Genomic DNA, 112966 nt, shown 5'->3' on the forward strand with positions numbered 1-112966 from the left:
TCTCGGCGCCCTCCATGGCGGCTGCGATGTCCGTACCGGAGTACGCAACCGGGGCGAAGCCCTCCAGCCGTCCCTGGCTGTTGATGCCGCCCTTGACCCGAACTGCCTCAATGTTTTCGTGAGCGTGTGAGGCTCGGGAGTACAGCGAGACCCGGTGGCCATGCTGAGCCCAGTCGAAGGCGACAGCCATGCCTCCGTTGCCAGAACCAACAACGGTGACGTTCATGGTCGCTCCCCAATCCGTCCGGCGTCATGGCAGACGCCGCCTCCACCACCGGCCCCGTCGTACGAGGTTGAACACAAATGGCGGGGCCGCCGAGCCATCGTTGAGATCCTCGCACAGCGAATGGTGCTGAACCTCGACGTCGACGCGGCGGAGTGGCTTGGCCTCGATCCACCGACGCGGTTGGCGTCGGCACGGTGACGCCACGTCCGAACATGGGTCCACTCGGTGCTCGCGGCCGCTGCCAGCATCCTCAAGCTGCCGGCCGTCGTTTCCAGCACTGAATCCTGGTTGTCAGCAGTAGTTACATGTAGCGCCCCCAATAGGCGCACTGTTCTGCCGCGATGAAGGATGACTTCCGAGCCCGGGTCTGGGTTTTGGCCGGTGTTTCGGTCGCGATTTCGGGTCCCACCGCGGGCGGGGGCCAGTATCGGCGGCTCTGAACGGGAGAAGGCGGGCGGCGAAAGGTGGCAAGCGGCGAAAGGTAGCAAGCGGCCGCGAGGCGAGGGGCAGGTTCCGCCATGGGCTGATCCGCGGGACCCGGTGGCGGAGGGGCGTGGCATGGTGTTCGGGTGTCGGATGCCGGGGATGTGCGGCGGGTGGCTCTCGGGCTGCCGGATGTGGTGGAGATCGACAGCGACGGGTTCGACTTCCGGGTGCACAACCGGGGGTTCGTGTGGTCCTACCCGGAGCGGCTGCCCGGGAAGCCCCGGGTCATCCGCACCGATGTCGCGGTTCTCTTCGTGGGGGACGAGGCCGAGAAGCAGGCTCTGGTGCTCGGCGAGCCCGACCTCTTCTTCACGACGCCGGGGTATGACGGGCTGCCGCTGGTCATGGTGCGGCTGGACCGGCTGGACGCGGAGCGGCTGACCGAACTGGTCACCGACGCGTGGCGGATGCGGACGGAGTGACCCGGCGGGAACAACCCGGCGGCCGCGCGCGGAGGTCTCGCCGCGCGCGGCCCGGGCCGGGTCACAGGGCTCTGCTGTGGCCGTACCCGATCAAACGCAGTTGAGGTTGGGCCACGACCAGTTCCCGTTGTGCTGGACGGTGAACCCGAAGACGTTGCCGCTGCCGTTGGGGCGGGCGGTCATGATCAGACCGGTGCTGTCGTAGGTGACGGCCGCGTTCCAGGTGGCGAGGACGCGTTGCGGTGAGTGCAGGGTGACCGTGACGGTCCAGTTGGTGGCGCCGCTGACCGTCACCTGGCCGTTGAAGCGGTCCGACCACTTGGTGCCCTCGGCGTAGGTGGCCGAGCAGGATCCACCGCCGGGCGGCGGCGTCGTCGAGTCGGGGGCCACGGCACGGCCGGTCGACGGGGAGATCATGCCGGCGCAGAGGCCGCGGCTGTTCAGGCCGGAGACGATCTGCGGTATCGCGGCGATCGTGGTGGCGTACTGGTCGTGCATCAGGATGAGCTGGCCGTTGGTGAGCCGGCTCGCGGCCTGGACGATCTGCGCGGTGCTGGCGCCGTTCCAGTCCTGCGAGTCGACGTCCCAGGTGACGGTGCGCAGACCCAGCGCCGAAGCGGCGGACTGCAGCGTCGCGTTCGTCTCGCCGTACGGCGGCCGGAACAGGCGCGGGGTGCCGCCGCCGGCGTTCTGGATGGCCGACTGGGTGCGGGACAGCTCCGACGACATCTGCGCCTGGGACAGCGTCAGCATGTGCGGGTGGGTGTAGCTGTGGTTGGCGATCCACATGCCGGCGCCGGCCTCGGCCGCGACCAGCCCCGGGTTGGCGGCGGCGTTCTGGCCGGTGTTGAACAACGTCGCCCGCACGTTGTTGTTGCGCAGCGTCGTCAGCAGCGTGCTGGTGTTACCGGGGTTGGGGCCGTCGTCGAAGGTCAGGCCGACGTAGCCGTTCTGGCAGGCGGCGAGGGTGGTGGTCGCCTGCGCGGCCGGCGGCGCCACGGCGAGGAGGGAGGCGGCGACGCTGAGGACGAGCGCGCCGGCGCGGACCGGGTGGGGCATGGAGGTGCTCCTTGTCGTCGAAGTGTGGCCGTGGGCCGACCGGTGGAAGCCGCCACGGAACCTGACTTCATCGTGATGCGCACTTCGATCGCCGTCAATGCCTGTTTTCTCGGCAGCCGCCGGAAGTTTCGGAACGGCCCCACGCTGCACTTCGTGCTGTGGGAGAGCCGCGCGGCGGGAAGGCAGGTCAGGTCGATGTTCCGGAAGTATCGGAACGACAACCAAACCCTTTGATGGGGTACGCGCGCTTCATCGCCCCGTGGCCCGGCGTGGCCTGGGTGGGGCGAGACCTCCGCGTGCGGCCGCCGGGTTGTTCCCGGTGGGCTTGCTCTAAACCTTGGGGACGCGGGCGCCGTGGGCGTGGATGTGGCCTTCCGGCTCGGCGAGGTGGGAGCGTTCGCCGGCGTGGTCGAGGATGCAGAGGATCTCGGCCGGGGCGTCGGGGGTGGCGCCGAAGGCGTGCGGGACCATGGTGCTGAACTCGGCCGCCTCGCCGGTGCGGACGTGGATTGTGCGCTCGCCCAGGCGGAGCACGACCGTGCCGGCGAGGACCGTGAGCCAGTCGCGGCCGGGGTGCACCCGCAGCTCTGACGGCGCGGGCCGGGTGATGCGCAGCTTGGCCACGGTCATGGCGGCGCCCTCGCGCGACAGCAGCCAGGTGGTCATGCCCCGGGCGTCGTCCTTGTAGGGGCGGATCACCACGTCGTCGTCGGAGCCGGACTCGACCAGGGCGTCGAGCGTGGTGTCGAGCGACCGGGCGATCGCGGTCAGCTGGTCGAGGGCGATGCGGCGGTGGCCGGTCTCGATGCGGCTGAGGGTGGAGGGGCTGAGGTGGCAGCGGGCGGCCATCTCGTCGAGGGACCAGCCCCGGGCCAGGCGCAGGCCCCGGATGCGCTGGCGGACCAGGTCTTCCAGCTCGGCGTCTTGCTTCATACGCAAGATGGTACGCGTCAGACGCAAAGCATGGGTACGGTCGACGGCATGGCTCACTCCCACTTCGCCGAACTGCTCGACCTCGACGCCGAGGTTCTGTCCGACTACCACCGCACGGTCTTCGACTGGGTCGGCGGTGTGGCGGCCGACCGGCCGCACGTCGTCGATCTGGGCGCCGGCACCGGGGTCGGCTCGCTGGCCCTGGCCCGTGCGCTGCCGGGGGCCACGATCACCGCGGTCGACGTCGACGACGAGATGCTCGATCACCTGCGGCGCAAGGCTTCGGCCGCGGGGCTGGCCGATCGGATCCGCACGGTCCGGGCCGACCTCGACCAGCCCTGGCCCGATCTCGGGCCGGCCGACCTGGTCTGGGCCTCGGCCTCGATGCACCACATGGCCGACCCGGCGGCCGCGCTGACCGGGGCGTTCGGCCTGCTGCGGCCGGGCGGGTTGTTCGCGGTCAGCGAGCTGACCGCGTTCCCGCTGTTCCTGCCGGACGGGCCGGAGGCCGATGTGGAGCGACGCGCCCACCAGGTGATGGCGGCCATGCGCGACGAGGCCGGCCTGCACATGCACGAGGACTGGGCGGCCCGCCTGAAGGCGGCCGGCTTCGACCCGGTCGAGGAACGCCGCTTCGACATCGCGCTGGAGCCGCCGCTGCCGCCGGCCGGGGGCCGCTACGCCCAGGTCTCCCTGGAGCGCATGCGTCAGGGGCTGGCCGAACGGCTCTCCCCCGCCGACCTGACGACGCTGGAGCAGGTGGCCGCGTCCCTCCCGGACCGCGACGACCTGGTCGTGCGTACCCACCGCATGGTCTTCCTGGCCCATCGGCCCTGACGAGCGCCTTGCCCCGAAAGCCCGCCGACCGAGGAGCCGCCACCCCGCTAGCATGGGCCACCGTGACGACCGCGCTGATCGTGGTGGATCTGATGCCACGCCTCGTGGAGCAGGACATGGGGCCGCATCGGGGCGCTGACGTAGTCGCGCGGTCGGCCGCGATCGCCGCCGCGGTGCGACGTGCCGGCGGGACGGTGGTTCTGGTTCGCGTCGAGCGCCCCAACGTCGCCACCCAGCCGCCGGGCAGCGGTTTCGTGCCCGAGATGCGGCCGCGGGACGGTGACGTGGTCGTGGTGAAGCGGACCATCGGCGCCTTCTACGGCACCGGACTGGCCGAGCGTCTGACCGAGCGCGGCGTCACCACGGTCATCATGGCGGGCCTGGCCACCACGATGGGCGTCGAGTCGACCGCGCGGGCGGCCGCCGATCACGGGTTCGGCGTGGTGTTCGCCTCGGACGCGATGAGCGGCGTCACGGCCGCCGAGCACGAGCACGCGCTGACCACGACGCTGCCGCGGTTCGGTGACGTGCTCACGACCGATGAAGTGCTGCGTTCAGTACGCGGCTGATCTCCGGCGGGGGGATCGGCGCGTCGGCCAGCGCGGCCGTGATGGCGACGAGTGACGGGTCCCGCTCCAGCGCCCACCGCCCGGCCTCCGCCTTGGGGGAGTGCGCCCCCTCCACCGCGAAGCGCCACATCCGGCAGGCCGTCAGCACCATGAACCGGGCGTGCTCGACGTCGTCGGTGAGCTCCCGCCACCGGGTCAGCCAGTAGCGCCCGCGGTCGACGACCCATGACGCCGGGACCGGGCCGATCACCGCGTCGGGCGGATCGGACCCGACCAGCGTGACACCATGCGCCCTGGCCACCGACAGTTCCACGACAAAATCAGGATCCGACGGTACGTCCACCGCCACGTCACCGTGCCCGGCGTACAGCAGAACCCCCGGCGCCGATGTCGGACGAGCGACCACCGCGGCCGAAACCACATGCAGGTCGAGCGGGGCGCCCGACGCGATCGAGAGGAGCCGCGGCACCGCGTCGGACGGCAGCGGGGACGACGTGATCAGCAGCAGGTCGATGTCGCTGCGGCCGGGCCGGTACCCGCCGAGGGCCAGCGACCCGTGCAGGATCACGGTCCCGCCGGTGACGGCGGCGCACGACCGGGCCAGCGACGTGGCGCGTGAGATGGACATGGCCAGCCGAAGCTCCCGCCGGGTTGGTCCGCGTGATAATACGTATGAGTCCCTGGTATTACCAACTTATTAACACCTACCGTCCCTGGTCATGAGACGACGCTCCCTGCTGGTGGCCGGCCTCGCCTCGGCCGGCGCCACCGCGATCGGAACACCGGCGACGGCCGCGCTTCCCGGCGGCATGCCCACCTACCGCTACCTGCGTGACGCGCTGCGCATGCCGTTGCGCTACAACCCGACCGGCGAGTTCATCTTTCCGTGCATCCGCGGCGTGTACGACAAACTCGCCAACCCGCGCGCCCGCTACCACCTCTACTACGCGCCGCACGAGAAGCCCGGCGGCATCTGCGTGGCCTTCGCCGACTCGCTCGACGGACCGTTCACCGAGCACACCGCCAACCCGCTGATCGACAACGTGCTGCCCGGCGGGGCCACGGTGAGCCACGTGTCCTCGCCGCACGTCATCTGGGACGCCCCCACCCGGCAGTTCTACTGCTATTTCCACGGCGAGAACTTCACCACCCGGGTCGCCCGGTCCACCGGCGGCGTGACCTTCACCGACGAGACGCCGATCCTCAGCACCCGCCTGGTGCCGAACACCACCGAGACCTCGTACGCGCGGGTCTTCGAGCATGTCCTGCCCGGCCGCGGCAACCGCTACGTGATGATCTTCATGGGCGTGGTGTCGGGGCGGCGGCGGCTGTTCTACGGCTGGTCGCCCAACGGCTGGGACCAGTGGCAGTTCCATCCCACGGCGCTGATCGACCCGGAGCCGGACGGCCTGACCGACATCTCCGGCCCGCATCTGGTGAAGCGCGGCGGTCTGACCTATGTGGCCTATCACGGCAACGACGGGAAGATGCGTGTCACCGAGGTCGGCGCGGCCTTCGACCGGCAGAACCACCTCGGCGTCTTCTATTCGCCGGTCGCCGGTGACAACGGCCGCGCGGCCGCCCCGTCCTTCGGCACCGACGGCGGCACGCAGTACATGTTCTATGAGGCCGGCGCTCGCCTGAGCGCCCGGATCTGCATAGCCAAAGCGGTCTAGTGCTGCATAGATAGAAAAACTTCACTGTGTCTATTTACTGTTAACACTCTTTAACTTATGTTGGGCGGACAAGGCGAGTGAAGGCCCCCGTCCCGGCGGGCCGGGCGGCCCCCTGAACGACACCCCCGGCCCGCCGTCCCCCAGCAGAGGAGCACTCCATGACCCGACGAGTGAGGCGCCGCATAGCCCTACCGATCCTCACCCTGACCGCCGTCGTCACGTCGATGTTCGTCGCGGTGCCGGCCGCGCTGGCCCACGGCTACATCTCCACCCCGCCCAGCCGCCAGGCCAACTGCGTCCGCGGCAATCCGGGCAACTGCGGCGACATCATCTACGAGCCGCAGAGCGTCGAGGCGCCCAAGGGCTCGATGCAGTGCAACGGCGGCGGCGCCCGGTTCGCGGTGCTGAACGACGAGAGCAAGGGCTGGCCGGCGACCTCGGTCGGCAGCTCGGTCACGTTCACCTGGACGCTGACCGCCCGGCACTCCACCAGCACGTGGGAGTACTTCATCGGCAACACGCTGCTGGCGTCCTTCAACGACGGTGGCGCGCAGCCCGGCGCGACCAAGACCCACACGGTCAGCCTGGGCAACTTCAGCGGCCGCCAGCGGCTGCTGGCCCGGTGGAACATCGCCGACACGGTGAACGCGTTCTACTCCTGTGTGGACCTGCAGATCGGTGGCGGCAGCACCCCGCCGCCGAGCAACCCGCCCCCGTCGAACCCGCCGCCGTCCAACCCGCCCCCGTCCAACCCGCCGCCGGCCGGTGGCACCTGGGCCGCGGGCACGGCGTACTCGACGGGCAGCACGGTCACCTACGGCGGTCTGAGCTACCGCTGCCGGCAGGCGCACACCGCGCTCGCCGGCTGGGAACCGCCGAACGTCCCGGCGCTGTGGGAACGGATCTGACGAAGTGTGGGCTCCGCCGCGGCGGGGCCCACGCCCTTCTCGTCCTCCTGCTGACGCTCGTCGTGGCCGGCTGCGGCGGCGACTCGGACACCGGCGGCCCGCAAGAGGCGAACGCCACCGACGTGATGTACGCCCAGATGACCGTCGAGCACATCCGGCAGGGCCTGCCGGTGCTCGACCTGGCCGTCGAGCGGGGGAGGTCGCCCGAGCTCAAGGCCGTCGCCACCGAGCTGCGCGGGCAGTGGACGGCCGAGAACACCACGCTGGCCGGCTGGCTCGCCGAGTGGGACCGGCCCGCCGAGGCCGACCCGAACGAGTCGATCCACGCCGGGCACGGCGCCCTGCACGCCTTGCGGCCGCAGGACGTCGACGACCTCCGGGCGGCCACCGGCGCCTTCGACCAGACGGCCACCGCGCTGCTGCTCGGCCACCTGCACAACGGCATGGAGACGGCCCGGATGGAGGCCAAGGGCGGCGCCTACCGCCCCGCGGTCGACCTGGCCACCCGGACCACCACCACCCGCCAGGCGCAAATCCAGCGACTTCTGACCTTGGCGGCCGGACAATAGCCGGATGCCCGAGTTGACATCCCCCACCACCGACTTGCACAAGTCCTGGCTGGACGCCCGTGACGACTGGGGCCGCGGCGTGCACCAGGACGGCGCCGGCCTCCGCGACTTCGACGACGTCGACTCGCCCGAGGGCTTCGCGCGCTTCGTCCAGCGCCTGCACGACGAGGACAACCCCGACATCGAGCCCGAGCCCGGCCGGGTGAACACCACCTACTGGTGGATCACCGATGGCGACACCGTGCTGGGCGGCATCTCGCTGCGCCGCGAGCTCAACGACTTCCTGCTCGAGCAGGGCGGAAACATCGGTTATGGGGTACGCCCGTCAGCCCGCGGCCGCGGCCTGGCCGGCTGGGCCCTGCGCGAGGTCCTCGGCAAGGCCCGTGACCTCGGCCTGACCCGCGCGCTGGTGACCTGCCACGTCACCAACGACGCCTCCCGCCGGGTCATCGAACGCGCCGGCGGCGTCTTCGAGGACATCCGCGACGGCCGCCTGGGTCCCACCCGCCGCTACTGGTTCACCCTGTAGGCCGGGTTTCACAACCCGGCCAGTGCGGCGTAGCCGGGTTGTGAAACTCGGCCTAAGATGCGCGTCGATGATCGAGACGATCGAGCTCACGAAGACGTACGGCAAGGTCCGGGCAGTTGACGGCCTCTCGTTCAGCGCGCGACCGGGGCGGGTGACCGGCTTCCTCGGCCTCAACGGCTCGGGCAAGAGCACCACGCTGCGCATGCTGCTCGGGCTGACCCGGCCGACCGCCGGCGAGGCGCTGATCGACGGCAAGCCGTTCACCGAGCTGCCTCAGCCGCTGCGGCGGGTCGGCGCCGTGCTCGAACAGGGCCTCAGCCATCCCGGGCAGAGCGGGCGGGCCCACCTGGTGTCGCAGGCGATCCTGGCCGGCGCCGGGAAGGACCGGGTCGACCGGCTGCTCGAGCTGGTGGGCCTGGCCGACGACGCCCACCGCCGCACCGGCGACTACTCGCTGGGCATGCGGCAGCGGCTGGCCGTCGCGACCGCGTTGCTGGGCGAGCCCGACGTACTCGTCTTCGACGAACCGGCCAACGGCCTCGACCCGTCCGGGATGGCCTGGCTGCGCGACCTGTTGCGCGACCACGCCGACGCCGGCGGCACCGTGCTCATCTCCAGCCACCTGCTGGCCGAGCTGGCCCAGCTGATCGACGACGTGGTGATCATCGCGGACGGGCGACTGCGGGAGGCGATGCCGCTCACCGAGCTGTACGGCCTGGCCACCCAGCGGCTGCGCGTGCAGGGCGCCGACCCGTCCCGGCTGGGGCAGGTGTTCGAAGGCGCCGGCGCGTCGGTCACCGCGGTCGAGGAGACCCTGGAGGTGGTCGGCCTGGAAGCCAGGGAGGCCGGGGAGATCGCCTTCGCCGAGGGCATTCCGCTGTACGAGCTGACGGTCGAGACGCCGCACCTGGAACAGATCTTCCTCGACCTGGCCGGCGCCCGATGACCGCCCTGGTCCGCAGCCAGCTCTACCGGATGGTGACGATCCGGTCGAGCTGGCTGTCCATCGTGCTGTTCGCCGTGCTGGCCGCCTCGTTCGGCATCCTCGAGCCGTACTGGTGGGCGCTGTTCGTGGGCATCGGCACGTTCGGCATCTCGGTCCTCACGGTGGCCCAGCACTACCAGCACCGGACGGCCGCCCTGCTCTACCTGGCCCAGCCCAAGCGCCTCCCGGTGCTGCTCGCCCTGGTCCTCACCACGGTCGGCGTCACCCTGATCTTCGCGGCGGTCACCGGGATCCCGGTCTATTTCGAGGACGACCTGTCCCAGAAGATGTACGAGCGCACCCTGCTGGTCGTACCCATCATGGCGGTCTTCGGCGCCGCCACCGCGGCCATCGTCCGCCGCTCCTCCTGGATCTTCTACGGCTTCGGCGTCTGGTTCGTGCTGATCGAGGGCCTGGCCGGCCAGATGCGCTGGCCGCTCCCGATCTCCTCCTACCTGGACGCGGCCCGGGGCGTCGGCTTCGGCCGCCTGTTCTTCCTCGGCTGGGCCGTGGTGGCCCTGGCCGGCGCGGCCCTGGCCCTCTTCCGCGACCTCACCAGCGACTGACCCGCCCGACAGTGGTAGGCCCGGACGGCTTCCCGGGCCGCAACACCGTGTTCCCCTACCGCCGTTCGTGGGGGGTGGTAGGTCCGGACGGTGTTCGGGGCCGCGATGCCGTGCTGATCTACCACTGCCCGGTACGGTGGTCGGGCGGGACGGGATGGCTAGGTGATGGACTCCAGGGCGGGCAGGGCGGCGAGGGGGACCACGCGGGCGTTCTGGAGGGTGGCGACCTCCCAGCGGGAGTTCTGCCACACCACGGCGAGGAGTTGCATCAGGCGGGCCGGAGCGGGGGCGCCCGGCATCAGGACGCCGAAGCGGTGGTGCACGACGCCGGCGCCGGGCGCCACGATGCGGGCGAAGGGCACGTCGCTGTCGACCAGGCTCGAGCCCTTCAGCATGGTGTCGAAGGCGGGCTGCTGGAAGGCGACCAGCGTGTCGCGTCCCTTCTGGATGGTTCCCTCGAACTCCACCAGCTCGGCGTCCGCCGCGAAGTCGGCGTAGAAGCCGGCGGCGTCACCGCGGTTCCACGCCTCGCACATCCGGGCCGGGATGGCGCTCATCGTCTCGATCGACTGATCCATGGCCGCCATCGTGGCCGGGATCAGCGGGCGGCGCCTTGACCATGCGTGCACGGCTGCTGGACATCAGCGCCGCCGCCGTGTAGCCGAAGGTGGCCTTGAACAGCCGGCTGAAGTGGGCCGCGTCGGCGAAGCCCCAGCGTGCCGCCACCGAGGCGACCGTGCGCCCGCCGCCGGCCAGGTCGGCGTGGCACCGGTCGAGGCGGCGCCGGCGGATCAGGGCGGCCACCGTGAGCGGCTCGTCCTCGAAGAGCTTGTGCAGGCGGCGTACGGAGAGGTGATGCGCCGCGGCCACCTTGGCCGGGGTGAGGTCGCGGTCGGCCAGCCGCGCCTCGACGTAGCCGCGGATCCGGTCGCGCAGGACCGGGTCGGACGAGGGGGCGGCCTGGGAGGAGCCGAGGGCCACCGAGATCAGCTCGATCACCGCGGCGGCCGACCGTTCCTCCTCGTCGGCGCGGAACCCGCTGAAGCCGCGTGTCATGTCGCGGGCGAGCGACGCCACCAGCGCGGCGGGGCCACGGTCGCCGGGGATTCGTACCCCGGCGAAGCGGTCGGCGCCGCGCAGCGCGTGCCGCGGCACCAGCATGGTCACGTGGGTGCTGGCGGTGCTGGCGTACCGGACCGGGCGCGCCGGGTCGATCAGCACCAGGTCGGCCGGGCCGAGCACGACGTCGTCCCGGCCGTGCTCGACGCGGACCCGCCCGCGCATCATCAGGTCGATCTGCCACCGCGCCTCGTCGGACGCGCGGACCGCGCGGGCCGGCCGGAAGCACTCCCCGGCCGGCGTGACCAGCTCGACCATGCGCAGCGGCCCGAGGTCGCGGGTCACGACGCCGGCCCGGAAGGGGCCCTCGTGCCGCCCGCCGAGCAGCGGCGGCATACCGCTGACGGCCAGCTTCTCCAGGTAGGCGTCGGCGCTCATGCGACCAGGCGGCGTTCCCAGGCCCAGGCGGCGATCTCGACCCGGTTGCGGGCGCCCAGCTTGGTCTGGACGCTGCCCAGGTGGGTCTTGACCGTGCCGATCGAGATGAACAGCTCGGTGGCGATCTCGGCGTTGGTCAGGCCCTTGGCGGCCAGCCGGACCACGTCCAGCTCGCGCGGGGACAGGCCGCCGTCGTCGCCGGCCGGCGCGGGCGGGCTCAGGTGTTCGAGCAGGCGGACCGTGATGGACGGGCTGATCAGCGCGTCGCCGGAGACGGCGGCCCGGACCGCCTCGATGAGCAGGGCCGGGCCGGAGTCCTTGAGCAGGAAGCCGGCGGCGCCGTTGCGGAGGGCGGTGTGCACGTACTCGTCGAGGTCGAAGGTGGTCACCACGACCACCTTGACCGGTTCGGCGACGCCCGGACCGGCCAGCAGCCGCAGCGCCTCGAGGCCGTCCATCTTGGGCATCCGGATGTCGAGCAGGGCGACATCCGGCCTGATCCGGCGGGCCAGGGCCACCGCCTCGACGCCGTCGGCGGCCTCGCCGGCCACCTCCATGTCGGGTTGCGCCCCGATGATCATGCCGAATCCGGTTCGGACCATGGCCTGGTCATCAGCGATGATCACGCGGATCACCGGCCCACCTCCAGAGTCAGCGGCAGGGCCGCGTCGACCACCCAGCCGCCGTCGATGCCGGGGCCGGCGGTGATCCGGCCGCCGACCGCCCGGACCCGTTCGGTCAGCCCCACGAGACCGTACCCCGGCCGTTCGCGGGGGAGGGCGGCGCGGGGCGGCGCGCCGTCGTTCGCCACCCGGACGAGCAGCCAGTCGGGCGTACGCCGGATCCAGACGTCGACCACCCGGGCGCCGTCGGCGTGCTGCCGGATGTTGGTCAGGGCCTCCATCACCACCCGGTACGCCGAGGTGGACACCTCGACCGGCAGCCCGTGCGGGTCGCCGTCGGTGTGCAGCCGGGCCAGCGGGCCACCGGCCGCCGTGAACTGCTGCACCAACTGGGCCAGCTCGGGCACCCCGGCGATCGGGGCCAGCGGCGCGTCCGGCTGGGCCTGCGGGTCGCGCAGCACGCCGACCATCCGCCGCATCGAGGCCATCGTCTCGGCCCCGGCCTGCTCGATCTGTTCCAGCGCCAGGAGGACCCGTTTCGGGTCCTGTTCGGCGATGAACCGCGCCCCCTGGGCCTGCACCACGATGCCCGTGACGTGGTGGGCAATGAAGTCGTGCAGGTCACGTGCGAACTCGGTGCGCTGTTCGGCGCGGACCGCGTCCATCGCGCGGCGCCGGCTGGCGTCGATCGTCCGCAGATAGACCCCGGCGCCGATCGCCACCGTGGCGGCCAGGGCGAGGATCAGGCCGGCGATGACGAACTGGTACTCGAAGCCGCCCCGGATCGGCATCAGCCCGAGCGCGATGACGGTGGCGATGACCGCCATCACCGACCAGGCCGGGTCGCCGCGGCGGCTGACGACGAACAGCACCCCGAGCAGGGCCAGCGACTCGGCCGTGCCGAAGCTGGCCTGGGTCGGCCCGGCCGCGCCGATCACGATGGTGATCAGCAGCGAGAAGGCGGCCAGCGCCAGGGCGGTCTTGGGCAGCCGGGTCGACCCCTGCTGGTGCCGAGGCAGCCAGACCGCGGCGGCGAGGACCGCGGCCGGCACCTCCAGGAGCACCGCCGGACCGGCCCCGGACGATCCGGTCAGCAGGTCGATGGCGCCCAGCCCGGCCATCACCACGAGCACGGCGGCCTGACCCGCGTGGAAGAGCAGGTTGCGGTTGGGCTGGTTCGTCATCGTCACCCAGCGTATGTCCTGGCCGGGCGGGTCCCATCGGCCGAAAGACAGATCCGCGCCCGGACGGGATCCCGCCCGTGAGCCGATGTGACCGCCCGGCCTTCGCCGACAGCATGTGTCCCGACAACAATCCTCACCATAAGGACAGATGATGACGACCCTCGCGAGCGAGCCCGGCACCCTGGCCGCGGTGTCCGCGGTCGATCTGGTCAAGGTGTACGGCGCCGGCGACACCGCGGTACGCGCCCTGGACGGTGTGACCGTGGGCTTCGAGCGCGCCCAGTTCACCGCGATCATGGGACCGTCCGGATCCGGCAAGTCGACCCTGATGCACTGCCTGGCCGGCCTGGACAAGGCCACCTCGGGCCGGGCCCTGCTCGGCGGCACCGACCTGACCACCCAGCCCGACCGGGTGCTGACCAGGGTGCGACGCGAGCGGATCGGGTTCGTCTTCCAGTCGTTCAACCTGCTGCCCCAGCTGACCGCCGAGCAGAACATCATGCTGCCGCTGGACCTGGCCGGGCGGCGGGCCGAGCGCGGCCTGTTCAGCCACCTCACCACCACCCTGGGACTCACCGACCGGCTGAACCACCGGCCGGCCGAGCTGTCCGGCGGCCAGCAGCAGCGGGTCGCGGTGGCCCGGGCGCTGGTCACCCGGCCGGAGGTCGTGTTCGCCGACGAGCCGACCGGCAACCTGGACTCCCGCTCCGGCGCCGAGGTGCTGCTCTTCCTGCGGAACTCGGTGCGTGAGCTGGGTCAGACGATCGTCATGGTCACCCACGACCCGGGCGCCGCCGCGTACGCCGACCGGGTCGTCCTGCTGGCCGACGGCCGGGTGGCCGGCGACCTGGACCGCCCGGGTCCCGACACCATCGCCACCGCCCTGCGTGACCTGGCGGCGGCCCGATGAGCGGCGTCCTGCGCACCCAGCTCGGCGAGTCGGCCCGCCGCCCGTCCCGGCTGCTGCTGACCGGCATGGCCGTGCTGGTCGCGTCGTTCGTGGTCTACGCGACCGTGCTGGCCCAGCAGATCACCCGGGCCAGCATCCTGGACGGCCTGAGCCAGACCCCGGAGGCCGCGGCGCTCGTGGTCACCGGCAAGGACAACGGGGTGCCCACCGAGCAGCTCGCCCGGCTGGCGCGGGTGCCGGGCGTGACCGCGGCGGTCGGCCGGGTCGACGCCGGCGGCGAGGTGAACGGCCGCGGCCTCAGCCTGAGCTCCGACCCCGGGTCCGGGCCGCTCAGCACGGTCAAGGTGACCGAGGGCCACTATCCCGCCAGGACCGGTGAGCTGGCCGTGACGCCGAGGACCGCCGACCGGATGGGTCTGCGGGTCGGCACCACGTTCCAGATGGCCACCACCTACGACGAGGACGGCAGGCCGGGCAAGCCCCGGTCGCTGACGGTGGTCGGCGTGGTGTCGGTGCCGGACGACTACGGGCAGCAGGCGTACGCGCCACAGCCCCAGATCAGCGCGCTCACCGGGGCCGACCGGGTCTCCGTGGTCGAGCTGGCCGTCGCGCCGGGGCAGGAGGCGCCGGTCCGGAGCGCGGCCGAGGCCATCGCCGGCGCGGGCGCGGGCGTTCGTTCGGGCGCCGACGTCCGCCTCGACGAGGCCCGGGCGGTGGCCGACGACGTGGACGACGTGTTCTCGGTGGTGGCCATGTTCGTGGCGATCACGCTGGTCGCGGCCGGGCTGGTCGCCGCGTCCACGTTCCGGATCATCTTCGCCCAGCGCACCAAGCAGCTCGCCCTGCTGCGCGCGGTCGGCGCCGGCCGCGGCGCGCTGGTCCGCGCGCTGATCGCCGAGGGGGCGATGACCGGCCTGGCCACCGGCGTGGTGGGCGTGCTGGCCGCGCTCGGCCTCGGTCACCTGGTGCCGGTCATCGCCGGCGCCTTCGGGACGGACCTGGCCTCGCCGGGTGTCCCGGTGCTGCCCGCGCTGGGCGTGATCGCGCTGGCCGTGGTGGGCACCGTGCTCGCCGTGCTGACCCCGGCGGTCTCGGCCTCCAAGGTGTCGCCGCTGGAGGCGCTGCGTACGGCGAGCACGTCGCCGGCCCGGAAGGGCATCGGCTGGCCGCGTGCGGTGATCGGGGTGCTGCTGGCCGGTGGCGCCGGGCTGGTGGCCGCGTACGTGATCATGAATCTCCCCACGCCCGACCAGAAGAACTACGACCCGCAGAGCATGCTCATGCTGGTGGTCGCCTCGGGCGGGCTGGCCTTCCTGGCGCTGATCGCGCTCGGCCCGGTGCTGGTCCGGCCGCTGCTCGCCGCGGCGGGCTGGCCGCTGCGCCGGCTGGGTCCGCTGGGCCGCCTCGCGGTCGGTGGGGTCGGGGGAGCGCCTCGCCGGGCGGCGGCGGTGTCCGTGGTGGTCGCGCTGGGCGTCACCCTGATCGCCGGGTCGCTGGTCGGCGCCTCCTCGGTGCAGGCCCTGCTCGAGCGGGAGACCGCGTCCAGCGCCCCGGCCGACTTCGAGGTCACCGCGGCCGACACCCCGCTCGACCCGAAGCTGGCCGACCAGGTGCGGGCCCGCAGGGAACTGACCCACGTGGTGCCCTACCGCAAGATCGCCGCGGTCACCGTGACCGGGAGCGAGACCAAGCTGGAGGCCAACGACCTGGCCATGGACGCGGTGCCCGGCATCGCCAAGCTGGACGTCAAGAAGGGCACCTGGCACGGTCTCCGGCCCGGCCAGGTGATCATCTCCGGTTTCGCCGGCGACGTCAGCGACCTGAAGGTCGGCGACCGCACCACGATCACCGCCGGCCGGCGGTCGGTCCCGGTGACCGTCGCGGCCACCCTGCCCGACTCGGCGCCGCTCGGTTCAGGCCTGGTGCTCACGCCGCAGGACCTGACCACGCTGGGCGCTCCGGCGGGCTACTCCGGCCTGCTGGCCGACGCCGTGCGGTCCGGTGACGTGGCCCGCAACGCCGCGGACGCCGCGCTGCGACAGACGGTGACCGGGCCGGGCGTCGGTGTCACGGTGCTGGCCGACCAGCGCGACGAGATCGAGAGCGCGCTGAGCACGCTGCTGCTGATCGCGATCGGCCTGATCGGGCTGACCGTGCTCATCGCGGTGGTCGGGGTCGGCACCACGACGGCCTTGTCGGTGGTCGAGCGGGTCCGCGAGTCGGGCCTGCTGCGTGCCCTGGGGCTCTCCCGGGGCGGGCTGCGGGCGATGCTGACCGCCGAGTCGGGCCTCTACGGCGTGCTCGGCGCCCTGCTCGGCCTGCTGCTGGGCGTGCCCTACGCCTGGCTGGCCGTCTCGGCCCTGGGCCAGAACGCTCCGCTGACCCTGCCCGGCTTCCGCCTGGTCGCCGTCTTCGTGGTCCTGGTCATCCTCACCGCCCTGGCCGGCGTCCTCCCGGCCCGCCGAGCCGCCCGCGTGAGCCCGGTCGTGGCCCTGGCCACGGAGTAGAAACGACGACGGTCCGCTCCGGCCGTTCCGCGAAGCGGATCCGGCCGGAGCGCAACCAATCACGCACGTGGAGCGCAGCGACCCTCGGCGGGAGCGACGGTCTGCACCACCCACCCGGCTACGACATCAATCTCTTGATCTTGAAGTGGGTGCAGACCGCGGGGAAGAAATGCGTGGCGACTTTCCGCTAGTCTTCGCGGCGGTCCGGCGCAGGTGGCGCGGGGCCGGGGGGAGCACAGGTGAAGCAGGGGCGGACCATCGCTCTGGTCGCCGCGTCGGCATTGGTGGTCGCCGGCGCGACCACCGTGGCGCTCGCGTGGCCGAAGGACGAGACCACGGCGAGCGCGAAGTTCTACGACCCGCCGGTCGCGGCCGAGCCGCCCGGCGACGCCGAACCGGTCGCCGAGGTCGACGCGGCCGGCGCGGGCACGACGCCGGTCACCAGCAAGGCCTTGAAGCCCGCCCGCGCCACCACCCGCCCGGTCAGCCTGGCGCCCCGGGACACCAAGGCCGCGAGCACCGAGCTGCCCGAGAAGGCCACCGACCCGTTCAGCATGGTCAGCATCACCTGGACCGACCCGAAGGACCGCCCGACCGGCGACGTCGAGGTGCGGACCCGGTCGGCGAAGTCCGGTCAGTGGTCGGGCTGGCAGACGCTGGAGACCGAGGAGGCCCAGGCGCCGCAGGGCGCGGAGGCCAAGGGTGTCCGCGGCGGCACCGGCGGCATCTGGGTCGGCGAGTCGAACGCGGTCGCGGCCCGGGTGGCCAACACCGCCGGGCCGCTGCCCAAGGGCCTCCAGCTCAACCTGATCGACCCGGGCACGGCCGCGCCGGCCGCCCCGAAGAGCAAGAGCGGCGGCCAGGGCGGCGCGGCGGTGCCGCTGCCGGCCTACAAGACGCGGGCCCAGTGGGGCGCCGACGAGACGCTGGTCAAGGACCCGCCGGAGTACGGCAGCGCGGTCAAGGTCTTCTGGGTGCACCACACCGCGGGCAGCAACACCTACGCCTGCGCCGACGCGCCGAAGATCATCCGGAGCATCCTCACCGACCAGGTGAAGAACCGGGGCTGGAACGACCTCGGCTACAACTTCATGGTCGACAAGTGCGGCGTGCTCTACGAGGGCCGCAAGGGTGGCCTGGACCGGCCGGTGATCGGGGCGCACACCTACGGCTTCAACACCGACACGTCCGCGGTCGCGGTGCTGGGCGACTACCGGACGATCGGCGTCCCGGAGGTCGTGAAGACGGTCATCGCCCGGGTCGCCGCGGCCAAGCTCGCCCAGTACAACCTGGGCACGCTCGGCAGCTCGCAGGTGAGGCTGGGCGTCAACGACAACAACAAGTTCCCCCGCCGGGAAGGTGACCTGATCACGTTCCCGCGGATCTCCGGCCACATGGACGCGGTGATCACCGAGTGCCCGGGCACCCAGCTCTACGGCCAGCTGCCGTCGATCCGGACCCTGGCCGGCGGCGCCGACGGCACGCTGGTGCTGCGCGCGCCGACCGGCGGCGTGGCCAACAGCGGCTACTACTACGTCAAGAACAGCGTGACGATGAACTGGGCCACCACCACGCCGGCCGGCGAGCTGAGCGGCTTCGACGTGCTGGTCGACGGCCGGGTGGCGTCGAGTGTCGGCCCCGAGGCGCGGTCGGCGCCGGTCACCGGGCTGGCCCCGGGCGTCCGCAAGGTGCAGATCCGGTCGCAGCGCACGGACGGCAGCTCGGGGCTCACCCCGGCCGCGAACATCACCGCCGACGTGGCGCCGCCGGTCTTCAACCCGAAGCTGAACGTGGTGCTGCGCAACAGCACGGTCTCGACCACTGCGGTGCCGATGTCCGCGACCTGGAAGGTCACCGACAACGTCAAGCTCGGCTCGATCCGGATGACCCAGCCGTCGGTGGTGGCGTTCGGCGGGGCGACCACCTCGTACGCGCTCACCGGCAAGCCGGGAACCGCGCGCACGTACCAGATGCGGGCGGTGGACATGCCGGGCAACGCGGCGATCACCACGGTCGCCCGCACGCCGATGCTGCTGGCCGACTCCACGTCCACCCGCTCCGGCACCTGGACGAGCAAGGCGAACAGCAACTACCTCAACGGCAGGTCGATGTACGCCGGGGCCAAGGGCGCCAAGCTCACCTGGTCGTTCACCGGCACGGCGGCCGGGGTCGTGGTGAACAAGACCACGGCCACCGGCACCTTCGACGTCTACGTCGACGGCAAGAAGAAGGCCAGCGTCAACACCAAGGGCAAGAGCACGCTCTACCGGCAGATGGTGTGGAGCTCGACGCTGTCCAACGGCAAGCACACCGTCCAGCTGGTGAAGACCAACACGGCCGGGGTGTTCATTGATGATCTGGTTTATCTGAAGTAGGGCGAACTCGGCCCTCGGGCGGGAGGGTGAACCAGAAGGTCGCCCCCCGCCCGTCCTCGCCGTCGGCCCAGATCTCGCCGCCGTGCCGTTCGACCGCGCGGTGCACGGTGGTCAGGCCGATGCCCGTGCCCGGGAAGTCCGCGGCCGAGTGCAGCCGGGCGAACGGCCGGAACAGGTCGCCGGCCTGGCCCGCCGGGAAGCCGGCGCCGTTGTCCCGCACGAAGTAGCGGGCGCCGGTCAGGCCGACCTCGACCAGCGGGCGCTCGACCCGGCGGGTGAACTTCACCGCGTTGTTGACCAGGTTCTCCAGGATCACCCGGACCAGGCCCTCGTCGGCGTTCGCGGACATCCCCTCGGCCACCCGGAACTCCACCTTGCGGTCCGGGTCACGGGCCTGCACCTCGGTGGTCACCTCCCACGCCGTGGCGGTCAGGTCGATCTGCTGCCGGCGCAGATCGCCGCGGCTGGCCCGGGCCAGGATCAGCAGCGACTCGACCAGGTCGGCCATCCGCCCGGCGGCGGCGTGGATCCGCTGCACCCGGTGCCGGGTCTGGTCGCCCAGCGGCTCGTCGTCCTCGTCCAGCATGGTCTCGGCGAAACTGGAGATGACCTGCAGCGGGCCGCGCAGGTCGTGCGACACCGAGCCGCTGAACGCCTCCAGCTCCCGGTTGCGCCACTCCAGCTCCTCGACCAGCGCGGCGCGGGTCTCGGCGAGCTGCCGCGCGGCGCGTTCCTCGGCCGCCGCCAGTTCCCGGCGGCTCAGCTCCTCGCGGATGCGCCGGCTCTCGTCGTGGCTCTGCTTGCGTCTGAGCTGGGTACGCACGTGCGCCCGCAACGCCTCCGGGCCGTCGGCCGAGCGCACGTAGTCGTCGGCGCCGGCGGCCAGGCAGTCCAGGATGGAGTCGTCCCGCGTTCCGGTCATCACCAGCGGGATGTCGCCGATCCGCGGCACCTCCTTGATCCGCCGGCAGACCGCGCGCCCGTCCTCGCCGTCGTAGCCGACCACGATGCAGTCGGCCGGCTGGGCGGCGAGCAGGGCCAGCCCCTCGTCCGCGGTGGCCGCCCCGGCGATCTCGTAGCCGTCGGCGCGCAACGCGTCGGCCAGCGCGCCCAGCTCGTCCCGGTCCGGGTGCAGGGCCAGCAGCTTGCTCGGCCCGTGCAGGCTGCCGGCCGGGTCGATGGGCAGCTGCTCGGTGCTCTGCCGCAGCACGGCGGCCAGCTTGGCCAGCACCACGGCCAGGTCCTGCTGCTTGCGGACGAAACCGTCGGCGCCGGCATCGAGCATCTGCACCTCGGTGGCGTAGTCGTCGGCCGCGGTCATCAGCAGGCACGGCGTGTCCCGCAGGGCCGGGTCGAGCCGGACCCGGCGGATGACCGTGGCGCCGTCGATGCCCGGCATCACGCCGTCCACGATCATGGCCTGGGGCCGGCGGTCGGCGGCGACCCGCAGGCCTTCCTCGCCCGAGGAGGCGGTCAGCACCACGTAGTCCTCGGACTCCAGCAGCCCGCGCAGCTGCTCGCGGAAGGTGAGGCTGTCGTCGATGACCAGCACGGTGACCTTCCGCACCTCGGGCTCGGGCACCTGCTCGTGCAGCAGCTGCCGGGCCCGGGCCACCACGTAACCGGCGTCGTACGGCTTGCCCACGTATTCGTCGGCGCCGGTGCGCAGGCCCTGGATCCGGTCCGCCACCTCGGCCTCGGTGGACAGCAGCACGGTCACCACCTGCTCGCGGCCGGACATGGCGCGCAGCTCGCGCAGCAGCTCCAAGCCGTCCGCGTCGGGCAGCAGCACGTCCAGCACCGCCACCTGGAAGTGGGCGTCGGCGAACGCGGCCCGGGCCTCCTCGCCGGTGGCGGCCAGGATCGTGACGAAGCCGTCCGACTCGAACGACTCGTGCAGGTCCATCCGCACGGTCAGGCTGTCGTCGACGATCAGGACGGTCGGCACCCGTGGCTCGGTCATCGCCGGACACCCCCGGCCGTCACCAGCTCGGCCAGCCGGGCCGCCATCTTCGCCGGGGACAGCTGGGCCGACGCCGCGCCGATCAGCGCCGCCTCCCGGGGCATGCCGTAGACCACCGAGCTCGCCTCGTCCTGCGCGTAGGTCACCGCGCCCCGGCCACGCATCCGCAGCAGGCCCTCGGCGCCGTCCCGGCCCATGCCGGTGAGCAGACAGCCGGCCGCGGTCGGGCCAAACTCGGCCGCCACCGAGTCGAACAGCACGTCGACGCTGGGCCGGCAGGAGTGCCGGGGCGGGCCGTCGCCGACCCGGACCGCGCCGTCCAGGACGAACAGGTGCCGGTCGGGCGGGGCGAGGATCACGCGGCCGGCCAGCGCGCCCAGCGGCGTCCGGTCCCGGGCGTAGCTGACCGCGCGGCCGGTCTGGTCGGCCAGCCAGTCGGAGAAGGCCACCGCGAAGGGCTCGCTGGCCGCGATGTGCTGGACGCAGAGGATCGGCGTACCGAATCCGGCCGGCAGCGCCCGCAGCAGCTCGGTGAGCGCGCCCGGCCCGCCGGTGGAGGCGCCCAGCGCGACCACCTGGAGCTCGCCCGCGGCGACCGGTTCCGGCCGGGCCGGGGCGACCGGCGCCAGCCGGGACAGCCGGGCCCGCGGGTGGGTGATCACCCGGATCCGGGACACCAGCCGGACGGCCTGGCACAGCCGCCGCTCCCAGCCCACGTCCGAGGCGTCGCCGCGCGGCTTCTCCAGCACGTCCACCGCCCCCGCGGCCAGCGCGTTGTAGGTGCTGAAGAGCTCGCGCCGGTCGGCCGAGGACACCACCAGGATCGGCGTCGGGAAGTCGGCCATGATGTGCTCGGTGGCGGCCAGGCCGCTCATCGTCGGCAGCATCATGTCCATCGTCACCACGTCCGGGCGCAGCCGGCCGCACATCTCCACCGCGGCGCCGCCGTCCACCGCCTCGCCGACCACGACCAGCTCCGGGTCGGCGGCCAGCGCCGACTTCAGGTGGTGGCGCATCGTCGCGGAGTCCTCGACCACCAGCACCCGGATCATGCGGTGACCATCCTGCGGATGTGGGCCAGCAGTTCCTCCTGGTTGAACTCACCCTTGACCACGTAGGCGCCCGCGCCCGCGTCGGCGCCGCGCTGCCGGTCCTCGGCGCCGGCCCGCGAGCTGACCAGGATGGCCGGCACGTGCTGCAGCTCCGGGTCGGCGCGGGTCCGCTCGACGAAGGTGAAGCCGTCGATCCCCGGCATGTCGATGTCGGTCAGGTAGAGCGCGTACTCCCGGCGACGGGCCTTCTCCAGGCCCTCCTCGCCGGAGGCGGCCAGGTCCACCTCGAACCCGGCCGACTCCAGGATGCTGCGTTCGAGCATCCGGGTGGTCAGCGAGTCGTCGATGACCAGGATCGGCAGGCGGCGCGCGGCCACCGCGGGCGCGCCGTCGGCCGAACCGCCGGCCCGGGTGACCTCGTCGACCATGCCGTGCGCGTCGAGCACCAGGCGCGGGTTGCCGTCCAGATCCATCGCCACGCCGCCGATCACCGCGGCCGCCGGGGCCAGGTCGGGCAGCGGGCGGACGACCAGGGTCGACGTCCCGGCCAGCCGGTCCACGCCCACGGCCACGGCGTCCTGGTCGGCCATCACGATCACCGCCACGCCGGGCGAGCCGGAGTCCGGCACGGCGTTGCCGGCGTAGAGCGCCCGGGCCAGCGGAAGGAAGGGCAGGGCGCGGCCGTCGTGGGCGATCCGGCCCGCGGTGGCGGCCGCGGCGACCTGGTCCCGGTCCAGGCGGAGGCAGGTGCGTACGGCGTCCAGCGGAACGGTCGCCACGGTTCCGGCCGCCTCCACGACCAGCCCGTTCAACGACAGCAGGGCCAGGGGTACGACCAGCTCCACGGTGGCGCCACGGCCCGCTTCGGTGCGGACCGTGACGTCGCCGCCGAGCTGGTCGGCCACGTCCCGGGCGACGTCCAGGCCGATGCCCCGGCCGGCCACGTCGGTGACCGTGGCCGAGGTGCTGATCCCGCCGCGCAGCAACAGTTCCAGCAGCGCCTGCTGGTCCGGCTCGGTGCTGCCGGGCATGAGCAGGCCCCGCGCCTCGGCGGTCCGGCGCACGGCGGCCAGGTCGAAACCGCGGCCGTCGTCCGTACACCGGAAGGCCGCGAAGCGCCCCCGGCGCTCGACCTCGACGACCACCGTGCCCTCGGCGGGTTTGCCGGCCGCCTCGCGCGCGTCCGCGGCCTCGATCCCGTGGGCCACCGCGTTGCGGGCCACGTGCAGGAAGGCGCCGCTGACCAGGGTCAGCACATGCGGGTCCATCCGCAGATCACCGCCGCGGGCCTCGAAGCGCACCCGTTTGCCCTGCGAGTCGGCGGCGTCCCGGACGGCCCGGTGCAGCACGGTGAAGACGCTCGCCGCGGCGACCAGGCGCAGCCGTTCGGCCCGGCCCCGCACCTCGTCCAGCTCACGCTCGACCTGTTCCACCACATCGGACAGCCGCCGGGAGAGCCGGGTGAACTCGGCGGCCAGCCGCATCGCCGCGGTCCGGGCCGCCTGCACCGCGCCCGGCTGGCCCATCCGCAGCCGGTCGGCCAGCGCGTCGGCCTCGCGGTGCAGCCGGTCGAGGCTCTGGCTGCCCCGGCGCAGCGGCGCGAACCGGGTGTGCGCCTCGCCGATCGCGTCCAGCAACTCGTCCACGTCGCTGGTGTCCCGCCGTTCCGCCGTCGTGACGGGAGCGGGGGCCGCGACCTCGGCCCGGGTCTCGGTCTCGGTCGCCGGGGCCGCCGCCCGGGGCTCCAGCTCGGCCACCCGCCGCTCGATCTCGTCGTTGAGCCTGAGCAGCTCGCGCATCTCGTCGGCGGCCAGCGGGTGGTCGCCCTCGCGGTGCCCGATCAGCACCTCCTCGAAGGCGTGCGTCCGTTCGGCGATCTCCGGCTGCTTGACCACGCGGGCCGCGCCCTTGAGCGTGTGCGCGTACCGCAGCAGCCGGGCGACCACCTCGGGATCGTGGTCCTGGTCGAGGTCGAGCACCGCCGCGCTGATCTGGTCGACCAGCTCGCGGGCCTCGATCCGGAAGTACCGCAGCGGGTCGGCCATCAGCCGCGTCCCGTGCCGACGAGCTGCAGCAGCTCACCGGAGAGGTTGGACAGGTGCGACGCGGTCTGCTTGGTCTGCACCGCGCTGGCCTCGGTCTCCCGGGTGACCCGGGCGGTGTCCGAGGCGGCGACGTTCACCTGCTCGACCGCCGTGGTCTGCTGCTTGGTGGACAGCTCGATCTCCCGGGTGGCGTCGTTCGTGGTGGCCACGAGCTGGGCGATCCGGCGGAACGAGCTGGTGGCGTCGTCGAACTGGCGGCTGCCCGCGTCCACGCTCTTGGCGCCGATCTCGGTGGCCATCACGGTGGTGTTGACCGCGCCTCGGACATCGTCGATGAGCGTCCGGATCTCCTTGGCCGACCCGGCCGTCCGGTCGGCCAGCTTGCGGATCTCCTCGGCCACCACGGCGAACCGGCGGCCCCACTCGCCGGCGCCGCTGGCCTCGATGGTGGCGTTGATGGCCAGGATGTTGGTCTGCTCGGCCAGCTCCGCCACCAGGTCGACGACGCCGCCGATCTGCTGGGACTTCTCGCCCAGGGCCAGCATGTGCTGCACGATCAGGTCGACCTGGGTCCGGATGGCCTGGATCGACCGGCGGGTCTGATCGATCGTCGAGTCGCCCGCCTCGGCCGCGCCCGCGGTGTCCTCGGCGATCTGCGACACCCGCTTGGCGTTGTCGGCGATCTGCCGGGAGGTGATCAGCAGCTCGCTGATCGTCGTGGTGATCTCGTTCATGGCGCTGGCCTGGTCGCGGCTGCCCGTCGCCTGTTGCGCGGCGGCCGCCTCGAGCTGGGCCGACGAGCTCTGGATGTGCCCGACCGCGCTGCCCACCTCGCGGCGCAGGCCCCGGTTCAACCGGACCGCGACGATGATGGCCGCGGCTATCGCCACCAGGCCGAGCACGCAGATCACGGCGATCGCCTGGATGGCCTGGGTCGACGACTCGCGCCGGGTGATCTCGAGGTCGGCGCGGACCCGCTCGGTGAGCGCGGCGATCGACCGCTCCAGCTTCAACCGGGCCGGCTTGACCGCGGACGCGTTCAGCTCGGCGATGGTGGTCAGCGACGTCATCGTCCGGCGCCGCTCGATGACCGGGAGCAGGGCGGCGGCGTGCGCGGCCTCGGCCTCGGAGACCGCCTGGAGCATGTTCAGCTCGGTCGGCGAGGTCAGCCGGTTGCGGAGGGCGGCCACCTGGGCCAGGAACTTGGTGCGACCGTCGTTGGTCAGCGTGAGGTTTTCCGTGGTCCCGGAGAGCAGGAAGGCCCGGTAGTCGCTGATCCGGTTCTCGATCGTGCTGTTCAGCCGTTCCGCGTCCATCAGGGACTCGGTGGCCGAGACGATCACCTGGTCCTTGGCGTTGACCACGACGAGCAGCGCGGCCACCGAGGCCGAGCCCATCAACAGGGTCAGCGCCACCACCACGGCGAAGCTGCCGCCGAGCTGGCGGCCGAAGGTGCGTCGGGCTGTCATCCTTGTTTCCTTTCCGGCTGCTGCGCCGGGTTCGCGGCCGGTTCCGGGTGGCCGGTCAGCTGGTGGACGGCCGCGCGGGCGGCCGGCAGGTCGACGATCGGGCGGGTGCCGCCGGCCAGCGGGACCATGCCGCGCAGGCAGCCGGGCGGGTGCTCGGCGGCCTCGGTGACGATGGTGTCGGCCGGCACCCGGATGTGGCCGTCCAGCTCGTGGAAGGCCAGCGCCAGCGCGGGGGAGCCGGCCGTGAGCACCAGCCAGCGCGGTCGCTCCGGCACCGGGTGGCCGAGCAGCGCGGCCAGGTCGTAGACCGGCACGATGGCGCCGCGGAAGCCGGCCACGCCGAGCAGCGCCGGGATCGGGCCGGGGAGCGGCGTCACCGGGCGGTCCGGCCAGAGGCCGGAGGTCTGCGCGAGACGCAGCGCGTACGCCCGCCCGCCGGCCCGCACGGCCAGCAGCTCGTCGTGCTCCACGTCGTGCTGACGCGCCGGCGTGGTGAACGAGTCGTCGAACTCAGCCCGCAGCCCGCCGAGCTGTTCCAGCACGTTTCTCGGGCTCATCGTCCCGCCCCCTTCGCCCTCGGTGCCGTGGCGGCGTCCAGCTCGGTGCGGCACAGGGTGGTCAGCGCCATCCGGCCGAAGCCGCCGCCGAACAGCACGATCCGGTCGTCGCGCTCCTCGCGCAGCAGGCGCAGGGCCCGCTCCAGCTGGTCGGCCGCGCCCCGGTGGTCGCCCCGGCGGCGGGCCAGCAGCCCCAGCCGCAGTCGGGGCATCGCGAACGCCGGATCCAGGTAGGCGGCCAGCCGGTAGTGCCCGATGGCCACGTCCACCATGGCGCCGCCCTCCAGGCAGACGCCGAGCAGGTGGTGCGCGTCGGCGTCCAGGCCGTTGGCGTCGAGCAGCGCGCGCACCTCCATCTCGGCGTCCGGCAGCCGCCCGGCCTGCGCCAGCAGGACGCCGTGGACGAGCAGGTCGCGAGGGTCGGTGCGGGCCGACCGCTCGCTCTCGGCCAGCGCCTCGGCGAAGCGTTCCTGGTGGATCAGCGTGAGGATCCGGTCCGGCGCGTGGGCCGGTGCCGGGGGAGGGCCCGCGATCCGCGCGACCTTCGGCACCTCGACCCGGAGCGCCGGCGGCGGGGGGATCAGGGCGCCGCGCCGGTAGAAGAACGACGAGTGGCTGTGCACCGGCTCCAGCCCGTCCGGACGGCTGCCCAGCGAGTCGGTGTGGCCGAGGAAGAGGAAGCCGCCCGGGGCGAGCGACCGGGTCATCCGGGCGATCAGCGTGCCGGCCGTGTCCGGGGTGAGGTACATCAGCAGGTTGCGGCAGAAGATCACGTCGTACTGCTCCGGGCGCCACAGGTCGAGGTCGTCCTCGGCGACGTTGTGCCGCCGGAAGCGCACGGTCGTCCGGACGCCCGGGTCCACCTCGTAGGTGCCGTCGTGCGGCCGGAACCAGCGTTCCCGTACCGCGTCCGGGGTCTCCCGCAGCGACCAGGCCGAGTAGCGCGCCTCAGCGGCCTTGCGCACCATGGCCGGGTTGGCGTCCAGGCCGAGCACCGAGACGATCCAGCCCGGGTCCGGCTGCACCTGCCGGGCCACGATCCCCAGCGTGTACGCCTCCTCGCCGGACGAGCACCCCACCGACAGCAGCCGCAGCACCCGCTGGGTCGCCCGTGCCGCCATCCGTTCCGGCAGCGCCACGTCCCGCAGGGCGCGGAACTGCTCGCCGTGCCGGAAGAAGTAGGTCTCGGTGATGGTCAGGTCCTCGGCCAGCGCGGCCAGCTCGTCCGGGTCGTCCTGGGCCAGCAGCCGGAGGTAGCCCTCCTGGCCGAGGTTGTGCGCGGCGGCCCGCCGGGCCAGCTCCTGGGCGAGATGGGGCTCGTCGTTGTCGACGAAGGTCCAGCCCAGCTTGGCCGCCAGCAGGGTGCGGAACCGGGTCACGTCGCTGGTCCCGATCATGTCGCCACCGCCTCGCCGGCGGCGGCCGCCCACACGTGGTCCGGGACCACCCGCATGCTCTGGAGCAGCAGCAGGGGCTGGTTGTCGAGGATGCCGACGCCGGCCACGAGCCGGCTGGACGCGCCGTTCAGCAGCCCCGAGTACGCGCCACCGGCCGGCGTGGGCCGCACGCCGAGCACCTCACCGGTGGCGAAGGCGACCGGCCCCCGCTCGGTGCGCACCGCGACGAACCGCACCGCCTCGGCGTCCTCACCACCGAGCAGCTTGGCGACGTCGACGATCGGGGTGGGCACGCCGCGCATGATGCTGATGCCCCGGACGAAGGCGGGCGCGCCGGCGAGCGCCCGCACGGACAGGGGCCGCATGGTCTCGATGACCTCGTCGAGGCGGAGGGCGCACAGCATGGACCCGGCCCGGAAGACGAGCGAGGCTCCACCTTCCGCGCCGGCCCCTTCGGTCTGCGCCATTGGCCCAGATTAACGACATTTAACCTGTTATTTCCGAGAATCATTCGGCCCGGAGCCCGCGGAAAACAACGGCCAGGGTGCGGTCCCGCAGGTCGTCGGTCCAGTTGCCGCTCAGGGCGCCCTGGCAGGTGCTCTCCAGCAGGGCCATGACCTCGTCGCGGCGGACCTCGGGACGGACCGCGCCGGCCTCCTGCGCGCGGGTCAGCAGCCGGCCCACGACCTCGGCCAGCGAGGTGATCGGCCCGCTCAGCGGCACGGCGAGCAGGCCCACGACCGTGCGGTTGGCCGCCGTCCGCCGCACCAGCCGGTCGACGAACTCGAACAGGCCGGTGGCCGGGTCGCCGGTCGTGGCCAGTTCGGCGGCGTCGGCCGTGACCTGCTCGAGCAGGTCCTTCATCAGCGCCTGGAGCAGGTCGGCCTTGGTCGGGAAGTGGCGGAAGACGGTGCCGGCGGCCACCCCGGCCCGACGGGCCACCTCGCCGGTCGAGGCGTCCGGGCCGCCCTCGGCGAACACCCGCTCGGCCGCGGCGAGGATCTTCGCCCGGTTGCGCTGGGCATCGGCACGCAGGGGTCTGGCCTGCGAGGGTCTCGACAAGATGAGTCACCACTCATTATCGTGCTTACCTGAGTCGCCACTCATCTTATCCTTGGGGGATCCATGACACCGCACGAGGCCTTCGACTCCATGCGCGACCAGTGGCTGACCGGCCCCGGCGCCCTGTCCGGCGCCGGCCTGGCCGACGACGTGGTGGTCGAGTGGCCGTTCGCCGCCCCCGGCCGCCCGCGCCGCATCGAGGGCCGCGAGGCGTTCCTGGCCTTCGCCGGCCCGGAGCGCGCCGCCCTGCCGTTGCGCATCGACGCCTGCGACGTCCGGACCGTCCACGACACCACCGACCCGGCCACGATCGTCGTCGAGTACTCGCTGACCGCCACCGCCCTGGCCACCGGCCGACGGGCCACGGCCGACTTCATCACCGTCCTGACCGTCCACGACGGCAAGGTGACCCACCTGCGCGAATACCAGGACACGATGAAAATGACGGCCGCGCTACCCTCGAACGGATGAAACGTCCGAATTGTCCAGCCGAATGGCGGAACCCGCAAGTGACCAGGTGGGGTGTCGGGCGTTGGTCCGGCCAGGGCGACGTGGATCGGCCACGACGCGTGGACTTGGGAGTGCTCGGGGATGCGGAAACCGCTGGTGGTGGTGTGTGTGACGGCGTCGGTGGTGTTGCTGGCTGGTGCCGTCGCCGCGACAACGGCGGGGGCGGACACCACGCCTGACGGGCCGGCCGTGGACTTCGGCGGGCTGCCGGGCGTACCGGATCTGCCGTCGGGGATGAACGGCTCGGCCCCGGATGTCCCGGGGGTGCCCCGCCCCGACCTGCCCGGCGCGGCCGACGCGCGGCCGCCGGCCGTGGTGGCGCCGCAGGGCGATCAGGGCAAGCCGGCGGCGGGTACGGCGGCGGCCGCCGCGGCGGCGGCCGCGAACCCGCAGCGGCCGGGCGGCCAGGCCCCCGCCGCGGCCGGCGCCGCGCAGCCGGTCGCTCCGCAGCAGCAGGACGACACCCCCCGGGCCGGTGCCGCCGCGGCGGCCGCACCGGCGGCAGCGGCGAAGCCGGCGGCGAAACCGGCCGCTCAGCCGGCCGACACCGTCGACGCGGCGCGGCGGGACGTCACGCCCGGCTCGGTGTCCGGGAGCCCGGCCGCGCCCGTACAGCAGCAGGTCTTGAACCTGGTCAACGAGAATCGGCGGCGTGGTGGGTGCGAGTCGCTGACGCTCGACCGCCGGCTCATCACGGCCGCGAACCGGCACGCGTCGGACATGGCGCGGCGCGGGTACTTCGCGCACGAGTCGCCGAGCGGTGACGGCGCGGGGGAGCGGGTCGAGGACGCCGGGTACGACTGGAAGCGGTACGGCGAGAACATCGCGCGCGGGGCGGACAGCGCCTACGAGGTGGTCGACGGCTGGATGAACAGCCCGTCCCACCGGGAGAACATCATGGACTGCAAGCTGCACCAGATGGGCATCGGGCTGGCGTTCGACTCGGACCGGACGCCGTACTGGGTCCAGGATTTCGCCACGCCGCAGTGAGGTGGCTTGCCGGGCGCGTCCGAGGGCGCGCCCGGCAAACGTCACCCCTTGACGCTGCCCGCGAGCAGGCCGCGCACGAAATAGCGCTGGGAGAACACGAACACCAGCACCGGCACGATGATCGACACGAACGCGCCGGCCGACAGCAGGTGCCACGCGTTGCCGCGGGTGCCGGCCAGGTTGGCCAGCGCCACCGTGATCGGCGCGACCGCGTTGCCGCCGCCCGCGAAGGTCAGGGCGACCAGCAGGTCGTTCCAGACCCAGAGGAACTGGAAGATGCCGAACGCCGCCAGGGCCGGGCGCAGCAGCGGCAGCAGCACCCGGAAGAAGATGGCGACGTGGCCGGCGCCGTCGATCCGGGCCGCCTCGAGCAGCGTGGCCGGCACTTCCTTCATGAAGTTGTGCAGGATGAATACGGCCAGCGGCAGCGCGAAGATCGAGTGCGACAGCCAGATCGGCCAGAAGGTGCCCGCGACGCCGCCGTCGACATAGAGCGTCAGCAGCGGGATCAGGGTCACCTGGATCGGCACGATCTGCAGGGCGAAGACCGCGACGAACAGGACATTCTTGCCGGGGAACCTGATCCAGGCGAACGCGTACGCGGCCAGGGCCGCCAGCGTCACCGGGATGATCACCGACGGGATGGTGATGATGAACGAGTTGAAGAAGTAGTCGGCCAGCCCGCCGGACTGGTCCGTGCCCAGCACGGCCTTGTAGTTGTCCAGGGTGAGCGTCGGGTCGCTGAAGAACGTCCACCAGCCGCTGCTGCGGATGTCTCGCTGAGGACGGAACGACGACACCAGGAGGCCGAACGTCGGCAGCGTCCACAGCACGGCCAGGACGACCGCGAACAGCGACGCCCACGGCGAGGTGAGCCGCTGCCTGGCCTTGCCGGCCGTGGATTCCTTCGGTGCCTTCAACGGTGCCTCGGCCACCGTGACCGGAGCGATCGGTGCGCTGCTCATCATCCCTCCGATGCCCTGAGCTGGCGGATGTTGTACACGACGATCGGGATCACCAGTACGAACAGCAGCACCGCGAGGGCCGCGCCGAGTCCCTGGTTGTCGCTGCGGAAACTCTGGCTGTAGAACTCGTTGGCCACCACGCTGGTGTTGAACTGGCCGCCGGTCATCGTGCGGACGATGTCGAAGACCTTCAGCGTGGCGATGCCGATCGTGGTCAGCACGACGACCACGGCCGGCCGGATGCTCGGCAGCGTGATGAACCGGAACATGCCGAACGCGGTGACCCCGTCCAGCCGGGCCGCCTCGATCACATCGTCCGGAATCGCCTTGATGGCCGCCGAGAGCAGGGTCATCGCAAAGCCCGCCTGGATCCAGATCATCACGACGATGAGCAGGAACGTGTTCAGCGGCGAGTTGATCAGCCACTGCTGGGGTTCCAGGCCCAGCCAGACCATGATCTGGTTGAGCAGGCCGATCTGCTTCACGTTGCCCTGGTTGGGGCGGTACTCGTAGACGAACCGCCAGATGATCGACGCGCCGACGAACGAGATCGCCATCGGCAGGAAGATCAGGGCCTTGGCGGCCGCCTCGATCCGGGCCTTGTCGACCAGGATCGCGTAGATCAGGCCGACCGCGGTGGCCACGAACGGCGTCACCACGACCCAGAAGACGGTATTGCGCAGCACCGTGAGCTGTTCGGTGTCGCTGAAGATCGTGCCGTAGTTGCCCAGGCCGATGAACGTGTCACCGGCGGCGTCGAAGAACGATTGCCAGATCGTGCGCAGGCCCGGATAGACCAGCCCCACGAGCAGCATCAGCAGCGTCGGCAGCAGGTACAGATAACCGACGGTCCGGTCGCCGTTGCGCCCCCGGGCCAGGCTGGCCAGGAACAGGATGATCCCCATGACCGCCACGAAGATGACGATCGCGGCGACCATCTGGACGACCTTGCCAGAGTTGGTCTCCACCGGAGCGAACGGCCAGGGAAGCGCCAAAATGTCATTCATTGGGCCTCCTCCACCTACCTTCTAGATGAGACCGGCCGGGGCGGAGTGCCGCCCCGGCCGGTCCGAAGTTACTTGATCTCTGTGTGACCTAGATCATCCGATCAGATCACTTGGGCCAGGCCTTTTCGATGTTGCCCAAGGTCGTCTGGGTGTCCTGGCCGGTGATCCAGTTGGTCGACTGCTTCCAGAAGGCGTTCGAGCCCACCGCGGCCGGCATCTGGTCGGAACCGTCGAAGCGGAAGACCGCCTTCGGATCCTGCAGGATTCCGGCCGACAGCTTGTCGATCGGGCTGCTCAGGTTGTTCACATCCAGACCCTTGTTGGCGCTGACCCAGCCCTGGGAGAGCTTGGCCTTGGCGTTCGCCCACGTGTCGGTGGACAGGTAGGTCTGGAACGCCTGGACCTCGGGCCGGTTGGCGAACGACAGCACGAACTCGCCACCGCCGAGGACCGGCTTGCTGCTGGCGTCCTTGCCGGGCAGGTAGAACGCGAAGACGTCGCCGTCCTGCGCCACCTTGGTGTCCTTGTCCCAGTTGGCCGCGTAGAAGTTCGCCTGGCGGTGCAGCGAACAGGTGCCGTCCGGAATGGTCAGGCCACCGTCCTGGAACGTGGTGGTGGCGATGCTCTTGACGTCGCCGTAGCCGCCGTTCACGTAGGCCGGGTTCTTCAGGTACGCCCCGACGCCGTCCAGCGCCGCGGTCGCGTCCGGGCCGTTGAACGGGATCTCGTGCTTGACCCACTGGTCGTACTTCTCCGGCCCGCTGAGCCGGAGCATGAAGTCTTCCATCCAGTCGGTGACCGGCCACCCGGTCGCCTCACCGCTGGCGATGCCCGCGCACCACGGCTTCTTCTTGGTCGCGGCGATCTTGTCGCTCAGTGCCTTGAGCTCGTCCAGCGTGGTCGGAACCGTGTAGCCGTTCTCCTGGAACTCCGACGGGGAGTACCAGACCAGCGACTTCACGTTGGCGCCGAGCGGCGCGGCGTAGAGCTTGCCGTCGACCGTGCCGTACGCCCGCCAGTCCTTGCCGAACCACTTGTCCACGTTCTCGGACACCTGCTTGGGCGCCTCGACCGCCTTGCCCGTCGCCACCAGCTGCTGCAGCAGGCCGGGCTGCGGCACGTAGGCGAGGTCCGGCGGGTTGCCGGCCTTGGCCCGCACCAGGACCTGGGTCTCGAAGGCCTTGTCGCCCTCGTACTTCACGGTCACACCGGTGCACTGCTCGAACGGCTTGTACGAGTCGATCTGCGGCTTGTCCTCCGGCGTGATGATGCCGGTGTAGATGGAGACCGTCTTGCCCTTGAGGTCGCCGAAGCTGCTGAACTGCGCGCAGTCGATCGCCGCTGCCGAGGGAGTGTCCTCCCCGCTGTCGTCACCGCCACCGTCACCACAGGCGGCCAGGCCGAGAACCAGCCCGACACCGACCGTTCCGGCGAGCGCGGCTCGCCACCGCGGTCCCACGGAGTTTATTGACATGGCTCTCCTCATTCCCTTGTTCGCATCGGTCTATTGACGCTACGTGACCGAGCGAAGCCTCACCGCGCACAGTCAAATTGGATCGCGAAGGTTACGCAACGGTTTCCAGGGATCTTCCGCGTAACGATTCTTCGCCCGTCGGCCGGTTGCGACTCCGTCGTCCGGATGAGTTACCCGACTGCTTCGGTGTGCTTCGATGTCCGCACGCATTCCTGGGGAGGACGAATTGGGAGTCCAACGGACAATCGTGCGTATCGGTGCGATCGCCACGGCGATCGTCATCGGGGCGGGCCTGCTGGTGGCCGGGTCGCCGGCCGCGAGCGCCGCCGCGCGTACGCCGTCGGCCGCCGTCGTCGTGGCACGGGCCGCCGCGGCCTCGTGCTCGACCGGCAAGTACCAGAAACAGGTCGAGGGATACCTCAGGCAATTGGGGTACGGAAAGCTCAGCGTCGACGGCCGCCAGTCGTCGTCCGACTGCGCCGCGATCAAGAAGTTCCAGAGCCGGTACGGGATCAAGCCGGTGTCCGGGCTGGCCGGGCCCACCACCCACGGCGTGGCCAAGCGGCTCGCGGGCACCAAGGTGTCCAGCTGCAAGGCGAGCAGGTCGAAGGTCACGGTGTGCGTTGACCTCACGCACCAGACGGTCTTCGTGCTCAAGAAGGGCGGGGGCTACCTGCTCAAGCCGACCGTGACGCGGACCGGCATGAAGCGGTACGCCACGCCGAAGGGCACGTACAGGATCGGGCAGCGCGCCAACCCGGAGTACTCCGAGAAGTACAAGGTCAACATGTACAACTGGCAGCGCTTCAACGGCGGGATCGGCCTGCACCGGACCACGACCTACCTGCATGACAGCTGGCGTGGCTCGCACGGCTGCGTCAACCTGCTCAAGTCCGACGCCGTGTTCCTCTACGGCAAGCTGAAGAAGGGCACGACCGTCAAGGTGTACGGGCGCCGGCCGGGCACCTGAGCCTGGTCCACATTCGCTTCCGGGGCGCGTCCACCGGCGGCGAATGGGGAACTGGGCTCAAGCCGCCTTGGCGTAGTCGAGTCTGTTGTGGATGATGGCGGCCGAAAGAGCATGCGTGGTCAACACGTCGTGCTGCGGGAAGACGATCTCCTCGCCGGTCGCCATCACCACGTGCAGCCCCCGTCGGCCCAGCGAGTAGCGCACGTCGGTGAACCGGGTGACCGTGTCGTCGTGGTGCACGACGGTCAGCTCATCGGCGCGGAGCATGTCTCCCCCTTATCCGCGGGCGGTCCCGCGGTTCAGACTTCTCACGGTGACAGGCCGGCGCACGCCGCGTAGTCGGCGAAAGGTCCAGCCTTGGGGCAGAAAGCCGACAGTGCCGACGTATCACGCCGGCGATCTTGTCGTAGGAGCGGATCAAGGCCTGTTCCAGATTCGCCTCCGGGGCGTCTGGACTGGGGCGAATCCGGAACAGGTCCTACAGTTGCCGACGTGAATGGCCACCCCCGGCGCACGTTGGCGCTGCTCATCGCGGCCCTGCTGCTGCCCGTGCTGACCGCCGCCTCGTGCGGCGACGAGCCGTCCGGCGTCGGCCTCGGCGCGGCCTCCCGCGGCGAGGTCGCCGAGATCGTCGAGGCCCCCGGCTCGGTCACCGCCCGGGCCGCCGCCACGGTCACCTCACCGGCCGAGGGCACCCTCGCCGACCTGCGCGTCACGCCCGGCCAGCGGGTCGGCAAGGGCACCGTGCTCGCGGTCATCGACTCGCCCGCGGTGGCCGACCGGCTGGCCGACGCCGAACGGGCGCTCGACGCGGCGCCGGCCGTCTCCACCGGCAACTACGTGACCGTCGGCACCACCACCGACAAGCGCGCGGGCAAGGCCTTCGACGCCGCCCGGGCGGCCGCCGGCAAGGTCACCGACCTCGAGGTCCGGGCCGCGCTGCTGGCCCAGATCGACGCGGCCGAGCAGCAGTACGAGGCCGCCTCCCGGGCCGCGGCCGAGGCGGTCCGATCCGTACAGGAGGGTCTGGCCGGTCTGTCCCGTGCCCTCGGCGCCCTCTCGGCCGCCCAGCAACTGCAGGCCAAGCAGGCGTACGACCTGGCCGTCGCGGCCGACGACGCGCTGACCCTCCGCGCGCCGGTGGCGGGCGTGGTCCAGCTCGGCGGAACGCCCGCGGCCTCCGGCGCCTCGCTCACCGACCTGCTGTCCGGGGGCGGCGCGACCACCGGCGGCGCGTCCGGCGGCCTGCCCGCCGCCCCGGCCGCCGCGCCCGCCGGCGCCGACCCGGCCGTCCCCGAGGGCGGCCCGGTCAGCGCCGGCACCGCGATCGTCACGGTCGTCGACATCGGCCGGCTCGGCCTCACCACCGAGGTCGATGAGACCGACATCCTGCTGGTCAAGGCCGGTGGCGAGGCGACCGTCGAGCTTGACGCGGCGACCGGCGCGAGCTACCGGGCCACGGTCCGCTCGATCGACCAGCTGCCCACCACCTCGGCCCGCGGGGGAGTGTCCTACCGGGTACGGCTCGACCTGGGCAAAGGCACGCTCGACGACGGCAGCGCGGCGCCGACGCCCCGGCCCGGGATGAGCGCGGTGGTCCGGCTGCGGGTGCGCGAGGCCGACGACGCGGTCACCGTGCCGGCCTCGGCCGTGGTCGACGCCGACGGGCGGTCCACGGTGTGGGCGGTGCGCGACGGCAAGGCCGAGCGGGTGCCGGTGACGCTGGGTGTGCAGGGTGAGGACACCGTGCAGGTGACGACCGGCCTGAGCGACGGGCAGCCGATCGTGGTCTCCGGCGCCGACCAGGTGCGTGCGGGCCAGGAACTGCCGTGACCTGCTTTTTCTCGGCCGGGATGCGACCGTGACCGCCGCGGGGCCGGCGATCGTCGCCACCGGGGTCGCCCGCACGTACGACCTGGACGGGGTCTCGGTGACCGCGCTCAAGGGCGTCTCGCTGACCGTCGAGGCCGACGACTACCTGGCCATCGTGGGCACCTCCGGCTCCGGCAAGTCCACCCTGATGCACCTGCTCGGCGCGCTCGACCGGCCCACCTCCGGCACCCTGCTGATCGGCGGCCGCGACGTCGCCACGCTCGGGCCGGGCGAGATGGCCAAGCTGCGCAACGAGACCATCGGCTTCGTCTTCCAGTCGTTCCACCTGCTCGCCCGCACCACCGCCCAGGACAACGTGGCGCTGCCGCTGGTCTATCGCGGGGTGGCCCGGCGTGAGCGCCGCGAACGGGCGGCGGCCATGCTCGACCGGGTCGGGCTCGCGCACCGCGCCGGGCACCGGCCCAACCAGATGTCCGGCGGCGAACAGCAGCGGGTGGCGATCGCCCGGGCCCTGGTCACCGGGCCGTCGGTGCTCCTGGCCGACGAGCCGACCGGCAACCTCGACACGGCGACCGGAGAATCCGTACTCGCGCTGCTCGAGTCCCTGAACGCCGAAGGCGTCGCCATCGTCCTGGTCACCCACGACCGCGGGGTGGCCGCGCGGGCCCGGCGGCAGATCCGGATGCGCGACGGCGAGATCGTGGCCTCGTGAGAGTCGGCGAAGCCTGGCGCGTCGCCATCGACGCCCTGCGGGCCAACCGGCTGCGCAGCATCCTCACCATGCTCGGCGTGGTCATCGGGGTCGCGGCCGTGGTCGCGCTGGTGGCCATCGGCACCGGCACCAAACAGCAGATCGAGTCGCAGGTCGAGGGCCTCGGCTCCAACCTGCTCCTGGTCGTGCCCGGCCGGCTCGAGGCGGGCGCGGCGGCCACCGCCTCGACGATGACCCTGGACGACGTCGACGCGGTCACCCGGGTGGTCGGCGACCGGTCGCGCGTCGCGGTCACCGTCGCCTCCGGCGAGACGGTACGCGCGGGCAGCCGCAGCGCCTTCGCCAGCATGCAGGGCGTCCTGGAGACCACGCCGACCGTGTTCGTCCGCAAGCTCGACCGCGGCAGCTACTTCACCCGCTCCGACGTCAGCACGGGCCGGCGGGTCGCGGTGCTCGGCTCGGCCGTGGCCCGGTCGCTGTTCGGCGACCGCGACCCGATCGGGCGGCAGATCACCATCGGCGGCGTCCGGTTCCGGGTCACCGGCACCTTCGAGCCCCTGGGCCAGAGCCTCGGCGTCGACCGGGACAGCGAGGTGCACGTGCCCGTCACCGCCGCGCAACGGCTCCTCGGCACCGACCGGATCGACGGCCTGGCCATCCGGGCGCCCGACCGGGAACGCATCGGCGCGCTCGGCGACTCGGTGGTCGCCGCCCTGGTCAAACGCCACCCCGACACCGACTTCAGCGCGGTCACCCAGGAACAGATCCTGGGCGTGCTGGGCGACATCCTGGGCGTGCTGACCGGTGTGCTCGCCGCCATCGCCGGCATCAGCCTGCTCGTCGGCGGGGTCGGCGTCTCCAACATCATGCTGGTGTCGGTGCGCGAGCGGACCAGAGAGATCGGGCTGCGGAAGGCGGTCGGGGCCCGCCCCCGCGACATCAGTGTCCAGTTCCTCCTGGAAGCGGTGCTTCTGACGACCATCGGCGGTGTGCTCGGTATGGCCCTCGGCATCACCGCCGCCCTGCTCGTCGACCGGTTGTCCCCGGTGCCCGCGGCGATCACCTGGTGGGCGCTGGCGCTCGCGTTCGGCGTCTCGGCGGCGGTCGGCATCATCTTCGGCGTCGTACCGGCCCAGCGCGCCGGCCGCCTCGACCCGGTAGTGGCCCTGCGCACGGAATAGCGCCCAACACTCAACCGGTCGCTCCTTCCGCCGATCTGTGCCAGGAGAGAACCCGGAGGAGGAACCATGGCGTACGAGATCCGCGACCGCCACGGCGCGTCGCGATCCGTCGCGTACCTCCTGTTCGCGGCCGCTCCCTTCGTACTCCTCACGGGTTTCGTCCTGCAGCCGGGCCAAGCGCTGCCGATCCTGATCGCCATCGGGACCACCGCGCTGGCCCTCGCCCTGGGCGCGTGGGTCTGCTGGTCGCGCCCGCACCGGCTGCCCGACCTGTTCTACTGGTCGGCGCCGCTGAGCGCCACCCTGGTCATCTCCGGGCTCAACCTGATGACCAAGGACGCCAGCACCGGCTCCCAGCTCTTCTACCTGTGGCCGGTGCTGTACGCGGCGAACTTCCTCAGCCGCCGCGTCATCTACCTCAACCTGGTCGCGGTGAGCACCGGCCAGGCCGGCGTCGTGATCGTGGCCCTGCGGGCGGAGAACGCGTTCGCCGACTGGATCGCCATGACCATCGCGCTGATCATGACCGCGGTCGTCGTCTACAGCCTCCGCGACCGCGCCGACCAGCTGCGCCGCAAGCTCGAGGACCAGGCCTTCGCCGACCCGCTCACCGGCCTGGCCAACCGCCGCGCCTTCGACGACGCGCTCGCCGCGGCCGGCCGGTCGGCGCCCCTCGCGGTCATCACGATCGACCTCGACCACTTCAAAGGCATCAACGACACGTACGGCCACGCCGCCGGCGACGCCGCCCTGCAGCTCGTGGCCGGCGCGATGCGGGAGGTCGCGTCGCCCGACGACGTGGTGGCCCGGTTCGGCGGCGACGAGTTCGTCATGCTGCTGCGCGGCGACCAGCCCGCGGCGCTGCGCGCGGTCACCCGCCTCCAGGAGATCGTCGCCCAGGACACCACGCTGCGCTCCGGCCCGCCCGGCCTGAGCATCGGCGTGGCCGCCCTGCCCGAGCACGCCCTGGACGTCGAAGACCTGGTCCGGGCCTCCGACACGGCCCTCTACAGCGCCAAGAGCGGCGGCCGGGGCCGGGTGGCCGTGGCGACGATGCCCGGTTTCACGCCTCCGGCGCCGGCTCCTGATCCGGCCCCAGCAGCGCCGGGTCGATGATCTCCCGCCGCATGCGCGGATAGGGGCCCCAACCGTCCCGGAGCACGTGGATGTAGACCGCCTCCAGGCTCACACCGACCCGCTCGGCCAGATCCATGTCGTCCTCGTCGCCCAGCCGCACGGCCCGCGCGAAATGATCCAGGGCCTCCATGTGCCGCCCCTGATCGAAGGCGCTCCGCCCCGCGTTCTCATGCACCACGGCGCGCAGCGGCTCCGGCGTCTCGGAACTGGCGGCCTGCTCGAACAGCCGGTCCGCCTCGACGAAGTCCCCCCGCAACCGCAACGTGTGCGCCAGCTCGGCCTGGGCGATCACCAGGGCCCGGGCATCACCGGCGCGCTCGGCGTGGGCCAGAGCCAGCCGGCTGGCCGCGGCGGCCATCCCTAACTCGCCGAGCAACCGATAAACCTCGGCCCGGACACTGAGCAGCCCCGCCTTGGTGGCATCGTCCTGCTCGGCGGCGAGCGGGCCGTCGAGCTGCTCACCCAGCCGCTGCAGCCCTTCCCGGTTGTCGACCACCTCGCGAAGCGTCCCGCCGTCCAGCCGCCACCGGATCGAGTCCAGATCCGCGGCCGTGGGGACGCCGTTCGTCTTCACCTCGGGGGCTGCCTCGGCTTTCACCTCGGCTCGTGTCTCGGCTTCTGCCTCGGCCTTTTCCTCGGCCAGCTTCTGGCCTGCGGCGGCTTCCTGGCTTGCGGCCGGCTTCTGGCCCGCGGCCTGGTCCTCGGCCTTCTCCTCCGCCCGGTCCTCTGCTTCCGCAGGGTTCTCGGGCTCGTCCCGGGCGGCCTTCTCGTTCTGCTCCCGTAACTCGCGGGCAACGATCATGGCCTGCCCGGCGGTCACGCCCCGCCCGTCGAAGAGGCCGCTGATGTCCAGGTCGATGACCACACCGTCAGCCCCGGCGACCGGCGCGGGCTTCTCCGGGGCCTTGGCTTCTTCGACCTTGCCCTCTTGAACCTGGGCCTCTTGAACCTGGGCCTCTTCGGCCTTGTTGCCGTTGCCGTCGGCCTCGGCCGGGCCACCCTTGCCGAACCAGTCGACCTTCAGGTCGGCGTCGACATACTTCCGCTCCGCGTCGGGGCCCGCGATCACCAGCCGGCCGATGGGCGCGGTGACCGGCGTCGGCGGCGCCGGCCGTTCCCCGGCCGGCACCACGTTGCGGCTGTCCGGCCCAGCAGGAACCTTCCGGCTCGACGGCGGCGATGCGCCGTCGACTTCTTGCGCCGACCCGCGGACGTCGGTCTCCCGCTCCGGAGCCGCCGGAGGCGCGCCGTGCGGGGGCGTTGTCTCGTTCCAGCCCGGAGCCTCTTCCGCGGCGGTGTCACGCCAGACCTCAGGCTGAGCTTGCGGCGCACCATGCCGCGGCACAGGCCCGGCAGGCGTTCCACCATGCCGGGGCGCCGGCCCTTGCGGTGCGCCACCGTGCCGCGGTGCCGGCCCCTGGGGCACAACACCGCCGTGCCGTGGCGCAGGTGTTTGAGGCGCGTCGACGTGCCGCGGTCCTTGCAGGCCGTCCACCTGCTGCGGCGCGATGCCTTCCGCGCCCACTGGTGTGGCTGTGCCCTGTGTGACGGCGCCGTGTCGCGGTCCTTGCAGGCTATCCGCTTGCTGGGCAGGCGCTTGAGCCTGACCGCTCTGCCGTGCCAGCGGCTGTGTCCGATCGGCCGGCCGGCCTTGCTGCTGAGCGGGGTCGTGAGTTTCCGCCTCGGCTACGCCGCCTTCCTGCCCGCCGAAACCGTTCCAGCTCTGCGGACCATCCAGCGACTGCCCCGGCCCCCGCGTAGGCAACGGCCCACCCGGCCGCATCTGCGGCGGAACCAGCGACTCGGTCTCCTGACCCGGCCCGACCCCCGCGCCAGGCACCGACTGCTGTCCCGCCCCCGCCTGCGCGTCCCACGGCGGCTGGCTCGGCTGAACGCCCCGCGACTCCCGGCGATCCAGCCCGGCCTGGGCTTTACTCGATTGCTGCTGGTCGCGCTGACCGTCCCATTGCTGAGTGTCGGTCTGGCCGGCTTGGGTGTCCCAAGGCTGCCGGACAGCCTGGCCGGACTCGGCATCCCAAGCCTGCGGTGCCCCGTGGCCCGGCTGCGGCTGCCGAGGCGCCTGGGCGGGTTGGTCACGCCACGCTTGCGCTGCTGCCTGGCCGGATTCGGCTTCCGGTGCTGGTTGTTGCGCGTCCGGCTGCCGGTTCCACGCCTGTTCTGCGTTCGGCTGCGGATCCCATGCCTGGTGTTGTGCGTCCGGCTGGGTGTCCCAGGGTTGTTGCGCGGCGGGCTGGGCGTCCCAGGAATGCTGGGTGTCCGGGAGAGTGTTTGGCGCCGGACTTGGCTGGGCGTCCCAAGGCTCCTGGTGTGCGCCCGGCTGGGCGTCGGCGGGCCACGCCTGGTCGTCGCGCTGATCGGCTTGCGGATCGGACGACCAATCGTCGCCGCCGCGCAATTGGGACAGCCAAGCGTCATCGTCGTGGATCGCAGCCGGGTCGGGCTGCTGAGAGTCGTTCCACGGCTGGGCCGGAGCAGCCCACGGGTCCTGCGCCGCACCCGGCGCGATCTGGTCCGAGCCGGGCCATGCCTGCCGCCCAGCAGCCTGCTGCGGCGACGCACCCCAAGGCTGCTCCGGATCGGACTGCCACTGCTGGTCGGCGCCAACTCCCGGCGGAGGGGTGACGTTCTGCGGCTGCTGCTTGGACTGGTTCTTCTGCTTGCCGCCGTTCTTGTTGCGGCTCCAGGGGAAGCGGCGCTTTCCCTCCGCCGGCGGCTGGTCCTGCGCCGGCGCGGCTGGGGGCCGGCCCTGGGGCGCTACGGCCTGGGGCCCGCCCTGAGGCGCTGCAGCCTGGGGCCGGCCGTGGGGCGGCGCGGCGTGGGGTCCTCCGTGGGGCGGTGCGGCGTGGGGTCCGCCCTGAGGCGGTGCGGCGTGGGGTCCGCCCTGAGGCGGTGCGGCGTGGGGTCCGCCGTGAAAAGCGGCCGGAGGCTGACCGGCGGGCGCGGGACGGCGTGCCGGAGGAGCCTGCGGAGGCAAGGAAGACTGCGCGCCCGGTGCCTGCTCCGGCCACTGCGTCATGGGTGACGGCGGCGTTGGCACGGGCCGGTAGCTCGCCGAGGCCTGGCCGTCAGGGCTTGGGCGCATCGGCTCGGGCCGGTGGCTCGCCACGGCCTGGCCGTCCGCTGCCGGCCGCATCTGTTCAGGTTTGCGGCTCGGCGCGGCTTGAGCGCCCCGCGCCTGCGAAGTCGGCTGGGGACGCTGCCCGGGAGTTGCCGGCGTGGCGAGGGTGTCGGCGGGTGACGTTTCGTCGGGGCCCCAGTTCGCGGGCGGGGTCTGCTCCGGGCGGTGGTGTGCCGGTGCTTGCGCGGCGGGCTCGAAGCCCTGCGGCGTCGGCGCCGGAGTGCCGGGGCGCCCGGAGGCAGGTCTCCGCTGGCCGTAGGGCTCGGAGGCGGGCGAGGGGTACGTCTGCGGATCAGGCCGACGGGTCGTCTGCGGGGCCGTGTCCTGGGGTTCGGAGGTGTGGGCCGGCGGTTCGGTGGGCGGCGCCGGCGGGACCGCGCGTGCGGGAGCGCTCGGCGGGGCGCTGTTCACCACCCGCGGCTGGGCCGGTGGCTCGGCCTTCTTGAGTACGCGGGGCGGCGCGGGCGGCGTCGCCTTGTGGAGGACCCGGGGCTTGGTCGGGGGCGGTGTCTTGTGGAGTACGCGTGGGCCCTCGCCGTCGACCTCGGAAGGGTCGGGCTCCTGGTACTGGTCGGCGTCGGGGTAGCGCCAAGCATCGGCCGCCGCGCGGGCGTCGTCGGAGACGCCCTGGCCGAGGTGCTCTGCCGGCTCATCCGGCGCGGCCGGGCGAGCGCGGCCGGTCCGGCCTGCGTCATCCGGCGCGGCCGGGCGAGCGCGGCCTGAGGCGCCGCTCCCGGGTTCGGGGCGGGCGTCGTCGGGGGCGATCGGGCGGGCCCGGCCGACCGCGCCGCTGCCGGAGGTGGGGCGGGTGTCTTCGGAGTACGGACTGGCCGACACCGGGCGGTCCTGCGGGTCCAGGCCGGCGGGTGGGACCGGGACCTGGGCGCGGCCGGCGACCGGCGGCGCGGGGCGGGGCGGCGCGGGACGGGGCGGGGCAGGGCGGCGGGGGGCGTGGCGGCGCTGGTCGGGGTGGTCCTCGGGGTGGTACTGGCCCTCGAAGACGGATTCGTCCATGCCGTCGACGGTGATGCGGCTGCGCTGGGCGCGGATCGGCATGATCTCGCCCTCGAGGACCTCGCGGCCGTCGGGGGCTGGAGGGGCTGAAGGGGCGGGAGGGGCGGGAGGGGCGGGAGGGGCGTCGCTGCGGTCGACGACGGTGCCGTCGATGACCGCCCGGCCACGGACCGGCTCCGCGGGCATCTCGTAGTCGTTGACGTACTCGGCGGGGGCGGGACGTCCGAAGCGGTCGCGGGCGGTGCTGCGGCCGTCGATGGGAGCGGCGATGTCGACGTCGTCGGGGCCGTCGATGGCCACCCGCCGGCGGCGTGGGTCCTGGTCGGGGCGGGGGCGGATCTGCTGGTCGGGGCCACCGGCGCGCGGGTCGACGCGGGCCGCGCCGGCGACTCGGGGGTCGGGGCGGTCGTCGCGCGGCATGCGACGGTCTGTGCCGGCGACACGGGGATCGCGATCGGCGTCGGTGAGACGCGGGTCGCGGTCGGGGCGCGGGTCGCGGTTCGGGCCGGCGATGCGCGGGTCGAGGCCGGCGGCGACGCGTGGGTCGCGTTCGGAACCGGGGAGGCGCGAGTCGCGGTCCGGGCGTGGGGCGCGGCCTGGGATGCGCGGGTCGCGTTCCGGGCCTGGGGTGCGCTGGTCGCGGCGGGCCACCTCGCGGTCGTCGCGGTACGGCCCGCGGCGGGCGTCGTCGCGGTCGGGCCGGGGCCCGCGCGGGTCGAGGCGGGGGTCGGTACGGGCCACGCGGGAGTCGCGGCGCGGGTCGTTGTCACGGGCCGGGGAGGTGGGCCGAGGGTCGTTGCCACGGACCGGGGACGTGGGCCGAGGGTCGTCACCACGGGCCGGGGAGGTGGGGCGGGAGTCGCGGCGGGGGTCGTACGAGCGGTCGGGGCGGCCGCCGCGGTCGTAGTCGTCGCGGGGGAGGGCATCGCGGCGGCGGTCGGGGGCTCGGTCGCCGGGGCGGTAGCGGTCGTCGCGGGAGTAACGGTCGTCGGCGGGGCGGCGGGGGCCGGCCTCGCGGTAGCGGTCGTCGGGGCGGTAGCGGTCGTCGTACCCGTACCCGTCATCGAGGTCTTGAGCGCGCGTGGGGTGGTCGCCCTTGTAGGTGCTGCGGCCGTCGGAGAAATCGGTGTCGCGGCCGGCGCCCTGGTCCGTGCGGGCGCGGGCGAGGTCGGCCAGGTAGGCGTCGTCGTCGTAGTCGTCGTCGACATAGTCGATGATCTCGGGATCGCGCCGGGGGCGGACGGCGCGGGTGCCGACGTCGGGGCCGTGGTATTCGGGGTTGTCGAAGTCGGCGCCGAACTCGGGGCGGTTGAAGTCGACGATGTCGCCGAGTGACGGGTCGGGCACCGAGGTGTCGGTGGGTACGAAGTCGGGGTCGTTCAGCCAGTCCGGCCGGGTGCTGTCGAAGTCGCCGCCCTTGGTGCCGGGCTTCGACAGGCCCTGCTGCGGCGGGGGCTCGGCGGGACGTTGCGGCGCCTTGGTCCGCTTGTTGCGGCGGCGGGCGGCGAGCTCGTCGGGTGGGCGTACATCAAGATCAATGGGGGTTGGCTCGGGATCGCCGTTCCGGCTGGACGTCTTGACCTGGGCGGGGCGGCGGGGGCGACGGCCGGGGGAATTCGCCGGCGGGTAACGGTCGGGCGCGGTCGCGGAGTTCTCCACATAGGCGACCGGGGAATTGTCCGTGTACTCGCCGTCCCAGTATTCGTCGTCCTCGTAACTCATGCCGACCCCGAATGGGCGACGATGGTGAAACACCGGTGGCGCATCGTCGTCCCCCGTCCTGACCGAGCCGTGTCCGTCGGTCGCGACGCCCCCGCGCGCGGCCGATGTGGAACGTTAACCGCACTTGCGCAGTGTGCGCCACCTGGCAGGAAGCGCTTCACCGGGCCGTGGGGTCCGCTACGTGGGCGCCCGGGAGGGCACCCCTCGACGGACAGTACGTGTCACCCGGCCGTCCGGTTCAACCCTACCTGCAAAAAGTACGCTCCGATCTTGTGAATGCGCAGACGGTGACCATTTCCGGCGTGTTGAACGGACGGCAGAAAAACTGATCGGCTTAAGCAATTCTTAAAGCCCAGCTCAGGCAACCGGAAACCTTCCGTGACAGCGATGGGCCACCTGTGGCACGGCGGTGGTGAAGGACACGTCGCCGCCGCGCGGATCTTGGGCTTTGGCCTGGCACCGTGGATGACGGAACTCGCCCGGTCGGCACGACGCGGTGCCGGCCCGGGTGTCCGGCCCGGCGGCGGTGCAGTGTCACCGCCCCTGCGTGTGGCGCCTCGCGAGCGCCCGGTCCTGGACGAGGCGCAGGGTGCGTTGCGACGAGCTGGGCCGTTGGCCGGATGGCCGCGAGCCGAGGCCGGTCGCCGCATAGGGCCCACCTTCGGGCAACCGCGCCTGGTCGGCGTCCTGCCGATCGGGTCGATCACTGGTGAGAGGAACACGATATGCCGCGTCTCGACATCGGCGCAGTTCGCGCGGGCTTCCGCAAGGCACTGCGCGGCATCGATGCCTGGACCCTGCAGACCATGAACTACCCGGCCGGCGGCCGCCGCCCCCGCACGTAAGTCCGCCGACCGGGTCCCGAACGGTGGCGAGGTGCACCTCGCCACCGTTCACTCTCTTCCGAGGTCACGTCCGTCGAGGCCGCGACCCGACCGAGGTAGTTCCGGCGGGCGCCGCGGGCGAGGTTGATCGCTCAGGGCCGGATGGTTCGCGGCCGAGCTGACTGAGCCCGACGAGCCGCGGGCCAAGCGGGTCGGATCGACGCTAATAACGCCCGTCGCCGATGAAGGGGCCGACCTTTGCCGGTAGCACCAGGCCCGCGTCGGCCAGGTCGTGCAGGATCGTGCCCAGTTCGGTCCGGTTCAGGGTGGCGGGTGGCTCGGGTTCGGGATGGGGTAGGCCCAGAGCCCGCGCCGCCTCCACCGCGCGCACCGAGATCGCCGCCTCGACCGCCCACAAGCGGTGTGCCCTCATGGCCAGGTGGGCCGACGCGGTCAGCTCTCCATGCAGGCGGAGCAGTCGGCGCAGGTCACAGGCCAGTTGCTCGATCGGCGGGCCGATCGGCTGGGGGTCCGCGGGACGCCGGGCCCGCCACCGGTCGGCCACGGAGGCGCACCAGCGCGGCGCGAAGAGCACCGTGGCCCCGATGAGGGTCGGTGCGGCGATGATGAGGGCTAGTCGGCCGATGTCGACGATGGTCACGATCTGCTCCAGGCAGAAGTGCGGGATACCTCGACGATCCGCCCCTCTTCCAGGCCCGTCAAGCGGACTTTGTGCGATGTGGGACGTGGGTCAGCGGATCCGGCCGCGGGGAACCAGCCGGGTGATCGGCATCGGTGGCGCGGGCAGGGGCGGTCCCTCGTACCCGTGAACCTCGCCGAAGAGTGACCCCGACTCCCACGCCGCGCGGGCCTCGAGCACCTCGTCGTGGGTGCGGGCGACGAAGTTCCACCACATGACCAGCGATTCCGTGAACGGTTCGCCGCCGAGCAGCAGCACCCGGGTGGCCGGACCGGCCGCGATGCGCAGGGACGTGCGGCCCTCGCCCACGTACAGCAGCGGCCCAGGTTTCAGCTCCTGCCCGTCGATCATGGCGGCGCCGTCGAGGGTGAGCACCGCGTACTCGAAATCGGCACGCAGCGGGACCACCCCCTCAGCGCCGGCCGCCGCGGTGATCTCCGCGCTGGTCAGCGGGCTGAACGTCGTGGCCGGCGAGACCGCGTCGCCGAGCTCGCCCATGATCACGGTCGCGCGCAGGCCGCCGGCGGTGAAGACCGGGAGATCCGCGTGGTGGGCGAAGGCGGGCGGCCGGGCGCGGGCCGCGTCGGGCAGGGCAACCCATAGCTGTACGCCCTGGAGCACGCCGGAGTTGACCGTCGGCGTCTCCTCGGAATGCGAGATGCCGCGGCCGGCCGTCATCAGGTTGAGCCGGCCCGGCCGGATCCGCCTGCAGGTTGCTCACCCCTGCACGCTATCCCGCGAATCCCGCCGTCTCGAGAAGCGCGGCCTAATCGGTCTTCAGCAGCGAATTGGCGCCGAGCACCCGAGTCACCTCGACGACGATGGCGACGCGCGAGGGGTTGGGTCGCGGCACCCGATAGCGCGCCGCGTAAAGATTCTCGGCCAGCGTGACCGCATCGACGGAGGACAGGATCGACGCCTTGCCCTCGACGGTGCTCCACCGCGCCCCGTCCACCTGGCAGATCGCCACCCGATTGGCCCCGGCCAGGATGTGCCTGACGTGCGCGGAGGACGACGAGCTGATCACCCGGGCCAGGCCGTCCTCGAAGGAGAGCGTCGCCCCGACCGCCACCACGTGAGGGGAACCGTCGGCACGCAGCGTGGTGAACGTGCAGAGGTGACGCTCGGTCCAGAAGGTCTGCAGTGCCGGTGAGGAGAGGGGTACGACGCCGCTCACGCCGCCCCCGATGTGGGCAGGAGGCCGCGGCGGACCGCGGACACCAGGGTCTCGTGGTCGCTCTCGACCTGGTCGGCGTAGGTTCGCGCGAACCGGGAGAGCGCCTCGTCGAGCTTGTCGCTGCTGCCCACGTACCCGGCGATCATCGACGCGCCGCTGGTCCGGGCGTGGCTCTTGGCCAGCAGGTAGCCGCAGATGCCGGCGTAGTCGGACAGCGCGCCCGCGCTGAGGTCGTCCACCACGATCGCGCCCTTCATGTCGCGGAACTGCCGTACGTAGTACTGGCGCTCGCCGACCGTCGTCCAGCCGAGCAGGGGGTCGCTGACCGTCTGCAACGCCTGCTGATATTCGACCACACGCTGTCCCTGGTGCCGGTGCCACGCCGAGTCACCGTGCACGTGGCGAGCCACCACCGAGCGTCGCGCCTGCTTGAGCTGCAGGAACACCACGTCGTCGGGGCTGCTGCCCTCGCACAGCGCGACGTAGGCGCGCAGGCCGACCGAGCCGACCCCGACGACCTTGTGCGCGATGTCGACGATCCGGTAGCCGGCCAGGATGCGTGCCCAGTGCGGCGGCAGCGTGTTCAGGTATCCGTCGAGGGCCTCGCCGACCAGGTCGCGGTCCGCCGGCGACAATCGGGTGATCAGCGGCGGCTCCTCGATGAGCCGGGCCGTCCCGTGGAAGGGCTCGGTGAAGCGGGGCAGAGCCCGGTCCGAGGTACGCCGCCGGGCCCGCCGGGCGGCGCGGGAGACCGAGTCCTTGAAGTTCGAGCCGGTCGCCGCCTGCCGCAGCCGATCCACGTCGAGCTGTTCGAACGACCGGGCCAGCAGCGGCTGTTCGGCGAGGTGGCCGATCTGCTCGCGGTACTCGGCCACGCAATGTCGCACGGCCTCGGCGCAGGCGCTTTCCCGGAATCCGTTCTGCCGCCCGGCCACGTGCACGCTGACCACCAGCCGGCGCAGGTCCCACTCCCACGCGCCGGGGTGCGCCTCGTCGAAGTCGTTCAGGTCGAAGACCAGCTCGCGCTCGGGTGAGGCGTAGAACCCGAAGTTCCCGAGGTGGGCGTCACCGCAGATCACGGGATTGATGCCGGTACGCGGCAGCGCCGCGAAGTCGTCGGCCATGACGTTGGCCGAGCCCCGCAGGAACGCGTAGGGCGACGCCACCATCCGGCCGATCCGCACCGGGATCAGCCAGGACACCCGGCCGGTGTGTGCCTCGGCGAGGTGGACGAGCACGCCGGCGCGGTCGGCCGGCGGGGTCCAGAAGGCCATCTCCGAGCGATGCGCGCGTTCGCGGAGGGACCGGCCGAGTTCGTACCGCTCCTTGCGGGGCCGGCCGGGCCGGCGCAGCGAGGCGAATCCTTCGTCGGGGCCCGAGTCGAGCACGGTGTTCATCGTGCCGTAACTCTACGGATCGCGCATGAACCGGAGGCGACGCCGCGCATGAACGGGAAGCGCGCCACGCGTGAACCAGAGGCGGCGGCAAAGCGTGGACCGGAGGCGGTGGCAAAGTGACGACCGGAAACAATAGAGTCTTGACCCCGGCCGTGTTATCGCTAACATGAGGCAACGGGTCACGGGACCGGCCCGGCGTTAGTCTCTTCTCCAGGCCTTTCTTGAGGGGTTGAGGGTGCGTTGGTGGACATCAGGGGGTCCCGTGGCCCGGCTATGACCGACGTCGCGCGGCTGGCGGGGGTTTCGCACCAGACCGTGTCGCGGGTGCTGAACGATCACCCGAACGTGAAGGAGCAGACCCGGCTGCGCGTGCGCGCGGCCATCGCCGAGCTGGGCTACCGGCCCAACCGGGCGGCCCGCACGCTGGTCACCGGCCGTTCCCAGCTGCTCGGCGTGGTCACGCTGAACAGCACGCTGTTCGGCCCGGCGTCGCTGCTGGCGGCCTTCGAGCAGGCCGCGGCCGAGGCCGGCTTCGCGGTGAGCGTGGCCAGCGTGGTCAGGCTCGACCGGGAATCGGTGGCGGCGGCGGTCGACCGTCACCTCGATCAGCGCGTGGCGGGGCTGGTGGTGATCGCGCCGACCGCCTCGGCCGGCGAGGGGCTGGCCGCGCTGCCCGCGGGCGTGCCGGTGGTGACCATCGACGGCGACCCGAACCGGGCCCATGGGCTGGTCACGGTCGATCAGGTGGCCGGGGCCCGGGCCGCCACCCAACACCTGCTGGACGCCGGTCACCGCACGGTCTGGCACGTCTCCGGCCCGCCCGACTGGTACGACGCGGCCGGCCGGATCGAGGGCTGGCGGCGCACCCTCCAGGCGGCGGGGGCCGAGGTGCCGCCGCCGGTGCAGGCCGACTGGTCGGCCGCCGCGGGCTATGCGGCGGGGCAGATGCTGGCCCGGATGCCCGAGGTCACGGCGGTTTTCACGGCCAACGACCACCTGGCCCTGGGCCTGCTGCGGGCGCTCTACGAGCGGGGCCGGCGGGTGCCCGAGGACGTCAGCGTGGTCGGTTTCGACGACGTGCCCGAGGCGGCGTTCCTGATCCCGCCGCTGACCACGGTCCGCCCGGATTTCGCGGCCGTGGCGCTGGCCGGCCTCGATCTGCTGCTCGCTCAGATGGCCGATGCCGACGCCGCGCCCGGACAGATCGTGGTGGAGCCGGAACTGGTGGTGCGCAACAGCGTCCGCAGATAAAGCAAAGTAAAACCGTCGTGTCCTGAATGTTGCCGACAGCCGTTGACACGATGGATTGTTAGCGTTCACACTTTCGCTTCATGACCCAGCACACACCGCCGGCGTACGTCGTGGGAATCGACTTCGGAACGCTCTCCGGTCGTGCCGTCGTCGTCCGGGTCTCCGACGGCGCCGAGCTCGGCTCGGCCGTGCACGACTACCCACACGCGGTGCTCACCGAGACGCTGCCCGACGGCACGCCGCTCGGCCACGACTGGGCGCTGCAGGTGCCGGCCGACTACATCGAGGTGCTGCGCAACGCCGTCCCCGCGGCCCTGCGCGCGGCCCAGGTCGACCCGGCCCAGGTGATCGGGGTGGGCACCGACTTCACCGCCTGCACCATGGTGCCGACCACGGCCGACGGCACCCCGCTCAACGAGCTCGACCGCTTCGCCAGCTCGCCGCACGCGTACATCAAGCTCTGGAAGCACCACGCCGCCCAGCCACAGGCCGACCGGATCAACGCCCTCGCCGCGAAGCGTGGCGAGTCCTGGCTGCCGCGCTACGGCGGGCTGATCTCCTCGGAGTGGGAGTTCGCCAAGGCGCTGCAGGTCCTCGAGGAGGACCCGGAGGTGTACGCGGCCACCGAGCGCTGGGTCGAGGCGGCCGACTGGATCATCTGGCAGCTCACCGGCGACTACGTCCGCAACGCCTGCACGGCCGGCTACAAGGGCATCCGGCAGGACGGCGCGTACCCGTCGCGGGAGTTCCTGACCGAGCTCAACCCCGACTTCGCCGACTTCGTCGACACGAAGCTGGACCAACCGATCGGGCAGCTCGGCGAGGCGGCCGGCCGGCTCGGCGCCCGCGCGGCCGAGTGGACCGGCCTGCCCGAGGGCATCGCGGTCGCCGTCGGCAACGTGGACGCGCACGTCACCTCGGCCGCCGCCCAGGCGCTCGACCCGGGCCAGATGGTCGCCGTGATGGGCACCTCGACCTGTCACATGGTCAACCACGACGAGGTCAAGGTCGTGCCGGGCATGTGCGGGGTGGTGGACGGCGGGATCGTGGCCGGCCTGTTCGGCTACGAGGCCGGCCAGAGCGGGGTGGGCGACATCTTCGCCCACGTGGTGCCGCCCGGCTACACCCACGAGCAGCTCACCGACCTGGCCCGGGGCCAGAAGCCGGGCGAGCACGGCCTGCTGGTGCTGGACTGGCACGGCGGCAACCGCTCGGTGCTGGTCAACGCCGAGCTGTCCGGCCTGGTGGTCGGCGAGACGCTCGCGACGAAGCCGGAGGACGTCTACCGCGCGGTGATCGAGGCGACCGCCTTCGGCACCCGGGTCATCGTGGAGACCTTCCAGCAGGCCGGCGTCGAGGTGCGCGAGTTCGTGGCGGCCGGTGGGCTGATCAAGAACCCGCTGGTCATGCAGATCTACGCGGACGTGCTGAAGATGCCGCTGTCGGTGATCGGGTCGGACCAGGGCCCGGCGCTGGGCTCGGCGATCCATGCCGCCGCGGCCGCCGGCGCGTACCCCGACGTGCGGGCCGCGGCCGCGGCCATGGGCCGCAAGCAGGACGCGGTCTGGTCGCCCGATCCGGCGGCGGGTGCGGTCTACGACGAGCTGTACGCCGAGTACGTGCGCCTGCACGACTACTTCGGCCGTGGCGAGAACAGCGTGATGCGCAAGCTTCGCGCCATCCAGCGCAAGGTCGTGACCTCATGACGGTTGCCGAGAGCATCCTCGAGCTCCGGCGGCAGGTGGCCGCCCTGCACGCCGAGCTGGTGCGCAATCAACTCGTGGCGTGGACCGCGGGCAACGTGTCGGCCCGGGTGCCCGGGGCCGACCTGCTGGTGATCAAGCCGTCCGGTGTCTCCTACGACGACATCACGCCGGCGAACATGGTCGTCACCGACCTCGACGGCAAGCTGGTCGAGGGCGATCTGGCGCCGTCCTCGGACACCGCCGCCCACGCGTACGTCTACCAGCACATGCCCGAGGTCGGGGGAGTGGTGCACACCCACTCCACCTACGCGACCGCCTGGGCCGCCCGCGGCGAGCCCATCCCGTGCGTGCTCACGATGATCGCCGACGAGTTCGGCGGCGAGATCCCGGTCGGGCCGTTCGCGCTGATCGGTGACGACTCGATCGGCCGCGGCATCGTCGACACGCTCCGCGCCTACCGGTCCCGGGCGGTGCTGATGCGGAACCACGGCCCGTTCACCGTGGGCAAGGACGCGAAGTCGGCGGTGAAGTCGGCGGTGCTCTGCGAGGACGTCGCCCGGACCGTGCACATCGCCCGCCAGCTCGGCGAGCCGGCGCCGATCGCGCGGCAGCACATCGACTCGCTCTACGACCGCTACCAGAACGTCTACGGACAGGAGCCGCGAGCGTGACACCCCAGATCTGGTTCCTCACCGGCAGCCAGGGCCTCTACGGTCCGGAGACCCTCGACCAGGTGGCCGACCAGTCGCAGCAGATCCAGCGGATGCTCACCGGCAACGGGCTGATCGCCGAGCTGGTCGGCCGGCCGGTGCTCACCGGCAGCGCGGCCATCCGGGACGTCATGCTGGCCGCCAACGCCGACCCGAACTGCGTCGGCGTGATCGCCTGGATGCACACGTTCTCGCCGGCCAAGATGTGGATCACCGGGCTGGACGCGCTCCGCAAGCCCCTGCTCCACCTGCACACCCAGCTCAACGAGTCGTTGCCCTGGGAGTCCATCGACATGGACTTCATGAACCTCAACCAGGCCGCGCACGGCGACCGGGAGTTCGGGTTCATCCAGGCCCGGCTGGGCGTGCCGCGCAAGACGGTGGCCGGGCACGCCAGCGACCCGGGCGTGGTCGAACGGATCAACCGGTGGGCGCGGGCGGCGACCGGCGTGCAACATCTGCGGACCCTGCGGCTGGCGCGCTTCGGCGACAACATGCGCGACGTGGCCGTCACCGAGGGCGACAAGGTCGAGGCCGAGCTGAAGTTCGGCGTCTCGGTCAACACGTACGGCGTGAACGATCTGGTCGAGCGGGTGGATTCGGCCGGCGACGACGAAGTGGACAAGCTGGTCACCGAGTACGCCGACGCGTACGAGCTGGCGCCCGAACTGGCCCGCGGCGGCGAGCGGCACGATTCGCTGCGGTACGCCGCGCGCATCGAGGCCGGCCTTCGCCGCTTCCTCACCGAGGGCGGCTTCGGCGCCTTCACCACCAACTTCGAGGACCTGGGCGGGCTGCGTCAGCTGCCGGGCCTGGCGGTGCAGCGGTTGATGGCCGACGGGTACGGCTTCGGCGGCGAGGGCGACTGGAAGACCTCGGTGCTGCTGGCCACGATCAAGGCGATGGCCCCGGGCGGCCGGACCTCGTTCATGGAGGACTACACGTACCACTTCGGGCCGGGTGAGCCGAAGATCCTCGGCGCCCACATGCTCGAGGTGTGCCCGACGATCGCGGCCGGCACCCCGCGGGTCGAGATCCACCCGCTGGGCATCGGCGGCCGCGAGGACCCGGTCCGCCTGGTCTTCGACGCCGCGCCCGGCCCGGCCGTGGTGATCGGCATGTCCGACATGGGCGAGCGGTTCCGCCTGGTGGCCAACGAGGTGGACGTGGTGCCGCCGGACGAGCCGCTGCCCCGGCTGCCGGTCGCCCGGGCGGTGTGGAAGCCGCGCCCGTCGCTGTCGACCTCGGCCGAGAGCTGGCTGACGGCCGGCGGCCCGCACCACACGGTGATGACCGCGGCCGTCGGGGCCGAGACCCTTCGCGACTTCGCCACCATGCTCAATACTGAGCTCCTGATCATCGACTCATCGACAAATGTTGATGACTTTGCGGACCGGATCCGCTGGAATCAGGCGTACTACCGCCTGGCCCGGCCCCTGTGAAAAATAGAGGAGAATTCATGCGTTTCACCCGTCTGGCGGCGGTGGCCTCGGCCACCGTCCTCACCGCGGCGCTGGCCGCCTGCGGTTCCAGCGAGAAGACCGTCGACCAGCAGGCGTCCGGCGGCGCGAACAACGCCGGCGCGCTGATCGGCGTGACCATGCCGACGCGGTCCTCGGAGCGCTGGATCGGCGACGGCGACAACCTGAAGAAGCAGCTCGAGGCGCTGGGTTACAAGGTCGACCTGCAGTACGCCGAGGACGACATCCCGACCCAGGTGAACCAGCTCGACAACCAGATCACCAAGGGCGCCAAGCTGCTGATCATCGCGTCGATCGACGGCACCGCGATCACCACCCAGCTGCAGAGCGCCAAGGACAACAAGATCCCGGTCATCGCCTACGACCGGCTGATCCGCAACTCGCCGAACGTCGACTACTACGCGACCTTCGACAACTTCAAGGTCGGCGTGCAGCAGGCGACCTCGCTGCTGACCGGTCTCAAGCTGGTCAACGCCGACGGTTCGCCGGGCACCGCCAAGGGCCCGTTCAACGTCGAGCTGTTCGCCGGCTCGCCGGACGACAACAACGCCACGTTCTTCTTCAACGGCGCGATGTCGGTGCTGAAGCCGTACCTCGACAAGGGCACGCTGAAGGTGCCGAGCACGCAGACCGAGTTCAAGAAGGTCGCGATCCTGCGGTGGCAGCCCAAGACCGCTCAGGACCGGATGGAGAACCTGCTGACCTCGACGTACCGCTCGGGTCTGAAGGTGGACGGCGTGCTGTCGCCGTACGACGGCCTCTCGATCGGTATTCTCTCGGCCCTGAAGAGCAACGGATACGGCACCACGGGCCAGCCCTACCCGGTTGTCACCGGACAGGACGCCGAGCTCGCCTCGGTGAAGTCGATCATCAAGGGTGAGCAGTACTCCACCATCTACAAGGACACCCGCGAGCTGGCCAAGACCACCGTGGGCATGGCCGACGCCGTGCTCAAGGGCCAGAAGCCGACCACGAACAACGACAAGGACTACGACAACGGCGTCAAGGTCGTGCCGTCGATGCTGCTCGAGTCGGTCATCGTGGACAAGACCAACTACACGAAGGCCCTGGTCGACACCGGCTACTACAAGGACTCGGATCTGAAGTGACCATCCTGTCGATGCGGGGCATCACCAAGACCTTCCCGGGTGTGAAGGCCTTGCAGGACGTCACGCTGGACGTGGAACGCGGCGAGATCCACGCGATCTGTGGTGAGAACGGCGCGGGCAAGTCCACGCTGATGAAGGTGCTGTCCGGCGTCTACCCGCACGGCTCGTACGACGGAGAGATCCTCTTCGACGGCGAGCCGTGCCGGTTCGCCGGCATCCGGGACAGTGAGCACCGGGGCATCGTCATCATCCACCAGGAGCTGGCGCTGGCCCCGAACCTGTCGATCGCCGAGAACATCTTCCTCGGCAACGAGCAGGCGACTCGCGGCATGATCGACTGGAACCGCACCAACCAGGCGGCGCAGCAGTTGCTGCGCCGCGTGGGCCTGGCCGAGAGCGCCGTCATCCCGGTGGTCGATCTGGGCGTCGGCAAGCAGCAGCTCGTGGAGATCGCCAAGGCGCTCTCCAAGGAGGTCAAGCTGCTGATCCTCGACGAACCCACCGCGGCGCTCAACGACGAGGACTCCGAGCACCTGCTCGACCTGATCCGCGGCCTGCGTGACGAGGGGATCACCTGCGTGATCATCTCGCACAAGCTGAACGAGGTGATGGCCATCGCCGACCGGGTCACCATCCTGCGCGACGGCAAGACGATCACCACGATGAGCATGGCCGCCGACGAGGTGACCGAGGAGAAGATCATCGCCGGGATGGTGGGCCGCGACCTCGACCACCGGTTCCCGCCGCGGGAGCCGCACGTCGGCGACGAGATCCTGCGGATCGAGGACTGGACCGTGCACAGCCCGACGCAGCACGGCCGGGTCCTGGTCGACAACGCCAACCTGACGCTGCGCCGGGGCGAGATCGTCGGCCTGGCCGGGCTGATGGGCGCCGGCCGCACCGAGCTCGCGATGAGCGTGTTCGGGCGGGCGTACGGCATCGGGATCTCGGGGCGGGTCTTCAAGGACGGGCGGGAGATCCACCTGCGGTCGGTGCGGGACGCGATCAGGAACGGCATCGCGTACGCGACGGAGGACCGCAAGCGCTACGGCCTGAACCTGATCGAGGACATCAAGCGCAACGTCTCCGCCGCCGGTCTGCGGAAGCTCGCGCGCCGGGGCTGGGTGGACGACAACGAGGAGTTCAAGGTCGCCGAGGAGTACCGCCGGTCGATGAACATCAAGGCGCCCAGCGTCTCGAGCATCACCGGCAAGCTCTCCGGCGGCAACCAGCAGAAGGTCGTCCTGTCCAAGTGGATCTTCACGAACCCGGACGTCCTGATCCTGGACGAGCCCACCCGAGGCATCGACGTCGGCGCCAAGTACGAGATCTACACGATCATCAATCGGCTCGCCGAGGAGGGCAAGGCGGTGCTGCTCATCTCCAGTGAGCTGCCCGAGCTGCTCGGCCTCTGCGACCGCATCTACACATTGTCGGCCGGCCGGATCACCGGTGAGGTGCCCCGGTCGGACGCCACCCAGGAGGGCCTGATGACGCTCATGACCGCAGGGCAGGCGCAATGACCAGCGTCGCGCCCAGCAATGCCGACCTTGCGGTCGATCCGGTACCGGCCGGCGCCGGGCCGGAGGGACCCCGGCGCTTCCAGTTGAACCTGCGCCAGAGCGGCATCTACTTCGCCTTCGCGGCGATCGTGGTGCTGTTCACCATCCTCACCGGTGGCGACCTGCTGGCGCCGCAGAACATCAGCAACATCGTGGTGCAGAACTCGTACATCCTGATCCTGGCGATCGGGATGATCCTGGTCATCATCGCCGGGCACATCGACCTGTCGGTGGGCTCGATCGTGGCCGCCAGCGGCGCGTTCGCCGCGGTGATGATGGTCAACCAGGGCTGGCCGTGGCCGCTGGCCGTGCTGGTCACCCTGCTGATCGGCGGTCTGATCGGCGCCTGGCAGGGTTACTGGGTCGCCTACTTCGGCATCCCGGCGTTCATCGTGACGCTGGCCGGCATGCTGCTGTTCCGGGCGGTCACGCTGACCGTGCTCGGCAACCGCGGCATCGGCCCGTTCCCGGACGAGGTGCGCACCCTGGCCAACGGCTTCACCGAGGGCTATCTGGGCAACATCGGCCTGGGCGCGCTCGGCGGGGCCGACCTGTTCAGCCTGCTGGTCGGGGTGGCCGCGGTGGCGGTGTTCGCGTTCAGCCAGTGGCGGACCCGGATCGCCCGCCTGCGCTACGAGCAGGCGGTCGACCCGATCCCGCTGTTCGTCCTGAAGATCGCGCTGGCCGCGCTGGTGGTCATGTACGTGGTCCTCCAGCTCGCCCGGTTCAAGAACCTGCCCTGGGTGCTGGTGCTGCTCGCCGCGCTGGTGATCGGCTACTCGGTGCTCACCAACCGGGCGGTGTTCGGCCGGCAGATCTACGCCGTGGGCGGCAACCTGCAGGCCGCCACGCTGTCCGGCGTGAAGGTCAAGTCGGTGATCTTCTGGATCTTCGTGAACATGGGCGTGCTGTCGGCCCTGGCCGGCATCATCTTCGCCGGGCGGCTCAACCAGGCCAACCCGACCGCGGGTGACCAGTTCGAGCTGGACGCCATCGCGGCCGCGTTCATCGGCGGCGCCGCGGTGCAGGGCGGGGTCGGCAAGGTGGTCGGCGCGATCACCGGTGGCCTGATCATGGGCGTGATCAACAACGGCATGGGCCTGATCGGCGCGCAGACCGAGTCGGTCATGCTGGTCAAGGGCGCGGTCCTGCTGGCCGCGGTCGCCTTCGACGTGTGGGCCAAGCGGCGGGCCGGCGCGTCGCGCTGACCCGCGGTACGGGAGGAGGGCACTGCGGTCCCTCCTCCCGTCGTAGTGACCTGAATCCGACTCTTCACCGTCCCGTTCGGTACCTTCCTCCACCATGGACCCGCGGCGGGTCTCGGGGAGGGCGGTATGAGGGATTGGCGGCGGCCGACCGCGATCATCGCCGGCGTGGTGCTCGCCGGCGTCCTGGCCGGTGTGGCCGTGGTGGCGGTGACCGGGCCGGACGAGGCGGCCACCCCCGCGGTCGCGCCCGCCCGTAGCCCTGAGGTGGCGCCGGCCGACCCCTCCGCGCAACCGATCCCCGACCGGCCCGCCGCCGAGCGGCCGGCCGTGCCCTCGCCCCGCCGCTCCCGGTCGCCCGAGCGGCTGCGCGACCACAACAAGCCCCCGGCCCTCCCGGATGGGCCAGGGCCGCCCGCGGACCGTCCGGTGGTGGTCGAGAGGCCCGAGGACATGGCGCCGGAGCCGCGGCCGGACGGCGTACCCGAGCAGGTGAACTTCTTCTTCGGGGGCGGGCCGGAGTGCTTCGACCGGATCCCGCCGCCGCCCCCGGCCATCACGCTGTCGGACGACGCCGTGATCCCCAGCCGCTTCCAGCTGTGCTTCATGGGGTTCGACAAGGAACGGCCGGTGCGGATCACCCTGACGCCACCCGGCGGCCGGACGATCACCCGCACCCTGCCCGCCACCAGGAGCGAGGAGCAGGGGCACAGGTACGAGTGGCCGCGGCTGCCCTCGCACCGGGCCGGCGCCCACCGGATCACCGCCCGCCAGGGGAACACCGTGGTCACCAAGACGGTCAACGTGCTCCGGCCGGCCCGGCCCCGGCTCTGGATCGACCGCCCGCCCGCCTTCCGGGCCAGCACCGACGTGCACATGTACTACGCCGGCTTCCCGCCGGACAGCATGGTCGCCTTCAACCTCTACGCCGGCGAGGGCTACCGGGCGACCTTCCGGGTCCCGGCCGACGCGTCCGGCGGCGGTCACGCCATCCTGCGTACCGGTGACGACCCGCCGGACGGGTGCTTCGGCGTGAGCCACCCCGCCCTGGGCGACTCGACCGGTGACGAGCCGCCGAACACCGAGAACGGATTCTGCACATCAGGGGCCGAGTGATCGCCGCCGCCACCCTGGCCGCCGCCGTGGCGACCGGGCTGGTGCTGGCCGCCCTCGACCGGCCGGCGCCGCCCACCGCGCGCCCGCCCGGCATCATCCACACCCCCGGGCCGTCGCCCGAGCCGCGGTCGCCCGGCCCGGCCTCGTCCGGCCCGATCTCGTCCGGCCCGATCTCGCCCGGCCCGATCTCGTCTGGCCCGGCCTCGCCGGGGTCCGTGGCGCCGGGAGCGGATCCGGCGACCGGGCCGGGACCGGCGCCGCGGCGCGCCCGGCCGCACGCCCAGGTGATCGCGCCGCCGCCGGCACGGACGCCGGGGAACCCGCCGGCCGACGACCCGGTGCTGATCGAGGGGGCCCTGAGGCATCCGGACGACCGCCCCGACGGTGTGCCGGAGCAGGTCGAGTTCTTCTTCGGCGGCGGCCCCGAGTGCTACGACCCCGAGGCCACGCGGCCGCGCATCGAGATGGCGAGCAAGCCGCTGATCCCGACCGAGTTCCTGCTCTGCTTCCTCGGCTTCCGGAGCGACCGGCCGCTCCAGGTCACCGTCACGCCGCCCGGCGGCCGGCCGGTGGCGGTCCCGCCGCAACCCGACCCGGCCAACTTCTTCGGGTGGCCGATCCTGCCGTCGTACCGGGCCGGTGGTTATCGCGTGACCGCCCGGCAGGGGGAGCGGCACGCCGAGGCCGTCTTCACCGTGACCCGGCCGACGACACCACGCCTCTGGCTCGATCGGGGGAGCGCGTTCCTCGACCACAGCGTCGATCTGCATCTGTATTTCGCCGGCTATCCGCCGAATGGCACAGTGGACTTCCATGTCTACCGCGAGGACCACTACTTCTCGACCTTCCGGGTCCGCGCCGACGCGCTCGGCGGTGGGCATGCCGTGTTCCGCACCGGCGGCGACCTGCCGAACGCCTGCTGGGGCATCACCAGCGCGGCCCTGCGCGACGGGCCCCATCTGAATGTCTTCTGCACGTCGGAGGCCGGACGTGACTGACACCGCGGCAGCGAGGCGGGGCCGGCGCCAGGCCGAGCTGGACGGGAGCATCCCGGCCAACCTGCGGGACTTCGCGCAGCGCCTGCGCGACCTGCGGGCCGAGTGCGGCAACCCGCCCTACCGGGTGCTCAGCGGCCTGGCGCACTGTGCCACCAGCACGCTCTCCGAGGCGGCCAGCGGACGCAAGGTGCCGTCGTGGGAGACGACCCGGGCGTACGTGATCGGGTGTCTGCGCTATGCCGGCCGGACCGACGAGCTCGACCGGGAGCTGCCGCGCTGGGAGGCCCGCTGGAACCGGGCCGGCCTCGTGGTCGAAGCACCGGCCCCGCCGCGCGTGGCGCCCGAGGCGCCCACGCCACCGAGCCGGCGACGGGTGTTACCCGGCGTTCTGGCCGCCATCGTGCTGGTGGCGGCCGGCTTCCTGGTCGCGGCCGATCAGCGGTTGACGTCGGCGCCGATGAGCGGCGCGTTCAACGTCCTGGTGCTGACCGCGGCCGGTCCCGCGCCCGCCCTCGCGCTCGACCGCGACCTGCGGGCGTGGGCCGGCGACTCGGCCGCGATCCAGGTCCGGGCGCTGGCCGGCCCGCCCGGCGCCGACCTCGCGAGCGCCGCCGCCGAGCAGCACGCCGACGTGGTGCTGCGACCGGCCGTGCATCCCGCCGGCCGCCGGACGGTCACCACGGTCGAGATCTTCCTCGGCGACCGGGCGCTGGCCGAGACCCCCGAGTTCGGCGGGCGGCAGGACCTCACCCTGACCGAGCCCGCCGGGGCGACCGGCGAGCTGTCCGCCGCGACCCGGCACTACCTGGGCGGGGTGGTCACCTTCGTCCGCGGGCTGGGCGCCTACGCCGACGACGACTACCAGATGGCCGAGGACCACTTCGTGCGGGCCGGCCAGGAACTGGAGCTCATCGGCGGCCAGGCCCAGGGGCCGGTGGTGCACCGGGCGGTGGTCGACCTGATGGCCGGCAACGCGGCCGGGCGCCGCAACCCGCAACGGGCGATCGCCTACTTCGAGCGTGCGCTGGCCGCGCAGCCGGGTTACGGCCGGGCGCTGATCGGGCTGGCCGAGGCCCACCGGGCCGGGGTGTCCTGCAAGCCCGGCGCCGATCTGTCCGCCCTGGACCCGGCCGAGCAGAGCTACCGGGCCTACCTGAACGGGTCGCCGGAGAGCGTGCTGCTGAGCATGCGGGCCCGCCTCGGGCTCGGCCTGAGCGCCATCTGCCGCGGGCAGAGCGGCGCCGGCGGGCGTGCCTACGCGGCCGCCGACCGGGAGTTCCGCGAGGTCCTCCTGCTGTACGGGATCAGCGGCAGCTCCGGGCACGCCCGCTGGCTGGCCGCCGAGGCCACCGCCGGGCTGGGCCTGGACGCGATCCTGGCCCGCGGCGACGACGAGGCGGCGGCCGTGCACTACGAGGAGGCGACCGCCCGGATGGACTCGATCGGCGCGCCGCTGCCCGTCTACCTGGCCCGCGAGCTGGTCTTCCTGCGGGTGCTGCGCGGCTGTTACGACCGGCTGGACCGGCCCGGCCAGGTTCTCGAGACCAGCGACCGGATGCTGCGGATCGACCGGCGGCTCACCGAGATGACCGCCGGTCGATGACGCGGCCGGACGAGGCCGAGCGGGAGCGGCCCGCGGCTCAGGAACGGGCGGCGGCCAGCCCGAACGACGACGGCGTGATGGTCGGGAAAACGTCGTCGAGCGCGCCGAAGCCACATCGCTTCTGCAGGATCTCGCCGATCACCGAGCGGTAGTCGGTGGTGGCCGCGAGGTCGCCGTCGGCCAGGGCGCCGGGCGCCAGCGTCGGCCACCTGGTGTAGACCTTCCCGCCCCGGATCCCGCCGCCGAGCAGCATCATCGCGTTGCCGTGGCCGTGGTCGACGCCCTTCGAGCCGTTCTCGCCGACCCGGCGGCCGAACTCGCTGATCGTCACCACGGTCACCTTGGCCATGCCGTCGGGACCGAGATCGGCGGCGAAGGCGGCCAGGGCCAGCGACGTGTCGTACAGGTTGTCGTACATCCGCTGGCCCTTGACCGCGGCGCCGAGCGCCTCGTGCATGTCCCAGTCGCCGGAGTCGACCGCGGCGGCGGCCAGCCCGACGTTGGACCTGATCAGCCGGGCCAGGTCGCGCAGGGCCTCGCCGAGCGGGGTGGCCGGGTAGATCGCGTTGTTGGCCGGCGCGTACTTCTCGGCCCGCAGCGGCACACTCGCGGTCAGCGCCCGGTCGGCGGCCAGGGCCGGGGCGGCCAGCGCGGCCGGCGCGTCGGCGTACATCCGGCGCAGCGCGGCCGCCATCGGGCGCTTGCTGCTCTCACCGGCCAGCTTGAAGTCGTCGATCGAGGCCATCGACACGTCGCCGGTCGGCCCGCCGAAGATCCGCGACGGCATCGCGTTGCCCATCGCCACCCCGGCCAGCGGCGCGGTGCTCCCGGTCAGCCCGAGCATCCGGTCCAGCCAGCCGGTCCGCAGCGACGTGCCGGCCGCGGCCCGTTCCATCTCCTCCATCGCGGCGAAGTGTGACCGGGTCGGGCTGGGCTGGCCGACCGCCTGCACCGCGGCGAACCGGCCGTCGTTCCACAGCGGCAGCAGCGGGGCCAGCGCCGGGTGCAGCCCGAACGTGCCGTCGCCGGCGATCACCGCGCTCTTCGGCAGGGCGATGCTGGGCCGGGCCTTGTAGTAGTCGGTGTCGCCGATCGGGGCGATGGCCGACAGCCCGTCGAAGCCGCCGCGCAGCGACAGCACCACCAGCGTGTCGCCGGTGTAGCCCTCGCCGGCGTAGGCCAGCCGGGTGGAGAGGCCCTCACCGGCCAGGCCGGCCAGCACGGCGCCGCCGCCCACGGCCAGGGTGCGGCCGAGAACGCCTCGGCGCGATATACCGGACATCTCGTCACAAGAAGCAGCGTTCACAGAGATCACCTCAGCGAGAAGGTCGGCGCGTCGAGGACCAGCGCGATCAGGTACGGCAGGCTGCCCGCGAGCGACTTGTCGGAACTGCTCAAGGGACTGGTCGGCAGCTTGCCCGCGACACTGAGCACGGCGGCGGTGTGCGTGGCCGGGAGCGTCGTCCCGGCGAGCCGGCGGGCCAGCGCGTCGACCAGGGCGCCGTACGTGCCGGGCAGGACGGGCACCAGGGACTTGAGCAGATCCGCGGGGCGGACGAGCTGGCTGGGGTACCAGCCGGTGGCGAGGTTCAGGTGGCTGTTGCAGCGCATCAGGAAGGCGGACGGCGAGGCCCAGGCGGCGGCCACGTCCGGGAAGCCGTTCGGCGGGGCCCAGCGCAGCGGCGCGTTGCCGGCGTCCACCAGCATGTTGTAGAGGGCGTCCAGGGCCTTGGTGCCGTCCTTCTCCGGGGCCAGGCCGAGCGTGCGGACGGTCGCGGTCAGGTCCTCGAACGGCGTGCGCACCTTCTGGCCGACCGACGCGGCGAACTCCGGCGAGGTGAACAGCGCGCGCAGCATCGGGGCGATCGCGGTCCCGTTGTCCAGGTAGACCTGGGCCAGCTTGGCCACCAGCGTCGCGGGCGGCTCGTCGGCCACGAACCGGACGACCATCCGGGTGGCCAGCCGGGTGGCGGTCGCCGGGTGCTTGGCCAGGTGGTCGAGGAAGGCCAGCGCGGCGGCCTCGCCGCCCTCGGCGGTGGCGTTGGCGTGCTGGAAGCCGAGCACGCTGACCGCGCCGGTGGCGTGCTTCGCCGCGGTGTAGGTGTAGGCGCCGGCGCTGCTGACGGTCAGGCCGGTGAGCAGCCGGGCCGCCGCCTTGACCTCGTCCTCGGTGTAGACCAGGCCGACGGTGTGCAGCTCCATCAGCTCGCGGGCGTAGTTCTCGTTCGGGTGCGCCTTGGTCGACGACCGGTTGTCCAGGTAGGTCAGCATCGCCGGGTGCCGGGCGGAGGCCTTCAGCATGTCCGCGAAGGTGCCGAGGGCGTGCTTGCGGATGACCTGCTGGTCGTAGTCGCTCCGGCTGTCCCAGACGCCCGCTGAGGGCGCCGCCACGTGCAGCACGTTGTTGAAGAAGTTGACCGTGGTCTCCAGCAGCTGCCGGTTGCTCCAGACGGCGCGGGCCACGGTGGCCCGGCCGAGCTCCTTGAACGCGTCGTACGAGTGCACCTTGAGCTTCGACCGGACCGTCGCGATGTCGGCGCCGGCCAGCGGGAGCCGGGTCAGCAGGCTGTCGCAGGCCGCGTCGCTGATCTTGGCCGGGCTCAGCTGCTGGTCGAGCCAGCCGTTCACGCCGAGCTTGGTCGCCTCGGCCAGGGTGGCCGGCGTCGCGCCGAAGGTCGCCCGGCGCAGCAGGTGCGCGATCTGGTCGGCCGGGAGCAGGTCGGCGGGACCGGCGGCGACCGCGGGCGCGGCCAGCAGCAGGTCGGCGGCGGCGACGGTCGAGACGGCAACGGCAGAGGCGGCGAGGACGGTGCGGCGCGTTGTCATGCCGGGCTCATCGGCCCGTACGGGCAGTGCCCTTCGGTGATTCGGACCGAGGCAACCGAGGCGCAATCCGTGGGCACCCGTTCCCGCCCGGGCCTGCTCGGACGTAGTCTCGTGGTGTGGATCACATCGAAGCGGTGCGCACTCCGGCGTCCTGGGTCGTCGTGGGGCTGGACAACGGTGGTACCTGCAACAACGCGACCGTGCTGGACGCGACGGGACGGTTCCTGGTGGACCGTCTGGTCGAGAACCCGAGCCTGGTCACCGACGGCCCGGAGCCGGCCGTGGAGCAGCTGGCCGAGGCGCTCACCAACATCCTGACGCTGACCAGCACACCGCTGACCCTGGTGCGCGCGGTCGGCCTGGACACCCCCGGCCCGGCCAGCGCGACCGGCGTGATCTCGTCCAAGGGCTCCACCAACTTCAACCAGACGTCCTGGCACGGCTTCGACATCCGCGGCGCCCTGGAGGCCCGGATCGGGCTGCCGGTGATCTACAACAACGACGCCAACGCCGCCGCCCTCTACGCGCACCACCGGCACTTCGGCGCCCGGGCGGGGGAGACCGGCTCGATCTCGGCGATCGTCGGCACCGGCCTCGGCGGCGGCGTGGTGGAGAGCGGCCGGGTGATCAGCGGCGCGGCCGGGATGGCCGGCGAGCTCGGCCACGTGCAGATCCCGCTGCACGACGTGCTGGAGCCGGACCAGCCGGTGCCGGCCTGCAACTGCGGTTTCGAGGGCGATGTCGAGAGCATCGCGTCGCTCACCGGCATCAAGAAGAATCTGCTGCCGTACTGGCTGGCCAAATTCCCCGAGCACCCATTGGCCGCCGAGCCCATCGATAAAGCGGCCAAGCTTTTACGCGGTTACGGCGAAAAAGAGGATCCGCTCGCACTGGCCGTGTTCGGCCAACAGGCCAAGGCGATCGGGAAGCTTTTCACGATCGCGGCCAATTTCACTGATCCACATGCATATTTCCTGGGTGGAGGTGTCGTAGAGGCGACGCCCGGGTTCCGGCAGTGGTTCTTGAACACGGTGCGTGAACACACCCAGTTGCGGCGGGAACAGGTCGACGCGGCGGCGTTCGCGCTGGTGGCAGACCTGGACATGGCCGGGGCGCGCGGCGCGGCAGTGGCCGCATTGGACACTGTCAAGTCCACATAGGTCCGTCATACACGTATCAATTGACCACACTAGATATTGATCGCCACCTTCAGTAGCGTTCCGGTTGCTGTCTACGGCCGGGGGGCCGGGATGCGCTGAAGGGGGAATACAAGATGCGAAGGAGCATCGCGACCGCCGGAGCAGTGCTGCTCGGGCTGATCACGCTTACACCGGGCGTGGCGACCGCTGCACCGGATCCCGCGGGTGGTTCACGCTCCGGGTTGAGCGCCGCCGAGAAGGCCGCCGTCAATGCCGGCGTTCCGTTCGCGCCGAAGGCCAAGCCGGGAGTGAAGCCCAAGGGCGTCAACCCGTTCCTGGCCAACCTGGGCGATCCGGCCAAGGCTGATTACAGCGGGTGGAAGACATATCTGGCCAAGCAGGCCGCCGCCAAGGCGTCGGCCAAACTCAAGGCCAAGGCCGGCGCCAGGGCCGCCGCGCGCCCGGTCCTCTTCGAGGAGGACGAGTTCGACGGCACCCGGGGCGGCAACGACACCCCGGCGTTCGCCCAGCGGCTCCGTGGCTTCGGCACCGGCGCCAACCAGTCGTCCGCGGCCCGCGTGGTCGGTCAGCTCGACCCCGAGCCGGTCACCAGCACCGCGATCGCGCCCACCCCGGCGGCCACTGAGGACGGCAGCATCCCGACCGCCCGGGTCACCGGCCTCGGCGTCACCGCCGACGGCATCACCACCACCGGCGAGATCGGCGACGGCGCGCACGGCTCGCTCGGCGACAGCACCGGCGACTTCGACTACTACTCGCTGACCTCGGCGGCCGGCGACACCATCACCGCCGAGACCGGCGACCTCACCGGCGGGCTCGACACCCTGGTCCGGCTGTACGCGGCCGACGGCACCCAGGTCGCGTTCGACGACGACGGCGCGGTCGAGTTCCTCGCCAGCAAGCTGCAGTTCAAGGTGCCCGCCGCGGGCACCTACTTCCTCGCCGTCGGCGCCTACGGCAACCTGCAGGCCAGCCCGAACGACCCGGCCAGCGGCGACGGCGTCACCAGCGAGGGCACCTACGACCTCAGCATCACCACGGCCCAGGCGGACGAGGACTTCTTCTCGGTCAACCTGAAGAAGGGCGACGTGCTCGGCGCGTCGGTGAAGGGCTCGCCGTCCTACATCACCGTGTACGACACCGACCCGCGTGAGGTGCACGGCTCCAACCAGGACGCCACCGCGATCTACCCGCCGACCTCCCCGCTCCCGGGTGGCGGCAACGCGCAGACCGACTACGTCGCCACCGAGGCCGGCTGGCACTTCATCGGCGTCACCACCGGTTCCGGCGCGTACGACATCACCGTCGAGGCCTTCCGTCCCACGCTCGAGGGCGGCACCCCGCCGGTGCAGACGCTGTTCCTGGACTTCGACGGCGCGCGGGTGAACACCGCGGTCTTCGGCGGCCCGGGCACCGTCACGCTCACCCCGTTCGCCGCCTTCATGTCCCGCTGGAACATCCCGCGGTCCCAGGAGGACGAGCTGATCGCGGCCATCACGGCCAGCGTCACCGAGAGCCTGAAGCAGGACATGATCGACTCGGGCCTCAACAACCGGTTCAAGCTCCAGGTGACGAACAGCCTGGACGACCCGGACACCTTCGGTAAGCCGAACGTCAGCCGGATCATCATCGGCGGCACCCAGGCCGAATCGGGTATCGCCACGATCGGCATCGCGCAGAGCATCGACCCGGGCAACTTCGACACCCAGGAGAGCGCGCTGGTCCTGCTCGACACCCTGAGCAACCCGGCCGGGTCGAGCGCGGCCTCGCTGAACACGTACCTGACCCCGGCCAGTGACCGGATCGCGTTCGTGGCCCAGGCGGTCGGCAACGTGACCTCGCACGAGGCCGGTCACTTCTTCGGCAACTTCCACACCGACAACGCCAGCCTCAACGTCAACCTGCAGGACGCGGGCGGCGCGAACTTCCAGAACCTGTTCGGCGTCGGTCCGGACAACATCGGCGGCACCGCGGACGACGTCGACGTCGACTTCGGTGACGACGCGTTCTCGCCGGCTGAGGGCTTCGTCGGCACCGAGGACACGCTGGGCCGGATCGCCTTCGGCATCACCAGCTAGCACGCACGGACAGCGAGGGGCGTCCCGGGTCTCCCGGGGCGCCCCTTACTCCTTGAGCGCCGCTTCCAGGTCGGGATAGAGCGCCAGGTATTCGGTCAGACCGAGGGTGTCGAGCAGCCGGCGCAGGAAACTGGACGGCGCCGCCAGCCGCACCCAGCCGCCCCGCTCCATCGCCCGGCCGTGGGCGGTGACCAGGACGCCGACGCCCATCGAGTCGCAGAAGTCGAGGCCGGAGAGGTCGACCACGACATGCGGGGCCGAGCGTTCGACGAGGCGGGACAGGTTGGCCTTGAGGGCGGGCGCGGTGTCGATGTCGAGAGAGCCGCGGAGATTCAGGACGGCCGTGTTCGGTGGGTGGTGCGCGACCAAGACCTGCATGGGGTGTCGCTTTCGTTCCGGGGAGGGGTAAGGATCTCTCCACCCTATGCGAGTAAGCGCACTCCAGTCGCCTCCCCGGAACCGCCGTCCTCAGCCCCACCACCACCCAACACCAGACTGAAGGCAGAGTTGAATCTCAAGGCGCGTTGCGCCACTTCCGCCCGCTGCGTTCGATCAGCCGGTTGGCGTCGGTCGGACCCCAGGACGCGGCCTCATACGTCGGGATCGGGGACTGGTCGCCCGCCCAGTTCTCGATGATCGGGTCGACGATCCGCCAGCACTGCTCGACCTCGTCGGTGCGGATGAACAGCGTCGGGTCGCCGAGCAGCGCGTCGAGCAGCAGGCGCTCGTACGCCTCCGGCGACTCCTCGGTAAACGTGGTGTCGTACGAGAAATCCATGCTGGCCGTACGCACGCGGAAGGAGTGGCCGGGCACCTTGGCGCCGAAGCGCAGTGAGATGCCCTCATTCGGCTGGATCCGCAGGACCAGCGCGTCGGCCTCGAGGTCGGTCAGCTGGCTGGTCGGGATCGGCAGGTGGGGCGGCCGCTGGAACTGCAGCGCGACCTCGGTCAGCCGGGCCGGCAGGCGCTTGCCGGTGCGGACGTAGAACGGCACGCCCGCCCACCGCCAGTTGTCCACGTTCAGCCGCATCGCCGCGTAGGTCTCGGTCCGCGACAGTGGGTCGACGCCCTGCTCCTCGCGGTAGCCCGCCATCAGGTCGTCACGGGTGCCGCCCCGCGTGTACTGCCCGCGCACGGCCAGATCGGCCACGTCCCGGTTGGTGGGCAGCCGCACCGACTGGAGCAGCTTCACCTTCTCGTTGCGCAGGCCCTCGGCCTCGAACGAGGCTGGCGGTTCCATCAGTGACAGCGCGAGCACCTGGAGCACGTGGTTCTGCACGATGTCGCGCATCGCGCCGGCGTGCTCGTAGAACCCGCCGCGGGTGCCGACGCCCAGCGTCTCGGCCACCGTGATCTGCACGTGGTCGACCCAGGAGCGGTCCCAGATGGGCTGGAAGATCGAGTTGGCGAAGCGCAGGGCCAGGACGTTCTGAACGGTGTCCTTGCCCAGGTAGTGGTCGATCCGGAAGACCTGGTGCTCGTCGAACGCGGCGTGCACGATGCCGTCCAGCTCGTGGGCGGTCTGCAGGTTCTTCCCGTACGGCTTCTCGATGACCAGCCGGGCGAAGGAGCCCTCGCGGGCCTGGTTGAGCCCGGCCCCGGCCAGCCCGTTGATCACCGGCTGGAAGGCCTCGGCCGGGGTGGAGAGGTAGAAGATGCGGTTGCCCGCGGTGCCCCGGCTGGCGTCCAGCTCGTCGAGGACCTCGCCGAGCCGCTTGTAGGTCTCGGGGTTGTCGTAGCCGCCGGACACGTAGCGGATGCCGCCCTGGAGCTGCGGCTTGTCGAGGAGGCTGCGGTCGCCCAGCGCGCTGCCGGCGAACTGGCTGTCCTCCATCGGCGTGCGAGCGACGCCGACCAGCGCGAACTCGGCGGGGAGCCGGTTGTGCCGGGCCAGGCTCTCGACCGCCGGGAGCAGCTTGCGCCGGGTCAGGTCGCCGGATGCGCCGAAGATCACCAGAGTGGCGGGCGGGGCGCTGCGCTCCTGGATGAGCTGAGGGGCGGTGTCCATGATCGTTGATCGTCCTCCGGCCGATGTGAGCGTCTGACTGAACCTTACGCAGGGCGCTCCGCGCGGGGTTCAGACCCGTCCTGGCCATCGCGCCGGGTCCGCCGCCGCAAAAGTGGCATATTGGTAGTTAACGCCGAAGATCCCGAGGGAGCGTCACGTGAAGTACCGCCTGGTCACCCGCAGCGACTTCGACGGCCTGGTCTGTGCGGTGTTGCTGCGTGTCCTGGACATGATCGACGACATCACGTTCGTTCACCCCAAGGATGTCCAGGACGGCGCGGTCGATATAACTGAACGTGACATCTTGACCAACCTGCCGTACGCGCCGGGCGCTTACATGGTCTTCGACCACCACCATTCGGAGACGTTGCGTAACAAGGCCGGCCTCTCGAACCACATCATCGATCCCGACGCCCCGTCGGCGGCCCGGGTCATCTACGAGCACTTCGGCGGGACCGAGCGCTTCGCGGAGATCTCCGACGAGCTGATGCGGGCCGTGGACCAGGCCGACTCGGCCGACTACACGCTCGAGGACATCCTGCGGCCCGAGGGCTGGACGCTGCTCAACTTCCTGATGGACAGCCGCACCGGGCTGGGCCGGTTCCGCGAGTTCCGGATCTCCAACTACCAGCTGATGATGCTGCTCATCGACGCCTGCATCCAGATGCAGGAGGTCGAGGAGATCCTGGCCCTGCCGGACGTGGCCGAGCGCGCCGACCTCTACCGCGACTGCTCGCTGATGTTCCAGGAGCAGCTCGAGCGGGTCAGCCACGTCGAGGGGGACGTGGTCATCGTCGACCTGCGCGACGAGGAGACCATCCACGCCGGCAACCGGTTCATGGTGTGCGCGATGTTCCCGCAGGCCCGGGTGTCGATGCACATCATCTGGGGCCGTCAGAAGCTGAACACCGTCTTCGCCTGCGGCAAGTCGATCCTGGACCGCACCTCGCCGGTCGACATCGGCGAGGTGATGTTGCGCTACGGCGGCGGAGGTCACCTGGCCGCGGGCACCTGCCAGGTCCCGCACGAGGACGCCGACCGCGTCCAGCGCGAGATCATCGAGGCCCTCAAGACGCCGCGTACGGCCGGCGTCAACTCCTGACCTACCACTGGGCCTGGGTATGCATCGGGGCGGGAGACCGAACTCTCCCGCCCCGATGGCCGCAGGTCGTGGGTCTTGCCCTTGACCCCACCTGCCCGTCGTGTCCCGCGCCCCACGCGCATTCCACGACATTCACCCGCGCCCACCAGCGCGGGGAGTCTCGCCCTAGTTGTCCGGGCCGTCCTGGTAGCGCCACGAGGTGACCCGCGGCGCGCCGGCGGCGACCGGTTCCTTCTCCTCGCCGGCCTCGTCCTCCGGCTCGTCCTGAGCGTCGTCGCCGGCCTCGTCCTCCGGCCGGCGACGGTTGCGGAGCAGCAGCACGGCCACGGCGCCGAGCGCGAGCAGACCGACCACCCAGCCCGCGTACGTCCAGAAGCCCAGCCCGTCGTCCTGCGCGTCGATGAGCGCCTGGAACGTGGCGTCGTCCTCGGCCGAGGTGCCGCCACCCTGGGTCGCGCCGCCGGTGTCACCGTGACCGCCGTGGCCGCTGGTCTGGCCGGGCGCCGCCGGGGTCAGCGCGAGGCTGACGGCCGGGATGGCCGGTCCGGCCTTGCCGTCCGTGCAGGTCTGCTCGAGCGTGAAGCGCATCGATGAGGTCGTCGGCAGCGGACCCAGCGCGACGGCCAGGTCGTCGGTCTTGCCCGGCGCGACCTCGTGGCCCTTCATCGCGATCCAGGTGACCGCGGAGGCTGTCTCGGTGACCGGGGCGCCGTTGTGGACGCTGGTCAGCGGGGTGGTCAGCTTCAGCGGCGTGATCAGCGGCGCCCAGCCCTCGTTGGAGAGCGGGAACACCTCGGCCACCGGCGTGTCGGCCGGCATCAGCATCTTGACCTTGTTCACCGTGCACGAGGAGGTGTTGGTGAACTGGAAGTGGACATTCTGCCCGCTACCCTGGGGCGCGCTGGCCGGCTCCACCTTGACGTCCGCCATGGCTGGGCCGGCCATGGTAAGGGCGCCTGCCACGGTGGTAGCAGCCAGAACGCCCGCACGGCGGGCGATGAGGTTTCGGCTCACGACGGGTAGTTCGTATCGCGGGCCCGGATGGTTCAAGGGTTCAACGATTATTTTCCGGCCGTGGTCGACAATGGTCGGCATGCGCGACGTAGTGATCGACGGAGACATGATCAGGCTCGGACAGTTCCTCAAGATCGCCGACCTGGTGGACACCGGCGGCGAGGGCAAGGTGCTGATCACCTCCGGTGACGTGAGCGTCAACGGAGAGGTCGATCTGCGCCGCGGCCGGCAGCTGCACCGGGGCGACGTGGTCGAGGTGATGGGGCGCCGGGCCCGCGTCGCCTAGGCCGTCGATTTCGATACTCATTTATGCACGACCTCCCCCGGACGGTTGACATGTAATCGATCACAGGCATGTACTGATGACCGTTCTGTTACCGGCGTCACAACAGCCGGTGACAACGATGTCCGCCTCGCCGGGGAGGCCACGTGTCTCGTGCCCACATTCGTGCGGCGACAGCCGCGATCTCCGCAACCGTCCTTCTCGTCTCGTCCGGTTGCGCCGGGTGGGGTGGCAGCGAGGGCGGTTCGGACAACCCCAAGAGCATCGACGTCCTGATGGTCAACAACCCGCAGATGATCGATCTGCAGCGGCTGACCGCCGCCCATTTCACCCGCGAGACGGGCATCTCGGTGAACTTCACCGTCCTGCCCGAGAACGACGTCCGCGACAAGATCAGTCAGGAGTTCTCCAGTCAGGCCGGCCAGTACGACGTGGCCTCGCTGTCCAACTTCGAGATCCCGATCTACGCCAAGTCCAAGTGGATCGCCCCGCTGGACGACTACGTCAAGGCGGACACCCGCTTCGACCAGGGCGACATCCTGCCGTCGATGACCCAGTCGCTGACCGCGGACGACGGCAAGCTCTACGGTGAGCCGTTCTACGGCGAGTCCTCGTTCCTGATGTACCGCAAGGACGTGCTCGACGGGCAGGGCATCCAGATGCCGGCCGCCCCGACCTGGACCCAGGTCGCCGACATCGCCGCCCGGGTGGACGGCAAGCAGCCCGGGATGGCCGGGATCTGCCTGCGCGGCCAGCCCGGCTGGGGCCAGGTGTTCGCGCCGCTGACCACGGTGGTCAACACGTTCGGCGGCACCTGGTTCGAGAAGGACTGGACGCCGAAGGTGAACGCGCCCGAGTTCAAGGCGGCCACCAACTTCTACGTCAACCTGGTCCGCGAGCACGGCGAGGCCGGGGCGCCGCAGGCCGGCTTCACCGAATGCCTGAACAACACGGTCCAGGGCAAGGCCGCGATGTGGTACGACGCGACCAGCGCCGCCGGCTCGCTCGAGGCCGACGATTCGCCGGTCAAGGGCAAGATGGGGTACGCCGCCGCGCCGGTCATGCAGACGAGGAGCAGCGGCTGGCTCTACGCCTGGTCCTGGAGCATCCAGCAGGCCAGCGAGAAGAAGGACAACGCCTGGAAGTTCATCTCCTGGGCGTCGTCCAAGGAGTACGAGGAACTCGTCGGCCAGGACGTCGGCTGGTCCAGCGTGCCGGCCGGCAAGCGCGCCTCGACCTACGAGAACCAGGAGTACCTGGGCGTCGCCGCCGCCTTCGCCGAGCCGACCAAGAACGCCATCACCACCGCCGACCCGCGCAACCCGGGCGTGCAGCCGCGGCCCGCGATCGGCATCCAGTTCATCGACATCCCCGAGTTCACCGACCTCGGCACCCAGGTCTCCCAGTACGTCAGCTCGGCCGTCGCCGGGCAGATGAGCGTCGACGAGGCCCTCGACCGAGGGCAGCGCCTGGCCGAGGACGTCGCCGAACGCTACAAGTCGAGGCAGGGGGCCAGCTCATGACCACCGTGGCGGAGAAGACCTCGGCGGGCACGTCGGCGCCGCCCCCGGGCGTGATCCGCAAGACCTCGGCCTGGGCCCGGCGCGCGCCGCTGCTGCCCGCGCTGATCTTCATGATCGTGGTGACCCAGCTGCCGTTCCTGGCCACGCTGGTGATCTCGTTCATGGACTGGAACGCGTACTACCCCGACGAGCGGGGCTTCGCCGGGGTCGACAACTTCGTCCGGGTGTTCACCGACGTGAACATGCGCGAGGCGGTCTGGACCACGATCCTGCTCACCGCCGGGGTGGTGCTGATCAGCCTGATCCTCGGGCTGGGGATCGCGCTGCTGCTGGACCGCAAGTTCCGGGGCCGGGGCGCGGTCCGCACCATGATGATCGCGCCCTTCCTGGTGGTGCCGGTGGCGGCCGCGCTGCTCTGGAAGCACGCCCTCTACAACCCCGAGTACGGCCTCTTCAACGGCGCCCTCACCTGGATCTGGGGCATCTTCGGCGCCGACCCGCCCCAGCCCGACTGGATCAGCAACATGCCCCTCTGGTCGGTGATCTTCGCGCTGGTCTGGCAGTGGACGCCGTTCATGATGCTGATCCTGCTGGCCGGCCTGCAGGGGCGGCCGCTGGACGTGATCGAGGCGGCCCGGATCGACGGGGCCAACAGCTGGCAGATCTTCCGCAGCATGACGCTCCCGCACCTGCGGCAGTACCTGGAGCTCGGCGGGTTGCTCGGCTCGATCTACATCGTGCAGAACTTCGACGCGGTCTTCACCATCACGTCCGGTGGGCTCGGCACGGCGAACCTGCCGTACACGATCTACACGATCTTCTACAACGCCCACGACTACGGCCGGGCATCGGCCGCCGCCGTGATCGTCGTCGTCGGCACCATCATCATCGCGACGTTCGCCCTGCGTACCGTGTCGTCGCTCTTCCGAGAGGACCCGGGCCGATGAGTACGGTTGCCACGACGGCGCCGCAGGCCGTCGAGAAGAAGAAGTCGCGTGGCGGGCCCTGGCTGAGCCTGCTGGCCTGGGTGGTCGGCATCCTGTTCGTGCTGCCCGTGGTCTGGATGGTGCTGACCTCCTTCCACGGTGAGTCGGACGCAGCGCAGAACCCGCCCGCGGTGTTCGCCCCGCTCACCATCGAGGGCTACCGCGAGTTCTTCACCGGCGGCGCCTCGCCGTGGCCGCCGCTGCTGAATTCGCTCACCGCGAGCATCCTGTCGACCGCGCTGGTGCTGCTGCTGTCCATCCCGGCCGCGTACGCGCTGTCGATCAAGCCGGTGAAGAAGTGGACCGACACCCTCTTCTTCTTCCTCTCCACCAAGATGCTGCCGATCGTGGCCGGTCTGCTCCCGCTCTACCTGTTCGCCCAGAACGCCGGCCTGCTCGACAACATCTGGCTGCTGATCATCTTCTACACCTCGATGAACCTGCCGATCGCGGTGTGGATGATGCGCTCGTTCCTCTCCGAGGTGCCGGTGGAGATGCTCGAGGCGGCGCAGATGGACGGGGCCAACCTGGTCAAGACGCTGCGCTCGGTGATCGCCCCGGTGGTCATGCCGGGCATCGCGGCCACCGCGCTGATCTGCTTCATCTTCAGCTGGAACGAGCTGCTGTTCGCCCGGGTGCTGACCGCGACCGTGGCCGAGACCGCGCCGGTCTTCCTGACCAGCTTCGTGACCAGCCAGGGCCTGTTCCTGGCGCAGCTGTGCGCGGCGGCGTTCGTGGTCTCGCTGCCGGTGCTGGTGGCCGGGTTCGCGGCCCAGGACAAGCTGGTCCAGGGTCTGTCGCTCGGTTCGGTCAAGTAAGGATCATTTTGATCGGCGGATCCCGGAACCTTGGGGGTCCGCCGATCGTCGTACACGGCATGACCGTTCGCCGCATCCCCCTGATGGCAACAGCCGCAGCGTTGATCGCTCTGTCCGCCTGCGCCCGCACCGACGCCGGCTCCGCTTCCGCTCCTTCCCCCTCGGGCGATGGCGTGACCGGAAGCGCCGGCACCGATCTGGTCCTCCGGATGCTCAGCGAGGGCGGGTTCGTGCCCGCCGAGCGCATCGTCGGGCGGATCCCCGAGGTCAGCGTCTTCGCCGATGGGCGGATCATCACCGAGGGCCCGGTCCCGGCCATCTATCCCGGCCCGGCGCTGCCCAACCTCCAGGTCACCTCGATCAGCCCCGGCGAGGTCACCAAGCTGGCCCAGGAGGCCCAGGCGGCCGGCGTGCGCACCGGGTCCGACCTCGGCCAGCCGAACGTGGCCGACGCGCCGAGCACCCGGATCGACGTGATCGTCGGCGGCGAGACCCAGAGCGTCAGCGTGATGGCGCTGCGTGAGGCCCAGGAGAACGACCCGAGGCTGACCCCCGATCAACGGGCGGCCCGGGCCAAGCTGGCCGCGTTCGCCGACAAGCTCCGCGAGTACGGCGCGAGCCCGCAGGCCAAGCCGTACCAGGCCGGTCAGATCGCCGCGCTGGCCCAGCCCTACGTCAAGCAGGACGACGGGATGCCGGGCGAGTTCACCCCGGTGGCCTGGCCGGGCCCGGCGCTGCCGGGTGAGCCCCTGAACCCGAACGTGAAGGTCGGTTGCGTCATCGCCGACGGCCCGGCCGTGCTGGCCGCGGCCCAGAAGGGCAAGGCCAACCAGCAGACCCCGTGGACGTGGGAGGCGAAGCAGTTCCGGGTCACCTTCCGCCCGCTGCTGCCGGACGAGACCGGCTGCGCCGACCTGAGGAAGCAGAAGTGACCCCGCTGGGCGACCCGTTCGACCCGGACGAGTTCCTGTCCCGCGACGAGCCGGGGCACGAGCCGAACGGCGACGGGCCGGGGCGGGCGATGCCCGCTCCGGCCCGTGCGGCCTGCCGTCCGATCACTTCACGCCGAGCAGGTCCACCACGAAGATGAGCGTCTCGTTCGGCTTGATCGCGCCCGGCGCGCCCTGGGCGCCGTAGCCCAGGTGCGGGGGGACGGTCAGCCGGCGGCGGCCACCGACGCGCATGCCGGCCACCCCCTTGTCCCACCCGGCGATGACCCGGCCCCCACCCAGCTCGAACTCGAACGGCTCGCCCCGGTTGTAGGACGCGTCGAACTCCTTGCCGGACGAGTGCGCCACACCCACGTAGTGCACGCTCACGTACTGGCCCGGCTTCGCCTCGTCGCCGTCACCCGGGGTGATGTCCTCGATCAGCAGCTCGGCCGGCGGCTCGCCGGTGATCGGGCCGACGTCGGGCTTGTCCATGGATCCTCCTGTGTTCGGTTACGTCCGCCATGCAATCACAGCCGGGCGCGCTTCTCGTCGATTGCCACCCAGGGTGATGAACGACTCGCGGCTCCCGTCCGTACCCCTGGGGTCAGTTCCGAGTCGAGGGAGTCCTCACCCATGCCGCTCCGCCGCATCGGCGCGGTGCTCGCCGCGACCGCCCTGGTCACGTTGACGACCACCGTTCCCGCCAGCGCCCACGGCGCACCGACCAAGCCGATCAGCCGCACCGCCGCCTGCGCCGGGGAGGGCACCGAAACCTCCAGCGCCGCGTGCAAGGCGGCCAAGAAGGCGAACGGTCAGCCGTTCGGGAAGTTCGACAACCTGCGCGTCAACGGGGTGAACGGCCGGGACCGCGAGGTGATCCCGGACGGGAAGCTGTGCAGCGGGGGACTGGACGCCTACCAGGGCCTCGACCTGGCCCGGGACGACTGGCCGGCGACGAAGGTGACCGCCGGCGACACGCTGACCATCCGCTACACCTCGCCCATCCCGCACCAGGGCACCTTCCGGGTCTACCTGACCAAGGAGGGGTACGACCCGGGCGAACCGCTGCGCTGGGACGACCTGCCCACCAAGGCCATCCTGGTGGACAAGGACCCGCCGCTGGTCGACGGGGCGTACCGGATGAGCGCGAAGCTGCCGAAGGACCGCACCGGCCGGCAGGTGCTCTACACGATCTGGCAGAACTCCTCCACCGCGGACACCTATTACTCCTGCTCGGACCTGGTGCTGAGCGCGGCGGAGAAACCCGCGGCGAAGAAGACGCCGGCTGTGGTCGTACCCAAGGCGTCGAAGGCCGCACCGAAGGCGAAGCCGTCACCGACCGCCTCGGACGAGCCCGCACCGGCCGCGGAAACCCCGGCCCCACAGCAGCTCCGGCGGGCCGCGGAGCTGCCGGCGGACGACAGCGTCTACTACGTGGCGATCGCGCTGCTGGCCGCGATGACCGCCGCGTTCGCGCTCACCTGGATGATCCGCAGCCGCGGGCGGCGTACTCAGGATTCTCCCAGGGAGATCGAAATCCGTTGAACCGCCGTGCTTCCGGCACCGTACTGAAGGGCGTCGACGACACAGCCCCGCCCCTAAGACGATCGAAAGGCCGAGCATGAGTCGCAGTCACTACCGCCGCCAGACGGGCACCGGCCTGTCCCGGCGCCGGGTTCTCACCGTCGCCGCCACCGTCGGGGTCGGCGCATCCGTCGCCGGTGTCGCCGGGCTGAGCCTGGCCGGTGAGCGCAAGGGCGACGGCAAGGACGACGGCCAGCCGTTGGTGTTGTCGCTGGTCGACGCGAAGAAGGGTGTGTTCGACGTCTTCAGCGGTGGCCAGAAGCTGAAGCTGGAGGACAAGAAGCTCGCCGAGCAGCTGCTCAAAGCCGCCAAGCGCGGCTGACTCCTCCTTCCCCCGACGACTTTAAGGACCCCCCTTGTCTTCGCATCGTGAAGCACCGGAGATCAGCAAGGACCCGGTGGCGGACAGCTCCGACCTCTACGCGTTCGTGAGCCCGGACCACCCGGACACCGTGACCCTGATCGCCAACTACGTTCCGCTCCAGCCCCCCGCGAGCGGACCGAACTTCTTCGAGTTCGGCGACGACGTACTCTACGAGATCCACATCGATTCCAACGGCGACGCCCGCCCGGATCTCACGTACCAGTTCCGGTTCCGCACCGAACTGCGTAACGACAAGACGTTTCTCTACAACACCGGGCCGATCGAGTCCCTGGACAGCGAGAACTGGAACCGTCGCCAGTTCTTCTCGGTGACCAGGGTGGACGCTCACGGCAAGCACACCGTGCTGGCCGAGAAGCTGCCCTGCCCGCCCTGCAACGTCGGTCCGCTGTCCATCGCGGACTACGACAAGCTCGCCGCCGACGCCGTGCACAAGCTGAAGTCCGGCGAGCAGGTCTTCGCCGGGCAGCGCGCCGACGCCTTCTTCGTCGACCTCGGGTCCATCTTCGACCTGGGTACGCTGCGTCCGTTCCAGAACGCGCACCTGGTCGGCCAGAAGCTCTTCAACTACGCCGGCAAGGCGGTCAACGCCACCGACAAGACCAACGTGCACTCCATCGCCGTGCAGGTCCCGCTGCACATGGTCCGCAAGGACGGCAAGAAGAAGGTCCGCGGCCGTGACGCCGGCGCGGTGATCGGCGTGTGGACCTCGGCCAGCCGCCGCCAGGTCCAGGTGCGCAAGGGCAAGGGCGAGGACGACGTGTACGTCGGCCCGCACACCCAGGTCTCCCGGCTCGGCAACCCGCTGTTCAACGAGGTCATCGTGCCGATGGCGCAGAAGGACCTGTGGAACAGCCTGCCGCCCAGCGAGGACAAGCGGTTCGCCGAGTTCGTCGCCACCCCCGAGCTCGGCGCGCTGCTGCCGGTGCTCTACCCGGGCGTCTTCGACAAGCTGGCCGAGCTGAACAAGGCCGGCGAGCCGCGCGCCGACCTGCTCGCGATCCTGCTCACCGGCATCCCGGACGGGCTGATCGACGAGTTCCAGAACAACACCGGCGAGACCCAGGCCGACATGCTGCGGCTGAACACGGCCATCCCGCCGGCCAAGGAGGAGAACCCGTTCGGTGTCCTCGGCGCCGACCTGGCCGGGTTCCCGAACGGCCGGCGGATCGCCGACGACGTGGTGTCGATCTCGCTGCGGGCCATCGCCGGTGTCACCGTGCCGCTGGTCAACGCCGACTTCAAGCCGGACGACGCGGCGGCGCTGGTCGAGCAGGGCCTGACCATCAAGAACGTCAGCGCCCCGCTGCTGAAGAAGTTCCCGTACCTGCCGACGCCGTTCGACGGTTTCAACAACCCGCCGGCGCCCGACGCTGCGAAGGCCAAGAAGTGACGGTCGGCGCGCATCACCACCACACCCTGGCCCCCAGCGGCCAGGGCACGGTGGTGCTCAACATCGGCGGTTCGATCGGCGCCATGGTCATCCACACGCCGGGCAGCCTGCACGGGCACGAGATCGAGGTGTCCCCGCTGTCCGACCCCACGCGGCGTACGCACGCCGCGGTCCGCGCCCGCTACGTGCGCGGCGGGGTGCTGTGGAGCGTCGTCATCGACGACCTGCCCGAGGGCCGGTACGCCATCTGGCGCGACCCGGTCACGGTGCTCGCCGAGGTGGACGTCACCGGTGGCATGGTGACCGAATATGAATGGCCGGTCCCGGTGACTGTCTGAGAGTCACCGTAGGACTACAGTCGGCGGATGGTGTCGAGGGGGTCGGACGCGGAGGCGGGCATTCCGGTCCGCACCACGCTGCGGACCAACGACCTCGACGAGGCCGGCCGGTTCTGCCGCAAACTGTTCTACGACAGCGTGCGGGTCCGCCCCCTGGGCGACACCCGCACGCTCGACTTCCAGGCCGAGGGCCTCGGCCTGGGCGCGGTGACGATCGGTGAGCTCGGGTACGGCGCCGACGTCTTCGTCACCACCTCCCACCTGGAAGACGCCTACCACGTGCTGGCCCCCCTGACCGGGGCGGTCCAGTCCCGTCAGCTCGGCCATGTGGTCGCCGCCGACGCGTCGTGCGCGGTTGTCCTCCAGCCGGTGGGCGAGGTCGAGCTGCGCCTGGGCGCCGACTGCCGCCTGCTGAGCGTCAAGGTCGACCGCGCCACCCTGGAACGCGAGGTCGACGCCGCCCTCGACCGCCAGGTCACCTCGCCCATGCCGCTCGCGGCGAGCTTCCCCACCGGCACCGGCCGGGGCCGCAGCTGGGCGGCCATGGTCCGCCAGCTGCTGACCGACATGCGCGGCCACAACCCGTTGATCGCCCGGCCCCAGATCGCCAAGCAGTGGCGCGACCTGCTGATCACCGGCCTGGCCCTGACGGTCGAACACCCGTTCTCGAACGAGCCCGCGGCCCGTCGCCCCCGCACGGTCAAACGCGCCCTGGACGCGATCCAGGAGCGCCCCGGCCACCCCTTCACGGCCGGCGACCTGGCCGCCATCGCCGGCGTCGGGGTGCGCGTGCTGCAGGACGCCTTCAAACAGCACGTCGGCATGTCCCCGATGACCTACCTGCGCCGCTTCCGCCTCGACGGAGTCCACCGGGAGCTGTCCAACGGCGACCCGTGGCGCACCACCGTCAGCGACGTCGCGGCCCGCTGGGGTTTCGCCCACCTGGGCCGCTTCGCCGGTGACTACCGCCGCCGCTTCGGCGAGTCACCCTCACAGACGCTCCGCGATCGTCGCTAGCGCAGCACAACCTGGTCGAGCGACGCCGCGCTGATGGCGCTCGGTACCTTGTCGAGCCGGACGGTCACGTTGTAATACGTCGAGCCCATCAGCCGGTACTCGCCGTCTCCGCCGATGACGAAGTCGCCGCTGCCCTTCACCAGGTCGTCCGGCAGCAGGTAGAGCAGGTAGGACTCGTCCTTCTTGAGGAACTCCCGGCCGTACATCGGCGGGTCGATGGTCGAGCCAAGCTGTTTGACGATGACCTTCGCCGGGGCCGGGGGTCCGCTGACCGACCGTTCGACCTGGAACACGACCCGGGTGACCCGGGCGCCGGCCATCGGCAGTCCGTCCGGGATGACCGTGACGCTGGAACTCCGCGGCTTGCCGACCACCACGAAGGTGGCCTCCTGCCGGGTCTCCGCCAGCGACTCGGCGGGCCGGACCCGGCTCGGACCTGGACCGTACATCTCCTCGGCCGCCGCCGCGGACAACGGAAAGGTGCCGGCCGGAGCCGCCTGGGATCCCACATTGCTGACCAGCGTCACCGCGGTGACAGCGACAACGACGCCTGCGATTGATGTCAATACGTTGCTTCGCACGTCACGTCCTCAGTAGATGATGTTGGCGCGCTGAATGTCTCTGTCCTGCGGCGTATTGATGCGGCAGGTGTTCCACCGGCGGAGGGTCTCGGGGTCCATCAGGGCGACATTGGGGCAGCTGCCCGCCGTCCCATGGGCCAGACCGAGCGCGTGACCGATCTCGTGAGCCAGCGTGGACTGCCGTTGGGCGGCCGAATCGGCGCTGCCGTCATCCTGACCCTCGGCATACCACCGGTTGATCGCGACGTGGGGTGAGAGCCTCCACAGCCCGTCCGTGCAGACCGGATCGTAACTTCCGCCGTTCACCACGGTGTACGTGACGCCGTCGGACTCGATGCCGTTGATGATCGGGCCGAAATTCGGTGACTCCAGCAGCATGTTGGCGCCACTGCTCACCTTGGTCAGGTGCACCTGCGCGGCCGAATTGTTCCAGGCGGCGGCGGAATTGGAGGCGACCGAGGAATAGCTGGACGACGTCGTGTCGTCCCGCCATTTCAATTCCAACCCGGAGCCGGAGAAGTGGCAGGGAAACGCCGGGACCGGATCGGCACTGGCTGGCGACACGTCCAGCAGCACAGCGCTTACCGTCAAGGCCAGGACAGTCGGGACCACGTACGAGGTTCGTCTCACGCTCGACCCTTCTTTATGGGGATAATTGTCCTTTCCGTGGTCGATCGTACATTGTGGATTGTCAGCCTCTCAATGAATTGCAAGTTGCGGAATCACATAGACTTTCGTCAAGGTGTTGTGAGCCTCTGCCCGATTCTCCGGCGGCCTGATCTCGGCTAGGCTGCCGTGACCGCGAATCAAGGGCGGATGGTCAGGGGCGAGCTGATCGGCGACTCGTTGCCCGAGCGGTCGAGGCCGCTCAGGCAGTAGGTGCCGGGCCCGGGTGCGGCCGGCGCGGTCCCGGCGCGGCCGGTCGACACGAGCGCGGCCTTGGGGCCGTCCACCCGGTACAGCGCCCAGGACGCCGGCTTCTTGTCGCCGGCCTGCCAGTCCAGGGCCATGGTGCCGCCGGGGGCGGACTTGCGGGCCGCCACCAGGCGCGGGGTCGACGGCTGCTCGTTCGGGAGTTGCTTCATCAGCGGGACCAGGGCCGGCGACGCGTAGTGGGCCTTGCGGTAGCGGGACACCGAGCCCAGCCGGTCGGCCCGGATCTGCTTGGCGCTGAAGTGGACGCTGCCCTGCACGGCGTACTGGTCGTTCAGGGCCAGCTGGCGGTCGATCTGGGCCGGATCGCTCCACGGCCCCTTCTCGCCGACACGGTAGTCACCCTGGCCGATGTAGAGCTGCACGTCGGTGCCTTTGACCAGCTTGGACCACCAGGGCAGGACCTTCTCGTACGCGGCCTTGTCGAAGCCGATGGCCCAGTAGAGCTGGGGCACGATGTAGTCGACCCAGCCCTCGAGGACCCAGGTGCGGGTGTCGGCGTAGATCTCGTCGTTGCTCTGCAGGCCCTTGGAGTCGGAGCCCAGCGGGTCGGTGCGGGCGTTGCGCCAGATGCCGAACGGGCTGATGCCGAACTTCACCCACGGCTTCATCTGCTTGATGCGCTGGTCCATCTCGCGGACCAGGGTGTTCACGTTGGCCCGGCGCCAGGCCGCCTTGCTCTGGCCGGGCCGCGCGTACTTGGCGTAGCTGGCGTTGTCGGGGAAGTCCTGGGTGCCCTCGGGGTAGGGGTAGAAGAAGTCGTCGAAGTGGACGCCGTCGACGTCGTACTTCTGCACCGCCTCGAGCATCGAGTCTTCGACGAAGCGCCGCGCCTCGGGGATGCCCGGGTCGAAGTAGAGGCGGGCCTTCGGGCCGGTCGGATAGGAGATCGACCACTCGCGGTGCTTGATCAGCGGGTGGTTGGGCGCCAGCTTGGCGAAGTCGGCGCCGGGTCCCTTCGGGCCGGGCTGGGTTCCGCGGTACGGGTTGAACCAGGCGTGGAACTCCAGGTTCCGCTGGTGCGCCTCGTCGATCATGAACTGCATCGGGTCCCAGCCGGGGCTCTTGCCGTCCCGTTTGCCGGTCAGCCACTCGGACCAGGGCGCGTACTTCGACTCCCAGAACGCGTCGCCGCTGGGCCGCACGTGCACGAAGATCGCGTTGTGGTTCTGGGCCTGGGCCAGCGCCAGCCAGTCCAGGTACTCCTTCTTCACCTGCGCCTCGGACAGGTCCGGCCGGCTCGGCCAGTCGATGTTGGTGACCGTGGTGAGCCACATGCCGCGCAGTTCGCGGGGCGCGTCCACCGGCACCCCGGCGCAGCGCCCGGTGACGCCGGTGACCGGTTCCGCCGCCGCCGGCCCGACCGGCTGGGCGGCGGGTGGTTCGTACGTGGCAGCCCTGATCAGACCCACCGCGATGGCGGCCAGGGCGATCACCGAGACCACCACGATCGCGGTGATCTTCAATGGCGGTCGGCGCAGGCGCATGGCCCCCAGTGTGCCTTGCGCCCACGAACGGCTCGTAACAGGTCGTAGAGTCCGGGGCGTGACGGTGATCGTGGTAGGGGCGGGCATAGCCGGTCTGGCCTGCGCGCGGGAGCTGGTCGACGCGGATGTTCCGGCCCGGGTGATCGAGCGTGGGCGCGTGGTCGGCGGGCGGTTGGCGAGCAAGAGATTCGACGGCCGGTACGCGGACATCGGCGCCGCCTACCTCACCGCGGACGACCCGGCCTTCCAGGGGCGGCTGGACAGCTGGCGGGTGGCGGGACTGGCACACCCGTGGACCGACACGTTCGCGGTCGACGACGGCGGCGAGCGTTCCACGACGACCGGGCCGGCGCGCTGGTCGGCGCCGGGCGGGCTGCGGAGCCTGGCCGAGGACCTGGCCGGTGAGCTGGACGTCACGCTGGAGCAGGAGGTGCGCACGCTGCCCGAGGCGGACGCCGTGGTGCTGGCGATGCCGGCGCCGCAGGCCGAGCGGATCACGCCGGTGGGCGTACTCCAGGAATGGTCCCCGGTGCTGGCCGCCGTGCTGACCTTCCGGGAGCGGACCTGGCCCGGCTTCCACGGCATGTTCGTGAACGGCCATGACGTGCTGGCCACCGTCTGTGATGACGGGGACCGCCGGGGCGACCGCGCGCCGGTGCTGGTGGCCCACTCGACCGGCGACTTCGCCCGGCCGCATCTGGCCGAGCCGCTCGCGGCCGCGGCGGAGCTCGAGTCGGCCGTACGCAAGCTGCTCGATCTGCCCGCCGCCGAGTCGGTCCGCGTGCACCGCTGGACCTTCGCGCAACCGTCGCCCGGCGGCGGCGAGCTGTTCCACCGCCAGGGCGACGTCTACGTCTGCGGCGACGCGTTCGGCCGGCCGCGCGTGCAGACGGCCTGGCTGAGCGGCCGGGCCGTCGCGCGGGACATCATGCGGAGCATGAAAAAGTAGGCTCAGACCTCAGAGCAGGCTGCGGTAGACCTCGAGGGTGTCCTCGGCGATCGTCGACCAGGAGAACTTCTCCACGGCCCGCCGCCGCCCGGCCAGGCCCAGCTCCTTGGCCCGCGCCGGGTCCTGGAGCACGCCGGTCAGCGCCGACGCCAGGTCGGCCACGAAGCGGTCCGGGTCGACCGGGGTGCCGGTGCCGTCCGCGACCTGGTCGATCGGCACCAGGACGCCGGTCTCGCCGTCGGCGATCACCTCGGGGATGCCGCCGGTCGCGGTCGCCACCACCGCGGTCTCGCAGGCCATCGCCTCCAGGTTGACGATGCCCATCGGCTCGTAGATCGACGGGCAGACGAACACCGTGCCGTGCGTCAGCACCTGGACGACCTCGTGCTTGGGCAGCATCTCCTGCACCCAGATCACGCCGTTCTCGTCGCGGGCGTTGCGCAGCTGGATGGCCAGGCCCTCGACCTCGGCGGCGATCTCGGGCGTGTCCGGCGCACCGGCCAGCAGCACGATCTGGACGTCGGACGGCAGGTCGTGACAGGCCCGCAGCAGGTAGGGCAGTCCCTTCTGCCGGGTGATCCGCCCGACGAAGACCACGCTGGGCCGGCTCAGGTCGATGCCCAGCCGCTCGATCACGTCCGTGCCCCGGTCGGGTTGGTACTGCTCGGTGTCGATGCCGTTGTAGACCACCCGGATCTTGGATTCATCGACCGACGGGTACGCCGTGAGCACGTCACGCTTCATGCCGGCGGACACCGCGATCACCGCGTCGGCGTTCTCGATGGCCACCCGCTCACAGAACGAGGACAGCGCGTACCCGCCGCCGAGCTGTTCCGCCTTCCACGGCCGCAGCGGCTCGAGGCTGTGGGTGGTCACCACGTGCGGCACGCCGTGCAGGAGTTTGGCGGTGTGGCCGGCGAAGTTCGCGTACCAGGTGTGGCTGTGCACGATGTCGGTGCCCTCGCACCCGGCGGCGATGGCCAGGTCGATGCCCATGGTGCGGAGCGCGGCGTTGGCGCCGGCCAGCTCGGCCGGTTCCGGGTACGCCGTGACGCCCGGCTCGTCGCGCTTGCCCCCGAAGCAGTGCACCCGGACGTCGGCCAGCGGGCGCAGATCACGGGCGAGGTACTCCAGGTGGACGCCGGCGCCGCCGTACACCTCCGGGGGGTACTCACGGCTGATCAGATCCACACGCAGGTCTTGGGAGGTCACGACACTCAACTTAGCCGCTTCGACTGGCGTTCGCGCAGCCAGAAAGTTAGCGTTCCTCCATGGCTGTCAAGGTGCTCGCGATCGTACTGGCTGGTGGCGAGGGCAAGCGCCTGATGCCCCTCACCACCGACCGGGCCAAGCCCGGCGTCCCGTTCGGCGGCATCTATCGCATGATCGACTTCGTGCTCTCCAACCTGGCCAACGGCGGGTATCTGAAGATGGTGGTGCTGACCCAGTACAAGTCGCACTCCCTCGACCGGCACATCTCCAAGACCTGGCGGATGTCGACGCTGCTCGGCAACTACGTCACCCCGGTGCCGGCCCAGCAGCGGCTCGGTCCGCGCTGGTTCGCCGGCTCGGCCGACGCCATCTACCAGAGCCTGAACCTGATCAACGACGAGAACCCCGACTACGTCATCGTCTTCGGCGCCGACCACATCTACCGGATGGACCCGGGCCAGATGGTCGACCAGCACATCGCCTCGGGCGCCGCGGTGACCGTGGCCGGCATCCGGCAGCCCAAGGCGATGTCCGACCAATTCGGAGTGATCGACATCGATCCGGCCAGCCCGCGCCGGATCCGCGAGTTCAAGGAGAAGCCGGTCGAGGTCGACGGCCTGCCGGACGCGCCGGACGAGATCTACGCGTCGATGGGCAACTACGTCTTCACCACGCGGGCGCTGTGTGAGGCGGTCACCCGGGACGCGCAGAACCCGGACAGCAAGCACGACATGGGCGGCAACATCATCCCGATGCTCGTCGAGAAGGGCGAGGCGTGCGTCTACGACTTCCGTGACAACGCCATCCCGGGCAGCACCGACCGCGACCGCGGCTACTGGCGTGATGTGGGGACGCTCGACTCGTTCTACGAGGCCCACATGGACCTGATCGCCACCTCGCCGGTCTTCAACCTCTACAACCACGAGTGGCCGATCTACACCAACTACGGCTCGTGGCCGCCGGCCAAATTCGTCCATGGGTACGACGACCGCCAGGGCCGCGCCGTCGAATCGATGATCTCGCCCGGTGTGGTCGTCTCCGGCTCGCTGGTCGACCGGTCGGTGGTCTCGCCGAACGTCCGGATCAACTCCTGGGCCCACGTCGAGGGCTCGGTGCTGATGGAGGGCGTGCAGGTGGGCCGGCGCGCGGTCATCCGCAACGCGATCATCGACAAGAACGTGATCGTGCCCGAGGGCGCCCAGATCGGTGTCGACCTCGACCGTGACCGCAAGTTCTACACGGTCTCCGACAACGGCGTGGTCGTCATCGGCAAGGGGCAACAGGTCGAGCTCTGACGGGTACGGCCGGGAGGCGCCCTCCCGGCCGTACCCGCCCGCTCGATCACGGGATGCAGTTGTGCCCCTCGTTGTGCGTGTACTCCGCCGCCGAGAAACTGGCCGAGAACCGCCGCACCTTGATCTCGAAGCAGCCGTCCGCGTCCACGGCGTCCTGCGCGGCCCGCTCGACGTTGTAGACCGTGCCGATGCCGATCGCGGTGCATCCGGCCTCGGCCAACGGGAACGCCGGGCCCCAGGCCGCGGTGATCGCGGCGCAGGCGACCGCCTCCGTGACGGCCGATCCGGCCCCGTTCTCCGGGTCGTTGAGCGCGTCGTTCAGCATCCGGCTCGCGCCCCGGCTGAAGTAGTACGACTGCGTCCCGATGCCGCCCAGACCCTTGGTCAGCACCCCGTTACCGGCCGGCGAGAATTCCGCGTCGCCGTCCGGCATCCGCGGCAGGCCGATGGTGAGACCGGCCGGCGAGTTGGCGATGCGGTCCAGCGCCGTGATGGTGATCGGGCCCGCCTCACCGTCGGCGTCCAGCCCGGCCGCCACCTGGAAGTAGTACACGGCCAGCCGGGTCCGGGCGCCGTACTGGCCGTCCGCTCCGACATCCATGCCCAGCGCTTCGAGCGATTCCTGCATCGAGCTGACACACGGCCCCGACGAGCCCATGATCAGCAGCTGGTCGGTGCACGTGGTCAGGCTCGGTGTCCCGGCCGCCTGAGCAGCCCCGGCGCCGGCTGGAATCAGCGCCAGCCCCGCCGCGACCGCCAGCATGATCTTTCGTACCCACATCTCCGTCTCCTCCCGCTCGGGTTCACCGCCACCACGGGCCCGGCGCGAAGAAGGTTCACGTGCTTTCGCTCCGGCTCCAGCCGATGGCCGGGGCGATGTGCTTGGTGATGGTCTCCAGGATCCGGGCGTTGTAGGCGACGCCGAGCTGGTTCGGCACGGTGAACAGCACCGTGTCGGCGGCCCGGACGGCCTCGTCGGCGGCCAGTTCCTCGGCGGCCTCGGCCAGCTCGATGGTCTGCAGCAGCGCGTCCGCGGCGCTGCGGGTCTCGGAGCCGGCCGCGTTGCGCCAGTGACCGAAGGACAGGAAGCCGATCTTCTTCACGTGGCCATTGAACCTCGGCCGTCCATCAGCGGCTCGGGGTCGCGTCCATCAGCGGCTTGGGGTCGCCTCCGTCAGCGCCCCGACGACCTCCTGGCCGGCCTGAACGGCGCCCACGACCCGGCGCGGATCACCGCCCTGCTCCGCCGCTACAGCGCCGAGCGACGGTAGGGGCTCGGCTCGGGTTCATTCGTAGTGGTAGCGGCAGGAGATGACGGCGATCTCGGCCGGCTCGACGGCGTAGATCAGGCGGTGTACCAGTGAGACGGGGTCAGCGGGCGTGGGGGACGCGGCCGGTCAGGCGCTGCCAGAGCCAGCTCGACGGGACGGAGCGGGCGCGAAGGACGTACTCGCTGACGGCGTCGTTGGTCATCGTGTCGGCCAGGTGGCGGCGGGCCGACGGGCGGCCGATCAGCAGGAGCTGATCGCCCGGGGTGACGGGGGTGTCGTCGCCGGGGGCGAGGATCGTGGCGCCGGTCTCGCGCATCAGCAGGAGGGGCACCACGGCCAGGGGGCGGTCGCGCTGGTGCGGGGTGCGTAGCAGGTCGGCCAGTCGGGCCTCGCCTCCGCGCAGCCAGGAACCCAGCGCGGGCGCCTCGCGGCTGGTCAGCGCCACCTTCCAGACCTCGCCCAGGCGGCCGCCGCACTGGTGCCGCAGGCGGTCGACCAGGCCGGTCGCCCACTCGTCGCTCTCGGACAGCATGTTCTGGAGGAAGCGCCACAGCAGCGGGGTGCTCAGCTGCGCGTAGACCTCGCGGGCCATGACCTCGGTGGGCACCATGAGCCAGTCGGCGTCGACCGCGGTGAACAGCGGGGCGTCGGCGGGGCGGTTCTGGCGGGCGGCGATGAACAGGTCCGGGTTGATCTTGCGGGCGGCGGCGATGAGGGAGAGGTTCGTGGTGTCGTTGTGGGTGCCCGCGACCAGGCCGACGGCCTGGTCCAGCTCGGCGCGGGCGATCACCTCCGGGTCGGACGCGTCGCCCACGATGATGTCGGGGCCGGCGTCGGGGTCGAGGTCGATGATGGTCACCTCCAGGCCCTCGGCTCGCAGGTCGGCGGTGAGTTCCCGGCCGAACCGGCCGTGGCCGCACACCACCCAGCGGCCGGTCGCCGGGGCCTTCCCACGCTCCGGCAGGTCGGCCCCGGGCCCGCTGACCAGCCACGACATCAGCTGGTACGAGGACGGCGCGTGCAGCGCCAGCCGGAGGTGGTCGCCGAACCGGTCGAACGGGTTGACCACGGTCGGCGTCCCGAAGGCCTTCATCCGGTGGGCGATGGTCGGCGAGGTGGTGCGTGCGATGACGCGTACGTCGGGCCGGACGAGCGCGGCCGTCATCGTCACCAGCAGGTTGACCTCGTCATCGTCGGTGAGCGCGAGCACGCCCTCGCAGCGCGGGTGTTCGAGCCCGGCCATGCCCAGGGTGTGCGGGTCGCGGGCGTCGGCGGCCAGGCCGGGCACGTCGGCGTGGTACTGGTCGACGTCGAGCGAGTCGACGCGCTCGGACGAGGTGTCGAGCACGACGAAGCGGCGGCCCAGCGCGTCCAGCGACCGGCCCAGCAGGCGCCCGGTCTGCCCGTACCCGACCACCAGCAGGAAGGGCTCACGCAGCCGGGCCACCGTGCGGGTGAAGCGTTGCAGCGCGAGCGCCTGCCGGAAGGCCCGGTCCTGCAGCAGCGTGAGGAGCGACCCGATCGCGTACGCCCAGCCGATCACCGTGAAGTAGATGGTGGCCATCACCCAGAGCCGCTGCGCACTGGTGAAGGGGTGCGGGATCTCCCCGTACCCGATGGTGGTCGCGGTGTAGCTCATGAAGTAGAACGCGTCGAAGAAGCCCATCCGGGTCGGCTGCCCGGCCGCGTCCCGCCCGGGGATCAGCGACAGGCCGAGGACGCTCACCGCGAAGATCAGGATCAGGACGATCAGCGGTACGCGCATCCGGCGCAGGATGAGGAAGATCGTCGGCGAGTTCTCCCGGCCGCGCATGGGGTGGCCGCGCCGGGCGGTCATCGGCGATGGAAGGACACGGTCTCGATGACCAGCAGGACCACCGAGACGAGGTTGGCCAGCAGCGCGCCGCCGGACAGCGACACCACGCTCGCCATGGCCTGCGGGTCGAGGCCGGCCGAGGAGATCTGGCTGGCCCAGGCCCAGGCCAGCGCCGCCGCGATCAGCTGGAGGTCGGCCACGAGGCTGGTGGCCAGGTGGACCGCGCCGATCTGGGTGCGGTCGCCGAACTTGAGCACGGTGGCGATCAGGCTGACGACGACCGCGGCGAACAGCTCGTAGACGTTGTGCAGCGCCGGGTCGGACAGGTCGCCGATGAAGAAGCCGAAGTTGAGCGTCGCGGCGAGCAGGACGAAGAATCCGAAGATGACCTTTTCCAGGCTCACCCGGTCACCGTACCGTCGGCGACCTCCAGATGCCGGGTGGTGTGGACGGCTTCGAGCATGCGGCGGTCGTGGGTGACCAGCAGGAGCGTGCCGGTGAACGAGGACAGGGCCTGCTCCAGTTGCTCGATGGCGGGCAGGTCGAGGTGGTTGGTGGGCTCGTCGAGGACCAGCAGGTTGACGCCCCGGGCCTGGAGAAGGGCCAGGGCGGCCCGGGTGCGTTCGCCGGGGGAGAGGGTGGCCGCGGGGCGGCGGACGTGGTCGGCGCGCAGGCCGAACTTGGCCAGCAGGGTGCGTACATCGGCATCGTTGAGTTCGGGCACCACGTTGCCGAAGGCCCTGGTCAGCGGCTCGCCGCCGAGGAACAGGCCGCGGGCCTGGTCAACCTCGCCGACCACCACGCCGGGGCCGAGGCGGGACTCGCCGGCGTCCAGCGGGAGGCGGCCGAGCAGGGCGGCCAGCAGGGTGGACTTGCCGGAGCCGTTGGCGCCGGTGATCGCCACCCGGTCGGCCCAGTCGATCTGCAGGGTGACCGGGCCCAGGGTGAAGGCGCCGCGGCTCACCACGGCGTCGCGCATCGAGGCGACGACCGCGCCGGATCGGGGGGCGGCGGCGATCGTCATGCGGAGGTCCCACTCCTTGCGGGGCTCGTCGACGACCTCCAGGCGCTCGATCAGCTTCTCGGTCTGTCGCGCCTTGGCCGCCTGCTTCTCGCTGCTCTCGACCCGGAACGCCTTGACGTTCTTGTCGGGATCGGTGGCCTTCCGCCTCGCGTTGCGGACGCCCTTCTCCATCCAGGCCCGCTGGGTACGGGCGCGTTCGAGCAGGTCGTCCTTCTTCTCGGCGTACTCGTCGTATTCCTCCCGCGCGTGCCGGCGGGCCCGCTCGCGTTCCTCCAGGTACGCCGCGTAGCCACCGCCGTAGAGCCGGACCTGCTGTTGCGCCAGGTCGAGTTCGAGCACCTCGGTGACCGTCCGGGCGAGGAACTCGCGGTCGTGGCTGACCAGCGCCACCCCGGCGCGCAGGCCGGTGACGAACTCCTCCAGCCGGCGCAGACCGTCCAGGTCGAGGTCGTTGGTGGGTTCGTCGAGCAGCACGATGTCGAAGCGGCTGAGCAGCAACGACGCCATGCCGGCGCGGGCCGCCTGGCCGCCCGAGAGGGCGGTCATCGGGTGCTCGGGAGCCACGTCCAGCGCGAGGGACGCCAGCGCCATGGGAAGGCGTTCGTCCAGGTCGGCGCCGCCCAGACCGAGCCAGCGGTCGAGTGCCGCAGAGTAGGCGTCGCCGGAGTCGGCGGAGGAATTGGCGAGGGCGGCCGCCGCCGCGTCCATCGCCTCCTGGGCCGGGCCGACCCCGGTGCGCCGGTGGAGGAAGTCGCGCAGCGTCTCGCCCTCGCGGCGCTCGCGTTCCTGGGGCAGGTAGCCGACCGTCGCCGTGGGCGGGCTCAGGGTCACCGTGCCGGCGGCCGCGGGGAGCAGGCCGGCCAGGGTTCTCAGGAGCGTGGTCTTGCCGGCGCCGTTCGCGCCGACCAGGCCGATCACGTCGCCGGGGGCGATGACCAGGTCGAGGTCGGCGAACAGGCTCTTGTCGCCGTGCTCGGCGGCGAGGTTGCGGGCGATCATCGTGGCGCTCATGTCAGGTTCGATGCTAGTGAGCCCGGCGACCGAGTTTTCGCGGGCGGTGACGATCGCGGAGTAGCTTTCTTCGAGTGACAGACGCGCCAACCGCGATGATTCCGGAAACACCCTCCGACCTGCCGCGCACCCTGGGCGAGCTGCGGGCCTCCGGCCACGAGTTCCGCACCGTCAAGGAGGAGCTGCGCGACAACCTGCTCCAACGGCTCCGCAGCGGCGCGCCGCGCTTCCCGGGCATCGTCGGGTACGACGACACGGTGCTCCCCGAGGTCGAGCGCGCGCTCCTGGCCGGCCACGACATGGTCCTGCTGGGCGAGCGCGGCCAGGGCAAGACCCGCCTGATCCGGGGCCTGATCGACCTGCTCGACGAGTGGACCCCGATCATCGAGGGCTCCGAGCTGCGCGAACATCCCTACCTCCCGCTCACCCCGGCGTCCCGGCGGCAGCACGACGAGATGGGCGACCTGCTGCCGGTGGGCTGGCTGCACCGCTCCGAGCGGTACGGCGAGAAGCTCGCCACCCCGGACACCAGCGTCGGCGACCTGATCGGCGACGTCGACCCGATCAAGGTGGCCGAGGGCCGCGCGCTCGGCGACCCCGAGACCATCCACTTCGGCCTGGTCCCACGCACCAACCGGGGCATCTTCGCGGTCAACGAGCTGCCCGACCTGGCCGAACGCATCCAGGTGTCGCTGCTCAACGTGCTCGAGGAGCGTGACATCCAGGTCCGCGGCTACCAGCTCCGGCTGCCGCTCGACCTGCTCCTGGTGGCCAGCGCCAACCCCGAGGACTACACCAACCGCGGCCGCATCATCACGCCGCTCAAGGACCGTTTCGGCGCCGAGATCCGCACCCACTACCCGCTCGAGGTGGAGCTGGAGGTGGCGCTGATCCGGCAGGAGGCGGCGCTGGCCGCGTCCGTCCCCGAGCACCTGATCGAGACGCTGGCCCGATACACGCGTGGGGTCCGCGAGTCGCCGGCGGTGGATTCCCGGTCGGGCGTGTCGGCCCGGTTCGCGATCGCCGCGGCCGAGACGGTCGCGGCCAGCGCGCTGCGCCGGGCGGGGCTGCGCAACGAGAGCGAGGCGGTGGCGCGGGTCTGCGACACCGTGTCGGTCACGTCCACGCTGCGCGGCAAGGTCGAGTTCGACAGCGGCGAGGAGGGCCGGGAGACCGAGGTGCTGGCCCACCTGCTGCGGGTGGCCACGGCCGAGACGTTCCGGGCCCGGCTGGCCGGCCTCGACCTGTCCGGCTTCACCGAGCTGGTCTCCGAGGGCGCGATCATCGAGACCGGCGACCTGGTGTCGGCCGAGGAGCTGCTGGCCCAGATCGGCACCGTGCCCGGCCTGGCCAAGGTGCTCGACCGGCTCGGGCTGGGCGACGCGCCGAGCCCGGCGCAGGCGGCCTCCGGCATCGAGTTCGTGCTGGAGGGCCTCCACCTGACCCGGCGGCTGGCCAAGGAGTTCACCGACGACGGCCGCACCCTCTACGGGAGCTGACATGAGCGGGAGCGGGGAGGCTACGGCCTTGACCACGACGGCGGACGAACGCCGAGCCGCGGAGCGGGGTGGGCAATGAGTGGGAACCGATTCCGGTACGGGGCGTGGCGGGACGGGCCCGACCCGCTCGCCGCGCCGTACGACGTGCGCGGCGCGGTGGACGAGGTCGGCGAGCGGGTGCTGGCCGGCGAGAACCTGCGGGACGCGCTGCGCGATCTGCTGCGGCGCGGGCCGCGGGACGGCCGCGGGCTCGACGACCTGTACGCCAAGGCGCGCCGGATGCGCCGGGACGCGCTGCGCCGGGGCAACCTGGACGGCGCGGTGACCCGGGCCCAGCAACTGCTCGACCAGGCCCTGGCGGCCGAACGCGAGGAGCTGGGCCGGCGCGGCGACGACGACAACGCCCGGTTCGCCGAGGCGATGCTCGACAACCTGCCCCGGTCGACCGCGCAGGCGGTGCAGGAGCTGTCCGAGTACGACTGGGCCAGCGACGAGGCGCGCCAGACGTACCAGCAGATCTTGAACGGCCTGCGGCAGGAGGTCATCGAGCAGCGCTTCGCCGGGATGAAGCAGGCGCTCCAGGGCAACGACCCGGCCGCGAACGCCCGGATCTCCGAGATGCTCACCGACCTCAACGACCTGCTCGGGCGGCACGCCCGCGGCGAGGACACCGAGGACGCGTTCCAGCAGTTCATGGAGAAGCACGGCGAGTTCTTCCCCGAGCAGCCGGGGAACATCGAGGAGCTGGTCGACTCGCTGGCCCGGCGGGCCGCGGCGGCCGAGCGGCTGATGCGGTCGCTGAGCCCGCAGCAGCGCGAGGAGCTGGCCCAGCTGATGGACCAGGCGCTCGGCGACGGCCCGCTGCGGGGCCAGCTGTCCGAGATGACCGATAATCTCCGCGCGCTGCGGCCCGGCCTGAACTGGGGGCGCGGCGAGCGGATGCGGGGGTCCGAAGATCTGGGGTACGGCGACGCGACGGCCGCCCTCGGCGAGCTGGCCGACCTGGACGACCTGCTGGAACAGCTGGGCCAGGAGCATCCGGGGGCGACCCTGGACGACGTGGACGTGCAGGCGGTGGAGCGGCAGCTCGGCCGGTCGGCGGCGGACGACGTGCGGCGGCTGCGCGAGCTCGAGCGGGAGATGCGCCGGCAGGGCTGGGTGACGCGGGACGACGAGGGGCTGACCCTGTCGGCCAAGGCGTTGCGGCGGCTCGGCCGGACGGCTCTGGCCAAGGTCTTCTCCGACCTGTCGGCCAAGCAGCGCGGCCAGCACGACCTGCGCGACGCCGGGGCGGCCGGCGACCTGACCGGCTCGTCGCGACGCTGGACGTTCGGCGACGAGCAGCCGCTCGACGTGGTGCGCACGATCGGCAACGCGGTGCGGCGGCGGGCTTCCGGCCGGTCCACGGCGACGCTGCCGGTGCGGTTGCAGCCGGACGACTTCGAGGTGGCGGAGACCGAGCGCCGGGCGTCCGCGGTGGTCGCCCTGTGCGTCGACCTGTCGTACTCGATGTTCGCCGACGGCCGCTGGGGCCCGATGAAGCAGACCGCGCTGGCCCTGTCCCACCTGGTCGAGACCCAGTTCCCGCAGGACTCGCTGCAGATCATCGGCTTCGGCCCGCTGGCCATGACGCTGTCGCAGAGCGAGCTGGCCGCGATCGAGCCGAACATGGAGAAGGGCACCAACCTCCAGCACGCGCTCAAGCTGGCCGGCCGGCACGTGCGCAAGCACCCCGGCTCCGAGCCGGTGGTGCTGGTGGTGACCGACGGCGAGCCGACCGCCCACCTCGACGACGACGGGCAGCCGTTCTTCTGGTGGCCCACGCTGCCCGAGACGGTGGAGGCCACGGTGCGTGAGGTCGACCAGCTCACCCGGTACGGCGCGACGCTCAATCTGTTCATGCTCGGGGAAGATCCGGGACTGCGGCGGTTCGTGGACGCGGTGGCGCAGCGCAGCGGGGGCCGGGTGTTCAGCCCGGACGTCGAGGAGCTGGGACGGTACGTGGTCGACGACTACGTGCGGTCACGACGAGGACGTGGATGACCGTGCCTCGCGTGTCGGGGAGCGCAGGCTGGTTATAGTGGCTCGGCGAGTGGCCGGAGCGTGCGTTTACCCGAGGGGGTTCGGGTGGCCCGGTGATGAGCGTCGGGGGAGAGGGAGTCGCGATGTCGCAGCAACCGTCTGCGCACGCTCCTGTAGTCGCGTCCCGGCGCATCTGGACCGTTCCGAACGTCATCAGCTTCATCCGGCTGCTCGGCGTGCCGCTCTTCCTCTACCTGCTGCTCGGGCCCGAACATGACATCGCCGCGGTGATCGTGCTGGTGGCCGGGGGCACGACCGACTGGGTGGACGGCTACGCGGCACGCCGCCTCAACCAGGTCAGCCGGCTCGGTGAGCTGCTCGACCCGTTCGCCGACCGGCTCTACATCCTGGCCACGCTGATCGGCTTCACGCTGCGCGAGGTGGTGCCGTGGTGGCTGACCGCGGCCCTGCTGATGCGCGAGGTGGTGCTCGGCGTCGGGCTGCTGGTGCTGCGCCGGTACGGGTACGGGCCGCCGGCCGTGCACTACGTCGGCAAGACCGGCACGTTCGTGCTGCTCGCGGCGTTCCCGCTGGTGCTGCTGAGCCAGGCCCTGCCCGGGTCCGAGCACTGGCTCGGCCCGACCGGCTGGGGCCTGATGTGGTGGGCGCTCGCGCTCTACTGGGCGGCCGCGGTCTTCTACTGGGTCCAGACGATCGGCCTGGTCCGCGCCGAACGCCGGGCCGAGCGGGCCCAGGACACCGACGGCACCGGGCCGGGGGCGCCGACCGGGCCCGCGGCGGTCACCGGATGACGGCCACGGGTGGCGGGGAACGCCGCACGTTCACCCCCGACTTTCTGACCGAGCTGTTCCGGAACCCGCTCGACCCCGGGTACGCCGACGCGGCCGAACGCAAGGCGCGTGGCGAAGGCCCGTCACCGAACGCGCGGAAGACCTACCGGACGATCATGGCGGTCACCCTGGTCTTGCTGGGTGTGCTGCTGGTGATGGCCTACCGGCAGACGATGGAGGACGAGCCGGCCCGCACCCGCGCCCACGCCACCCTGGTCGAGCAGGTGCAGGACCGCCGCGTCAGCAACGGCGAGCTGCAGGAACGCGCCGAGTCGCTGCGGGCCGAGGTGGCCGGCCTGCGCGAGCGCGAGCTGGGCGGCGCGGCCGTGCAGCGGCTGCGTGACCTGGAGGCGGCCACCGGGCTGGCGCCGGTGCGGGGCAGCGGGGCCAAGGTGACGCTGGCCGACGGGGCGACCACGATCAACCCGGTCACCGGCGACCGGCGGACCGAGGCGCAGGTCAAGGACACCGACCTCCAGCTCGCGTCGAACGCGCTGTGGGCGGCCGGCGCCGAGGCCATCGCGATCAACGGGGAGCGGCTGACCGCGACGTCCACGATCCGGCAGGCGGGCGAGGCGATCCTGGTCGACTTCCGGCCGGTGACCTCGCCGTACGAGATCGTCGCGCTCGGCCCGGACGACCTGGAGAGCGAGTTCCGGGACGGGTACGCGGGCCGGTTCTTCGCCGAGCTCGTCAAGCGGTACGGGATGTCGTTCGACGCGGCCGAGGTCGACGACGTCACGCTGGACGCCGCCACCGAGCTCAAACTGCGGGTCGCCAAGCCGATCACGCCCCTTGTCCCTTCGTCCTCACCGTCGGAAGGCGGCCGATGATCGCCGTACTCGCCCTGATCGCCGGTGTCGTGCTCGGCATCGTGTTCCACCCGACCGTGCCGCCGGGCCTGCAGCCGTACCTGCCCATCGCGGTGGTGGCGGCCCTGGACGCGGTCTTCGGCGGGGTGCGCGCCCAGCTCGACGGGATCTTCGACGACAAGCAGTTCGTCGTCTCGTTCGTCTCGAATGTGCTGGTCGCGGGCCTGATCGTCTATCTCGGCGATCAGCTCGGCGTGGGCGGCCAGCTCTCCACCGGCGTGGTGGTCGTCCTCGGCGTCCGGATCTTCGGCAACGTGGCCGCCATCCGCCGGCACCTGTTCCGGGCCTAGGCGCGATGACCGATCCCGACAAGAAACCCGAACCCGAGGCGACGGGTACGGCCGGAGGCGAGCTGCCGCTGGCCGGCCGGATGCCCGCCCTGCCCGGGGAGTCGCGCGCGTCGATCCGTCCGCCGGAGCCGGCCGACACGCCCGGGACCGCGGAAGATGATCCATCTAACAAACCGACGGTCTCGCTGACGCGTTCCGAGCTGGTCGCCGGCCCGGGCGACGGCCCGACGACCCGCGTCGAGCGACCTCAGCCGGACGACGGCGAGACCCGCCGGCTGGTGCCACCACCGACGGTCACCGCCCCCGACGAGGAGCCCACGGTCATCACCCCGACGGCCGGCGCGAGCGGGGCCGGGACCGGCGGCCGAGCGGAAGCCGCGCCGCAAGGCGCGGGTGACGACCAGGCCGCGGACCCGGCTGGGCGGGAGGTGTCGGCGTCACCCGAACCGGTGAACGCCGTCGACATTGCTGACCAGGCCGTTGACGGGGAGCCGACTGGCGTACCCATAAAAAGCGAGACCCGAGCCGCGAAGAAGTGGACATCGGGTGGGGCTTTGATCGCGGTGTTGCTGGCGTTGTTCGGGTTCACCCTGGTGGTCCAGCTGCGCAGCAACAACACCGATGAGGGGCTGGCGTCCGCGCGGCAGGAAGACCTGGTGCGGATCCTGTCCGACCTCGAGTCGCAGGACGCCCGGCTCCAGCAGGAGATCACCGCGCTGGAGACCTCACAGCGGAAGCTGACCTCGGGCGTGGCCGGGCGGGAGGCGGCGCTGGCCGAGGCCGACCGGCGCGCCGAGGAGCTGGGGCTGCTGGCCGGCACGCTGCCGGGACAGGGGCCGGGCCTGCGGATCACCATGGTCGGGGTGAAGGCGTCCGGCGTGCTGAACGCGGTGCAGGAGTTGCGCGGCGCCGGCGGCGAGGTCATGCAGGTGCAGGGGAGTGGCGGTCAGCCGGTGCGGATCGTGGCCTCCACCTACTTCGTCGACGCGCAGGAGGGCGGGATCGCGGTCGACGGGGAGCGGATGGCCGGACCGTACACACTCTCCGTGATCGGCCCGCCGCAGACGATGGAAACCGCGCTCAACATCCCGGGTGGGGTGGTCGCGTCCGTGGAGGGTGACGGCGGTAGCGTACAGGTCGAGCGCCGCGAGGTGGTCGACGTGACCGCCCTGCGCAAGGCGACCACCCTGCAGTACGCACGACCGGTCTCCTGACCGACCAGGCCGGTGTCACTACGGAGGAATGTGTGATTCCTGAGGACCTGCGGTACACGTCCGAGCACGAGTGGGTGGCCTCGGACGGCAGCGGGCCGGTGCGGGTGGGCATCACCCACTTCGCGCAGGACGCGCTGGGCGACATCGTCTACGTGCAGTTGCCCGACGAGGGCACCGAGGTGCGGGCCGGTGACTCGATCGGCGAGATCGAGTCGACCAAGAGCGTGTCCGAGCTCTACGCGCCGATCGCCGGCACGGTGGTGTCGCGCAACGCGACGCTGGCCGACGAGCCGGAACTGATCAACGCGGAGCCGTACGCCGCGGGCTGGCTGGTGGAGATCGCTCCGGCCGATCCGGCGTCGGTGGACGCGTTGCTCGACGCGGCCGGATACCGGGCCCTGACCGAGAACTGAGTCTCCCGCGCGTCCGGTTGTCCGTCGATCCACGGCTGACTAGGCTCGCGTGGCACGTGTAGAACTTGTTATCTCTTCGAAACCTATAGTCGTGTGTCCGGCGTCCCGGACAGCGGCCGTGGGCAGCCGCGTCTGGGCGCCCCGGGTCGCCAGGGGGCACGACCCGCGACAGATCCGTGAGGTGGTCCATGACGCGCCCAGACGACGAGTTTCCCCCACTCGACGTCACGTCCACGCTCAACCTCGGTGCGCTCGACGAGGTGCTCGATGGGCCGGAGACGGACGTTGTCCCGAGCCGGATGTCCGGCTCGCTGCCGCCCGGCATGGCCCTGCTCGTCGTACGCCGGGGGCCGAACGCGGGCGCCCGGTTCCTGCTCGACCACGACGTGACGACCAGCGGCCGGCACCCGGACAGCGACATCTTCCTGGACGACGTGACCGTGTCGCGCCGGCACGCGGAGTTCCACCGCGACCAGGGCACCTTCACGGTGCGTGATGTCGGGTCGTTGAACGGGACGTATGTCAACCGCGAGCGGGTCGAAGCCGCGACGCTCAGCAACGGCGACGAGGTGCAGATCGGCAAGTTCCGTCTCGTGTTCATCGCCGGACCCCGGCCGGAGGGCGAGGGCGGCCACGCGTGACGTCGGCGGGGGCAGCCGCACGCGACCCGGGATCAGCACGCCCGAGCCGCGATGTCGTGCTGATGAGTATCGGTGAGGTGCTTGCTCAGCTCCGCACCGAATTCCCCGACACGACCATCTCCAAGCTGCGGTTCCTCGAGGCGGAAGGCCTCGTCGACCCGCAGCGGACGCCGTCCGGCTACCGGAAGTACTCGCAGGACGACGTGAACCGGCTGCGGTTCGTGCTGACCGCGCAACGGGATCAGTACCTGCCGTTGCGGGTCATCCGGGAGCAGCTGGACAAGCAGGAACTGGAGCCTCCGCAGCGACCCGCTCTGGTCGCCGTCGGGGCCGCCGGTTCCACGCGTGCGGCCGATCCCGCGGACACCCGAGTTCCGCGGGCGGAGCTGCTGCAACGCACCGGGGTGAGCGACGAGATGCTCACCGAGCTGGAGCGGGCCGGGCTGGTGACGGCCCGGCCGCCCGGCTGGTACGACGGCGACCAGGTGGTGATCGTCGAGGCGGTGGCCGGCCTGGCCCGGCACGGCCTCGAACTGCGTCACCTGCGTGCTTTCCGGGCCGGCGCCGACCGCGAGGTCGGCTTGTTCACCCAGCTGCTGGCGCCGCTGGTGCGACAGCACGATCCCGGGGCCCGGGCCCGGGCCGCGGAAACCGCGCGTGAGCTGCAGGCGCTGTCACAGCGGTTGCACGCCGCACTGGTGCGTGCGGGGCTGCGCAACGAATTGGGCCGGTGAAACCCCCGCCGAGGGGCATGCCGCAGCAGACGGACACGGACGGCGTGCGTGTACCGTGCAGGAGTAGGGCAGTCGTTGGAAAGTGCGGCGGCGATGACATCGACACACGGAGGCGGCGGTGCGCGAGCTGAGCGTGGTCGGGGTTCGGGTGGAGCTGCCCAGCAACCAGCCGATCGTTCTGCTCAGAGAGGTCGACGGGGACCGTTACCTGCCGATCTGGATCGGCGCGGTGGAGGCTACCGCCATCGCGTACGAGCAGCAGGGCGTGAAGCCGGCCCGGCCGTTGACCCATGATCTGCTGCGGGACATCCTCGCGGCCCTTCAACAGCCGTTGAAGGCCGTGGAGATCATCGAGCTGAAGGACAACGTGTTCTACGCCGATCTGCTGATCGGTGACAGCCTGCGGGTGTCCGCGCGGCCGAGCGACTCGATCGCCCTGGCGTTGCGGGTGGGTGCTCCGATCCGGTGCGCCGACCAGGTGCTGACCGAGGCCGGCATCGTGATCCCGGACGAGCAGGAGGACGAGGTCGAGAAGTTCCGCGAGTTCCTCGACCAGGTTCGCCCCGAGGACTTCGCCGGATAATCCGGCACGCATCGGGGCAAAGGCCCCGGTCGTCCGTACGCGGCGTGTCGCAGTATTACCTCCCTGTTTCCCGCTCGGCTGAGATATAGGCTCATGGAGTCTCAGTCGGTGGCATGGGGAGGTAGTCGCATGCACGATCAGCCTCTTGAAGGGCCCCAGGTCGGCGAGGACGGTTCCGTCGGCTATCGAGGGGTGACCGCCTGCCACGCGGTCGGCATCAGCTACCGCCAGCTCGACTACTGGGCGCGGACCGCGCTGGTGGTGCCGAGCATCCGGGACGCGTCCGGCTCCGGCACCCAGCGCCTCTACTCGTTCCGCGACCTGGTCGTCCTCAAGGTGGTCAAGCGCCTGCTCGACGCCGGGGTGTCGCTGCAGAACATCCGCAAGGCGATCGAGACGCTGCGCTCGCGTGGGGTGGAAGACCTGGCCGGCATCACGCTGATCTCGGACGGGACCACGGTGTACGAGTGCCGCTCGCCCGAAGAGGTCGTCGACCTGCTCCAGGGCGGCCAGGGTGTGTTCGGCATCGCCATCGGCGGCGCGTTCAAGGAGATCCAGGGCTCGCTGACCAACCTGCCGGCCGAGCCGGCCTCGCCCCAGCCGGTGGGCACCGACACCTCGGCCGAGCCCGCCGCGGGTGACGAGCTCGCCGCTCGCCGGGCCCGCCGCCGCGCCGGCTGACCGTAGTGTCGCTGCGGTGACGCACATCGCCGACAGCCACGATGCCGACGCCGGCAACACGGTGATTGTCATCGAACATCACCAGGCGGTGATGGCACACGCCGATTGGATCATCAACCTCGGTCCCGGCGCGCGCGCCGACGGTGGCCGGGTGGTGTTCACGGGTACGCCGTCCGAGCTGGTCAGCGGGCCGGAAACGCTCACCGCGAGACATCTTCGGGAGTACGCCGGCAACTGAGGCAGCCCGACACGCGGGACGGAATGTGACTGCGGGTATCGACGTGTGCGATCCTTCCCCGGTCTTTTCCACCCCCTGTCCGGCCGCGGAGGTCTCCCGTGTCGTTCGTCTACGCGATCCTGGCGTTTCTGATCGGTCTGCTCGTCGGATGGTTGGTGTGGGGGAGGCGTGCCGCGACGACCCCGGCCGCGTCCGCCGCGCCGGCGTCCGAGGCGGCTGTTGCCGCGCCTTCCTCCGTGCCGGAGGCGGCTTCTCCCGCGCCCGAAACGGCTTCTTCCGCGCCCGAAGCGGTGATCGTGGCGGTCGAGCCGGTCCCGTCCGAGACGATCGAGCCGGTCGAGGACGAGCCCGCTTCGTCGCCGAAGCCGCACCTCTCCGCCGGCCTGGTCGAGGAGACCACGCCTTCGCCGGAGCCCGAGCCTGAGACCGCCCCGGTCCCGCGTCCGGGCGAAATCTCGTCCGCGCCGGTCGAGGAGCCCGAGCCGGTCGCCCGGCCGCACGAGATGTCGGTCGCCCCGGTCGCTGAGCCTGCTCCGATCGCTGACCCCGCACCGATCGCTGACCCCGCACCGATTGCTGAGCCTGCTCCGGTTGCTGAGCCTGCTCCGGTTGCTGAGGCTGCTCCGGTTGCCGAGGCCGCGCCGGTCGCCGCGGTGCCCGCCCAGCGCATCGCCGTCGGCGACGACCTCAAGCGCCTGGAAGGCATCGGCCCCAAGATGGCCGCCGCGCTGCACGCCGCCGGGATCACCACCTACGGCCAGCTGGCCGTGGCCGACGACGCCGCGATCCGCTCGGCGATCACCACGGCGAAGCTGCGCCGCCCGGCCACCGCGGGCACCTGGCCGCGCCAGGCCGCCCTGCTCGCCGAGGGCGACGAGGCGGGCTTCACCGCGCTCGCCCGTACGCTGAAGAGCCGTACCTGACCCTGGCAGTTTCTTGGAGCTCGATGTCCGAATATCGCTCGGACAATCACCGCGACGGCCCCTAGATTCGTGGCATGCCTGATCGACAACGGGCGGTCGCTCTAGGGGCCGCCGCGGTGACCGTCCTGTTCTGGGCGTCCGCCTTCGTCTCCATCCGCAGCGCCGGCTCGGCCTATTCACCGGGCGCGCTGGCCCTGGGCCGGTTGGGCACGGCGGCGCTGCTGCTGGGCGGGTGGGCGCTGATCCGCCGGGTGGGCTGGCCCGATCGCCGGGCCTGGCCGGGCATCCTGACCTCGGGGCTGCTCTGGTTCGGCGGCTACATGGTGTTCCTGAACTGGGGCGAGCGCCTGGTCGACGCGGGCACCGCCGCGCTGCTGGTGAACATCGGCCCGATCCTGATCGCGCTGCTCGGCGTGTGGCTGCTGCGCGAGGGGGCGCCCCGGTCGCTGTGGTTCGGCATCGCGGTGTCGTTCGCCGGCACCGTGGTGGTCGGGCTGTCGATGTCCGCGGGCGGCGGGTCGTCGCTGCTCGGCGTGCTGCTGTGCGTGCTGGCGGCGATCACCTACGCGATCGGGGTGGTCGCTCAGAAACCGGCCCTCCGGTACGGCAGCGCGCTGCAGATCACCACCTACTCCACGCTCGTCGCCACGGTCGCGTTGCTGCCGTTCGCCGGCCGGCTCGCCGGCGAGGTGGCCGGCGCGCCGCTGCCGGCCACGCTGAACATGATCTACCTGGGGGTCGGTCCGACCGCGATCGCGTTCACCACCTGGGCGTACGCGCTGGCGCGCACCACCGCGGGCAAGCTCGGCGCCACCACCTACGTGGTGCCGGCGCTGGTCGTGTTCATGTCGTGGCTGTTCCTGGACGAGGTGCCCGGCTGGCTCACGCTGGCCGGTGGGGCGCTGTGCCTGGCCGGGGTGGCGGTGTCCCGTCGCCGGTCCGCTTCAGACGGTCGAGCAGAAGCGCCAGCGGCGGCCACCCCTCCCGTCCCCGCCGAGCCACCGCCCACGCCCGCATCCGCACCTCGGGACCGCTGAGCCGGACCAGCCGCACGCCCGGCTGCGGTGGCCGGTCGACCGGCAGCAGTCCGATGCCCATTCCGGCCACCAGCAGGTCCTGCAGCAGGATCAGGCTGTCGGCCTGGTGCACGAAGCGCGGGGTGAAACCCATCATCGAACCGAGCGTGCGTACGACGTCCTGCTCGGCCGGGTTGCGCGAGTTGACGATCCAGTCCTGGGCGCCCAGGTCGAGGTCGTCCGGCGCGTCGGCCGGGACCCCCAGCCACCACACGTTCTCCCACAGCGGCCAGGCCAGCAGCGACGCGTCGAAGGTGGCCGGGGCGAGGTTGTAGTCGTACACCAGGGCCAGATCGATCTCGTCGGAGGCCAGCAACGCGAACTGCTCGCCCGGCTCGTACTCGCGGATGGCCACGCCGACCCCCGGGTGGGTGGGCCGGAGGGCGGCCAGGATCGGCAGGAGCGTACGGCGGATCGCGGTCGCGAAGCCGGACACCCGCACCGTGCCGACCGGCTCGGCGGCCGGGTCGAGGTCGAGGCGGGCGGCGTCGACCGCGGCCAGAATGGTCACGCCGTGCGCGGCCAGCCGCCGCCCCGCCGGGGTGAGCCGCACGTTGCGCCCGTCCGGCTCGATCAGCGTGGCCCCGACCTCCTTGGCCAGCGCCGCCACCTGCTGCGACACGGTCGAGGTGGTGATACCCATCTCGTCCGCGACGGCCCGCATCGACTTTCGCCGTTCCAGCTCGATCAGTATTCGCAGGCGGCGGGTCTCCATCGCTCCATCGTCCGGTAATCGTGAATGGTCTGTCCACCAAAAGCACGTGGACGTGAACGATTTCTCAAGGTGAACTTGTGGACATGACGAACAACGCCCGTTCCGGTTCGCTGCTGGCCCTCGGCTCGATGGCCCTGGTGCAGCTCGGCATCGCGGTGTCCGTCGGCCTCATCGACCGGATCGGCGCCGACGGTACGGCCTGGCTCCGGCTGGTCTGGGCCGGCGTGCTGCTGCCGCTGCTGGTCCGCCCCCGCCTGCGCGGCGTGCCGCGGAAGGTTCTGCTCAACGGCGTCCTGCTGGGCGTGGTGACCGCCGGGGTCACCATCCTCTTCACCAACGCGGTGGCCCGGCTGCCGATGGGCACGGCCAGCGCCCTGGAGTTCCTCGGCCCGCTCGGCGTGGCCGTGTTCCGGGGCTCCGGCCGGGCCCGGCTGTGGGCCCTCCCGGCCGCCGCCGGCGTGGTGCTCCTGACCGAGCCCTGGCACGGCGGCGCCGACCCCATCGGCGTGGCGTTCGCCCTGGCCGCCGCGGTCTGCTGGGCCGCGTACATCGTCCTGACCCAACGGGTCGGCGACGCGCTACCCGGCCTCACCGGCCTGGCCGTCTCGATGCCGGTCGCCGGCGTCGCGGCGACCCTGGTGGCCGGCCCGTCGGTCCTCGGCCACCTGAGCCCGTCGTTGCTGCTGGCCGGCGCCGGCCTGGCCCTGCTGCTGCCGGTGATCCCGTTCAGCCTGGAGCTGCTGGCCCTGCGCCGCCTGACAACCGCCGCCTTCGGCACCCTGATGGCCCTGGAGCCGGCCTTCGCCCTGCTGATCGGCCTGCTCGTGCTGAGCCAGGCCCCCACGGCGATCGCGGTGGCCGGCATAGCTTTCGTGGTCCTGGCCGGCATCGGCGCCGAACGCACGGGCGCCCGCGTTGCCCCGTCCGCGGCACCCGCCCCATCGGCCGAGCCGGAGGAGGCCGCCGAGCCCGAGGAGCCCGCCGAGCCGGAAGGGACCGCCGAGCCCGCGCTGGCGTCTGAGCCGTCGCCCGCGCCGGCCGCGCCCGGCCCGTCGGTCGGGCCGGAAGAACCCGCCGAGCCTGCGCTGCGCGTCTGAGTCGGCACCCGCGCCGGCCGGGCCCGCGAAATGATCTTGATTTCGACGCGGCCACCGCCGCCGCCCCCACCCCTCTGGGTGGGCGGGAAGGTAGCACGCGGGCGGCGGGTCCGGCGGGCGCTGTCCACAGGAGACGGCGACTGTGGATGGGCGCCCGTGCTCCGCTACATTCGCGGGCGTGCAGATCCAGGTTCAGGAGGGCTCGCTCGCCGAGGCGCCGACCCACGATGCTTCAGGCATGGACCGGCGGGCGTTCGGGGAGTTCGTCGGGCCCGGGGGTGAGCTCGCCTCCTACGCGTTCGGGTGGGCCGACGCCGCCGAGCACCATGTCGGGCGGCTGACGGTCGGCATCGGGGCCGGGAATCCGGGCGGCGGGACGTTTCATGCCGTGGTGTTCGAGCATGAGGGCGGGCCCGCGTACTCGCTCACCGACGAGCCGTTCGAGCGGGTGCCCGAGGGCGGCCCGGATCTGAGCGCCGAGCAGGCCCGCGCCCACCCGGATCTGCCGTTCGTCTGGTGGGTCGCGGACCAGGTCATGGAGCGGGACCGGCGCGCCTGGTGGATGCGGCACTGGTTGCTGGGCACCACCTGCGTTCAGGCCGGCGAGGTCGGTCGTGAGCCCGTCCTTCGGGTGAGCCACGGCGCCGATGACGGGATGTGGCGGCTCGTCGGCGCGGCCGGCGCGGATGCCGGCGCGGCCAGGATCGTGCACCTGCACCACGCGGTCGAGCACGATCCCGGCCTGCTCGACGTGCTCGACCTGACCGCGGGGCAGAGCGCGGACCGCGACCGCCCGGGCGCGCCCTGGACCCGCCACTAGGACAGCGGCCGCCGGTAGAACAGCGGCGTCAGCGCTCGGCCTCCGAGAGCGGCCCGACGTCGATGACCCGGATCGCGGCCGCGCCCAGTTCGTCCGAGGCGGCCAGGTCGACGGTGGCCTCGATGCCCCAGTCGTGGTCCTCGTCGGGGTCGGCGAAGACCTGCCGGACGCGCCACGTCGACGGGCCCGCCTCGATGTGCAGCAGCGCGGGGCCGCGGGCGTCGGGGCCGGTGCCGATCTGGTCGTACTCGTCGTAGTAGTCGGCCAGGGCGTCGGCCCAGCGGTCGGCCGTCCAGCCGGCCTCGCTGTCGAGGTCGCCCAGTTCGCCGGAGCGGCGCATGGCGGCCAGTTCGACGCGGCGGAACATCGCGTTGCGTACCAGGACCCGGAACGCCCGGACGTTGCGGGTGACCGCGGGCGGCTTGTCGTCGACGCGCGCCGCCGCCTCGTCGGAAGCGGGGTCGAAGGACGGGTCGCGCAGGCGTTCCCACTCGTCGAGCAGGCTGGAGTCGACCTGGCGGACCAGTTCGCCCAGCCACTCGATCAGGTCGGTCAGCTCCTCGGTGCGGGCCTCCTCGGGCACGGTCTGCCGCAGCGCCCGGTACGCGTCGGCCAGGTAGCGCAGCACCAGGCCCTCGGAGCGGGACAGGCCGTAGAACGACACGTACTCGGTGAAGGTCATCGCCCGCTCGTACATGTCGCGGACCACGGACTTCGGCTTCAGCTCGTGGTCGGCGATGTACGGGTGGCCACGCTGGTACGTCTCGTAGGCCGCCTCGAGCATTTCCAGCAGCGGGCGGGGCCAGGTGACGTCCTCGAGCAGTTCCATCCGCTGCTCGTACTCGATGCCCTCGGCCTTCATCGCGTTGACGGCCTCGCCGCGGGCCTTCTGGCGCTGGGCCGACAGCACCTGCCGCGGGTCTTCCAGGGTCGCCTCGATCACCGACACGACGTCGAGCGGGTAGTCCGGTGACTCGCGGTCGAGCAGTTCCAGGCAGGCCAGCGCGAAGGGGGACAGGGCCTGGTTGAGCGCGAAGTCGATCTGGAGGTCTTCGACCAGGCGGTAGGTGCCGCCGGCCTTCTCGATGATTCCGCCGGCCAGGAGGGCGCGCGCGATGGCCACGGTGCGGCGGATGTGGCGGCGTTGCGCGGCCGGGTCCTCGTGGTTCTCCAGCAACAGGTGGCGCATGGCCGAGAACGAGTCGCCGCCGCGGCCGAGGACGTTCAGCAGCATCGCGTGGGACACCTGGAACGACGACGTCAGGGGCTCGGGCTCGGCCTCGATCAGCCGGTCGAACGTGGGCCGGCCGTAGCCGACGGAACCCTCCGGCGGCTTCTTCTTGACCACCTTGCGGCGCTTCTTGGGATCGTCACCGGCCTTGAGCATCGCCCGCTCGTTGTCGATCACGTGTTCCGGCGCCTGCACGATGACCGTGCCGACGGTGTCGTACCCGGCCCGGCCGGCCCGACCGGCGATCTGGTGGAACTCGCGGGCCTTGAGCAGCCGGGTCTTCACCCCGTCGTACTTGGACAGGCCGGTGAACAGGACCGTGCGGATCGGCACGTTGATGCCGACGCCGAGGGTGTCGGTGCCGCAGATCACCTTGAGCAGGCCGGCCTGGGCCAGGGTCTCCACCAGGCGGCGGTACTTGGGCAGCATGCCGGCGTGGTGCACGCCGATGCCGTGCCGGACCAGGCGGGACAGCGTACGCCCGAAGCCGGCGGTGAACCGGAAGTTGCCGATCGCCGCGGCGATCTTGTCCTTCTCCTCGCGCGTGCACATGTTGATGCTCATCAGGGCCTGGGCCCGTTCCAGGGCGGCGGCCTGGGTGAAGTGGACGATGTAGACCGGGGCCTGCCGGGTGTTCAGCAGTTCCTCGATCGTCTCGTGCAGCGGCGTCATGGCGTACTCGAAGAGCAGCGGGACCGGCCGATCGGCCGTGGCGACCACCGCGGTCGACCGGCCGGTGCGCCGCGAGAGGTCGTCGACGAAGCGGGTGGTGTCGCCGAGCGTGGCCGACATCAGCAGGAACTGCGCCTGGGGCAGTTCGATCAATGGCACCTGCCAGGCCCAGCCGCGGTCGGGTTCGGCGTAGAAGTGGAACTCGTCCATCACCACCTGGCCGACGTCGGCGTCCGGGCCCTCGCGCAGCGCCAGGTTGGCCAGGATCTCGGCGGTGCAGGCGATGATCGGCGCGTCCGCGTTCACGCTGGCGTCGCCGGTCAGCATGCCGACGTTGTGGGCGCCGAAGGTCGCGCAGAGGGCGAAGAACTTCTCGGACACCAGCGCCTTGATCGGGGCGGTGTAGAAGGTGGTGCGCTTGTCGGCCAGGGCGGCGAAGTGGGCGCCGGTGGCCACCAGGCTCTTGCCGGAGCCGGTCGGGGTGTTCAGGATGACGTTCGACCCGGTGGTGATCTCCAGGAGCGCTTCCTCCTGGTGCGGGTAGAGCGTCAGCCCCTGCTCGGTCACCCAGCCGGTGAAGGCGTCGAGGACGGTCTCGGGATCTGGGGTGCCGGGCAGGCGTTCGGTCAGGTTCATGATGATGTCCAGTCTATGGACACCGTGATGGCCGGGTACGAGCGCTCGTACCCGGCCATCACGGGGGACCCTTGCGGCGGGGTTACCGCATGATGCGGCCCATGGCGGCCGCCGAGGTGCTGGTGGAGGGGGCGTCGCCGCCGAGCGCGGAGTAGATCGGGCCGGCCACACCGGCGGCGAGGCCGGCGGCGGCGGCGATGACGGCGATGGTGGAGCCGATTCGAGTACGCATCTGGGGAGCTCATTTCGCGTGAGGTGGGGGACCTGACACAAGATTGGGCGGCGCCCATTGCGACTTGGATGATGAGCGGGTGCTGATCGGTAGCAGCCCTAAAGTGAGCGACCGACTACTCATCGTGGCCAGTCGCGCAGGGTGAGACGCAGCGCCGCCACCTCGGCCGGGCCGAGCCCGTAGACCGCGAACCGGGCGTCGTCCAGCCGGTCCAGGTAGCGCCCGGCGTCGGCCAGGTCCTCGTCGTCCAGCGCCGGGTCGGCCGCCCGGGCCAGCGTGAGCACCCGGTCGAGCGGGTAGCGCTCCAGCGCCGCCGCCACGTCGATGTAGTCGCGGACCTCGCGCCGCCCGGCCAGCGCCGCCACCTTGGTCGCGACCAGGTCGTCCAGGTGCATGACGGGCCCGATGTCCATCACCACCGGCGCGCGGCGGCGGTCGAGCCGGCACAGCGTCAGGCGCAGCGCCCGGTCGCCGTCGGCCACCAGGAACTCGCGCAGGTGGTCGTCCATGCCGTCGAACATCTCGTCGGGCGCCTCGCGGGCCACCGCGTACCCGGCGCCGGCCAGCGCCGACGCCACCTCCTCGGCGGCCGCGGCCACGCCGTCCTCGGCGTCGGTGAACAGGTCGACGTCTTCGGTGGGGCGGCGGACCAGGCCGTTGACCAGCCAGGCGACGCCGCCGCCGAGGACGAAGCCGTGCTTGTCGGCCACGCCCAGGGCGATGCGGGCGACGTCGGTGAAGAAGTCGGTCACTTGCCGAGCGCGCGGTGGCGGGCTTCCCACGCCGCGCGTACGCCGCGGGGGAGGTTGAGCCGCGACCACACCCGCGCCAGCGTCGGCCCGTGCAGGTAGTTGCGCAGCTCGTCGGCGCGGACGGCCTCACGCAGCACGTTCTCGTACATCCACAGCAACTCGTCGGGCTGGTCGAGGTCGAACGCGCGCGGCGGGCCCCACCACAGACGCAGCGGCAGCTCGACCGGCCCGTGTTCGGGACCGGTCAGCTCGCGCAGGCTCCCGGCGACCACCACGGGCCGGTGCGGCCGCGCGAGGTGCACCACGGGGCTGGTCATGGGGACAGCGTATCCTGCGCGAACCCGTCGAGCAGCCGGCCACTGGCCGACCGACTCCACCAGACTTACCGGACGGTCAGAAATACCTTTACCTACCGATAGGTGATCAAACGCGGGAGGCGCGGCATGCACGCTCTGATCTCGGGCGCGAGCGTCGCCGGGCCGGTGCTCGCCTACTGGCTGCGCCGGCAGGGCTGGGACGTCACGGTGGTCGAACGGGCGGCGTCCATGCGGGCCGGCGACGGCGGGCACGCGGTCGACCTCTTCGGGCCGGCCGTCGAGGTCGTCGAGCGGATGGGCCTGAGAGCCTTGACGGCACGAGCGCCCGGCTCTCCGACGGCAGCACGGTGGAGGCCGACCTGGTCGTCGGCGCGGACGGGCTGCACTCCGGCGTACGCGGGCTGGCCTTCGGCCCCGAGCGCGACTACCGGCACTTCCTCGGGGCCTACCTCGCGGTCTACACCTTGCCCGACGTGCTGCACGCCGGGCCCACCGTGGCGTCGTTCGCCGCGCCGGGCCTCGCGGCGACCGTCTATCCGACCGCGACGGCCGGCCTGGGCCGGGCCCTGTTCCTGATCCGGACGCCGATCGAGAACCTCACCCCGGCCGCCGCCCGGGACCTGATCGGCGACGCGTTCGGTCCGCGGCTGGCGCCGGTCCTGGAGCACTTCGGCCGGGCCGGCGACTTCTACTTCGACGAGATCGCCCAGATCCGGATGGCGTCCTGGTCGCGCGGCCGGGGCGTACGTGCTGGCGGCCGAACTGGGCGACGGCCGTGACATCCCGGCCGCCCTGGCCCGTTACGAGGCCGCGCTGCGCGAGCCGGTCGGCCACGCCCGCCGGATCGGCCCGTCGGTGCTGGCCTCGATCGTCCCGGGCAGCCGCGCCCAGGTCTGGGCCATGGCCCAGGCCATGCGCCTGCTCCCACGCCTGCCGGGTCCCGTCCGCAGCCGCCTGACCTCGTTCGGTGGTGGCCCGGCGGCCATGCTCAACGGCCTGGAGCTGCCGCCGGCCCGGTGAGGCGGACGCGGACGACCAGGTCGTGCAGGGCGCCGACCGCGTCGGGGTCGGGCTGGTCGGGCAGCCGGGACGCGTCGCGGGCGGCCTCCAGGTCGGTGCGCAGACGGGCCACGTCGTGGTCGAGGGCCGCTCGCACGTCCGGCGGGAACGGGCCGTGCTCGGCCGCGCGCTTGGCCGCGATCAGGTCGGGCACGTAGGCCGGGGCGTCCAGTTCCCGCAGGTCGGCGACCACCTCGCCGGTGCGCATCAGGTGGCGGCCGGTCAGCAGCACGCGCAGCAGGTAGAGCGCGGGCTTGAGCTCGCCGGTCTTGGCGAACAGCTTCTCCTGCGTCGCCGCGAAGCCCAGGTAGTGGTAGGCGTGGTTGCGGGTGACCAGGCGCGGCGCCAGGGCGGTCAGCTCGGCGTGCACGGGCGTGGTCACCACCACCAGCGGGGACAGCAGTTGCTCCAGCACGTACCCGTTGCGGCTGTTCAGAAGGCGGGCGAACTTGAGCAGGTCGTGGCTGACCACGTCG

The 112966-nt window shown here is 71.5% G+C and carries 107 protein-coding genes and 3 pseudogenes (1 of these 110 cut by a window edge); 64 read left to right on the forward strand and 46 right to left on the reverse strand.

The window, feature by feature from the left end; genetic code table 11:
• Window positions 1-226, reverse strand: a 226-nt coding sequence (locus AB0M54_RS20180; RefSeq protein WP_364333332.1) for a hypothetical protein, incomplete at its 3' end; no start/stop codon positions are given.
• 569 nt (window positions 227-795) lie between these two features.
• Here AB0M54_RS20180 and AB0M54_RS20185 point away from each other — a divergent pair.
• Window positions 796-1134, forward strand: coding sequence for an MmcQ/YjbR family DNA-binding protein (locus AB0M54_RS20185; protein ID WP_364334060.1), 339 nt, complete (start codon window positions 796-798; stop codon window positions 1132-1134).
• Between the two features lie 90 nt (window positions 1135-1224).
• On the opposite strand, the gene AB0M54_RS20190 is transcribed toward AB0M54_RS20185, so the two are convergent.
• Window positions 1225-2193, reverse strand: a complete 969-nt coding sequence (locus tag AB0M54_RS20190; RefSeq protein WP_364473013.1) for a polysaccharide deacetylase family protein — start codon at window positions 2191-2193, stop codon at window positions 1225-1227.
• Window positions 2194-2223: 30 nt separating this feature from the next.
• Here AB0M54_RS20190 and AB0M54_RS20195 point away from each other — a divergent pair, with 30 nt between their 5' ends.
• Entirely contained in the window at window positions 2224-2427 is a 204-nt protein-coding gene (locus tag AB0M54_RS20195; RefSeq protein WP_364334066.1) for a hypothetical protein, read from the forward strand.
• Between the two features lie 96 nt (window positions 2428-2523).
• On the opposite strand, the gene AB0M54_RS20200 is transcribed toward AB0M54_RS20195, so the two are convergent.
• The gene (locus AB0M54_RS20200; RefSeq protein ID WP_364334069.1) at window positions 2524-3126 is read right to left on the reverse strand and encodes an XRE family transcriptional regulator; all 603 of its coding nucleotides are present in this window, start codon (window positions 3124-3126) and stop codon (window positions 2524-2526) included.
• 48 nt (window positions 3127-3174) lie between these two features.
• On the opposite strand from AB0M54_RS20200, the gene AB0M54_RS20205 reads away from it, so the two are divergent.
• Both AB0M54_RS20205 and AB0M54_RS20210 read left to right on the forward strand, forming a co-directional pair.
• On the forward strand, window positions 3175-3963 hold the full coding sequence (locus AB0M54_RS20205) for a class I SAM-dependent methyltransferase (RefSeq protein WP_364473015.1): 789 nt from the start codon (window positions 3175-3177) through the stop codon (window positions 3961-3963).
• Between the two features lie 62 nt (window positions 3964-4025).
• Window positions 4026-4532, forward strand: coding sequence for an isochorismatase family protein (locus tag AB0M54_RS20210; protein ID WP_364334075.1), 507 nt, complete (start codon window positions 4026-4028; stop codon window positions 4530-4532).
• Here AB0M54_RS20210 and AB0M54_RS20215 read toward each other — a convergent pair.
• Entirely contained in the window at window positions 4495-5160 is a 666-nt protein-coding gene (locus AB0M54_RS20215) for an aminoglycoside adenylyltransferase domain-containing protein (protein WP_364473017.1), read from the reverse strand. The genes AB0M54_RS20210 and AB0M54_RS20215 overlap by 38 nt on opposite strands.
• Before the next feature lie 91 nt (window positions 5161-5251).
• Here AB0M54_RS20215 and AB0M54_RS20220 point away from each other — a divergent pair, with 91 nt between their 5' ends.
• From AB0M54_RS20220 to AB0M54_RS20245, 6 genes are all read left to right on the forward strand, one after another.
• Window positions 5252-6208: a hypothetical protein gene (locus AB0M54_RS20220; RefSeq protein WP_364473019.1), complete on the forward strand. Its 957-nt coding sequence runs from the start codon at window positions 5252-5254 to the stop codon at window positions 6206-6208.
• Between the two features lie 170 nt (window positions 6209-6378).
• Window positions 6379-7116 (forward strand): lytic polysaccharide monooxygenase, encoded by a 738-nt coding sequence (locus AB0M54_RS20225; protein ID WP_364473266.1) that lies wholly within the window; start codon window positions 6379-6381, stop codon window positions 7114-7116.
• Entirely contained in the window at window positions 7101-7685 is a 585-nt protein-coding gene (locus AB0M54_RS20230; RefSeq protein ID WP_364473021.1) for a DUF305 domain-containing protein, read from the forward strand. The genes AB0M54_RS20225 and AB0M54_RS20230 overlap by 16 nt, the downstream gene beginning before the upstream one ends.
• Before the next feature lie 4 nt (window positions 7686-7689).
• Window positions 7690-8214 carry a GNAT family N-acetyltransferase gene (locus AB0M54_RS20235; RefSeq protein ID WP_364473023.1) on the forward strand — a complete coding sequence of 175 codons (525 nt, stop codon included), beginning with the start codon at window positions 7690-7692 and terminating at the stop codon, window positions 8212-8214.
• A 67-nt stretch (window positions 8215-8281) separates the two neighbouring features.
• Window positions 8282-9160, forward strand: coding sequence for an ATP-binding cassette domain-containing protein (locus tag AB0M54_RS20240; RefSeq protein ID WP_364334089.1), 879 nt, complete (start codon window positions 8282-8284; stop codon window positions 9158-9160).
• Window positions 9157-9765 (forward strand): hypothetical protein, encoded by a 609-nt coding sequence (locus AB0M54_RS20245; protein ID WP_364473025.1) that lies wholly within the window; start codon window positions 9157-9159, stop codon window positions 9763-9765. Before AB0M54_RS20240 ends, AB0M54_RS20245 begins: the two co-directional genes overlap by 4 nt.
• Before the next feature lie 158 nt (window positions 9766-9923).
• On the opposite strand, the gene AB0M54_RS20250 is transcribed toward AB0M54_RS20245, so the two are convergent.
• From AB0M54_RS20250 to AB0M54_RS20265, 4 genes are read right to left on the reverse strand one after another with little or no spacing between them, the layout of a single operon-like run.
• Window positions 9924-10343, reverse strand: a complete 420-nt coding sequence (locus AB0M54_RS20250; protein WP_364473027.1) for an SgcJ/EcaC family oxidoreductase — start codon at window positions 10341-10343, stop codon at window positions 9924-9926.
• On the reverse strand, window positions 10276-11262 hold the full coding sequence (locus AB0M54_RS20255) for a helix-turn-helix domain-containing protein (RefSeq protein ID WP_364473029.1): 987 nt from the start codon (window positions 11260-11262) through the stop codon (window positions 10276-10278). Before AB0M54_RS20255 ends, AB0M54_RS20250 begins: the two co-directional genes overlap by 68 nt.
• On the reverse strand, window positions 11259-11897 hold the full coding sequence (locus tag AB0M54_RS20260; RefSeq protein ID WP_364334099.1) for a response regulator transcription factor: 639 nt from the start codon (window positions 11895-11897) through the stop codon (window positions 11259-11261). The genes AB0M54_RS20255 and AB0M54_RS20260 overlap by 4 nt, the downstream gene beginning before the upstream one ends.
• Window positions 11894-13069, reverse strand: a complete 1176-nt coding sequence (locus tag AB0M54_RS20265) for a histidine kinase (RefSeq protein WP_364334102.1) — start codon at window positions 13067-13069, stop codon at window positions 11894-11896. Before AB0M54_RS20265 ends, AB0M54_RS20260 begins: the two co-directional genes overlap by 4 nt.
• Before the next feature lie 148 nt (window positions 13070-13217).
• Between AB0M54_RS20265 and AB0M54_RS20270 the strand changes: the two genes are divergently transcribed.
• The 3 genes from AB0M54_RS20270 (at window position 13218) to AB0M54_RS20280 (ending at window position 18861) form a co-directional block, all read left to right on the forward strand.
• Window positions 13218-13979, forward strand: a complete 762-nt coding sequence (locus AB0M54_RS20270; protein WP_364334106.1) for an ABC transporter ATP-binding protein — start codon at window positions 13218-13220, stop codon at window positions 13977-13979.
• Window positions 13976-16486, forward strand: coding sequence for an FtsX-like permease family protein (locus tag AB0M54_RS20275; protein WP_364473031.1), 2511 nt, complete (start codon window positions 13976-13978; stop codon window positions 16484-16486). The genes AB0M54_RS20270 and AB0M54_RS20275 overlap by 4 nt, the downstream gene beginning before the upstream one ends.
• 239 nt (window positions 16487-16725) lie before the next feature.
• A complete protein-coding gene (locus AB0M54_RS20280) occupies window positions 16726-18861 on the forward strand; it encodes an N-acetylmuramoyl-L-alanine amidase (RefSeq protein WP_364473033.1) in 2136 nt (711 codons plus the stop codon).
• Here AB0M54_RS20280 and AB0M54_RS20285 read toward each other — a convergent pair.
• The 8 genes from AB0M54_RS20285 to AB0M54_RS20320 are packed head-to-tail and all read right to left on the reverse strand — an operon-like array spanning window position 18833 to window position 28406.
• Window positions 18833-20824: a response regulator gene (locus tag AB0M54_RS20285; RefSeq protein WP_364473035.1), complete on the reverse strand. Its 1992-nt coding sequence runs from the start codon at window positions 20822-20824 to the stop codon at window positions 18833-18835. The two genes, AB0M54_RS20280 and AB0M54_RS20285, sit on opposite strands and share 29 nt — an antisense overlap.
• Complete coding sequence (gene cheB, locus AB0M54_RS20290) at window positions 20821-21876, reverse strand: chemotaxis-specific protein-glutamate methyltransferase CheB (protein WP_364334122.1); 1056 nt, start codon at window positions 21874-21876, stop codon at window positions 20821-20823. The genes AB0M54_RS20285 and cheB overlap by 4 nt, the downstream gene beginning before the upstream one ends.
• The gene (locus AB0M54_RS20295; RefSeq protein WP_364473037.1) at window positions 21873-23921 is read right to left on the reverse strand and encodes a response regulator; all 2049 of its coding nucleotides are present in this window, start codon (window positions 23919-23921) and stop codon (window positions 21873-21875) included. The genes cheB and AB0M54_RS20295 overlap by 4 nt, the downstream gene beginning before the upstream one ends.
• The gene (locus tag AB0M54_RS20300; RefSeq protein WP_364473039.1) at window positions 23921-25390 is read right to left on the reverse strand and encodes a methyl-accepting chemotaxis protein; all 1470 of its coding nucleotides are present in this window, start codon (window positions 25388-25390) and stop codon (window positions 23921-23923) included. Before AB0M54_RS20300 ends, AB0M54_RS20295 begins: the two co-directional genes overlap by 1 nt.
• Entirely contained in the window at window positions 25387-25947 is a 561-nt protein-coding gene (locus AB0M54_RS20305; protein ID WP_364473041.1) for a chemotaxis protein CheW, read from the reverse strand. Before AB0M54_RS20305 ends, AB0M54_RS20300 begins: the two co-directional genes overlap by 4 nt.
• Window positions 25944-27344, reverse strand: a complete 1401-nt coding sequence (locus AB0M54_RS20310; protein WP_364473043.1) for a protein-glutamate O-methyltransferase CheR — start codon at window positions 27342-27344, stop codon at window positions 25944-25946. Before AB0M54_RS20310 ends, AB0M54_RS20305 begins: the two co-directional genes overlap by 4 nt.
• Window positions 27341-27811: a chemotaxis protein CheW gene (locus AB0M54_RS20315; RefSeq protein ID WP_364473045.1), complete on the reverse strand. Its 471-nt coding sequence runs from the start codon at window positions 27809-27811 to the stop codon at window positions 27341-27343. The genes AB0M54_RS20310 and AB0M54_RS20315 overlap by 4 nt, the downstream gene beginning before the upstream one ends.
• Window positions 27812-27851: 40 nt before the next feature.
• Window positions 27852-28406: a helix-turn-helix domain-containing protein gene (locus tag AB0M54_RS20320; protein WP_364473047.1), complete on the reverse strand. Its 555-nt coding sequence runs from the start codon at window positions 28404-28406 to the stop codon at window positions 27852-27854.
• A 63-nt stretch (window positions 28407-28469) separates the two neighbouring features.
• Here AB0M54_RS20320 and AB0M54_RS20325 point away from each other — a divergent pair, with 63 nt between their 5' ends.
• Both AB0M54_RS20325 and AB0M54_RS20330 read left to right on the forward strand, forming a co-directional pair.
• Window positions 28470-28877 (forward strand): nuclear transport factor 2 family protein, encoded by a 408-nt coding sequence (locus AB0M54_RS20325; protein ID WP_364473049.1) that lies wholly within the window; start codon window positions 28470-28472, stop codon window positions 28875-28877.
• A gap of 120 nt (window positions 28878-28997) precedes the next feature.
• On the forward strand, window positions 28998-29906 hold the full coding sequence (locus AB0M54_RS20330; protein ID WP_364473051.1) for a CAP domain-containing protein: 909 nt from the start codon (window positions 28998-29000) through the stop codon (window positions 29904-29906).
• Window positions 29907-29947: 41 nt separating this feature from the next.
• Here the strand turns inward: AB0M54_RS20330 and AB0M54_RS20335 are convergent, their stop codons facing one another.
• The 3 genes from AB0M54_RS20335 to AB0M54_RS20345 form a co-directional block, all read right to left on the reverse strand.
• Entirely contained in the window at window positions 29948-30874 is a 927-nt protein-coding gene (locus tag AB0M54_RS20335; protein ID WP_364326169.1) for a carbohydrate ABC transporter permease, read from the reverse strand.
• The gene (locus AB0M54_RS20340; protein ID WP_364326166.1) at window positions 30871-31878 is read right to left on the reverse strand and encodes a sugar ABC transporter permease; all 1008 of its coding nucleotides are present in this window, start codon (window positions 31876-31878) and stop codon (window positions 30871-30873) included. The genes AB0M54_RS20335 and AB0M54_RS20340 overlap by 4 nt, the downstream gene beginning before the upstream one ends.
• A gap of 106 nt (window positions 31879-31984) precedes the next feature.
• Window positions 31985-33352 carry an ABC transporter substrate-binding protein gene (locus AB0M54_RS20345; protein WP_364326163.1) on the reverse strand — a complete coding sequence of 456 codons (1368 nt, stop codon included), beginning with the start codon at window positions 33350-33352 and terminating at the stop codon, window positions 31985-31987.
• A 247-nt stretch (window positions 33353-33599) separates the two neighbouring features.
• On the opposite strand from AB0M54_RS20345, the gene AB0M54_RS20350 reads away from it, so the two are divergent.
• Window positions 33600-34322 (forward strand): L,D-transpeptidase family protein, encoded by a 723-nt coding sequence (locus AB0M54_RS20350; protein WP_364473053.1) that lies wholly within the window; start codon window positions 33600-33602, stop codon window positions 34320-34322.
• Between the two features lie 57 nt (window positions 34323-34379).
• On the opposite strand, the gene AB0M54_RS20355 is transcribed toward AB0M54_RS20350, so the two are convergent.
• Window positions 34380-34589 carry a hypothetical protein gene (locus tag AB0M54_RS20355; protein ID WP_364326158.1) on the reverse strand — a complete coding sequence of 70 codons (210 nt, stop codon included), beginning with the start codon at window positions 34587-34589 and terminating at the stop codon, window positions 34380-34382.
• 225 nt (window positions 34590-34814) lie between these two features.
• Between AB0M54_RS20355 and AB0M54_RS20360 the strand changes: the two genes are divergently transcribed.
• The 4 genes and pseudogenes from AB0M54_RS20360 (at window position 34815) to AB0M54_RS20375 (ending at window position 39164) form a co-directional block, all read left to right on the forward strand.
• Complete coding sequence (locus AB0M54_RS20360; RefSeq protein WP_364326156.1) at window positions 34815-36155, forward strand: efflux RND transporter periplasmic adaptor subunit; 1341 nt, start codon at window positions 34815-34817, stop codon at window positions 36153-36155.
• Window positions 36156-36183: 28 nt separating this feature from the next.
• Window positions 36184-36861: pseudogene (locus AB0M54_RS20365) on the forward strand (ABC transporter ATP-binding protein); the annotation flags it as partial.
• A 2-nt stretch (window positions 36862-36863) separates the two neighbouring features.
• A complete protein-coding gene (locus AB0M54_RS20370) occupies window positions 36864-38048 on the forward strand; it encodes an ABC transporter permease (RefSeq protein ID WP_364326153.1) in 1185 nt (394 codons plus the stop codon).
• A gap of 66 nt (window positions 38049-38114) precedes the next feature.
• Window positions 38115-39164: a GGDEF domain-containing protein gene (locus tag AB0M54_RS20375; RefSeq protein WP_364326150.1), complete on the forward strand. Its 1050-nt coding sequence runs from the start codon at window positions 38115-38117 to the stop codon at window positions 39162-39164.
• Here AB0M54_RS20375 and AB0M54_RS20380 read toward each other — a convergent pair.
• The 5 genes from AB0M54_RS20380 to AB0M54_RS20400 form a co-directional block, all read right to left on the reverse strand.
• Complete coding sequence (locus tag AB0M54_RS20380) at window positions 39112-45060, reverse strand: hypothetical protein (protein WP_364473055.1); 5949 nt, start codon at window positions 45058-45060, stop codon at window positions 39112-39114. The two genes, AB0M54_RS20375 and AB0M54_RS20380, sit on opposite strands and share 53 nt — an antisense overlap.
• A gap of 1047 nt (window positions 45061-46107) precedes the next feature.
• Window positions 46108-46545: a hypothetical protein gene (locus AB0M54_RS20385; RefSeq protein ID WP_364473057.1), complete on the reverse strand. Its 438-nt coding sequence runs from the start codon at window positions 46543-46545 to the stop codon at window positions 46108-46110.
• A gap of 90 nt (window positions 46546-46635) precedes the next feature.
• Window positions 46636-47286, reverse strand: a complete 651-nt coding sequence (locus AB0M54_RS20390) for a pirin-like C-terminal cupin domain-containing protein (protein WP_364473268.1) — start codon at window positions 47284-47286, stop codon at window positions 46636-46638.
• A 64-nt stretch (window positions 47287-47350) separates the two neighbouring features.
• The gene (locus AB0M54_RS20395) at window positions 47351-47761 is read right to left on the reverse strand and encodes a pyridoxamine 5'-phosphate oxidase family protein (protein ID WP_364326142.1); all 411 of its coding nucleotides are present in this window, start codon (window positions 47759-47761) and stop codon (window positions 47351-47353) included.
• Complete coding sequence (locus AB0M54_RS20400; RefSeq protein WP_364473059.1) at window positions 47758-49158, reverse strand: DUF2252 domain-containing protein; 1401 nt, start codon at window positions 49156-49158, stop codon at window positions 47758-47760. Before AB0M54_RS20400 ends, AB0M54_RS20395 begins: the two co-directional genes overlap by 4 nt.
• A gap of 273 nt (window positions 49159-49431) precedes the next feature.
• On the opposite strand from AB0M54_RS20400, the gene AB0M54_RS20405 reads away from it, so the two are divergent.
• The 10 genes from AB0M54_RS20405 (at window position 49432) to AB0M54_RS20450 (ending at window position 61899) form a co-directional block, all read left to right on the forward strand.
• The gene (locus AB0M54_RS20405) at window positions 49432-50409 is read left to right on the forward strand and encodes a LacI family DNA-binding transcriptional regulator (protein ID WP_364473061.1); all 978 of its coding nucleotides are present in this window, start codon (window positions 49432-49434) and stop codon (window positions 50407-50409) included.
• Between the two features lie 80 nt (window positions 50410-50489).
• The gene (gene araB, locus AB0M54_RS20410; RefSeq protein ID WP_364473063.1) at window positions 50490-52115 is read left to right on the forward strand and encodes a ribulokinase; all 1626 of its coding nucleotides are present in this window, start codon (window positions 50490-50492) and stop codon (window positions 52113-52115) included.
• Complete coding sequence (locus AB0M54_RS20415) at window positions 52112-52786, forward strand: L-ribulose-5-phosphate 4-epimerase (protein ID WP_364473065.1); 675 nt, start codon at window positions 52112-52114, stop codon at window positions 52784-52786. Before araB ends, AB0M54_RS20415 begins: the two co-directional genes overlap by 4 nt.
• On the forward strand, window positions 52783-54267 hold the full coding sequence (araA, locus tag AB0M54_RS20420; RefSeq protein ID WP_364326130.1) for an L-arabinose isomerase: 1485 nt from the start codon (window positions 52783-52785) through the stop codon (window positions 54265-54267). Before AB0M54_RS20415 ends, araA begins: the two co-directional genes overlap by 4 nt.
• A 17-nt stretch (window positions 54268-54284) precedes the next feature.
• A complete protein-coding gene (gene chvE, locus AB0M54_RS20425; protein ID WP_364326127.1) occupies window positions 54285-55415 on the forward strand; it encodes a multiple monosaccharide ABC transporter substrate-binding protein in 1131 nt (376 codons plus the stop codon).
• A gap of 11 nt (window positions 55416-55426) precedes the next feature.
• Window positions 55427-56938, forward strand: a complete 1512-nt coding sequence (gene mmsA, locus AB0M54_RS20430) for a multiple monosaccharide ABC transporter ATP-binding protein (protein WP_364326189.1) — start codon at window positions 55427-55429, stop codon at window positions 56936-56938.
• Window positions 56935-58185 (forward strand): multiple monosaccharide ABC transporter permease, encoded by a 1251-nt coding sequence (gene mmsB, locus AB0M54_RS20435; protein ID WP_364326125.1) that lies wholly within the window; start codon window positions 56935-56937, stop codon window positions 58183-58185. The genes mmsA and mmsB overlap by 4 nt, the downstream gene beginning before the upstream one ends.
• A gap of 126 nt (window positions 58186-58311) precedes the next feature.
• Window positions 58312-59298, forward strand: coding sequence for a hypothetical protein (locus AB0M54_RS20440; RefSeq protein ID WP_364473067.1), 987 nt, complete (start codon window positions 58312-58314; stop codon window positions 59296-59298).
• Window positions 59295-60296, forward strand: a complete 1002-nt coding sequence (locus tag AB0M54_RS20445) for a hypothetical protein (RefSeq protein WP_364473069.1) — start codon at window positions 59295-59297, stop codon at window positions 60294-60296. Before AB0M54_RS20440 ends, AB0M54_RS20445 begins: the two co-directional genes overlap by 4 nt.
• Window positions 60289-61899: a hypothetical protein gene (locus tag AB0M54_RS20450; protein WP_364473071.1), complete on the forward strand. Its 1611-nt coding sequence runs from the start codon at window positions 60289-60291 to the stop codon at window positions 61897-61899. The genes AB0M54_RS20445 and AB0M54_RS20450 overlap by 8 nt, the downstream gene beginning before the upstream one ends.
• 37 nt (window positions 61900-61936) lie before the next feature.
• Here the strand turns inward: AB0M54_RS20450 and AB0M54_RS20455 are convergent, their stop codons facing one another.
• Together AB0M54_RS20455 and AB0M54_RS20460 are read right to left on the reverse strand one after the other, a co-directional pair.
• Window positions 61937-63181 carry a DUF1501 domain-containing protein gene (locus tag AB0M54_RS20455; RefSeq protein WP_364473073.1) on the reverse strand — a complete coding sequence of 415 codons (1245 nt, stop codon included), beginning with the start codon at window positions 63179-63181 and terminating at the stop codon, window positions 61937-61939.
• A 29-nt stretch (window positions 63182-63210) separates the two neighbouring features.
• Complete coding sequence (locus tag AB0M54_RS20460) at window positions 63211-64725, reverse strand: DUF1800 domain-containing protein (RefSeq protein ID WP_364326111.1); 1515 nt, start codon at window positions 64723-64725, stop codon at window positions 63211-63213.
• 116 nt (window positions 64726-64841) lie between these two features.
• Between AB0M54_RS20460 and AB0M54_RS20465 the strand changes: the two genes are divergently transcribed.
• Both AB0M54_RS20465 and AB0M54_RS20470 read left to right on the forward strand, forming a co-directional pair.
• The gene (locus AB0M54_RS20465; RefSeq protein ID WP_364326108.1) at window positions 64842-65885 is read left to right on the forward strand and encodes an ROK family protein; all 1044 of its coding nucleotides are present in this window, start codon (window positions 64842-64844) and stop codon (window positions 65883-65885) included.
• Window positions 65886-65998: 113 nt separating this feature from the next.
• A complete protein-coding gene (locus AB0M54_RS20470) occupies window positions 65999-67963 on the forward strand; it encodes a PPC domain-containing protein (protein ID WP_364326105.1) in 1965 nt (654 codons plus the stop codon).
• Window positions 67964-68008: 45 nt separating this feature from the next.
• Here the strand turns inward: AB0M54_RS20470 and AB0M54_RS20475 are convergent, their stop codons facing one another.
• Entirely contained in the window at window positions 68009-68341 is a 333-nt protein-coding gene (locus tag AB0M54_RS20475; protein WP_364473075.1) for an STAS domain-containing protein, read from the reverse strand.
• Between the two features lie 136 nt (window positions 68342-68477).
• The gene (gene zwf / locus AB0M54_RS20480; protein ID WP_364326099.1) at window positions 68478-69971 is read right to left on the reverse strand and encodes a glucose-6-phosphate dehydrogenase; all 1494 of its coding nucleotides are present in this window, start codon (window positions 69969-69971) and stop codon (window positions 68478-68480) included.
• Between the two features lie 157 nt (window positions 69972-70128).
• On the opposite strand from zwf, the gene AB0M54_RS20485 reads away from it, so the two are divergent.
• A complete protein-coding gene (locus tag AB0M54_RS20485; protein ID WP_364473077.1) occupies window positions 70129-71073 on the forward strand; it encodes an exopolyphosphatase in 945 nt (314 codons plus the stop codon).
• 165 nt (window positions 71074-71238) lie between these two features.
• Here AB0M54_RS20485 and AB0M54_RS20490 read toward each other — a convergent pair whose 3' ends face one another.
• Entirely contained in the window at window positions 71239-72003 is a 765-nt protein-coding gene (locus AB0M54_RS20490; RefSeq protein ID WP_364326093.1) for a DUF1775 domain-containing protein, read from the reverse strand.
• A gap of 163 nt (window positions 72004-72166) precedes the next feature.
• Between AB0M54_RS20490 and AB0M54_RS20495 the strand changes: the two genes are divergently transcribed.
• From AB0M54_RS20495 to AB0M54_RS20515, 5 genes are all read left to right on the forward strand, one after another.
• Window positions 72167-72373: an RNA-binding S4 domain-containing protein gene (locus AB0M54_RS20495; RefSeq protein ID WP_364326090.1), complete on the forward strand. Its 207-nt coding sequence runs from the start codon at window positions 72167-72169 to the stop codon at window positions 72371-72373.
• Window positions 72374-72516: 143 nt separating this feature from the next.
• Window positions 72517-73893: a sugar ABC transporter substrate-binding protein gene (locus AB0M54_RS20500; RefSeq protein WP_364326087.1), complete on the forward strand. Its 1377-nt coding sequence runs from the start codon at window positions 72517-72519 to the stop codon at window positions 73891-73893.
• A complete protein-coding gene (locus AB0M54_RS20505; RefSeq protein ID WP_364326084.1) occupies window positions 73890-74840 on the forward strand; it encodes a sugar ABC transporter permease in 951 nt (316 codons plus the stop codon). The genes AB0M54_RS20500 and AB0M54_RS20505 overlap by 4 nt, the downstream gene beginning before the upstream one ends.
• A complete protein-coding gene (locus tag AB0M54_RS20510; protein WP_364326081.1) occupies window positions 74837-75697 on the forward strand; it encodes a carbohydrate ABC transporter permease in 861 nt (286 codons plus the stop codon). The genes AB0M54_RS20505 and AB0M54_RS20510 overlap by 4 nt, the downstream gene beginning before the upstream one ends.
• Window positions 75698-75756: 59 nt before the next feature.
• Window positions 75757-76629, forward strand: coding sequence for a hypothetical protein (locus AB0M54_RS20515; protein ID WP_364326078.1), 873 nt, complete (start codon window positions 75757-75759; stop codon window positions 76627-76629).
• Between the two features lie 123 nt (window positions 76630-76752).
• Here the strand turns inward: AB0M54_RS20515 and AB0M54_RS20520 are convergent, their stop codons facing one another.
• Window positions 76753-77121: an FKBP-type peptidyl-prolyl cis-trans isomerase gene (locus tag AB0M54_RS20520; RefSeq protein ID WP_364326075.1), complete on the reverse strand. Its 369-nt coding sequence runs from the start codon at window positions 77119-77121 to the stop codon at window positions 76753-76755.
• A gap of 141 nt (window positions 77122-77262) precedes the next feature.
• On the opposite strand from AB0M54_RS20520, the gene AB0M54_RS20525 reads away from it, so the two are divergent.
• From AB0M54_RS20525 to AB0M54_RS20545, 5 genes are all read left to right on the forward strand, one after another.
• Complete coding sequence (locus AB0M54_RS20525; RefSeq protein WP_364473079.1) at window positions 77263-78174, forward strand: lytic polysaccharide monooxygenase; 912 nt, start codon at window positions 77263-77265, stop codon at window positions 78172-78174.
• Between the two features lie 76 nt (window positions 78175-78250).
• Window positions 78251-78535, forward strand: coding sequence for a hypothetical protein (locus AB0M54_RS20530; protein WP_364326070.1), 285 nt, complete (start codon window positions 78251-78253; stop codon window positions 78533-78535).
• Between the two features lie 34 nt (window positions 78536-78569).
• Window positions 78570-79988 carry a DUF4331 domain-containing protein gene (locus tag AB0M54_RS20535; RefSeq protein WP_364326067.1) on the forward strand — a complete coding sequence of 473 codons (1419 nt, stop codon included), beginning with the start codon at window positions 78570-78572 and terminating at the stop codon, window positions 79986-79988.
• The gene (locus AB0M54_RS20540) at window positions 79985-80326 is read left to right on the forward strand and encodes a phospholipase (RefSeq protein ID WP_364326064.1); all 342 of its coding nucleotides are present in this window, start codon (window positions 79985-79987) and stop codon (window positions 80324-80326) included. The genes AB0M54_RS20535 and AB0M54_RS20540 overlap by 4 nt, the downstream gene beginning before the upstream one ends.
• Before the next feature lie 27 nt (window positions 80327-80353).
• Window positions 80354-81343, forward strand: coding sequence for a helix-turn-helix domain-containing protein (locus tag AB0M54_RS20545; protein WP_364326061.1), 990 nt, complete (start codon window positions 80354-80356; stop codon window positions 81341-81343).
• On the opposite strand, the gene AB0M54_RS20550 is transcribed toward AB0M54_RS20545, so the two are convergent.
• From AB0M54_RS20550 to AB0M54_RS20560, 3 genes are all read right to left on the reverse strand, one after another.
• Entirely contained in the window at window positions 81340-81909 is a 570-nt protein-coding gene (locus tag AB0M54_RS20550; protein ID WP_364473081.1) for a hypothetical protein, read from the reverse strand. The two genes, AB0M54_RS20545 and AB0M54_RS20550, sit on opposite strands and share 4 nt — an antisense overlap.
• 24 nt (window positions 81910-81933) lie before the next feature.
• Window positions 81934-82500 (reverse strand): reprolysin-like metallopeptidase, encoded by a 567-nt coding sequence (locus AB0M54_RS20555; protein ID WP_364473083.1) that lies wholly within the window; start codon window positions 82498-82500, stop codon window positions 81934-81936.
• A 230-nt stretch (window positions 82501-82730) separates the two neighbouring features.
• Entirely contained in the window at window positions 82731-84344 is a 1614-nt protein-coding gene (locus tag AB0M54_RS20560; protein WP_364473085.1) for a family 10 glycosylhydrolase, read from the reverse strand.
• 64 nt (window positions 84345-84408) lie between these two features.
• Here AB0M54_RS20560 and AB0M54_RS20565 point away from each other — a divergent pair, with 64 nt between their 5' ends.
• A complete protein-coding gene (locus AB0M54_RS20565) occupies window positions 84409-85293 on the forward strand; it encodes an FAD-dependent oxidoreductase (RefSeq protein WP_364326187.1) in 885 nt (294 codons plus the stop codon).
• 9 nt (window positions 85294-85302) lie between these two features.
• Here AB0M54_RS20565 and glgA read toward each other — a convergent pair whose 3' ends face one another.
• A complete protein-coding gene (glgA, locus tag AB0M54_RS20570; RefSeq protein WP_364473087.1) occupies window positions 85303-86505 on the reverse strand; it encodes a glycogen synthase in 1203 nt (400 codons plus the stop codon).
• A gap of 59 nt (window positions 86506-86564) precedes the next feature.
• On the opposite strand from glgA, the gene glgC reads away from it, so the two are divergent.
• Window positions 86565-87800: a glucose-1-phosphate adenylyltransferase gene (gene glgC, locus AB0M54_RS20575; protein ID WP_364326052.1), complete on the forward strand. Its 1236-nt coding sequence runs from the start codon at window positions 86565-86567 to the stop codon at window positions 87798-87800.
• A 46-nt stretch (window positions 87801-87846) separates the two neighbouring features.
• On the opposite strand, the gene AB0M54_RS20580 is transcribed toward glgC, so the two are convergent.
• Both AB0M54_RS20580 and AB0M54_RS20585 read right to left on the reverse strand, forming a co-directional pair.
• Complete coding sequence (locus AB0M54_RS20580; protein ID WP_364473089.1) at window positions 87847-88581, reverse strand: peptidoglycan-binding domain-containing protein; 735 nt, start codon at window positions 88579-88581, stop codon at window positions 87847-87849.
• 55 nt (window positions 88582-88636) lie between these two features.
• Complete coding sequence (locus AB0M54_RS20585) at window positions 88637-88903, reverse strand: hypothetical protein (protein WP_364473091.1); 267 nt, start codon at window positions 88901-88903, stop codon at window positions 88637-88639.
• On the opposite strand from AB0M54_RS20585, the gene AB0M54_RS20590 reads away from it, so the two are divergent.
• Complete coding sequence (locus AB0M54_RS20590; RefSeq protein WP_364326043.1) at window positions 88904-89071, forward strand: hypothetical protein; 168 nt, start codon at window positions 88904-88906, stop codon at window positions 89069-89071.
• 100 nt (window positions 89072-89171) lie between these two features.
• Here the strand turns inward: AB0M54_RS20590 and AB0M54_RS20595 are convergent, their stop codons facing one another.
• Genes AB0M54_RS20595 through AB0M54_RS20605 form a run of 3 tightly spaced genes read right to left on the reverse strand, consistent with a single transcriptional unit; the run spans window position 89172 to window position 92922 of the window.
• A complete protein-coding gene (locus AB0M54_RS20595; protein ID WP_364473093.1) occupies window positions 89172-90908 on the reverse strand; it encodes a potassium channel family protein in 1737 nt (578 codons plus the stop codon).
• Complete coding sequence (locus tag AB0M54_RS20600) at window positions 90905-91291, reverse strand: DUF6394 family protein (protein ID WP_364326037.1); 387 nt, start codon at window positions 91289-91291, stop codon at window positions 90905-90907. The genes AB0M54_RS20595 and AB0M54_RS20600 overlap by 4 nt, the downstream gene beginning before the upstream one ends.
• Window positions 91288-92922, reverse strand: a complete 1635-nt coding sequence (locus tag AB0M54_RS20605; protein ID WP_364473095.1) for an ABC-F family ATP-binding cassette domain-containing protein — start codon at window positions 92920-92922, stop codon at window positions 91288-91290. The genes AB0M54_RS20600 and AB0M54_RS20605 overlap by 4 nt, the downstream gene beginning before the upstream one ends.
• A 74-nt stretch (window positions 92923-92996) precedes the next feature.
• Here AB0M54_RS20605 and AB0M54_RS20610 point away from each other — a divergent pair, with 74 nt between their 5' ends.
• From AB0M54_RS20610 to AB0M54_RS20675, 14 genes and pseudogenes are all read left to right on the forward strand, one after another.
• A complete protein-coding gene (locus AB0M54_RS20610) occupies window positions 92997-94421 on the forward strand; it encodes a sigma 54-interacting transcriptional regulator (protein WP_364326031.1) in 1425 nt (474 codons plus the stop codon).
• Window positions 94422-94496: 75 nt separating this feature from the next.
• Window positions 94497-96464, forward strand: coding sequence for a hypothetical protein (locus tag AB0M54_RS20615; protein WP_364326028.1), 1968 nt, complete (start codon window positions 94497-94499; stop codon window positions 96462-96464).
• Between the two features lie 122 nt (window positions 96465-96586).
• Window positions 96587-97255, forward strand: a complete 669-nt coding sequence (locus AB0M54_RS20620) for a CDP-alcohol phosphatidyltransferase family protein (protein WP_364326025.1) — start codon at window positions 96587-96589, stop codon at window positions 97253-97255.
• Window positions 97252-98127, forward strand: coding sequence for a DUF881 domain-containing protein (locus AB0M54_RS20625; RefSeq protein WP_364473097.1), 876 nt, complete (start codon window positions 97252-97254; stop codon window positions 98125-98127). Before AB0M54_RS20620 ends, AB0M54_RS20625 begins: the two co-directional genes overlap by 4 nt.
• Window positions 98124-98456 (forward strand): small basic family protein, encoded by a 333-nt coding sequence (locus AB0M54_RS20630; RefSeq protein WP_285686975.1) that lies wholly within the window; start codon window positions 98124-98126, stop codon window positions 98454-98456. Before AB0M54_RS20625 ends, AB0M54_RS20630 begins: the two co-directional genes overlap by 4 nt.
• 506 nt (window positions 98457-98962) lie before the next feature.
• Window positions 98963-99670, forward strand: coding sequence for a DUF881 domain-containing protein (locus tag AB0M54_RS20635; RefSeq protein ID WP_364326185.1), 708 nt, complete (start codon window positions 98963-98965; stop codon window positions 99668-99670).
• A gap of 32 nt (window positions 99671-99702) precedes the next feature.
• Entirely contained in the window at window positions 99703-100083 is a 381-nt protein-coding gene (gene gcvH, locus AB0M54_RS20640) for a glycine cleavage system protein GcvH (RefSeq protein ID WP_364326018.1), read from the forward strand.
• 188 nt (window positions 100084-100271) lie between these two features.
• On the forward strand, window positions 100272-100724 hold the full coding sequence (locus tag AB0M54_RS20645; protein ID WP_364473099.1) for an FHA domain-containing protein: 453 nt from the start codon (window positions 100272-100274) through the stop codon (window positions 100722-100724).
• Window positions 100725-100786: 62 nt separating this feature from the next.
• Entirely contained in the window at window positions 100787-101458 is a 672-nt protein-coding gene (locus tag AB0M54_RS20650) for a MerR family transcriptional regulator (protein WP_364326014.1), read from the forward strand.
• A 118-nt stretch (window positions 101459-101576) separates the two neighbouring features.
• Window positions 101577-102041, forward strand: coding sequence for a bifunctional nuclease family protein (locus AB0M54_RS20655; RefSeq protein WP_364326011.1), 465 nt, complete (start codon window positions 101577-101579; stop codon window positions 102039-102041).
• A 129-nt stretch (window positions 102042-102170) separates the two neighbouring features.
• Window positions 102171-102722 (forward strand): MerR family transcriptional regulator, encoded by a 552-nt coding sequence (locus AB0M54_RS20660; protein ID WP_364326008.1) that lies wholly within the window; start codon window positions 102171-102173, stop codon window positions 102720-102722.
• 52 nt (window positions 102723-102774) lie between these two features.
• Window positions 102775-102960, forward strand: a pseudogene (locus AB0M54_RS20665) (hypothetical protein); the annotation flags it as partial.
• A gap of 98 nt (window positions 102961-103058) precedes the next feature.
• Window positions 103059-103883 (forward strand): helix-hairpin-helix domain-containing protein, encoded by an 825-nt coding sequence (locus AB0M54_RS20670; protein ID WP_364473101.1) that lies wholly within the window; start codon window positions 103059-103061, stop codon window positions 103881-103883.
• A 74-nt stretch (window positions 103884-103957) separates the two neighbouring features.
• A complete protein-coding gene (locus tag AB0M54_RS20675; protein WP_364326003.1) occupies window positions 103958-104920 on the forward strand; it encodes a DMT family transporter in 963 nt (320 codons plus the stop codon).
• Here the strand turns inward: AB0M54_RS20675 and AB0M54_RS20680 are convergent.
• Window positions 104883-105674 (reverse strand): annotated as a pseudogene (locus AB0M54_RS20680) (LysR family transcriptional regulator); the annotation flags it as partial. The gene AB0M54_RS20675 and the pseudogene AB0M54_RS20680 sit on opposite strands and share 38 nt — an antisense overlap.
• Window positions 105675-105757: 83 nt before the next feature.
• Here AB0M54_RS20680 and AB0M54_RS20685 point away from each other — a divergent pair.
• Both AB0M54_RS20685 and AB0M54_RS20690 read left to right on the forward strand, forming a co-directional pair.
• On the forward strand, window positions 105758-106771 hold the full coding sequence (locus AB0M54_RS20685; protein WP_364473103.1) for an EamA family transporter: 1014 nt from the start codon (window positions 105758-105760) through the stop codon (window positions 106769-106771).
• A gap of 178 nt (window positions 106772-106949) precedes the next feature.
• Window positions 106950-107591: a hypothetical protein gene (locus AB0M54_RS20690; RefSeq protein ID WP_364473105.1), complete on the forward strand. Its 642-nt coding sequence runs from the start codon at window positions 106950-106952 to the stop codon at window positions 107589-107591.
• Window positions 107592-107619: 28 nt separating this feature from the next.
• Here the strand turns inward: AB0M54_RS20690 and AB0M54_RS20695 are convergent, their stop codons facing one another.
• From AB0M54_RS20695 to AB0M54_RS20710, 4 genes are all read right to left on the reverse strand, one after another.
• A complete protein-coding gene (locus AB0M54_RS20695; RefSeq protein ID WP_364473106.1) occupies window positions 107620-110130 on the reverse strand; it encodes a DUF3516 domain-containing protein in 2511 nt (836 codons plus the stop codon).
• Window positions 110131-110212: 82 nt separating this feature from the next.
• Entirely contained in the window at window positions 110213-110362 is a 150-nt protein-coding gene (locus AB0M54_RS20700; protein WP_364473108.1) for a hypothetical protein, read from the reverse strand.
• Between the two features lie 119 nt (window positions 110363-110481).
• A complete protein-coding gene (locus AB0M54_RS20705; RefSeq protein ID WP_364325988.1) occupies window positions 110482-111114 on the reverse strand; it encodes a nucleotidyl transferase AbiEii/AbiGii toxin family protein in 633 nt (210 codons plus the stop codon).
• Complete coding sequence (locus tag AB0M54_RS20710) at window positions 111111-111431, reverse strand: hypothetical protein (protein ID WP_364325985.1); 321 nt, start codon at window positions 111429-111431, stop codon at window positions 111111-111113. Before AB0M54_RS20710 ends, AB0M54_RS20705 begins: the two co-directional genes overlap by 4 nt.
• A gap of 347 nt (window positions 111432-111778) precedes the next feature.
• Between AB0M54_RS20710 and AB0M54_RS20715 the strand changes: the two genes are divergently transcribed.
• Entirely contained in the window at window positions 111779-112210 is a 432-nt protein-coding gene (locus AB0M54_RS20715) for a hypothetical protein (protein ID WP_364473110.1), read from the forward strand.
• A complete protein-coding gene (locus AB0M54_RS20720; protein ID WP_364473112.1) occupies window positions 112179-112451 on the forward strand; it encodes a hypothetical protein in 273 nt (90 codons plus the stop codon). Before AB0M54_RS20715 ends, AB0M54_RS20720 begins: the two co-directional genes overlap by 32 nt.
• Here the strand turns inward: AB0M54_RS20720 and AB0M54_RS20725 are convergent.
• Window positions 112420-112966: the 3' portion of a nucleotidyltransferase domain-containing protein gene (locus AB0M54_RS20725; protein ID WP_364473114.1), read on the reverse strand. The gene runs 221 nt beyond the window's last position; only the last 547 of its 768 coding nucleotides appear in the window; the start codon falls outside the window, past its right edge — the gene reads right to left on this strand; it ends in the stop codon at window positions 112420-112422. The two genes, AB0M54_RS20720 and AB0M54_RS20725, sit on opposite strands and share 32 nt — an antisense overlap.

The organism is Actinoplanes sp. NPDC051470, assembly GCF_040682035.1.
Lineage (GTDB): Bacteria > Actinomycetota > Actinomycetes > Mycobacteriales > Micromonosporaceae > Actinoplanes.

Coding starts and splice junctions, on each gene's coding strand:
- AB0M54_RS20190 (WP_364473013.1), bottom strand. CDS start 2,193: ATGCCCCACCCGGTCCGCGCCGGCGCGCTCGTCCTCAGCGTCGCCGCC.
- AB0M54_RS20200 (WP_364334069.1), bottom strand. CDS start 3,126: ATGAAGCAAGACGCCGAGCTGGAAGACCTGGTCCGCCAGCGCATCCGG.
- AB0M54_RS20205 (WP_364473015.1), top strand. CDS start 3,175: ATGGCTCACTCCCACTTCGCCGAACTGCTCGACCTCGACGCCGAGGTT.
- AB0M54_RS20215 (WP_364473017.1), bottom strand. CDS start 5,160: ATGTCCATCTCACGCGCCACGTCGCTGGCCCGGTCGTGCGCCGCCGTC.
- AB0M54_RS20220 (WP_364473019.1), top strand. CDS start 5,252: ATGAGACGACGCTCCCTGCTGGTGGCCGGCCTCGCCTCGGCCGGCGCC.
- AB0M54_RS20235 (WP_364473023.1), top strand. CDS start 7,690: ATGCCCGAGTTGACATCCCCCACCACCGACTTGCACAAGTCCTGGCTG.
- AB0M54_RS20240 (WP_364334089.1), top strand. CDS start 8,282: ATGATCGAGACGATCGAGCTCACGAAGACGTACGGCAAGGTCCGGGCA.
- AB0M54_RS20245 (WP_364473025.1), top strand. CDS start 9,157: ATGACCGCCCTGGTCCGCAGCCAGCTCTACCGGATGGTGACGATCCGG.
- AB0M54_RS20250 (WP_364473027.1), bottom strand. CDS start 10,343: ATGGATCAGTCGATCGAGACGATGAGCGCCATCCCGGCCCGGATGTGC.
- AB0M54_RS20255 (WP_364473029.1), bottom strand. CDS start 11,262: ATGAGCGCCGACGCCTACCTGGAGAAGCTGGCCGTCAGCGGTATGCCG.
- AB0M54_RS20265 (WP_364334102.1), bottom strand. CDS start 13,069: ATGACGAACCAGCCCAACCGCAACCTGCTCTTCCACGCGGGTCAGGCC.
- AB0M54_RS20270 (WP_364334106.1), top strand. CDS start 13,218: ATGATGACGACCCTCGCGAGCGAGCCCGGCACCCTGGCCGCGGTGTCC.
- AB0M54_RS20275 (WP_364473031.1), top strand. CDS start 13,976: ATGAGCGGCGTCCTGCGCACCCAGCTCGGCGAGTCGGCCCGCCGCCCG.
- AB0M54_RS20285 (WP_364473035.1), bottom strand. CDS start 20,824: ATGACCGAGCCACGGGTGCCGACCGTCCTGATCGTCGACGACAGCCTG.
- cheB (WP_364334122.1), bottom strand. CDS start 21,876: ATGATCCGGGTGCTGGTGGTCGAGGACTCCGCGACGATGCGCCACCAC.
- AB0M54_RS20295 (WP_364473037.1), bottom strand. CDS start 23,921: ATGGCCGACCCGCTGCGGTACTTCCGGATCGAGGCCCGCGAGCTGGTC.
- AB0M54_RS20300 (WP_364473039.1), bottom strand. CDS start 25,390: ATGACAGCCCGACGCACCTTCGGCCGCCAGCTCGGCGGCAGCTTCGCC.
- AB0M54_RS20305 (WP_364473041.1), bottom strand. CDS start 25,947: ATGAGCCCGAGAAACGTGCTGGAACAGCTCGGCGGGCTGCGGGCTGAG.
- AB0M54_RS20310 (WP_364473043.1), bottom strand. CDS start 27,344: ATGATCGGGACCAGCGACGTGACCCGGTTCCGCACCCTGCTGGCGGCC.
- AB0M54_RS20315 (WP_364473045.1), bottom strand. CDS start 27,811: ATGGCGCAGACCGAAGGGGCCGGCGCGGAAGGTGGAGCCTCGCTCGTC.
- AB0M54_RS20325 (WP_364473049.1), top strand. CDS start 28,470: ATGACACCGCACGAGGCCTTCGACTCCATGCGCGACCAGTGGCTGACC.
- AB0M54_RS20330 (WP_364473051.1), top strand. CDS start 28,998: ATGCGGAAACCGCTGGTGGTGGTGTGTGTGACGGCGTCGGTGGTGTTG.
- AB0M54_RS20335 (WP_364326169.1), bottom strand. CDS start 30,874: ATGATGAGCAGCGCACCGATCGCTCCGGTCACGGTGGCCGAGGCACCG.
- AB0M54_RS20340 (WP_364326166.1), bottom strand. CDS start 31,878: ATGAATGACATTTTGGCGCTTCCCTGGCCGTTCGCTCCGGTGGAGACC.
- AB0M54_RS20345 (WP_364326163.1), bottom strand. CDS start 33,352: ATGTCAATAAACTCCGTGGGACCGCGGTGGCGAGCCGCGCTCGCCGGA.
- AB0M54_RS20355 (WP_364326158.1), bottom strand. CDS start 34,589: ATGCTCCGCGCCGATGAGCTGACCGTCGTGCACCACGACGACACGGTC.
- AB0M54_RS20375 (WP_364326150.1), top strand. CDS start 38,115: ATGGCGTACGAGATCCGCGACCGCCACGGCGCGTCGCGATCCGTCGCG.
- AB0M54_RS20380 (WP_364473055.1), bottom strand. CDS start 45,060: ATGAGTTACGAGGACGACGAATACTGGGACGGCGAGTACACGGACAAT.
- AB0M54_RS20400 (WP_364473059.1), bottom strand. CDS start 49,158: ATGAACACCGTGCTCGACTCGGGCCCCGACGAAGGATTCGCCTCGCTG.
- AB0M54_RS20405 (WP_364473061.1), top strand. CDS start 49,432: ATGACCGACGTCGCGCGGCTGGCGGGGGTTTCGCACCAGACCGTGTCG.
- araB (WP_364473063.1), top strand. CDS start 50,490: ATGACCCAGCACACACCGCCGGCGTACGTCGTGGGAATCGACTTCGGA.
- AB0M54_RS20415 (WP_364473065.1), top strand. CDS start 52,112: ATGACGGTTGCCGAGAGCATCCTCGAGCTCCGGCGGCAGGTGGCCGCC.
- chvE (WP_364326127.1), top strand. CDS start 54,285: ATGCGTTTCACCCGTCTGGCGGCGGTGGCCTCGGCCACCGTCCTCACC.
- mmsA (WP_364326189.1), top strand. CDS start 55,427: ATGCGGGGCATCACCAAGACCTTCCCGGGTGTGAAGGCCTTGCAGGAC.
- mmsB (WP_364326125.1), top strand. CDS start 56,935: ATGACCAGCGTCGCGCCCAGCAATGCCGACCTTGCGGTCGATCCGGTA.
- AB0M54_RS20440 (WP_364473067.1), top strand. CDS start 58,312: ATGAGGGATTGGCGGCGGCCGACCGCGATCATCGCCGGCGTGGTGCTC.
- AB0M54_RS20455 (WP_364473073.1), bottom strand. CDS start 63,181: ATGTCCGGTATATCGCGCCGAGGCGTTCTCGGCCGCACCCTGGCCGTG.
- AB0M54_RS20460 (WP_364326111.1), bottom strand. CDS start 64,725: ATGACAACGCGCCGCACCGTCCTCGCCGCCTCTGCCGTTGCCGTCTCG.
- AB0M54_RS20470 (WP_364326105.1), top strand. CDS start 65,999: ATGCGAAGGAGCATCGCGACCGCCGGAGCAGTGCTGCTCGGGCTGATC.
- AB0M54_RS20475 (WP_364473075.1), bottom strand. CDS start 68,341: ATGCAGGTCTTGGTCGCGCACCACCCACCGAACACGGCCGTCCTGAAT.
- zwf (WP_364326099.1), bottom strand. CDS start 69,971: ATGGACACCGCCCCTCAGCTCATCCAGGAGCGCAGCGCCCCGCCCGCC.
- AB0M54_RS20490 (WP_364326093.1), bottom strand. CDS start 72,003: ATGGCGGACGTCAAGGTGGAGCCGGCCAGCGCGCCCCAGGGTAGCGGG.
- AB0M54_RS20495 (WP_364326090.1), top strand. CDS start 72,167: ATGCGCGACGTAGTGATCGACGGAGACATGATCAGGCTCGGACAGTTC.
- AB0M54_RS20505 (WP_364326084.1), top strand. CDS start 73,890: ATGACCACCGTGGCGGAGAAGACCTCGGCGGGCACGTCGGCGCCGCCC.
- AB0M54_RS20510 (WP_364326081.1), top strand. CDS start 74,837: ATGAGTACGGTTGCCACGACGGCGCCGCAGGCCGTCGAGAAGAAGAAG.
- AB0M54_RS20515 (WP_364326078.1), top strand. CDS start 75,757: ATGACCGTTCGCCGCATCCCCCTGATGGCAACAGCCGCAGCGTTGATC.
- AB0M54_RS20520 (WP_364326075.1), bottom strand. CDS start 77,121: ATGGACAAGCCCGACGTCGGCCCGATCACCGGCGAGCCGCCGGCCGAG.
- AB0M54_RS20525 (WP_364473079.1), top strand. CDS start 77,263: ATGCCGCTCCGCCGCATCGGCGCGGTGCTCGCCGCGACCGCCCTGGTC.
- AB0M54_RS20530 (WP_364326070.1), top strand. CDS start 78,251: ATGAGTCGCAGTCACTACCGCCGCCAGACGGGCACCGGCCTGTCCCGG.
- AB0M54_RS20545 (WP_364326061.1), top strand. CDS start 80,354: ATGGTGTCGAGGGGGTCGGACGCGGAGGCGGGCATTCCGGTCCGCACC.
- AB0M54_RS20560 (WP_364473085.1), bottom strand. CDS start 84,344: ATGCGCCTGCGCCGACCGCCATTGAAGATCACCGCGATCGTGGTGGTC.
- glgC (WP_364326052.1), top strand. CDS start 86,565: ATGGCTGTCAAGGTGCTCGCGATCGTACTGGCTGGTGGCGAGGGCAAG.
- AB0M54_RS20580 (WP_364473089.1), bottom strand. CDS start 88,581: ATGTGGGTACGAAAGATCATGCTGGCGGTCGCGGCGGGGCTGGCGCTG.
- AB0M54_RS20595 (WP_364473093.1), bottom strand. CDS start 90,908: ATGACCGCCCGGCGCGGCCACCCCATGCGCGGCCGGGAGAACTCGCCG.
- AB0M54_RS20605 (WP_364473095.1), bottom strand. CDS start 92,922: ATGAGCGCCACGATGATCGCCCGCAACCTCGCCGCCGAGCACGGCGAC.
- AB0M54_RS20615 (WP_364326028.1), top strand. CDS start 94,497: ATGAGTGGGAACCGATTCCGGTACGGGGCGTGGCGGGACGGGCCCGAC.
- AB0M54_RS20620 (WP_364326025.1), top strand. CDS start 96,587: ATGTCGCAGCAACCGTCTGCGCACGCTCCTGTAGTCGCGTCCCGGCGC.
- AB0M54_RS20625 (WP_364473097.1), top strand. CDS start 97,252: ATGACGGCCACGGGTGGCGGGGAACGCCGCACGTTCACCCCCGACTTT.
- AB0M54_RS20630 (WP_285686975.1), top strand. CDS start 98,124: ATGATCGCCGTACTCGCCCTGATCGCCGGTGTCGTGCTCGGCATCGTG.
- AB0M54_RS20645 (WP_364473099.1), top strand. CDS start 100,272: ATGACGCGCCCAGACGACGAGTTTCCCCCACTCGACGTCACGTCCACG.
- AB0M54_RS20650 (WP_364326014.1), top strand. CDS start 100,787: ATGAGTATCGGTGAGGTGCTTGCTCAGCTCCGCACCGAATTCCCCGAC.
- AB0M54_RS20660 (WP_364326008.1), top strand. CDS start 102,171: ATGCACGATCAGCCTCTTGAAGGGCCCCAGGTCGGCGAGGACGGTTCC.
- AB0M54_RS20675 (WP_364326003.1), top strand. CDS start 103,958: ATGCCTGATCGACAACGGGCGGTCGCTCTAGGGGCCGCCGCGGTGACC.
- AB0M54_RS20685 (WP_364473103.1), top strand. CDS start 105,758: ATGACGAACAACGCCCGTTCCGGTTCGCTGCTGGCCCTCGGCTCGATG.
- AB0M54_RS20695 (WP_364473106.1), bottom strand. CDS start 110,130: ATGAACCTGACCGAACGCCTGCCCGGCACCCCAGATCCCGAGACCGTC.
- AB0M54_RS20700 (WP_364473108.1), bottom strand. CDS start 110,362: ATGCGTACTCGAATCGGCTCCACCATCGCCGTCATCGCCGCCGCCGCC.
- AB0M54_RS20710 (WP_364325985.1), bottom strand. CDS start 111,431: ATGACCAGCCCCGTGGTGCACCTCGCGCGGCCGCACCGGCCCGTGGTG.